Raw genomic sequence first — 100,354 nt, 5'->3', positions numbered from 1 at the left:
CCCGCGCCGTTGTCGCCCAGGACGCAGGTCACCTTCCCGGGGTGCACCGTCAGGCTCACCCCGTGCAGCGCACGGATGTTGCCGTACGCCTTGCCCGCGTTGCGGAGTTCGACGATCGCCCCGTCCGCGCCGCTCTCGGCAGCGGTGTCCGCGATGATGGCCCCGTGGGTGCCGGTCGTGTTGCTGGATGTCATGGGGGTCACCTCCGGGTCGCCGTACGGCTGACCCACAAGTTGATCAGGACGGCGCCCAGGAGCATGACGCCGAGGAAGGCCTTGAACCAGTCGGGGTTCCAGCCGGCGTAGACGATGCCCTGCTGCACCATGCCGAACATGAACGCGCCGAAGACCGGGCCGATCGCACTGCCGGCGCCGCCGGTCAGCAGACAGCCGCCGATCACCGCCGCGGAGATGTAGATCAGCTCCTGGCCGACGCCCTCGCCGGACTGCACGGTGTTGAAGGTGAAGAGCTGGTGCATGCCGACGAACCAGGCGCCGAAGCCGACCAGCATGAACAGCGAGATCTTCGTGAACGTCACGGGCACGCCGACCGCCCGTGCACTGTCCTTGTTGCCGCCGACCGCGAAGATCCAGTTGCCGTACTTGGTGCGCAGCAGCACCCAGGTGGCCAGCGCCGCGAAGACCAGCCAGTACACGATGGTGATCTTCACCTGGACGCCGCCGACCTCGAAGGACGAGGCGAAGACCTTCTTCGCCTGCCCGAAGCCGTCCATGTCGCTGATGTCGTCGGTGGCCACGTTGGTGGTGACCAGCTTGGTCACCGCGAGGTTGACGCCCTGGAGGATCAGGAAGGTGCCCAGGGTGATCAGGAAGCTGGGCAGACCGGTCTTGACGACCATCCAGCCGTTGAAGAAGCCGACCGCCAGCGACACGATCAGGGCGACGACGACGCCCACCCACACGTTCATGCTGAGCTGGTAGGCGAGCATGCTCGCGGTGAGCGCCGAGGTGATCACGGCGACACCGGCGGACAGGTCGAACTCGCCGCCGATCATCAGCAGCGCGACCGGCAGCGCCATGATCCCGATCGTCGACGACTGGTACAGGATGTTGGCCATCGAGCTGCCCTCGCGCACCGGCGGTGCGGAGATCAGGAAGAACACGTACACCGCGACGGCGCCGAGAAAGACGCCGACTTCGGGACGGGCCAACAGACGTAGGGCGAGGGGGCGTTGCGCGGTCCGGCCGTCGGTCTTCTGCGGGCCGGGGGCCGGCGGTGTTCCCACCGCCGGCTCGGCATGCTGGGTCATACTCATCACCGGGTGCCCTTCGCGGCGAACGCCGCCACCGCGTCGACGTTCGTCTTGTCGACGAAGGCGGGGCCGGTCAGCACCGGCTGCTCACCGCCGCCCATGTAGTTGCCGTTGTTCTTGTACAGCCACAGCGAGTCGATCGCGAGGTAGCCCTGGAGGTAGGGCTGCTGGTCGACCGCGAACTCGACCGTGCCCTTGCTGATGGCGGTGGTCAGGTCCTTGTTGAGGTCGAAGGTGGCGACCTTGGCCTTGCTGCCCGCGTCGGTCACCGACTGACCCGCCGTCAGGGCGAAGGGGGCGCCGAGCGTGACGACGTAGTCGATGGCCTTGTCCTGGGTCAGCTTGGCGGTGATCGTCGACTTCACCGACGGCATGTCGGTGCCGTTGACGTACAGCACCTCGGTGGATCCGGTGAACGTCTTCTTCACACCGTCACAGCGCTGGGTGAGGCCGATGTTGCCCTGCTCCTGGATGACACAGACGGCCTTCTTGGCGCCGGCCGTGTTCAGCCGCTTGCCGAGCGCCTCGCCCGCCACCGTCTCGTCCTGGCCGAAGAACTCCATCAGACCGAGCTTCTGCCAGTCGCTCACCCCGGAGTTGAGGCCGACCACGGGTATCTTCGCGGTCTTCGCCTTGGCTATGACGTCCTTGAGGGCGTCGGGCTTGGCGAGGGTGACCGCGATGCCGTCGACCTTCTGGTCGATCGCGTTCTGCACCAGGTTGGCCTGGCCGCCCGCGCTCGGGTCGGCGGAGTAGACCAGCTTGACGTTGTCCTTGGCCGCGGCGGCCTCGGCGCCCTTGCGGACGATGTCCCAGAAGGTGTCGCCGGGCGACTGGTGGGTCACCAGGGCGACGGTCATCTGGGGGGTACTCGCCTTGCCCGCGGAAGCGCCGTCCGCGCTCTCCTCGGACTTCTTGCCTCCGGAGCTGCTGGAGCAGCCCGCGACGGTCAGGGCCACCGCCGCGGCCATGGCCACGATCGGGGCAATTCTGCGCGGGCGGGAGGGAGAGCTTTCCATCTTTCCTGCACCTCACTGTGCGACGGGGGGAAACGACGGGGAAGGGGAAGGCGATCACAGGGATCCGGGGCCCGTTTCACTTCAGATTGGGGCCATGGAGCCAGGTCCGCGACTGTTCGGCTGTCTCGGACTCGGCCCGTGCACTGATGGGACCGGATCCAACTCCCTCGGCAAGCTCACTGTCAATACTTTGTTAAGACATCATTTCACAAGCAGGTCCGAATGTAAGAACAAAGTCTTGACAGTGCGAGCCCCCGGGACCTACACCTGGGAGACGCCATACCCCTGACCACCGAAGGAGTCTCTCAAATCGCCTACCCGGCCCGGCCACCGGACCTGATCAAGACCCCACCGCCCCGAGGAGGCGCCCACATGGCCAAGACCGGCGGCCGCACCCGCACCGTGCCCGGCTCCGCGCTCGACGTGCTGCACTTCGCACTGGACCGCACGAGCCCCGTGCCGCTCTACTACCAGCTCGCCCAGCAGTTGGAGGCGGCGATCGAGCAGGGAGCGCTCGCCCCGGGCAACCTCCTGGGCAACGAGATCGACCTGTCGACCCGCCTCGGCCTGTCGCGCCCGACGGTCCGCCAGGCCATCCAGTCACTGGTCGACAAGGGGCTGCTGGTGCGCCGCCGCGGAGTCGGCACACAGGTGGTGCACAGTCAGGTGAAACGGCCGCTGGAACTGAGCAGCCTCTACGACGACCTGGAGACGGCCGGCCAGGGACCGACCACCCACGTCCTGCGCAACGAACGTGTGCCGGCGCCCGCCGACATCGCGGCGGCGCTCGGGATCGCGGAGGGCAGCGAGGTCACGCTCCTGGAGCGGCTGCGCGCCACGCACGGGCAGCCGGTGGCGTTCCTGTGCAACTACCTGCCCCCGGCGCTCCTGGACCTCGACACGGAGCGCCTGGAGTCGACCGGCCTGTACCGGCTGCTGCGCTCGGCGGGCATCGCCCTGCACAGCGCCCGCCAGACCATCGGCGCCCGCTCCGCCACCGTCGAGGAGGCCGCCCTCCTCACGGAACAGGAGGGGGCGGCCGTGCTGACCATGCAGCGCACGGCGTACGACGACACCGGCCGCGCGGTCGAGTACGGGACGCACATCTACCGCGCGTCCCGCTACGCGTTCGACTTCCAGCTGCTGGTCAGACCCTGAGACCTCGAAGGCCTACCGCGGGGCCATCCGCAGCGCGCCGTCCATGCGGACGGTCTCGCCGTTGAGGTAGTCGTGGTCGACGATCGCCAGCGCCAGCTGGGCGTACTCCTCGGGCCGGGCCAGCCGCTGCGGGAAGGGCACCCCGGCCGCGAGCGAGGCGCGGAACTCCTCCGACACCGTGGCCAGCATGGGCGTCTCGACGATGCCCGGGGCGATGGTGCACACCCGGATGCCGTACTGCGCCAGGTCGCGGGCGGCGGGCAGGGTCAGTCCGACGACCCCGCCCTTGGAGGACGCGTAGGCGGCCTGGCCGATCTGGCCGTCGTACGCGGCGATGGAGGCGGTGTTGACGATGACGCCCCGCTGGCCGTTCTCGTCGGCCTCGGTCCCGGCGATGGCCTCCGAGGCGAGCGCGAGCACGTTGAAGGTGCCGATCAGGTTGATCTGGATCACCTTGGCGTACAGGCCCAGGTCGTGCAGGCCCTTCTTGCCGAGGATCCGCGCCGACGGGCCGATGCCGGCGCAGTTGACGACCGTCCGCAGCGGAACGCCGGACCCCGCCGCGGTGACGACGGCGGCGCGCACCTGCTCCGGGTCGGTGACGTCGGCGGGGACGTAGGTGACCCCGTCGACCTCGGGCGCCTTGTCGATGCCGTCCTTCAGGTCGAGGGCGAAGACCTGGGCGCCGCGCTCGGCGAGAGCCTTCGCGGTGGCCGCGCCGAGGCCGGACGCACCGCCGGTGACGAGGGCGGCGGTGTGGGCGAGCTGCATCATCACTCCTTGCCGAGGACGGTGAGCACACCGCCCTCGTCACGGTCCAGCGCACGGGAGATGATCATGCGCTGGATCTGGTTGGTTCCTTCGAAGATCTGCATGACCTTGGCCTCGCGCATATAACGCTCCACGGGGAAGTCACGGGTGTACCCGTACCCCCCGAGGACCTGCACGGCGTCCGTGGTCACCTTCATGGCATTGTCCGTGGCCACGAGTTTGGCGATCGACGCCTCCCGTGTGAAGGGCAGGCCGAGGTCCTTCAACCGGGCGGCGGACAGCGCGCTGGCGCGGGCCGACTCGATCGCGGCGCTCATGTCGGCGAGCACGAACGCCAGTCCCTGGTGCTCGATGATCGGCTTGCCGAAGGTCTCCCGCTCGCGGGCGTAGCGCACCGCGTGGTCGAGGGCGCCCTGGGCGAGGCCGCAGGCCACGGCGGCGATGCCGAGCCGGCCGTGGTCGAGGGAGGCGAGCGCGATCTTCAGCCCCTGCCCCTCCTCCCCTATCCGGCGCTCCACGGGCACCCGCACGTCCTCCAGGCGCATGGTCGCGGTCGCCGAGCCCGTCAGGCCCATCTTCCGCTCCGGCGGGTCGGCGCTGAGTCCCGGGGCGTCGGCCGGGACGAGGAAGCAGGAGATGCCGCGGCTGCGGTCGTCGGAGGTACGGGCCATGACCGTGTAGAAGTCGGCGTAGCCCCCGTGGGTGGTCCAGGCCTTGGTCCCGTTCAGCACGTATTCGTCGCCCTCGCGCACCGCGCGGGTGAGCATGGCCGCCGGGTCGGAGCCGGCGTGCGGCTCGGACAGGCAGTACGCGCCGAGCAGCTCACCGCTCAGCATGTCCGGCAGCCACCTGCGCCGCTGCTCGTCGGTGCCGAAGCGGGCCAGCGGGAAGCAGGACAGGGCGTGCACGGAGATGCCCACGGCGACGCTCGACCAGACGGCCGCGACCTCCTCCAGCACCTGGAGGTAGACCTCGTACGGCTGCTCCGCCCCGCCGTCCCGCTCGGCGAAGGGCAGCCCGAGCAGACCGCTGCGCCCGAGCGTGCGGAAGACGTCCCTGGGGAACGCTCCGTCCGCCTCCGCGTCGGCGACCCGGGGTGCGAGTTCCTTGGCGGCGAGGGTGCGCGTGAGCTGGATGAGCTCGACGGCTTCCTCGGTCGGCAGGGCGCGAGTGGCAGGCATGGTGACCTCCACGAAGTAGTACTGGGAATGATACTGAGGTGCGTACTAACGTATCATTAACAGTACGGCCGCAGCGCGGGCGGCAGGAACGCGAATCATCCGGGTGCTGCGGACTTCAGGGTGAGACGGCGTGCACGATCAGCGAGGCCAGCTGCTCGTAGGCCTCGGCGTCGGTCAGCCCGGTGCGCGCCTTGAGCTCGCCCTGCTGGATCTGGCGCATGGTCGCGGCGGCGACCTCGCCGACGAACGCGGTGTGCACCTCACGGAAGGCACCGCCCGAGACGCCCTCCGCGATCAGCCGGCGCACCCGCTCCGCGGCCATCCGGGTGTTGGCCTCGTACACCTCGCGGGCGGGCGGGAAGTCCGCCACGTCGTCGAGGAACCGGCGCGAGAGCGGGCGCAGCTGTTCGGCCACCGCGGTCAGGTACACCCGGACGCGGTCCGAGGGGTCGACGGTCTGCGCCACCCGCTTCTCGACGGCCTCGGTCGCCCCGCGGAAGTAGTGCTTGACCGCCTCCACGACCAGCCCCTGCTTGCTGCGGGCGAGCTGGTACAGGGTCGTCTTGGAGCAGCGCAGCCGCTCGGCGAGATCGTCCAGGGTGAGGTCCGCGAACCCCTCCGCCGTCAGCAGCGCGACGAGTCGTTCCAGCAGGTCCGCCTGTCTGGCGGTACGGCGGGTGGACGGCATGATCCCAGCGTAGCCTCCCCGGTTACCAGTCGGTCACTCTCAGGTCGTCAGTGCACCGAGTCCAGCCGGGAGCGCTGGTCCTCGGTCAGCTCCAGGTCGACGGCGGCCAGGTTCTCCTCCAGCTGGGCCACCGACGACGCCCCGGCCAGCGGGACGATCGGCAGCTCGCCGCCCAACTGCCAGGCCAGCACGACCTGGTTGACACTCGCGCCGGTCTCCCGGGCGACCTCGTGCAGCACGGCGAGCCGGGCCGGGGCGCCCGGGTGGTCGTAGTCCGGCGGCAGGGGCCGGTCCTGGCGGGTGTAGGCGCCCTTGAGCAGGGGCGAGTAGGCGACCAGGACGAGGCCGGGCTCGGCCCGCAGATAGCCGAGCAGTTCGGGGCCGGCGTGGCCGAGGCTGCCGTCCGGGAACAGGTCGTCGGGGATGTCGGAGCGCGGGCGCAGATGGCTGTGCTGGTACTGGAGCACCTCATAGCCGGGCAGGCCCGCCCCGGCGGCGAGGGCGCGGGCCCGCTCCACCCGCCACATGGCCTGGTTGCTCACCCCGAGCAGCCCGACCGTGCCCTCCGCGACGAGCTCGGCGAAGCCCTCGACGGTCTCGCGCTGCGGGACGGTGTGATCGTCGATGTGGGCGTAGAGCAGATCCAGCTTCTCCACGCCGAGCCGGTCCCGGCTGCGTTCGGCGGACTCGCGGATCACCTTCGCCGAGAGTCCCTCCGGGTTGTCCGTGTAGCTGGTGCCGGGGGCCAGCGGACGGGCGCCGAGCTTGGTCGCGAAGACGATCTCGTCGCCGACGCCCCGGCTGCGCCGCCACCGGCCGAGGAGTTCCTCGCTCTGTCCGCCCTGGCCGCCGTCGGCCCAGAAGGCGTAGTTGTCGGACGTGTCGACGAAGTTCCCGCCGGCCTCGACGTACCGGTCGAGAAGCGCGAAGGACGTGTCCTCGTCGGTCGCCGACCCGAACCACATCGCCCCGAGCGCGAGGACGCTGACCTCGCGGCGGGTGGCCGGGTCGGTGCCTATGGTGCGGTACTTCATGTGGGATCCTCCCGTTCGGCCGGCGTCGGTCCGTCCGCTCCGGCCCGAAGGGGAGTCTTCAACTTGAAGTGCACTTCAGCGCAAGGCCGCACCAACAAAAAAGACCGCCTTCTCAAAGTTGAGAAGACGGTCTTCCGACCCGCTGAAGAAAGCTGGTCGGGACGACAGGATTTGAACCTGCGACCCCTTGACCCCCAGTCAAGTGCGCTACCAAGCTGCGCCACGTCCCGATGCGCTGTACACGGTGTGTCCGTGTGATCGCGCGAACAGCACTTTACCCCACGCCGGGCGCTGCGCCGAAGGCAGCCGGGGCGCGGGACAATCGCCCTATGGACACGACGCGGGACCGGGACGGCGAGGGGCGGGCGCGCAGCGCACGGCCGCGAGACGGGCTGGGTAGGCCCCTGCCGTACGGCGCGCCCGGGGTGGAGCGGCAGCCCGAGGGCGTCGTGCGCGCGCCGGAGGAGACCGTCGCCGAGGCGCAGGCCCTGCTGGACGCCGGAAAGCCGTTCCACGCGCACGAGGTCTTCGAGGACGCCTGGAAGTCGGGCCCCGACGCGGAGCGCGCCCTGTGGCGGGGGCTCGCCCAGCTCGCGGTGGGTCTGACGCACGCGGCCCGGGGGAACCTCATGGGCGGGGCGCGGTTGCTGCGGCGCGGCGCCGGGGCCGTGGAGGAGTGGGCGGCGGGCGCAGGACCGGAGCGGGGACGGCCGCACGGGATGGATCTCCCCGGGCTGGTCCGCTGGGCGCGCGAGCTGGCGGACACCGTGGAGCGGACGGGCGCGGCGGTCGACGCGCAGGCACGGGCGCCGCGGCTGCGCTGACCCGGCACGGTCACTGTCAGTGGCGTACGGCAGACTCGTGACGTGCGAAAGATTCATGTCATCGGCATCGGCGCGGGCGACCCCGACCAGCTCACCCTGCAGGCGGTCCGGGCGCTGCGGAGCACGGACGTGTTCTTCGTCCTGGACAAGGGCGAGGTGAAGAGCGACCTGACGCGGCTGCGGCACGACATGCTGGACACGCACATACCGCAGGGCACGTACCGGGTGGTCGAGGCCCGGGATCCGGAGCGGGACCGCCGGGCGGGCGGCGCGGCCTACTCGCCGGCGGTCGGCGACTGGCGCAGCGCCCGCGCGGAGATCTACGAGCGGCTCATCGCCGAGGAGCTCGGCGAGGACGAGAGCGGCGCGTTCCTGGTGTGGGGCGACCCGGCGCTGTACGACAGCACGCTGGGCATCCTGAAGGAGGTGCTGGACCGGGGCGCGGTGGCCTTCGAGTACGACGTCGTGCCCGGGATCAGCAGTGTCTCGGCGCTCGTCGCCCGGCACCGCACCGGCCTGAACCGGGTGGCCCGGCCGGTGCAGATCACCACCGGCCGACGGCTCGCGGAGGGCTTCCCGGAGGGGGTGGACGACGTGGTGGTGATGCTGGACGCCCACCAGACGTTCCGGCAGTACGCCGAGGACGACGTCGACATCTACTGGGGCGCCTACATAGGCACGCCGGACGAGATCCTCGTCTCCGGTCCGATCGCCGAGGCCGGTCCGCGCATCGAGCGGCTGCGCGCGGAGGCCCGCGAGCGCAAGGGCTGGATCATGGACACGTATCTGCTGCGCCGCAACCCGGGGCAGGAATAGCAGCGCCGCGGGCCACCCCCGGGCGGGCCCGCCCCACGTGCAGGGACGGCACGCCGGTGTGATCGTGACCTCGTGACAGCCACCGAGGAAATCGCCCCGGCCGCCGCCCAGCCGCCCGTCCTGGACCCGCGCCGACGGAACATCGTCTTCGCGACGATCGTGCTGGGGATGCTGCTCGCCGCCCTGGACCAGACGATCGTGGGCACGGCGCTGCCGACCATCGTGTCGGACCTCGGCGGGGCCGCGCACATGTCGTGGGTGGTCACGTCCTACCTCCTCGCGGAGACCGTCGCGACCGTGCTGGTCGGCAAGTTCGGCGACCTGTTCGGCCGCAAGGTGGTCTTCCAGGTGTCGGCGATCGTCTTCATCACGGGTTCCTTCCTGTGCGGCCTGGCGACCGACATGACGCTGCTGATCGCCTGGCGGGCCCTGCAGGGCATCGGCGCGGGCGGGCTGATGGTGACGGCGATGGCGCTGATCGCCGACGTCATCCCGTTGCGGGAGCGCGGCAAGTACCAGGGCGCGATCGGCGCCGTGTTCGGTGTGGCCACCGTCGTCGGACCGCTGCTGGGCGGGCTGTTCACCGACCATCTGTCCTGGCGGTGGGCGTTCTACGTCAACGTGCCCCTCGCGATCCTCGTCGTCTTCGCGGCCGCCCGCACCATCCCGGTGGTGAAGTCCACGGTCCGGCCGGTGATCGACTACCTGGGCATCGCGCTGGTCGCGGTCGGCGCGAGCGCGCTGATCCTGGCGACGAGCTGGGGCGGCACCGAGTACGCGTGGAGTTCGGGCGTCGTCATCGGCCTGTTCGCGGGCGGCGCGATCGCCCTCGCCCTGTTCTGCGTGGTCGAGACCCGGGCCGCGCAGCCCATGCTCCCCATGCGGCTGTTCGCCAACCCGGTCTTCACGGTCTGCTCGATCCTCAGCTTCATCGTCGGCTTCGCGATGCTCGGCGCGCTGACCTATCTGCCGACCTATCTGCAGTACGTCGACGGCGACTCGGCGACCGTCTCCGGCGTGCGCACCCTGCCGATGGTGCTCGGTCTGCTCATCGCGTCGATCTTCAGCGGCAACGTGGTGAGCAAGACCGGGCAGTACCGCCTCTTCCCCATCGTCGGCTCGCTGGTGATGGGCGTCGGCCTGTATCTGATGTCCCTCATGGGCCCCGGCACGAGCGCATGGCTGGAGTCGCTGTACATGTTCGTCCTCGGCACCGGCATCGGCCTGTGCATGCAGGTGCTGACGATCGCCGTGCAGAACACCGTCGAGTACGCCGACCTCGGCACCGCCACCTCCGGCGTCACCTTCTTCCGCACCCTCGGCAGCTCCTTCGGCACGGCCGTCTTCGGCACCCTCTACACCAACTCGCTGACGCCGAACCTGAAGGACGGCATCGACTCCGCCGCGTCGGCGGCGGCGGGCAGCGTCGACACGGCGACCATCGCCCGGGCGGCGACCAGCCCGGAGGGCCTGCACGACCTGCCCTCCGACATCGCCGCCCCGATCGTCCAGGCCTACGCGGACACCATCGAGACGGTGTTCCTGTGGACCGTGCCGGTGGCCGCCGTCGGCTTCGTCGTCGCGCTGTTCCTCAAGCAGGTCCAGCTGCGCGACAGCGCGCGGATGGGCTCCACCGACATGGGCGAAGGCTTCGGCCAGCCGTCCGGCGCGGACTCCCGACGGGTCCTGGAGGCCTCCGTCGCGAAGATCATCGGCCAGGCGGACCCGAACACCGCGCGCCGGCTCTTCGAGCAGTCCGACACCCGCCTCGACGTGGCCGGCGCCTGGGCGGTGATGCAGGTCGAGCTGTTCACCCGGATGGTCGGCCACGCCAGCCTCGGCCTGATCTCCGCCCGCCGCCATATGCCGCCGGAGGTGCTGCTGCCGGTGTTCGACCGCATGGTCGACGAGGGGTATGTGACCCGCCACGGCTCCCTCCTCAGCCATACGGAGGCGGGCGCCCGCGAGGCCCGGGTGATCACCGAGGAATGGGGAAAGTGGCTGGAGGACCGGGTGGCGCAGGACATCGGCCGCCCGTCGGGCAGCGATCTGCGGGCGGCGGTGGACGCCATCTCCAAGCGGCTCCTGGCCGAGGACCTCGACGACCGCCTGCCCCAGCGCGGGCAGCCGGCGGAACCGGCGGTCGTCGCGCCCTGAGAGCCGCGCGCGGGTGCGCCACCGGTCAGCCGATCCCCAGCCGCTCCAGCACGCCCCGCACGTCCGGCACGACCGGCACGCCCTCGGGCGGCGACGGCCGCCGTACGACCACCACCGGCAGCCCGAGTTCGCGCGCGGCGTGAAGTTTCCCGGCCGTCGCCGCTCCCCCGCTGTCCTTGGTCACGACGACGTCGATCCGGTGCTCGCGCAGCAGCGCCAGCTCGTCGGCGACGGTGAACGGCCCGCGGGCCAGGACCAGTCGGACGTCCGACGGCATCGGCGGGACGGGCGGTTCCACGGACCGCACGACGAAGTGCAGCCCGTCGAGGTGCGCGAAGGCCGCGAGGCCCAGCCGGCCCGTCGTCAGCAGGACCCGCCGGCCCATCCGCGGCAGCAGCTCGGCCGCCGACCGCAGCGACGCGACCTCGTGCCAGCGGTCCCCGGCGCCCGGCCGCCAGCCCGGTCGGCGCAGCACGACCAGCGGCAGGCCGGTCGCCGCCGCGGCGCGCGCCGCGTTCGCGGTGATGCCGGCGGCGAAGGGATGGGTGGCGTCCACGACGGCGTCCACCCGCTGCTCGCGCAGCCAGTCGGCGAGGCCCTGCGCTCCGCCGAAGCCTCCGATGCGCACGTCCCCGGCGACGGGCCCCGGCCGGGTCACGCGGCCCGCGAGCGAGGTGGTGACGCGCAGGCCGGACAGCGCGGTGAGCGCCGCGGCGAGTTCCCGCGCCTCTGTGGTGCCGCCGAGCACCAGCACATGCCGGGTCATGCGGCTACCGCAGCAGGAGTTGCAGGCCGCCGACCACCGTCGCCGCGATCACCAGCTGTTCGAACAGCCGCTGGTTGATGCGGTGCACCGCCCACTTGCCGAGCAGCGCGCCGGGGACGACGAAGGCGACGAGTGCGGCGTCCAGGAGCAGCGAGTTGCCGTCGATCAGGCCGAGGCCCGCGCTGAACGGCACCTTCGAGACGTTGACGATCAGGAAGAAGAACGCGGAGGTTCCGAGGAAGCCGAGCTTGCGGAAGCCCGCCGAGAGCAGGTACATCGACATCACCGGGCCGCCCGCGTTGGCGACCATCGTGGTGAAGCCGCCGAGGACGCCGTAGGAGCGGGCCTTGATCCGGCCGGACCGGGTGACCACGGCGTCGGGTTCGTCCGCCTTCTCGGCGGTGCGGCGTCGCCACACCGTGACGCCCGCCATGAACAGCAGGATCGCGCCGATCGACGTCCGGACGATCCCGTCGTCGGCCCACACCAGGAAGACCGTGCCGAAGACCACGCCGGCCGCGACCGCCGGGAACAGCCGCCACAGCGTGGGCCAGTGGGCGTGCCGCCGGTAGGTGAGGACGGCCAGGACGTCGCCGGCGATCAGGATCGGCAGCAGGACGCCCGTGGAGGCGCGGGCGGGCAGGACCGCCGCGAAGATCGCGAGGCTGACCGTGTTGGCGCCGCTGACGGCCGTCTTGGAGAAGCCGACCAGCACAGCCGCGGCGGCGAGCGCGGCGAACTCCCAGCCGGTGATGTGCCACAACGTCATCGTGTTCATGCGGAGACCGATGGTACGCACATCTAACGGATGCCCACAGAGCCGTCTCGCCAGGTGGCCGAGGCACCCACCGTGGACCTCCGGACCACCCCCCTGGGAAGATCCACGCGCACCTTCGCCGACACAGCTCGACGCGGCACGACTCAGCTCGACGCGGCTCGACGCGGCTCGACCCAGCTGGAGGAGACATGACCGAGCACGTCCTCGCGGGCGCCCGCGGCGCGATCGTCGCGCACGAGTGGCCCCTGGCGCGGCCCCGCCGCCTCGCCGTCCTCGTGCACGGCTACGGCGAGCACGCAGGCCGCCACGAGGAACTCGCCGGTGTGCTGAGCGGGCACGGCGCGGCCGTGTTCGCGCCCGACCACATGGGGCACGGCAGGTCGGCGGGCGAGCGCGTGCTGATCGAGGACTTCGAGGACGTGGTCACCGACGTGCACACCGTGGCGCGACTCGCCCGGGCCGCGCACCCGGACCTCCCGCTGGTGCTGATCGGGCACTCGACGGGCGGCCTGATCGCGGCCCGGTACGCCCAGCGGCACGGCGCCGAGCTCGCGGCGCTGGTGCTGTCCGGCCCGGTGATCGGCGTCTGGGAGACGCCCGGGCGGCTGCTGGCGCAGCAGGAGATCCCCGACGTTCCGATCAACCCCGCGGCGCTCTCCCGCGACCCGGCGGTCGGCGCGGGGTACGCGGCGGATCCGCTGGTCTGGCACGGGCCGATGAAGCGGCCCACGCTGGAGGCCTTCGTACGGACCCTGGACCGGGTCGCCGAGGAGGGCGACATCGGCCCGCTGCCCCTGCTGTGGCTGCACGGCGCCGAGGACCGGCTGGTCCCGCTCCCCGGCAGCCGGATCGGCGTCGAGCGGCTGAGCGGCGACACCCGGACCGAGCGGATCTACCCCGGGGCCCGCCACGAGGTCTTCCACGAGACGAACAAGGCGGAGGTCTTCACCGACCTGACCCGCTTCCTGGACGAGGTGCTCGGTCCCTGAGACGGCTCCGCGCGGAGTCGGTCCGCTCGAAGTCGGTCCGCTCGAAGTCGGTCCGCTCGGCGTTCACGGCGTGCCGAGCCGGGACAGGGCCGCCGACACCAGGGTGAGCACTCCCGGCGCCAGCACCGACGGGTCCGGTGCGAAGAGCGGGCTGTGGTTGCCCGGCACCGCGTCGAACTTCTCCCTCAGCTCCTCGCCCGGCGCCGCCTCCCACACGTCCGCCGGGGTCGAGGTCACGTACCAGTAGTCGTACGGCACGCCCTGCGGGGCGAGCAGGGAGAAATCCTCGCTGCCCATCGTCCTGCCGAAGTCGAACACCGTGTGCGCGCCGAAGAGTTCACGGTGCACGGCGGCGATCTCCCCGTCCAGGACAGGGTCGTTGACGGTGTTCGGATAGCCGGGGACGACGGTGACCTCGGGCGGGACCGGGCAGCCGGCGGCGGCGCACTCCCCCTCGACGACCCGCCGGATCGCGGTCAGGACGCGCTCGCGCACCCGGGTGTCCTGGGTGCGCACGTTCAGCGCGAGCCGGGCCTCGGCCGGGATGATGTTGGGCTGTGTACCGGCGTGGAACCGCCCCACCGTCAGCACCGCCGACTCGCCGGCCGCGATCTCGCGCGAGACGACGGTCTGCAGCCTGGTCACGATGTACGCGGCCGTCACCACCGGGTCGACGGTCGACTCGGGCCGCGAACCGTGTCCGCCCACGCCGTGCACGACGACGTCGACGTCGTCCGAGGCCGCCAGCGTCGGGCCGGGGGTGTGCGGGTAGAACCCGGCGAGCCCGGGCGCGACATGCTGGCCGAGCAGCACGTCGGGGCGTGGGAAGCGGGCGTGGACGCCGTCCGCGACCATCGCCGCCGCGCCGCCCTCGGCCTCCTCCGCGGGCTGCCCGACCACGACGAGCGTCCCGGACCAGGTCTCCCGGGCGGCGGCGAGCGCCTCGGCCGCGGCCGCCAGCCAGGTGATGTGCAGGTCGTGGCCGCAGGCGTGCATCACACCGGCCACGGTGGAGGCGTGGGCGAGGCCGGTCGCCTCGTGCACGGGCAGCGCGTCCATGTCGCCGCGCAGCCACACCACCGGCCCGTCGCCGTTCGCGAGCACACCGACCACGCCGGTACGGGCCACCCCCTCCGTCACCTCGTACCCGGCCGCGCGCAGCCGTGCGGCGAGCTTCGCGGCGGTGCGGTGCTCCTGGAAGGACAGCTCGGGGTGGCGGTGCAGGTCCTGGTAGAAGGCTTCCAGGTCGCCGGGTTTCAGCCCCGAGGCGATCTCCCGGGTCAGTCGGGCGACGACGTCCGGTTCGGTCATACCGCGCAGCCTACGAGCACGGTCGCGGTGACCGCACCCCCGACCGAAAGACCGAGGAACCCCCGCCCCCGAGGGGTCAGAGGCCGGTGACCGGCAGGTCGAGCAGGCGGACGACGGTGCGCAGCACGCCGTTGTCGTTGTTGGACGGCGCCAGATGCCGAGCCCGGCGGACGACCTCGGGGTGGGCGTTGGCCATGGCGAACGACCACTCGGCGGCGTCCAGCATCTCCAGGTCGTTGAGGTAGTCGCCGAAGACCAGGGTCTGCGCGGGCGTGATGCCCAGCTCCCGCTGGAGCCGGCGCAGGGCGGCGCCCTTGTTCGCGGTGCGGTTCATGACGTCGACCCAGTGCTCGCCGGAGACCACGACCTGGTGGGTGTCCGCGAAGGGCGCGAGGGCCGGTGCGGTGGTCCGCTCGGCGGGCCCGAAGTCGAACAGGGCGACCTTGATCACCTCGTCGTCGACGTCGGCGACGTCCTCGACGACCTGGTGGCGGAGGTAGTACTTGCGGACCTCGGCCAGGAAGGCCTCGTCGGCCCGCTCGACGTACGCCGACCGCTTCCCGCAGACGACGGCGCCCACGTCGACGCCACCGGCCGCGAGCCGCCGCACGGCGTCGACGAGCCGCCCGACCACACCCGGCTCCAGCGGGTCCGAGCTCAGCTCCTCGCCGTCGCGGACCACGTAGGTGCCGTTCTCCGCGATGAACACCATCCCGTCGGCCACGGCGGCGAACTCGCGCTCCAGCGAGGCGTATTGGCGTCCGCTCGCCGGGCTGAACAGCACGCCGCGCTCGCGCAGCCGCGCCAGCACCTCCCAGAGTCCGTCGGGAACCCGCTTGTCGTCGTCGAGGAGTGTGCCGTCCATGTCGGTGACGACCAGGCGTATGTCGACGGGGCCCGCCGAGGGGTCGGGGGCGGTCAGCCGGGGGGCGTGCGAGTAGGGCATGTCCTGCTTCCTGGTACGGGATCACCGGATTTTCACCCTACCGGGGACAGCGGTGATCATCCGGCGGCACAATGGCCGGATGAGGCCCGTGACACGGGCAGGACCTGGGAAGGGGCGGTCACGTGAGCGGGCCGACGCGGCTGGACACCAGCGTGGCGCACAACGCGCGGGTGTGGAACTACTGGATCGGCGGCAAGGACAACTACGAGGTCGACCGGGGGGTCGGCGAGCACGTCGCCGGCATGTTCCCACTCATCCGGGAGATCGCCCGCGCGGACCGCTGGTTCCTCGGCCAGGCGGTGCGGTTCCTCGCCGAGGAGCGCGGGGTGCGGCAGTTCCTGGACATCGGCACCGGGCTGCCGACGGCCGACAACACCCACGAGATCGCGCAGCGCGTCGCGCCCGAGTCGCGGATCGTGTACGTCGACAACGACCCCATCGTGCTGGCGCACGCGCGCACGCTGCTGACCGGCACGCCCGAGGGCGTCACCGACTACATCGACGCCGATGTGCACGATCCGGGCGCGATCCTCGAACGCGCCTCGGCCACCCTGGACTTCGAGCGTCCGGTCGCGGTGATGATGCTGGGCATCCTGAACTTCGTCCTGGACGTGGCGGAGGCCAAGGAGGTCGTCCGCAACGTGATGGCCGAGGTCCCCTCCGGAAGCTTCCTGGTCCTGACGCATCCCACGCACGACGGCGAGGTGGGCGGCGAGGGCCAGATCCCGGCGATGAAGTTCTGGAACGAGAACGCCAAGCCGCCGATCACTGCTCGCAGCGGCGCGGACATCACCGCGTTCTTCGACGGGCTGGAGCTGCTGGAGCCGGGCCTGGTGTCCTGCTCGCGCTGGCGCGGCGAGGCCGACTCCCTCGCGGTGGTGCCGCAGTACGGAGCGGTGGCCGTGAAACCCTGACGGACATGACGCACGTACCGGAAGTATCGGGTGTGCCGGACGCACCGCTCGTGGAGGACGCATGACCACCCTTGCCGATCCCGTCCCCGGCGGGCGTCCCGGAGACGTCGAGCGGGCGACCGCGCTCGGCGGCGAGCTGTCCGCGCGAGGCGTGCACGGCGTCGTCCTGGCCTATGTCGACACCGCGGGCGTGGGCCGGGTGAAGACGATCCCCACGGCCGCCCTGGTCTCGGCGGCGGCCTGGGGCGTCGGCATGTCGCCGGTGTTCGACACGTTCCTGGCGAACGACCACATCGTCACGACCGACGTGCTGGGCTCCCCGGACGGCGACCTGCGCCTGTACCCGGACCTCGACCGGCTGACGGTCCTGGCGGGGCAGCCCGGCTGGGCGTGGGCGCCGGTCGACCGGGTCACGCAGGACGGCGAACGGCACCCGGGCTGCTCCCGCACCTTCCTGCGCCGCGTCGTCGCGGACGCGGCCCGCGAGCACGGCGTCGCCTTCAAGGCGGGCATCGAGATCGAATGGACCCTGGGCCTGGACTCCGCGCCCGCCGGGGAGTTCGTCCCGGCGACCACGGGACCTGCGTACGGGGCGACCCGGCAGGTCGAGCTGAGCGAGTACACGGCCGAGCTGCTGGCCGCGTGCGCGGCGCAGGGCGTGGACGTCGACCAGATCCATCCCGAGTACGCGCCCGGCCAGTTCGAGATCTCCGTGGGCGCCCTGGACCCGGTGGCGGCGGCCGACCGCAGCGTCCTGGTCCGCCAGACGATCCGCGCGGTGGCCCGGCGCCACGGGCTGCGGGTCTCCTTCTCCCCCGCGGTCGTCGCGCAGGGCGTCGGCAACGGCGGCCATGTCCACCTCTCCGGCTGGCGGGACGGCGTGAACCTGCACGCCGGCGGCGACCGGCGGCACGGTCTGACGGCCGACGCGGAGGCGTTCGCGGCCGGTGTGCTCGCCCGTCTGCCGGCCCTCACGGCGGTGACCGCGCCGAGCCCGGCGAGCTATCTGCGCCTCAAACCCTCCCAGTGGGCCGGGGTGTTCACCGCCTGGGGCCTGGAGACCCGCGAGTCGGCGGTGCGCCTGGTGCGGGGCACCGCGGGCCGGCGCGCGGAGCAGGCGAACCTGGAGGTCAAACCGGTCGACCTGGCCGCCAACCCGTATCTCGCCCTCGGCTCCCTGATCGCCGCCGGGGTGGACGGGCTCGCGTCGGGCGCCGCCCTGCCCGAGGAGAGCGCCGGAGATCCGGCGCGGCTCGGCGCCGAGGAGGCCGCGGCCCGGGGCGTGCGCCGGCTGCCGGCCTCGCTCGCCGAGGCCGTCGTCGAGTTCAGGAAGGACGAGGTGCTCAGGGACGCGCTCGGCCCGGTCCTCGCCGACGCGGTGAGCGCCGTCCGGCAGGGCGAGATCGACGCCGTCGACGGGCTCGACGACGAGCAGGTGGCCGCCGCCTACCGCTGGAAGTACTGAAGTGACCGGCGGACCGATCCACGAGGCGCTCGCCGAACTGGAGTTGGTGGACCACCACTGCCACGGCGTCGTCACCGACCCGCTGGACCGGCCGGCCTTCGAGGCCCTGCTCACCGAGGGCGGGCGGTGGCCCGGCGTCTCGACCTTCGACACCCCGGCCGGGGTGGCCGTGCGCCGCCACTGCGCACCCCTGCTCGACCTGGAGCACCACACCCCCGCCGACCTCTACCTGGCCCGGCGGGCCGAACTGGGCCCGCAGGAGGTGAACCGGCGGTTCCTCAGGGCCGCCCGGACCGCCGTGTTCTGCGTCGACACCGGGTTCGCCCCGCACCGCGTCACCACGCCCGCCGAACTGGCCGAGACCGCCGGAGCGGCGGTCGCCCACCAGGTCGTACGGCTGGAGTCCGTCGCGGAGGCCGTGGCCGCGCGGGGCGTCGAGGCCGACGGGTACGCCGACGCGTTCCGGGCCGCCGCACTGGACGCGGTACGGCGGCCGGGGGTGGTCGCGGTGAAGTCGGTGGCCGCCTACCGCACGGGCTTCGACCTCGACCCGGCCCGGCCCTCGGAGACCGACGTCACCCGGGCCGCACGGCACTGGCTGGCGCGCGGCGGGCGGCTGGACGAGCCGGTGCTGGTCCGGCATCTGCTGTGGACGGCCGTCGATCTGGGGCTGCCCCTCCAACTGCACACCGGGTTCGGCGACAACGACATCCGCCTGCACCGGGTGGACCCCACACATCTCACGGACTGGCTGCACCTGACGGCGGGCACGATCCCGGTACTGCTCCTGCACTGCTGGCCCTACCAGCGACAGGCCGCCTACCTGGCCGCGGTGTTCGAGCAGGTGTACCTGGACGTGGGGCTCACGCTGCACCATGTGGGCCCGCCGCGAGCACGGGCGGTGCTGGAGGAGGCGTTGGAGATCACACCGTTCCGCAAACTGCTGTACAGCTCGGACGCCTATGGTGTGGCTGAGTTCTACCGGCTCGGCGCGCTGGCGTTCCGCCGGGGCCTGGGGGATCTGCTCCAGGACCGGGTGGACGCCGACGAACTGGGCCTGCCCGACGCGCTGCGCCTGGCACGCTGGGCCGGAGCGGACAACGCCCGCCGGGTCTACCGGCTTCCCGACGGACACTGAAAGTATGATCAAGCAATGTCTGACTTGACCGAAACCACGCCGGGTTGGCTGAGCTCCGACGAGCTCGAGATGGCGCGCGCCCGTATGCCGATCCTGTACGTCGAGGCCGTGCCCGTGCGCGTCGACGACAGCGGCGAAGTCACCAGCATCGGCCTGCTGCTGCGGATCGGACCGGACGGCAATGTCAACCGGACCCTGGTCTCCGGCCGGGTCCTGCACCACGAGCGCGTCCGGGACGCCCTGCTGCGCCACCTGGAGAAGGACCTCGGCCCGGTGGCCCTGCCCCGGGTGCCCACCTCGCTCCAGCCGTTCACGGTGGCCGAGTACTTCCCCACGCACGGCGTCACCCCGTACCACGACCCCCGCCAGCACGCGGTGTCGCTGGCCTACATCGTGCCGGTGACCGGTGACTGCCGGCCCCGGCAGGACGCGCTGGACCTGGTGTGGTTCAGCCCGCAGGAGGCCGCGTCGCCCGCGGTGCAGAGCGAGATGCCGGGCGGGCACGGGTTCCTGCTGCGGCAGGCCCTGGCCCACGTCGGCCTCTCGGCCTCCTGACCGGGATGGTCCCTGCTCAGCGAGCGCTGATCGGGGCCGCGGGGAGCCGCCCCTGCACCCTCGTGGTGTGCAGGGGCTGCTGCTGCGGCGACGCCCGCAAGCACCCCGGCTTCGACCACGACTGGCAGCTGGAGCGGCTGCGGTCGGCGGCCGCCGCGTCGGGCGGCGCCTTCGCGGTCCGGACGACGGACTGCCTCGGCCCCTGCGACCAGGCGAATGTCGTCGTCGTCCAGCCCTCGGCCGGCGGCCGCCGGGCGGGCGGCCGGGCCACCTGGGTCGGCTTCGCCATGGACGACGACTGCACGGAGGAGATCCTGGCGTGGGCGGCGGCGGGCGGCCCCGGTGTCACCGCCCCTCCGGCGGCCCTGGAGCTGCAGTTCATCGAGCCGCCGAGGAACGCGCGGGTCCGCAGCCGCCGTTGAGGCCCGTCGCGCGCACGGATCTTGATGCCGTACGTTGACCCGATGGGGGCGACGACCAAGACGCGGACAGAGCTCGAGAAACGTTCCGGCGGGGCGGCCCGTTCGTCGGTGCTGATGGCGCTGGGCACGGTGGCGTCCCGGGCGACCGGGCTGATCCGGCAGGTCCTGCAGGCCGCGGCGCTGGGCACCGGTCTGCTGGCGACCACGTACAACACGGCGAACACCGTGCCGACCAGCCTGTACACCCTGCTGATCGGCGGCGCGCTGAACGCCGTGCTGGTACCGCAGTTGGTGCGGGCGCGGGCCACCCACCCGGACGGCGGGCGGGCCTACGAGCAACGGCTCGTCACCCTGGTCGTCTCCGTCCTCGCCGTGGGGACCGCGCTGGCGGTGTGGGCGGCGCCGCAGATCGTCTCGCTGTATCTGCGCGACACCCCGGACACCCACGAGGCATACCGGCTCACCGTGGTCTTCGCCCGGTTCCTGCTCCCGCAGATCTTCTTCTACGGCCTGTTCAACATGTACGGCCAGGTCCTCAACGCCCGTGAGCGGTTCGGCGCGATGATGTGGACGCCGGTCCTCAACAACGTCGTCCTGCTGGGCATGTTCGGCGCCTACCTCGGCCTGATGACCGTGCCGGAGCGGGTGGCGGACATCACCGACGCCCAGGTCCGGCTGCTGGGCGTCGGCACGACCGCCGGCATCGCCCTGCAGGCCCTCGCGCTGGCGCCGTTCGCGCGCGCCGCCGGGTTCCGTTTCCGGCCGCGCTTCGACTGGCGCGGCTCGGGCCTGGGCTCCGGGGTGCACGCCGCCAAGTGGACGCTGCTGCTGGTGCTGACGAACCTCGTCTCCCTGACGGTCGTCACCAACTACGCCAACACGGTCGACCAGAGGCTGCCGGACGCGGGTGCGGGCTACACGGCGTACATGTACGCGCAGACCATCTGGATGCTGCCGCAGTCGGTGGTCACGGTCTCCCTGGTGACCGCGCTGCTGCCGCGCATGAGCCGCGCCGTGGCCGAGGGCCGGATCACGGACGTGCGCGCGGACCTGTCGCGCGGGCTGCGGATGAGCGGGGTCGTCATCGTCCCGGCCGCCTTCCTGTTCCTGGCGCTCGGTCCGCGGATCTCCACCCTGCTGTTCGCGCACGGCGCGGCCGACGCGGCCTCCGCGGCGCCGCTCGGGCACATGCTCCAGGCGTTCGGGCTCGGGCTGATCCCGTTCTCCGCGCAGTACCTGCTGCTGCGCGGCTTCTACGCCTTCGAGGACACCCGTACCCCGTTCTTCATGGCGGTCTGGATCGCGGCGGTGAACATCGCCCTGGCCACCGTCTGCCACCTGCTGCTGCCCGACCGCTGGGCGGTGACCGGCATGGCCGGCGCCTACACCCTGTCCTACCTGGCCGGGCTGGCCCTCACCGCGCGTCTGCTGCGCCGGCGGACCGGCGGCCGACTGGACGACGGCGCGCTGCGGCGCACCTACGCCAAGCTGCTGTGCGCCGCGGGCCTCGCCGCCGCCGCGGGCTGGGCGGCCGACCGCGCGTGCGCGGCCGTGCTCGGCGGCGGAACCCTGCCGACGGCGACCGCCCTCACGGCCGGCTCGCTCACTCTCGGCCTGGTCTACGTCGCGGTGGCCCGCCTGACGAAGGTCGACGAACTGCGCTCGCTGCGAGGTCTGCGGGGTCCGCGCCGAACACGGGCTCGCCCGCCTCGGTGAGCTGTGCGGCCAGGGTGGCGCGGGCCCGGGCCACCCGTGAGCGGACGGTGCCCACGGGGCAGTCGCTCACCTCGGCGGCCTCCGCGTAGGGCAGTCCCAGCAGCTGGGTCAGCACGAACGCCTCCCGCCGGTCCTGCGGCAGCGCGGCCAGCAGATCCAGCAGGACGACGCCGTCGTCGAACCCGGGCAGCCCGCGCGGCTGGGCCAGCTCCACGGCCGTCTGCCAGTCGGCCCCGTCCGACAGCCGGGGCCGGGCGGCGGCGTGCCGGTAGCTGTCCATCACCGCCCGGCGCGCGATGGACAGCAGCCAGGCCCGTGCCGAGGAACGTCCCTCGAACCGGTGGAGAGCGCCGAGCGCCCGCAGGAAGGTGTCCTGCGCCAGATCGTCCGCCGCCTGCGGATCGGCGCTGAGATGGGCGACGTACCGCACCACGTCCCGATGCAGCGCACGCACGAACCCCTCGACGGCCGCCGCGTCCCCGCCCCGGGCGGCCAGCGCCAGCGCGGTCGTCGACTCGTCGGCGGGCGCCGCCTTGCCGGCCCGCTTCGCGCGCCCGGAGCCGTACGGTGCGCCGTGCGGTGACCGGTGCTTCTCGGCCTTGGCGGTCTCGTGGAACCTGCGGTGCCTGTCGGCCTTGTCGTGCCCTGCGCTCATGGCGCCTGATCCTGGCAGCGGAGCCGTGGGCGTCACGTGGGGTTGGGCGAATCCACAGGCAGCCCGGCGGACTCACAGCCAGGGCAATGGACACGAACATGACGAAGGCCGCTTCCACCTCCGTGGAAACGGCCTTTCCGACCTGCGATGAAGCTGGTCGGGACGACAGGATTTGAACCTGCGACCCCTTGACCCCCAGTCAAGTGCGCTACCAAGCTGCGCCACGTCCCGTTGCCCATCTGACCTGGGGTTTCCCCTGGCCGAACGCGCATGGAAACAATACCGCACTCGGGTCGATGGTCGCGCACCCGTTTATCGCCGCCCCCGGCCGCCGGGGCGCTGTCAGTCCTCCGGGGCCACGCCCAGCTCCGGATACGCCTCCAGCAGTCGGGTCGGGGCCGCCTGCCGCCAGGAGTCGGCGAGGATGTCCCGCAGTTCCTCCTCGTCCTCCAGGGCCGACAGACGGGCCCGTACCCAGGCGAACTGGGCCTCGTGGTCGGCGATCCAGAACTTCCCGGGCTCGGCGAGCACCAGTTCGTCGCGCTCCTCCTTGGGGCAGCGCACGGCGAGGGAGGTCTCCTCCTCGGGCAGGGTGGCGAACATCTTCCCCGCGACGCGGAAGGTGGGCATGCTCCAGGCGATCTTCTCCGTGGTGTCCGGCAGGGACAGGGCGATACGACGTACGTCTTCGGCGTCCGGCATGCTTCGCACCGTATCCGCTGCCACTGACAGTCACCCCACGGTGATGTGCTTGTAGTACAGGGTGGTCGGCCGGAGCACTCCGGAGGGGCTCGCCGCGTAGTCGGGGATCACCCCGGCGCCGGTCCACCCGGTGGCGCGGTAGAGGTGTTCGGCGGGGCTGTCGGTCTCGGTGTCCAGGTGGAGCAGGGTGACGCCGGCCGCGGCGGCGGCCTCCTCGGCCAGGGTCAGCAGGGCGCGGCCGAGGCCCTTCCCGCGGGCGTCCCGGTGGACCATCAGCTTGACGAGTTCGGCGCGGTGGCGGCTGTTGGGCTTGTCGGCGAAGGCGAGGCCGACGGTGCCGAGGACGCGGTCTGCGTCCTCGGCGGCCCAGACGGCGAGCCGCCCGGCGGCCACCCCCTGCGCCCGCTCCCGCCACCAGGCGACGGCGTCGGCCCGGTCCAGCGGGGCGAGGAAGCCGACCGAGGCGCCGCCGTCGACCGTGTCGATCAGCAGGTCGGCGAACTCCTCGACCCGATCGAGCAGTCGGGCGGCGTCGAGACGGGTCGCGCGGGCGTCGGTCACGGCAGCACCACCGCCAGCGCGTAACGCGCCTCCGCGTCCCCCGCGCACCGGAACCGGGTCGGCCCCCACACCCGCAGGCGCAGACAGTCCCCCGCGTCGAGGTGATGCTCCGTGTCCTGCGCGGTCACGGCGAGGGCGCCTTCGAGCACCCAGATGTGCTGCTCCAGGCCCGCCACGGGCGGCCGGTCGTAGGCGAGGTCGGCGCCCACGGCGAGCCGCCCCTCGACCAGTTCGGCGCGCAGCGCGGGGTGCGGCGGCGACACCGAGCGGCGGACGAACCCGGAGGCCCGGTCCGCCCAGACGGACTGCTCGCCGGCCCGCACCAGCGGCGCGGGTTCCGCCTCGACCTCGCTGAGCAGCCGGGACATGGTCCGTCCGTAGACCTGGCACAGACGGTTGAGCAGCGAGGCGGTCGGGCTGATCTCGGCCCGCTCGGCCCGCGACAGGGTGGACCGGCTGATCCCGCTGCGCTCCGCCAACTCCCCCAGCGACCAGCCGCGTTCGGACCGCAACTCGGCCAGCCGCGCGGCCAGGCGCGCGTCGACGGGGTCCGGGGGCTCGGCTGCATCCGCTTCGTTTCTCATATCTGGGAAACTATCCCGAATATGAGACAGCAGCGTTACGGACGCCTCACAGGCAGGCGACTCACACGCGGGCGACTCACACGCGCGCGGCCTCGCCGAGCGCCTCCAGCACCGGCCTGATCAGCGGATGCTCCTCCGCTCCCCGGCGGACGGCCGCGAAGACCCGTCGGGTGGGCGCCACCCCGTCGACGGGCCGGACGACCACTCCCGTGAGGTCCATGCCGCGCAGCGCCGACCGCGGCACCAGCGCCACGCCCGCGTCGGCCGAGGCCAGCGCGACGACCGCGCGGAAGTCGTCCGAGGAGTGCTCCAGGCGGGGCTGGAAGCCGGCGCTCTCGCAGGCCAGGACGACCACGTCATGGCAGGGATTGCCGGGGTAGGGGCCGATCCAGATGTCCTTGGCCAGCTCGGCGAGGGGCACCTCGGGGGCGTCGGCGAGGCGATGGGCGACGGGGACGACCGCGTCGAAGGGCTCGGCGTAGAGCGGGATGTGCGCGAGCCGCGGATCGTCGGCGGCCGGGGCGCCGCGGTACTCGACGGCCACGGCGACGTCCACCTGCCGGTCGAGCACCATCGGCAGGCTGGCGTCGCCCTCGGCGTCCTGGACCCGGATCCGGATCCCCGGGGCGGTGCCCGCGAGCCGGGCCACCGCGGGCGCCACGACCAGGGCGATGCCGGTCGCGAAGGCGGCGACCGTGACCGTGCCGGCCGCGCCGGAGCTGTAGGCGGCCAGCTCGGCCTCGGCCCGCTCCAGCTGGGCGAGGACGGCGTTGGTGTGCGCGAGCAGGATCTCGCCGGCCGGGGTGAGCCGTACGCCCTTGGCACTGCGCTCGACCAGCCGGTGGCCGGTCTCCTGCTCCAGGGCCGTCAGCTGCTGGGAGACGGCGGACGGGGTGAGATACAGCGCGGCGGCTGCCGCCGTCACGGTGCGGTGGTCGGCCACCGCACGGAGGATGTGGAGCCGCCGCGCTTCGATCATGGGATCGATTATTGCAATATGTCAGGCTTCCATCTGCGCCCGTGCCGCGACGAAGGCGTCCACGGCACGGTTCACGTCGGCCGTGGAGTGCGCGGCGGACAGCTGGACACGGATGCGGGCCTTGCCCTGCGGGACCACCGGGTAGGAGAAGCCGATCACGTACACCCCGCGCTCCAGCAGCAGTTCGGCCATCCGGGCCGCCTGCGCCGCGTCGCCGATCATCACGGGGGCGATGGCGTGGTCGCCGGGGAGGATGTCGAAGCCCGCGTCCGTCATCCGACGGCGGAACAGGGCCGTGTTCTCGGCCAGCCGTACGCGCAGGTCGTCGGCCGACTCCAGCAGGTCGATGACCTTGAGCGAGGCGGCGGCGATGACCGGGGCGAGGGTGTTGGAGAACAGGTACGGGCGGGAGCGCTGGCGCAGCAGGGCGACGATCTCGGCGCGTGCGGCCACATAGCCGCCGGAGGCGCCGCCGAGCGCCTTGCCCAGCGTGCCCGTGACGATGTCCACGCGGTCCATCACGCCGTGCAGCTCGGGGGTGCCGCGGCCGCCGGGGCCGACGAAGCCCACGGCGTGCGAGTCGTCGACCATGACCATGGCGTCGTAGCGGTCGGCGAGGTCGCAGATCTCGGCGAGGGGCGCCACATAGCCGTCCATGGAGAAGACGCCGTCGGTGACGACCAGTCGGCGGCGCGCGTCGGACGCGTCCTTCAACTGGCGTTCCAGATCCTCCAGATCACGGTTGGCGTACCGGAAGCGGCGGGCCTTGGACAGCCGGATGCCGTCGATGATCGAGGCGTGGTTGAGGGCGTCGGAGATCACCGCGTCCTCGGGGCCGAGCAGGGTCTCGAAGACACCGCCGTTGGCGTCGAAGCAGGAGGAGTACAGGATCGTGTCCTCCTGGCCGAGGAAGGCGGACAGCCGCGCCTCCAGCTCCTTGTGCACCTCCTGCGTGCCGCAGATGAAGCGCACGGACGCCATGCCGTAGCCCCAGCGGTCGAGGGCCTCGTGGGCGGCGGCGATCACCTCGGGGTGGTCGGCGAGACCGAGGTAGTTGTTGGCGCAGAAGTTGAGGACCTCGCCCGGCCGGCCGCCCGCGGTCACAGCCACGGTCGCCGACTGGGGGCTGCCGATCACGCGCTCGGGCTTGTGCAGACCGGCGGCGCGGATCTCGTCGAGGGTGGTGCGCAGGTCGTCGCGCACGGAGTCGAACATCTCAAAGCTCCTAGAGACGCAGGTGGGTCGGGAAGGGGCGGTGCGGGGCGACTACGCCGTCCAGTCGAGGATGACCTTGCCGCCGCGGCCGCTCGCCGCGTCGGCGAAGGCCGCCTCGAAGTCGCGGTACCCGTAGCGGCCGGTGATCACGGGGGCGAGGTCGAGGCCGCCCTCCAGCAGCACCGACATCGCGTACCAGGTCTCGAACATCTCACGGCCGTAGATGCCCTTGATGGTGATCATCGAGGTGACGATCCGGGACCAGTCGACCGGGAACTCCTCGGCGGGCAGCCCCAGCATGGCGATCCGGCCGCCGTGCGTCAGGTTGGCGATCATGTCGCGCAGCGCCTCGGGCCGGCCGGACATCTCCAGGCCGACGTCGAAGCCCTCGCGCAGCCCCAACTCCCGCTGTCCGTCGGCGACGGACGCCTGCGACACGTTCAGCGCGAGGCTCGCGCCGATCTTGCGGGCCAGCTCCAGCCGCTCCTCGCTGACGTCGGTGACCATGACGTTGCGGGCGCCGGCGTGCCGGGCGACGGCGGCGGCCATCAGGCCGATCGGTCCGGCGCCGGTGATCAGGACGTCCTCGCCGACGAGCGGGAAGGACAGCGCGGTGTGCACGGCGTTGCCGAACGGGTCGAAGATCGCCGCCACGTCGAGGTCCACCGCGACCCGGTGCACCCACACATTGGACGCGGGCAGGGCGACGTACTCGGCGAAGGCGCCGTCGCGCCCGACGCCGAGGCCGACGGTGGCCCGGCACAGATGGCGGCGCCCGGCGAGACAGTTGCGGCACTTGCCGCAGACGAGATGCCCCTCGCCGCTGACCCGCTCGCCCACGGCGATGTCGGCGACGTCCCGGCCCGTCTCGACGATCTCGCCGACGAACTCGTGCCCGAGCACCAGCGGCGTGCGGATCGTCTGCCGCGCCCAGCCGTCCCAGGACCGGATGTGCAGATCGGTGCCGCAGATGCCGGTGCGCAGCACCTTGATCAGCACGTCGCCGGGGCCGATCTCGGGCTCCGGGACGTCGGTGAGCCACAGCCCGGGCTCCGCCTTCTCCTTGACCAGTGCCTTCAACGCAACGGCTCCCGTGGTGAGGGCCCGGGCGCGGACAGGCCGACAGGCCCCGCATCCGGGAAGACGTGTGGATTCGTGCAGCAATCTGCCGCACTGAACCGGCCCAGGTCCATCGAGCTTTTCTTAAGCACCGCCACAGCTCTGCTTCACACGAGTGCGCCGCACAGGCGTTCGCTTCACACGAGTGGCCTCGCTCCCGTGGACCGGCTTTCCCGCACACCACGCTGGGGCGTGACACCCTGGACCGCAACCCGCACGAGCCGGCCGACTGACGTGGAGCCCCTGATGACCACAGCACGGGACCTGATGATCGTCGCGTTGGACGTGACACCCGACGTCACGTCCGTGCGCGAGGTCGGACAGGGCGATCTGGCACTCGCTCTCGCGGGCGCGGAGGCGATCGATCTGCTCCGGGCCGAAGCGCTCACCCTGGACGACGACCTCCTGGTGCCCGGCCCGCCCGCGGAGCCGGACGATGCGCTGCTGGCCGAGGCCGCGTCGTCACTCGTCCGGGAGGAGCCGTACGAGTCGGTCGAGGACTGGCTGTGGCGCCGGGGCCGCGGCCTGTCCTCGGCCTACACCGACCGGCTGGAGGCGGACGGAGTGATCGGCCGGCCCCGCGGACGCCTGCTCGGCGTCCGGTCCGCGCGCACGGAGCCCGTCGACTCGCCGGCCCGTCGGCGCGCCACCGCGCGCTGGGCGTCGGACGAGCCGGTCCTCGCCGCGCTGGCCACCGCCGTCGGTCTGCGCGAGGAACCGGCCGACGGCGGCCCGGACCGCCTCGACGACGCGGTCGTGACGATCCTTGCGGCGGTCGGCGACGCGGTGGCGGAACTCGATGCCGTCCGGCGCCGCCGGTCCATCGAGGACGCGGCCTTCAGCAACGTCTGGCGGGCCTTCTGACCCGGGCTCCGGGAGCTCAGGGCGGGAATCCGCCGCTCTCCCGCCGTTGCAGCCGGCCGGCGAGATCGGCGGCCGTCGCCTTGATGGTCTCCAGACCGGCCTTGCCCCAGGGCCGGGGCGCGAGGTCGGCGACGCACACCGTGCCCAGCACCATGCCGGTGGTGTCGATGAGCGGGGCGCCGAGATACGAGCGGATGCCGTACTCGTCGACGACCGGGTTGCCGGCGAAGCGCGGGTAGTCGCCCACGTCCTCCAGGACCAGCGCCTTGCGCCGTACGACGACATGCGGGCAGTAGCCGTAGTCGCGGGGCAGCCGGCGGCCCACCGAGGGCTTGCCGCCCCGGGCGGCCCGACCGCCCTGCGGGGTGTGCAGCCCGGCGAAGAACTGGCGTTCCCCGTCGAGGAAGTTGACCATGGCGTACGGCGCTCCGATCACCTCGGCGAGTCGGTGCGCGAAGGCGTCCAGGGCGGGTTCCGGCTGTTCCCCGAGGCCGAGTCGGCGCAGCCTGAGGGCACGGGCGGGGGCTTCCTTGTCCTCCGGAGTGAGCAGCAGACGACCGGTCGGGCGCGACGGGTCATAGCTCATGTCCGGGTTCCGTCGCTGTGGACGTAGGTCATATACGGCTCCGGGGCGTTGGGTGCGGGCGTCACATGTGGGCGCCGCGGCTCGGCTGGGGTGCGGCCGGTGCGTGGGCGATGAGGTGTCTGACGAGGGTGAGCAGGGTCTGGACGCCGGAGGCGGAGATCCGGGCGTCGCAGCGCACGATGGGTACCTCCGGGTCCAGGTCGATGGCGGTGCGCACCTCCTCGGGGTCGTAGCGGTGGGAGCCGTCGAACTCGTTGACGGCGATGATGAAGGCGAGTCCGCGTTCCTCGAAGAAGTCGACGGCCGCGAAGCACTCCTCGAGACGGCGGGTGTCGGCGAGGATGACCGCGCCGAGGGCGCCCTCGGACAGTTCGTCCCACATGAACCAGAACCGTTCCTGGCCCGGTGTGCCGAACAGGTAGAGGACGTGGTGCGGGTCGAGGGTGATCCGGCCGAAGTCCATGGCGACGGTCGTCTCGACCTTGTTCTCGATGCCGTCGAGGTTGTCGGTCGCGGCGCTGACGGTGGTGAGCAGCTCCTCCGTGCTGAGCGGCGCGATCTCGCTGACGGCGCCGACGAAGGTCGTCTTGCCGACCCCGAAGCCGCCCGCGACCAGGATCTTCAGGGCGGTGGGGAAGGGGTCGGGGCCGTTGCCGTTGCCGTTGCCGTCGGGAGCGCCGTGGTCACGGTGATCGCCGTACGTGTCGTGATCGTCGCAGTCAGAGCTGTCGTCGTAGTCCATCGAGCACTGCCTCCAGTAGGGCCCGGTCGGTGGGGTTGTTTTGGAACTCGGGGGGCTTGGTGGTCAGCGCCCCGCAGTCGAGGAGGTCCGACAGCAGCACCTTGGTGACCGCTGCCGGCAGCTTCAGATGGGCCGCGATCTCGGCGACCGACACGGGTGCACGGGTCAGCTGGAGCGCGGTCGCGTGTTCGGGGCCGAGATAGCCGAGGGGGGTCGCCCCGGTGGCCATCACCTGGGACATGAGATCGAGGGCGACGCTGGGCTTGGTCCGGCCGTTGCTGACCGTGAAAGGGCGCACCAGCCGTCCGGCCGCGTCGTCGAGCCAGGGCCCGTCGCCGGCCGCCGCCACGCTCAAGGCCCCATCACCGACGGTTCGACGGCGTGCTGCCGGGGCGCGGTCATCAGATACGGCCGGACGCTCTTGACCAGCATCGCCATCTCGTAGCCGAGCACGGCCGCGTCGGCCTCCCGCCCGGCGAGCACCGCGAGACAGGCGCCGGAACCGGCCGTGGCGACGAACAGCAGCGTCGAGTCGAGCTCCACGACGACCTGCCGTACGTCCCCGCCGTCGCCGAACCGGACGCCGGCGCTGCGGCCGAGGGAGTACAGGCCGGAGGCCAGGGCAGCCATGTGGTCGGCGCTGTCGGGGTCGAGGCCGTGGACCGACTTCACGAGCCCGTCGCAGGAGAGCAGCACCGCGCTCGTGGTGTGCGGCACGCGCTGCACGAGGCCGCTCATCAGCCAGTCGAGATCGGATACCTGGCCGGTCGGCGCATCGCTCGCCATGGTGGATCGACTCCTTGGGGTACGAAGGTCTGCGGGAGCGCTGGGGGTGGGGGTGCGGGTGGGGGTGCTCAGAGTGCTCATCCGGCTGGTGCGCTCCCGTCGTGCCGGGCGGTGGACAGGTCGGTACGCGCCTCGGGTATCGGGGACTGCCGCGGCGGTCGTCCGTCGGCGGTGTCCGACAGCAGGGGGGAGGGCGCGTCCATGAAGTCCGCCTCCAGGCTCTGCTGGGCCTCGGCGAGGCCGATGCCCCGCTGGAAGGAGGCCATCAGGCCGGGGTCGTGGCCGGCGGGCTGCTCGGTGTCCTGGCGGGGGGCCGGACCGCCGCGCAGCTGGGGCACGATGTGCTCCTGGGCGCGGCGGCGGGGCAGTTGGGGCTTGCCCATGGTGCCGCGCACCGTGCCGATGCGCGGGGTGGGTGCGACGCCCGCGTGCGCCTCGACGACGGGCCGGTCGCCCGGCCGGATGCCGGGCGCGGCCTCGGCCGGATTGGCCCGTGTCTCCCGGGCCCCGCGCACGGGCAACGGCGCGAGCCGCCGCCCGTTCGGCTGTGGGGCGTCGGACGACTGCGGGGCGTGCTGCGGGTGCGGGATCGGCTCCGCGGGCCGCAGCTGCGGGGGCCTGGCCTCTCCGGCAGGGCCCGCACCGGCCTGCGGTCGCGAGGAGATCAGGGGTACCCCTGAGGCGGGAGTGTGCTGCGTCTGCGAGGCATCCGCTGATCGGCCCGCGCCGGGGCCGCCGGGGTCCCACGCCCCTGACGACCCGGTCGACGAGCCGACGGGCGTCGCCCCGGGCGCCTGCAGCGAGCCCGACGACCATCCCGCGCCGCCGAGGTCCGACACCCCGGCCGGAGCCGGCGACGGTCCCGTGTCGCCGACGCCTTGGACCCGGGACGGAACCGACGGCCGGCCCGCGCCCGGGATGTCCAGTGCCTGCGGGGGCGCGGGCCGGGCGGCCTGGGCCGGTGGGGCCGGCGGCAGCGGCGGGCGGGCCGCGTCGGCCGTGACAGGCGTCGCGGCGAGCGTCGTGGCGGGCGTCGTGGCGGGAACGAGGGGCAGGCCGGCGCCGTCGGTGTCCGGTCCCTGCGGTACGGCTCCGGCGACGCCGGGCGCGGAGCCCAGCAGCGCCTGCGGGACGACGAGGACGGCCTGGACGCCGCCGTAGATGTTGCTCTGCAGCCGGACCCGGATGCCGTGCCGTCGGGCCAGCTGGGAGACGACGAACAGGCCGATCCGCCCGTCGGCGAGCAGCCGGCCGACGTTGACCTGGTCCGGGTCGGCGAGCAGGGCGTTCATCCTGCTCTGCTCCTCGACGGGCAGACCGAGCCCGCGGTCCTCGACCTCCACGGCGAGCCCGGAGGTGACGAGGTTGGCGCGCAGCAGCACCTGGGTGTGCGGGGCGGAGAACACCGTGGCGTTCTCGACGAGTTCGGCGAGCAGGTGGATGACGTCGGCGACGGCGTGGCCGCGCAGCTCTCCGTCGATGGGCGGGACGAGTTTGACCCGCGAGTACTGCTCGACCTCGGCGATGGCGGAGCGCAGCACCTCCGTCATACAGACCGGGTTGCTCCACTGCCGCCGGGAGACGGCCCCGCCGAGGACGGCGAGGTTCTCGGCGTGGCGGCGGATGCGGGTGGCGAGGTGGTCGACGTGGAAGAGGCCCTTGAGCAGGTCGGGGTCCTCGATCTCGTTCTCGAGCTCGTCGAGGATCGAGATCTCGCGGTGCACCAGGGACTGAAGGCGCCGCGCCAGGTTGACGAAGACCTCCAGCTTCTGTTCGCTGCCGGCCTGGCTGGACAGCTGTGCGGCCTGCACGACGGCGGTGACGGCCCCGTCGTGGGCCCGGGCCAGGTCGGCGGCGAGCAGCTCGAAGTCGTCGGCGTCCGCGCCGGGCGGGCCGCCGCGCGACCTGCGCTGGGGCGGGGTCTCACCGCGGCGCAGCGCCTCGACGACGGTGCGCAGGTCGGCCTCGCCGCGTGCGCTGCCCCGACGCAGGGCCGCGACGCGGTCGCTGACCGAGCGGGCGGCGCGGTCCGCGGCCACGGCGGCGATCACGATGCCGACGCCGGTCACCGCGACCGCGCCGGCCAGCACCGCCCACAGGGTGACGCCGGGCCGGACGCCGGTGGAGCGCACGGTGAACAGGACGACCGCGCAGGCGCTGAGCGCGACCGCGGTCGGGGGGAGCACGGCGAGCCGCAGCAGCTGAGGCCGTATGTGTGTCTCGGTCGGCGCTGGTGCGGTGCGGGCGACCGGCCGCCCGTGCCGCCCGCCCTCACGGCGGTCTGCACGTGCGGCGGGTGCGCGGAGGTGAGACATCGGTGTCCTCGTACTGGTCCGTCGAGCCGGGTCGTCGGTCGGGGAGCCGAAGAATTCGGCCCGGTGTCGCCCGACGGCCACTCACAGTAGTCGGCAACGCATCAGGTGCGGTGGGCAGTTGACAAAGTCCCGCAGCGAGCGTCCCGCTCTGGTATGAGGCTTCGCACGGCAGACCGAATACGGCGCGCGATCCGAGGCGCAACGCGGAAAAAGTTCGATCAGACCTGGTCAGAGGTGGTCCAAAAACGGCGTGCGGGTCGGGGAGCCTTTCGCTCCCCGACCCGCACGGCCGCGCGTTCGCGTGTCCCGATCAGCCCGCCGGTATCGCCTCCGGCGCCTCGCCGTCCTCGGTGGCGCCCCTTGAAATATCACTCTCGGTATCGGCTTTGGCCTTGACTGGCGTCTCGGTCGGGAGCGGCCAGCCACCGGCCGGGGCGCGCGCCACACCGCGCCACCACGGCTCGCCCGGAACGGTCTCCGCGGCAGGCTCGAAGGGCTCGCCGGGACGGGGCAGGGCGACGCGCGCGCCGACCGCCCCGGCGGCGGCCAGCGTGCCCTCCCCCGGCTCGGCCCACGCGTGCGTGGCGAGGTTGAAGGTGGCCCAGTGGATGGGCATCATCACCCCGCCGGTCCCGCCCTGGAGGTCGAGGTGGGCGCGCATGCCCTCCTCGGGGGTCATATGGATGTCGGGCCAGAAGTCCGAGTACGCCCCGATCTGGATCATCGTCGCGTCGAACGGGCCGTGATCGGCGCCGATGTCCTTGAAGCCCTCGAAGTAGCCGGTGTCGCCGCTGTGGTAGATCCGGTGCTCCTCGCCGGCGACGACCCAGGAGGCCCACAGGGTGTGCTGGGTGTTGCGCAGACCCCGGCCGCAGAAGTGGCGGGCCGGGGTGGCGGTCAGGGTGAGTCCGCCGACCTTGGTCGCCTCGTGCCAGTCCAGCTCGCGCAGCCGGTCGGCCGAGACCCCCCACTGCTCCAGATGGGCGCCGACGCCGAGCGGCACGGCGAACAGGGTGTCGGTGCCGGCCAGCGCCTTGATCGTGGGCAGGTCCAGGTGGTCGTAGTGGTCGTGCGAGATGACGACGACGTCGACCGGGCCCAGCGCGGCCAGCGGCAACGGCACCGGGTGCAGCCGCTTGGGTCCCGCGAAGGCGAACGGGGAGCAGCGCTCGCCCCAGACGGGGTCGAACAGGACGCGCTGCCCGTCGATCTCCGCGAGCACGCTGGAGTGCCCCATCCAGGTCACCCTGAGGCCCGTGGCGGGCGGCTTGGCGAGGTCGGCGAGGGTGGTGGCATGCACCGGCACGGTGCCCGAGGGGGCACGGCGGGGGCGCTGCTCCTTGTCGAAGAAGACTTTGGCGAAGTCGAGCATCGAGCCCGAGGGGCGGGTCCGCGCCAGGCCGCCGGGGTTCTGGAAGACCCCGTCCTTGAAGTGGGGCGATCTGCGGATGCGCGCCATGCGCTCACCACTCGGATCCGCGCCGAATGCCTCGGGCTGCAGAGCACGGAGCCCGGAGCGCAGGGAACGGAAACCGGACACGGTACCTCCAGGTGGAGTCGCTGAGGCATTCCATTATGGTCGCCCCCTCCGACATCCCGTTGACAGCCCTCGCCCCGCCTTCCGATACTGACCCACTGTTCAGTAGCGATCCCCTGTCGACGATGTCGAGGAGCCCGTATGGCCACCGCCCCCCTGTTGTCCCTGACCTGGACGGACGACGTCACGGGCCGTCGGGGGTTCCTGGTCGTCGACCGGTTGGTGCGCGGGGTGTGCAGCGGTGGTCTGCGGATGCGGGAGGGCTGCACCCTGGAGGAGGTGACCGGCCTCGCGCGCGGGATGAGCCTCAAGGAGGCGCTGCACTACGACCCCGAGGCCCGCTACGTTCCGCTGGGCGGGGCCAAGGGCGGCATCGACTGCGATCCCCGCGACCCGGCGGCGTACGGGCTGCTGGTGCGGTATCTGCGGGCGGTGCGACCGTACGTGGAGAGCTGCTGGACCACCGGCGAGGACCTGGGCCTGACCCAGGACCTGGTGGACCGGGCGGTCGCCGAGGTGGGGCTGGTGTCGTCCGTGCAGGCGGTCCACCCGCTGCTCGACGACGAGAGCGCGGCCCGCGCACGACTGGCGGCCGCCTTCGCCGTGGAGGTCGACGGCATCGGGCTGGACGAGCTGGTCGGCGGCTGCGGGGTCGCCGAGTCGGTGCTGACCGCCCTGGACCGGGCCGGGGCGCCGTACGCGGGGACGCGGGTCGCCCTGCAGGGGCTGGGCACCATGGGCGGGGCCACGGCGCGCTTCCTCACGCGCGCGGGGCTGACGGTCGTGGCCGTCGCCGACGTCAAGGGCACGATCGCCAACCCGGCCGGCCTGGACGTGGAGGCGCTGCTGGCCGCTCGGGACGGCCACGGCACGGTGGACCGCGCGGCACTGCGCCCCGGCGACCGCGAGCTGCCGGGCGACGCCTGGCTGTCGACGCAGGCGGAGGTCCTCGTGCCGGCCGCCGTGTCGTACGCGATCGGGGTCGAGGAGGCGGAGCGGATCGGCGCCCGGTGGATCGCCGAGGCGGCCAACATGCCGGTCCTGCCCGAGGCGGAGGAGCTGCTGCACGCGCGCGGGGTGAGCGTGCTGCCGGACGTCGTCGTCAACTCCGGGACGAACGCCTGGTGGTGGTGGACGCTCTTCGGCGACATCGGCGCGGACCCGCAGGAGGCCTTCGCGTACACGCGCCGCTCGATGCGCACCCTGATGGAGCTGGTGCTGACCCGCGCCGAGGCCGACGGCACGACGCCCCGGGCCGCCGCGCACGCGCTCGCGGCGGAGCGGCTGCCGGTGATCACGGAGCGGTTCGGCCGCTGTCGATGAGGGCATCGGCGCAGGTCGGGGCGGCTGTGTAGGGTGACGGCGTGGCGAGGGTCCGGTTGAGCGTGGCCGAGCGGCGCGAGGAGCTGCTGCGGGCGGCCATCCAGCAGATCGAGGCGCGGGGCGTGGCGGCGGTCAGGATCGCCGACGTCGCCGCGACCCTCGGCGTGAGCAACGCGCTGGTGCTCTACCACTTCTCGACGAAGGAGAAGCTGGTCGCGGACGCGTTCGCCTACGCGGCCGAGGACGACCTGGCGCACCTGCGCAGGCTGCTCGGCCGCCGCACCACGGCACTGCGCCGACTGCGGTCGGCCGTGCGCTGGTACGCGCCCACGGGTCAGGCCAAGGGCTGGCGGCTGTGGATCGAGGGCTGGGCGGTGTCGCTGCGCGAGCCCGCGCTGCGGGAGGTCGCCCGGGACCTCGACAAGGAGTGGAAGGCTGCGCTCGCCGAGGTGATCGCGGAGGGGGTGGCCGCGGGCGAGTTCCGCTGTCCGGACCCGGCCGGCGCCGCCCTGCGTCTGACGGCCCTCCTCGACGGCCTCGCCGTACAGCTGACGTCCTACGCGGGCGCGGTGTCCCACGCCGCCGCGCAGAGTTGGGTCGACGAAGCGCTGGAACGGGAACTCGGCCTGCCCCGCGAGACGTTGAGCGCCCAGAAGCGCTGATCGGCCCGGACCGGGCGCTGGGCGCGGCCTGTCCCCGACCGGGCCGCTGCGCGCCCTGGGTCCCCTGGCCGACTCCGTCGCAGCCTCGGACCGGGGCCGGGGGTCGTGCGGGCCGGACCCGGCTCCGGTCGCGTCCGCCCGGTGCGCGGCCGGCTCAGTCCAGTTCGTACACCGCTGTCACCGTCGCCGCCGCGCGGATCTCACCGGGGGCTACGGGCACGGCGCTCAGGCCGGCGGCGGAGGCGTCCCCGGCCGACGGCGCAGGGCGCCGGTAGGCGGCGGCGTCCTCGCTGAGCGAGACGAGTCGGCCCAGGTCGCGGCCGCTGAGGCGGGCGTACTGCGCGGCCTTGGCATGGGCGTCGTCATACGCGGCCTCGCGGGCGCGCGCCTTGAGCGGGGCGGGGTCGGAGAGGTCGAAGACCACGGAGTCGATCCGGGCCGCGTCGCCGGCGGCGTCGGCGACCGCCTGCAGGACCGCGCCGGTCCCGGCCACCTCGCGCACCTTCACCGAGAAGGACTGCGCGGCCCGGTAGCCCTTCAGCCGGGAGGTGCCGCCCGTGTGGTCGTAGACGGGGTCGAGGGAGACGCTCTCCGTACGGACGTCCCGGTCGGCGACACCCTGGGCGCGGACGGCGGCCAGCAGCGCGGCGGCGGCCTTGTGCTGCGCGTCCAGCGCGGCCTGCGAGGTCTTGCCGGATGCCTCGACGCCGGCGCCGACGACCGCGAGGTCGGGCGGTGCGCTCGCGCTGCCCTCGCCGGTCACCGTCACGGTGGCGGGGACGGGGGCGGCCGATGCGGGGCGGGCCGCCGCCGTCGACACGGTGAGCGTCGGGACGCCCAGGGCGAGCAGGCAGACGAGGGCCACGGCGACGGGCGTACGGGGAAGGCGCATGCGGGACCGGTCCTTCGGGGTGGCAGATCCTTCGAGGCGGCGGACGGAGTGCGAATGCGAGGTGCGAGAGGCGTACGAGTGGGGTCATCCCAGCACTCGTCCCGGGTCCCGCCCGGGTGCCACTCCCGTGCGATCACCTCACCGGTGGAGCGAGCGGCCGGCCGTACGACGTCGACGGCCGACCGCTTCTCCACGCACTCTGTTCTCCACGCGACCGCCTCTTCAGGCGACGGCCGCGATCCGCATCCTGATGTCCTCGGGCGACAGCGTGCCCTTGGCGGTCACGTGGTCGCCGGAGGACTCCCCGCGCAGCCGGCGCCCGATCCACGGCACCAGGTACTCGCGCGCCCAGTGGACGTCGTCGCGCCGTACGTCGAGGGTGCCGCGCGGCGGGAGCGGCGGCCAGGGCTGCTCCGGGTCGGCCGGTACCTCCAGGTCGAGGACCTGCCCGGCACGCAGCGCCACGCGCGTGTGGCCCTCCGGGGAGAGGTGGAGCCGGTCGCCGTCCCAGGCCCTGCGGTCCTGCACGGACCTCAGGGACCACAGGTCGAGCACCGGGCAGCCGTACCGGTCGGCGACGGCGCGCACATGTCCGTTGTAGGTGGCGATCTTGCCGCGCAGATGCTTCAGCACGGGGACGCCGCGGGTGTCGAAGCCGGTGGTCACCATGACCGTGCCGGCTACGGCGGTCAGGGCCGAGATCGCGCGCTCGAAACGCTCGGCGACCTCGTCCGGGTCGGTGCCTGGACGGATGATGTCGTTGCCGCCCGCACAGAAGGAGACCAGGTCCGGGGCGAGTTCCACCGCCCTGGGGAGTTGGTCCTCCATGATCTGGTCGAGCAGCTTTCCGCGGACCGCGAGGTTGGTGTAGTTGAAGTCGCCTTCGGGCTGCCGGTCCGCGAGGAGTACCGCGAACCGGTCGGCCCAACCGACGAACGCCCCGTCGGGGCCGGGGTCGCCGACGCCCTCGGTGAAGCTGTCCCCCACCGCCACGTACGACCCGATCACTGATCTGTTGTCATTCTTCGAATCGTCTGCCACAGCGGTTCATCATTCACCCTTGAATGTGACCTACGCGATCGTAGGAAGGGGTTGACGAACGGTGAGATAAGACACTCTTAAAGAATTTGCCAATCAGGGAATAAGGGACCAGACCCGGAAGTTCTTGATCCGGAAGTGACTCCAGGTGGTGCGGAAGGCGAAGTGCCCGCTCGTGTACGGCTCGGGGTCGGTGTAGTCGAACACCAGCCGCCCGTTGTTCCACCAGCGGACGGCCGAACCGTCGGAGACGATGCGGACATGGTGCGGCTCGTTCGCGGCGAGCAGCGGCTCGGTGTAGTCGTAGATCAGCGGACGCACCCCCGCCTCGCCTACATAGCGGCGCAGCCGGGTCGTGGTGTTGGTGTTGGCGCCGTAGCCGACGTAATACGTCTTGAGATGGTCGTACTCGGCGAGGGCGCCGCCGCGCGGGGTGGCGAAGAGGTCCTGCGGGGAGCGGACGTCGACGGCGTTCCAGAAGTTGTTGAGGTCGGAGACACGGTCGTTGACCCCGCCCGCGGAGACGGGCGTGGCGACGTATTCGAGGACGTACGGCCCGGCGAACGGCCGCTTGAACCAGATCGTCGCACCGGCGGGCACGTCGACCTCCAGGGTCCCGCGGGAGGCGGTGACGGTGCCGCCCTTCTCCAGTTCCACGGCCCACTGGCGCAGCCCGTGCCGGAAGTCGTCGTGCGCCAGGAGACGGCGGTGGCGGGGCGTGGCGTTCGCGGTGGCGGCGGGCGCGAGGGCGGCCAGGGCGGCGCCGGCGGCGAGGGCTCCGAATGCTCTACGCGTGGTCGTCACGTCGGTCTGCTCCTTCGGGGTGGGTGATGGCGGGCCTGGGGACACGGCGGGTCTCGGTGCCGAGGTAGTAGTCGGGGTAGATGGACTGGAGGTAGCCGCGCACGGTCCAGCCCAGGCGGTACGCGGGGTTCTGGGCGAGGGTGTAGACGCGGGTGGCCGTCGGCTCGGTGGAGGTGTACAGGCGCAGGGCGGTGTGGTCGGCGGTCTCGGCGAGGATCTCCTCGCGCCAGTCGCCGAGGAGATCGCCGTAGAAGGGGGTGGCGTTGCGGGCGCCGGAGACCACGCCGGACGGGTCGAAGAGCGTCGCACTGGTCTCGGTCGCCGGGTCCCACTTCTGGACCCGGGTGAAGTCGAGCAGTTCTGACGCCTTGTCACCGTCCCACCAGATACGGAAGTTGACGCTGGGCGTGGTCGTGGAGACCTTGCCGTCCCGGACGTTGAAGACCCCCGCGCCGGGCCGGGTCACGTCGGCGGTGGACGTCCAGTACTCGTAGCCACGGTGGTTCGGGTCGATGTCGGCCGCGTTGCCGCGCCCGGTGTCCAGGTCGGCGTCGCTCACCGGGTCCGCCGGGTGGGAGCCGGTCACCAGGCGCTCGCCGGTGTCGGCGTCGTAGTAGTACCAGGGGAACGCGGACACGATGCCCAACTCCGACTGCTGGATGGCGAAGCCCTCCAGACCGGGCCGGTCGGGGTCGAGGTCGGCGATGTCGAAGCGGTCGCCGTGGATGGCCCGGTCGACGACGTAGCGCAGGGTGCCGTCGCTGTTCACCACGTAGTTGCCGTCGGCGATCTCGTCCTTGCCGTCCCCGTCGACGTCGACGGTACGGATCTGGTGGAAGCTGCTCGCGCCGCTCGTCGGGTCCACGACGTACTTCCAACGCCGGGTCAGGTCGGCGCCGTTGAAGTCCCAGGTCTGGAACAGCACCCGGAACGAGCCTCGCTTGGCGCCGACCCTGGTCACCAACTTGGTGACCAGGCTGGGGTGTTCGCCGTCGAGGTAGGCGATGCCGAAGTGACCGCCGGACGGGCCGTCGGCGACGAAGTCGTCGGGGACGGGCTGCCGGGTGCGCTCGGCGCCGGTCGCTCCGTCGATCACCGACACGAACTGGTCGGCGGGCGAGGCGGCGGTGACCTGGGCGCCGTCGGCGAAGACGGTCCCGGCGGCGGTGTGCGCCAGCACCTCCGCCCGGCCGTCGCCGTCCAGGTCGTAGACGGTGACGTTGTCGTCGTTGCGGTAACCGCCTATGGCGGTGGAACCGCTGATCGCGGCGGGCGCCGGGTCGTTGGCGCCGTTCCCGCCGACCTGGGTGTAGGAGCCGGGGCCGAGATCGACCCGCCACAGCCGCTCGCCGGTGAGCGTGTACGCCTCCAGCAGGTCGGGCCGGTCCCGTGTCCCGGAGAGGCGGCTGACGACGAGCTCGTAGCGCCCGTCGCCGTCGAGGTCGCCCGGCCAGGCGTGCTGCACGGTGTAGCCGTCGGCGGCGGCGAGCGGGATCTCGGCGTAACCGTCGGCGAGGTCGAGCGCGGGCGAACTCGCCTTCCGGGAGCGCCCGTCGACGACCGCTCGCACGGTGTACGTGCCCGTGCCGGCCGTGTCGTCCTGGTAGGTGGTCGACTTCCTGATCGGCTGCCGGTTCAGCCTGCGCCCGTTCTTGTACACGTCGAAGGCGATGGCGTCTCCGTACCTCGCGTACTCGGTGCCGAGGAGCCGCCAGCTGAGGAACGTCCCCTGCCCGGACGGCACGGCGACCAGGCCGCGGTCGAGGTCCTCGACGATCCGACGCGGGACGTCGGCGGCGGCGTGTCCGGCGGGCGCGGAGCAGAGCCCGGCCAGCAAGGCGGCGCAGACGGTGGAGACGGCGACGGTTCTTCGGCGGCGGATGGCGTTCACTGGTGCTCCTTCACGAGCTTTCCGATGAGGGGGATCAGGCGGTCGGCCGCCTTGCGGTGGCCCTGGACGTTCGGGTGGACGGTGTCCTGGAAGTCGCCGTCCGCGGCCGAGAGCCAGTCGGCGGTGTCGACGAACTCCGTGCGCCGGTCGGCGAGTTCGGCGACGACGTCGGCGATGTCCGCGGCGTGCGCCCCGCCGAAGGGGCGCAGCGCGAGGATGCGGGCGTGCGGCGCGGCCGCCCGCAGACGTTCGAGGTAGGCGCGGTAGGCGGTGCGGAACTCGGCCGAGCCGAACGCGGTGTCGTTGGTGCCCTGGTTGACGACGATCACATCGACGTCGCGGTCCGGCCGGGCCGGGGAGCCCGCGTAGTTCCAGGCGTACGCGTCACCGGCGGCCGGCACTCCCCCGTTGCCGGTCCGGATCACGCCCTGGCGGCCGAAACCGACCTGGGTGAGCGAGGCGTGCAGGGCGTCGGCGACCAGGGTGGGGTAGGCGGCCGTCCCGTCGGCGCAGTCGGAGGTGTTGACCGCGCAGAGCGCCAGTACGCCCTGGGTGACGGAGTCGCCGTAGAAGACCGACTCCGGGGCCCTCAGGGCACGTTGCTCCAGCAGGCGGCCTCGGATTCCGGTCAGCGCGACGCCCGACTCCAGCGGCGGCGTCCACCGGTTCACCCGTGCGGAGACGTCCTTCACGGACAGCTCGGCCGTGTGCGGGCCCCGCCCGGTCGCCGTGATCCGGAGGTCGCCGCGGTCGACGGCGTACAGCCGCTTGGGCCCGCCGTCGACGGAGACGTAGATCTGCGCGGGCACGGTGACCGACGAGACGTCGAACAGGGCCTGGACGGCGCTCCCGACGAACCGGAACCGCAGCCGCGAACCGGAGTTGACGGTGACGGCGGCCTCGGCGGTACGCCCCCAGTGGCCCTCGTAGACGAGCCGCCGGTCGTCGGGGCGGACGACGCTCGCGACACCAGCACCGGCACCGGCACCGGCACCAGCACCAGCACCGACGGCCGAGGTGCACGCGGACGCGGGCGGAGCGGCCCCGGCCACCAGAAGCGCCACGACCGCCGCGGTCGCGGCGCACTTGACGACGGCGGTGCAGCGGTGGACGACGCCGGACACGGGACCTCCGAAGAGCGATGGAAAGCGCTTGCTCCCTGACGGAGATCACTGTGTCCCCACTCTGGCCCGGCTGTCGACAGGGCGAAAAGGGATGCCATGCGGCTGCCATAGACACGCCACACGGCGGCAATGAAACGATCAAGAAAACGACGCCGACACGCCGAAGGCCGGACCCGGGGATCGGGGTCCGGCCTTCGACTGCGTGTCAGGCGGTGGGTCGTCCGCGGGTGCTAGACGGAGACTCCGTGCGAGCGGAGGTAGGCGATCGGGTCCACGTCCGAGCCGTAGTCCGGCGTGGTGCGGATCTCGAAGTGCAGGTGCGGGCCGGTCACGTTGCCGGTCGCGCCGGAGAGGCCGACCTGCTGACCCAGGGTCACGGTCTGGCCGGCCGAGACCGACAGCTGGGACAGGTGGGCGTACTGGGCGTAGTAGCCGTCGGCGAGCTTGATGACGACCTGGTTGCCGTACGCGCCGCCCCAGCCCGCGGAGACGACGGTGCCCGCGCCCACGGCCTTGAGGGAGGTGCCGGTCGGCACGACGAAGTCGACACCGGTGTGGTAGCCGCTGGACCACATGCTGCCGGCCACGTGGTACGCGGTGCCGACGGAGGCGCCGGCCACGGGGAGCTGGTAACCGCTGGAGGCGCCGGTGCTGCTCTCGGCGGCCTGCGTGGTCGTCTTCGAGGACGAGGCAGAGGACGAGGTGGAGGACTTCGAGTCGGATGCCTTCGAGTCGGAGGACTTCGCCGACTTCGAGGACTTCGAGGACGAGCTCCCCGAAGAGGAGGCCGAGGAGGACGAACCGGACGACCCGGTGGTGCCGGTCGCGGCCTGCTTGCCGATCGACAGCTTGAGGCCGGGGTGGATCAGCGAGGGGTTGTCGCCGACGGCCGCACGGTTGTCCTGGTACAGCTTCTGCCAGCCGCCGCTGACGTCCTGGTCGTCCGCGATCTTCGAGAGGTAGTCCCCGGACCGCACGGTGTAGGTCTTCGCGGCGGCGGTCTTCCGGGTCACCGGAGCGGCCTGCACGGCGCTTTCCGAAACCGTCTGCGCGACCGACTGGGACGCGGCCTGCGAAACGGACTGGGAAACGGACTGAGCGGGGGCCGCATGGGCGCCGGCGGCACCCATGAGCGGAAGGGCGAGCGCTGCGCCGCCGGTTCCGGCGACGGCTATCGAACGAGTGAAGCGCTGGGTCTTCGGACGGCGGTGCTTACCCTTCGCGGGCATGGCGAATTCCTCTCCGGCGCCTGCGAGGTGAGCTGTCGGGTGCGAGCTGGAGATGCCCGGCCGCGCCGAGGCGCGGCTTTACCCCAAGCCTGTTCCGGGACCGGAACAGGCGGTTGTGCCTGTGGGTCCCCCGCTCCTGCCGTGGACGGGTGGGTGTGCGGACTCCGGGCGGCGGCAGGATTAGGCATCCGTCCGGATTGGTGTGGAACGTAAGCGACCCAGACGCACGGGGACAAGCAGAGGTTGCACGGTTAATGCATTTCTCTTGATCTGCTGTGAGAATTCCCGGTCACGCTCCGTGAATCCAAACACCCGCCATTCGCCGAATACCCTTGAAAAGCGCATGAATTACGTGAACATGACGTACGACGCACGGTCACGGATATGACGCTGCTCACGTGACAGCCCTCCAGGATCCTTTATTCCAGAGCGAGTTGGAATTAAGGATCCAATTCGGACAGAAAGCTCAGATGCGACGGAGCCGGATAACCGTCGCATCAAGGTCGCCCTTCAGTTCGGTGCGCAGCCCGTGATGCAGCAGCACCGCACCCCGGTGAACTTCGCCCGTTTCACGGCATTCATACGACTGTGTCGGGTCGAGTCCGCGCAGCCGGAGCGCCGGCACGGGCTCCCCGAACCGCTGGGCCTGGAGCCAGGCGAGGACGACGCTCTCGTCTCCGCGCACGTACTGGACGGCGCTCAGACCGCCCGCCGGGGGACGCAGCCGGTAGAGGTCGCCGTGCTGCACAAGAGGCCGGATCTCCTTGTAGAGGTCCACCCACTCCCGCGCCTCGGCGAGCTCCCCCTCGCTCCACTCCGAGAGATCGCCGCCGACGCCGAGCACACCGGCCATGGCGCTGACGAACCGGAAGCGCAGCGAGCTCACCCGGCCGTTGAGCTGGGTGTTGGGACTGTCGGTGACCCACGCGGCCATGACCCGGGCGGGGTGGATCTGGCTGAAGCCGTGCTGGATGTCGAGCCGGTCGAGCGGGTCGGTGTTGTCGGAGGTCCACACCTGGTCGGTACGGCCCATGATCCCGAGGTCGATACGTCCGCCGCCGCCCGAGCAGGACTCGAAGGCGACGCCCGGGTGGGCGGCCCGCAGTCGGTCCAGGAGGCCGTACAGGGCTCGCACATGGTCGACCCAGAGACGCTGCGGGTAGGGGTCGTCCGGCCAGCCCGCGTCGGTGAAGCAGCGGTTGAAGTCCCACTTGACGTAGTCGACGGGTGCGCTGGAGAGAAGCCCGTGGAGCTGCTCCCAGAGATACTCCTGGACGTCCTCACGCGCGAGGTTGAGTACGAGCTGATTGCGGAACTCCGTCCGCTTTCGTCCCGGTTGGAACTGCACCCAGTCGGGGTGGGCCCGGTACAGCTCGCTGTCGGGGTTGACCATCTCGGGCTCGACCCAGATGCCGAACTGCATGCCGAGGGCGTGCACGTAGTCCGCGAGGGGCTTCAGGCCGTTCGGGAAGCGGTCGGGGTTGGGCCGCCAGTCGCCGAGCCCGGCGTGGTCGCCGGTGCGCTTGCCGAACCAGCCGTCGTCGACGACGAACAGCTCGACGCCGATCGCCGCGGCGCGCCGGGCCAGGGTCGCCTGCTGTTCCTCGGAGATGTCGAAGTAGGTGGCCTCCCAGGAGTTGAACAGCACCGGCCGGTCCTGCTCGGCGTCCGGGACGACGTACGCGCGCTGGTAGGCGTGCCAGGCGCGGCTCGCGCCGCCGAAGCCCGCGTCGCTCCACAGGCCGGCGAAGACGGGTGTGGTGAAGGACTCGCCGTTCTCCAACCGCAGCAGGCCCGAGTCGTCGTACCCGGCGCCGCCGGTGATCTGCACGCGCGCGTCGGGGAGTTGCGCGACGGCGATCCGCCAGGAGCCCGACCAGCCGAGGGCGCAGCCGTAGACCTCGCCGCGCTCCTCGGTCGCGTCGGTGTCCAGGGCGACCCAGGGCAGGTGCTGGTGGCCGGTGTGGCCGCGGCGGCTGCCGATGACCTTCTCACCGTAGGTGAGGGGGGAGCGCGTGAGCCGCGACTCGGCGGCCCAGCGGCCGTGCAGCTGCGACAGCCGCCAGTCCTCGCGCTCGGGCAGGGTCCAGACGGCGGAGTCGGCGCGCAGCAGCTCCTGCGGCCGCTCGCCGTCGTTGCGCAGGGTCGTCCAGCGCTCGACGACGTCGCCGCGCATCCGGTAGTGCAGGGTGACGGTGAGCCCGGCGTCCCGGAAGCGCAGCCTGAGCTCGTCGCCGTCGCTCTCGTGGGCCTCGAAGGTCCACTCGGTGCCGCGTCGCTCGTCGGTGCGCACGGACAGGGCGGGCCGCACGAAGCGGGGGCCGCCCTCGACCGGGTACTCCTCGCGGCCGTCGAGCGGGGACTCGAAGGACGCCCCGCGCTCCGACGGCGGCAGCTGGGCGAGCGCCTCGGCGTCCGCGAGCGCGATGCCCGGACCCCAGTGCAGGTGGATCAGCTCATCGGCCTCGGTGAGATGGAGGGCGTAGCTGCTCGTCGGCCCCGAAAGGAGCCAGGTACGGCCGTTGTCGGCGATCTCGGGCATCAAACCCCCACTAATTCGAACAGGTGCGATCAAGCACCAACATCATCGATTGCGGTCGGCCCCTCGGGCAACTCTCGACCGCCGAGTCCCCGGACAAGTCTTCACCTGGGCGGACGTCCGGCCGGCGGGCCTGTGGACAACCCGTTGCCCGGGGAATCCATGTCGTATCGTCCTAGGAGGTGTCCCGTCGGCCACCACGAGCCGCGCCGACGGAGACCGACAGGAAGGGGCACCCGTGACGCAGCAGATCCCGTCGACCGAGCCCGAGCTGGCAGGCGTGCGCAACTTCCGGGACGTGGGCGGTCTGCCGACCGTCGACGGCCGGCGCGTGCGACACGGCGTGCTGTTCCGCAGCGGCCACCTCGCGCACGCGACCGACGAGGACGCCGCGTTCCTCTCCGACCTGGGCCTGCACACGATCTTCGACTTCCGCAACGCCGCGGACCAGAAGCTGGAGGGCCCGGACGTCGAGCTGCCGGGCGTGCGCAATGTGAACCTGCCGCTGTCGGACCCGGCGGACGGCTCCGAGTTCTGGAAGATGGTCCGGGACGGCCACCTCGACCAGCTGCGCGAGATCCTCGGCGACGGCAAGGCCGCGGGCCGGATGATCGCCTCCTACCGCCGTATCGTCCAGGACCGCACGGCCGAGCACGCGCGCGTGCTGCACTCGCTCGCCGAGGACAGCGTCCCGGCCCTGATGCACTGCGCGGCGGGCAAGGACCGCGCGGGTCTGTCCATCGCGGTGACACTGCTCGCCCTGGGCGTGGAGCGCGAGGCGATCGTCGCCGACTACCTGGAGTCCAACGCCAAGCACCGCCGCTACAAGGTGCGGCGCAGCTCCGGCTCGGACGAGGCCTACTCCCCCGAGGTCATGGAACTGCTCAGCCCCCTCTTCGACGCCCGCGCGGAGTACCTCACGGCGGCGTTCGAGACCATGGAGGAGACCTGGGGCAGTGTCGACGCCTACCTGGAGCAGGGCCTCGGGCTCGCCCCCGAGACCCGCGAGCGGCTGCGGGAGCGACTGCTCGACTGAGCCGGCCCGCCGGCCGACCGACCTGTCGGTCTACTGGTCGGCCTACTGGTTGGCACCCGCCTCGAACAGCAGCCAGAGGAACGCCGCGAAGGCGTGTCCGACCGCGATGTAGATGATCAGCCGGATCCAGATGCCGCGCGGGATCTTCTCCTCGAGGTTGCTCATGACGTCACTCCGTCCTAGAGGGGTCGGGCCCCAGGCACAGCGTGGCCGTGGGGCTCTGCAGCAGGGTGTGCACGAAGAGGAGCTCGACCCCGTCGGCGTCCTGCGCGGCGAGGCGGTGCGGGGTCAGCGAGTCGAAGTGCGCGCTGTCCCCGGGCTCCAGCAGGTCGGTGGTGTCGCCGAGGCGCAGCCGCAGCCGCCCGCGCAGGACGTGCAGCCACTCCTCCCCGGGATGCACGCGCACGATGTCGCCCTGGGAGCCGTACGGGACGTGGACGCGCAGGGCCTGCATCCCGCGCCCGGAGGCGCCGGCCTGCCAGTACGTCCAGCCGCCCGCGTGGGTCGGCTCCATGTCGGCGGCGCGCACGATTGCGTCCCGGTCGGCGACCGTCTCGCCGAGCAGCTCCGAGACGGTCGTACCGTAGATACGGGCGAGCGCGAGCAGCATCGGCAGCGAGGGCTGCCGCTGCCCGGTCTCCAGCCGGGAGAGGTGGGCGGGCGACAGCCCGGCGACGGCGGCCGCGGCCTCCAGGGTGAGGGCGGCCCGGCGGCGCAGGGCGCGCAACTGGGGGGCGACGACGGGAAGAGCCTCGACCGGCGGGGCCTGCTGGGCCTGCGGGGTCGAGGGCTCGGTCCCGGACTCGGACGAGCTCATGCCCCCATTCCACGCCCGACTTGCCTCTGGGGCAAATTTCTTGCCCCAGAGGCAAAAAACCCGGGCCGGGCCGAGGACCGGCGGATTCAGCGGTTGGCGACCGCCTGCTTGACCAGCGTCTTGCTGAAGTCCCACATCAGGCCGCCGCCGCTGTGCGCGTCGTCCATCACGGCCGTGAAGGCGTCGACGAACCGGTCCACCTCCCGCTCGCCGATGATCAGCGGCGGGATCAGCTTGATCACCTCCAGGTGGTCGCCGGAGACCTGGGTGAGGATCCGGTGCCGTTGCAGCAGCGGGACGACCACCATCTGCGCGAACAGTCCCTTGCGCGCCGCCTGAAGCATGGTCCAGCGGCTGCGCAGCTTCAGCGACCCGGGCCTGCCGAACTCGATGCCGATCATCAGGCCCCGGCCGCGGACGTCGGCCAGCAGCTCGTACTTGTCGATCAGGGCGGCGAGCCGGGACTTGAGCAGTTCGCCGGTGGCGCGGGCGTTCGCGACGATCTGCTCGTTCTCCATGACGGACAGCACGGCGAGCCCCGCCGCCATGGCCTGGGCGTTGGAGCCGAAGCTCGCCGAGTGCACCAGCACCCGGTCCATCGACGAGTAGACCTTCTTGAAGATCCAGTCCTTGCCGAGGGTGGCCCCGACCGGCACATAACCGCCGGACAGCGCCTTGGCCACGCACACCAGGTCCGGTTCGACGCCGTCCTCGTGCTGGTAGGCGTAGAAGTCACCGGTGCGGCCGAGCCCGGTCTGGACCTCGTCGACGACGAGCAGCGCCTTGTGCCGGTGCAGCAGTTCCTGCGCGGCCCGCAGATAGCCGGGCGGCGCCTCCAGCACTCCCTTGCCCTGGATCGGCTCGACGATCAGGGCGGCGACGTCCCCCTTCTTCAACTCCCGGGCCAGGGCGTCGAGATCGCCGAGGGGGACGGCCGTGTCGGGCAGCAGGGGCGCGAATCCGTCCCGGAAGCCGGACTCGCCGTTGACCGACAGCGAGCCCGTGGTGAGCCCGTGGAAGGCGTGGTCGCAGTACAGGACCCTCGGTCTGCCGGTGGCGTACCGGGCGAACTTCAGCGCGGTCTCCACGGCCTCGGTGCCGCTGTTGCCGAAGAACACCCGGTCGAGGTGCGGGCTGTGCGCGAGCAGCTTCTCGGCCAGCAGCCCGGGCAGCGGCTGGCAGTCGAAGCGGGTGAGGTCGGCGAGAGAGGCGTCGAGGACGTCGTGCAGCGCCTTGCGGACCACGGGGTGGTGGCGGCCCAGGCCCATCACCCCGAACCCGGCGAGCATGTCCAGGTAGTCGTCGCCGTCCGCGTCCCAGAAGTAGGCGCCCTCGCCGCGTTCGTAGACCTTGTCGAAGCCGATGGTGTGCAGCATGCGCGGCAGTTGGTGGTTCAGGTACCTGCCGTGCAGTTCGTAGCGCTCGGCTCCGCGCTCGGCGAGGAGGGCGCCGAGGTCGAACTCCGTGGTCATTCCGCTTTCTCCTTGACGTCCTTGACGGCCAGGCTCGCGCCGATCCGGCCGGCGATCTCGACGGGCGTGAGACCGATGTCGGCGAGCACCTCGGCGCGCTTGGCGTGCGCGAGGAACTGCTCCGGGATCCCGAACCGCCGTACGGGCACGTCGACTTCGGCGTCGCCCAGGGCCAGCGCGACCGCCGATCCGACGCCGGCGGCACGGCTGTTGTCCTCGACCACGGCCACCAGGGTGTGCTCGGCGGCGAGGCCGGGCAGGGCAGGGTCGACGGGTTTGACCCACCGGGGGTCGACCACCGTGCAGCCGACGCCCCGGGCGGCCAGCAGCTCGGCGGCCTGCAGACACACCGGCGCCATCACGCCGACGGCCACCAGGAGCACGTCCGCCCGCTCTCCCCGGTGCAGCACGTCCATGCCGCCGACCCGGCCGACGGCCGGCACCTCCGGTCCGACCGACTCCTTCGGGAAGCGGACCAGGGTCGGCGCGTCGTCCACCGCGACCGCCTCCCGCAGTTGGGCGCGCAGCTGCTCGGCGTCGCGTGGGGCGGCGATCCTGAGCCCCGGCACGACCTGGAGGACGGACATGTCCCACATGCCGTTGTGGGACGCGCCGTCGACGCCGGTGACCCCGGCCCGGTCCAGCACGAACGTGACCCCGCAGCGGTGCAGGGCCACGTCCATCAGCAGCTGGTCGAAGGCGCGGTTGAGGAACGTGGCGTAGACGGCGACGACCGGGTGCAGGCCGCCGGTCGCCAGTCCCGCCGCGCTGACGGCCGCGTGCTGCTCGGCTATGCCGACGTCCCACACGCGGTCCGGGAAGCGTTCGGCGAACCCTGCGAGCCCCACCGGGTGCAGCATCGCCGCGGTGATCGCCACGACGTCGTCGCGTTCCTCGCCGATCGCCACGATCTCGTCGCCGAAGACGGACGTCCAGGACGGTCCGCCGGCCGGGGTGAGCGGCGCGCAGGTGAGGGGGTCCATCGCGCCGACGGTGTGGAAGTGGTCCTCCTCGTGCGCGAGAGCGGGCTCGTAGCCGCGCCCCTTCTCGGTCAGGCAGTGCACCAGCACCGGCCCGTGGAAGCGCTTGGCCCGGCGCAGCGCGGACTCCACGGCCTTGACGTCGTGTCCGTCGATCGGACCGACGTACTTCAGGCCGAGGTCCTCGAACATGCCCTGCGGGGCGAACGCGTCCTTGAAGCCCTTCTTCGCCCCGTGCAGGGATTCGTACACGGTGTGACCGACGACCGGGGTGCGCAGCAGTACGTCCTTCCCCCAGGCCAGCACCTTCTCGTAGCCGTCGGTCGTGCGCAGGGTGGCCAGGTGGTTGGCGAGCCCGCCGATGGTCGGCGCGTAGGAGCGCTCGTTGTCGTTGACGACGATGATCAGCGGCCGGTCCTTGGCGGCCGCGATGTTGTTCAGCGCCTCCCAGGCCATGCCGCCGGTCAGCGCGCCGTCGCCGATGACGGCGACCACATGGCCCTTCTCGCCCAGCACCTGGCGGGCCTTGGCGAGGCCGTCGGCCCAGCCGAGCGCGGTGGAGGCGTGGCTGTTCTCGATGACGTCGTGCTCGGACTCCTCGCGGGAGGGGTAGCCGGACAGGCCGCCCTTGCCGCGCAGCTTGGAGAAGTCCTGACGTCCCGTCAGAAGCTTGTGCACATAGCTCTGGTGGCCGGTGTCCCACAGGATGCGGTCGACGGGCGACTCGAAGACCCGGTGGAGGGCGATGCTCAGTTCCACCACGCCCAGGTTGGGCCCCAGATGCCCGCCGGTCCTGGCGACCGCGTGCACCAGGAACTCCCTTATCTCTTCGGACAGTTCGCCGAGCTCCGGCTCGGACAGCGCCTTCAGGTCGCGTGGTTGCCGGATGTTCTCCAGGATCGTCACGTCGGGCCCCCTTAGGTCCGTGCTGTTCAACTCACGGTGACGGCCGGCTCCCCCGCCGCGACGCCGTCCTGCTCCATCTGCTCGGCGATCTTCATCGCCTCCTCGACCAGGGTCTCCACGATCTTCGACTCCGGGACGGTCTTGACGACCTCGCCCTTCACGAAGATCTGCCCCTTGCCGTTGCCGGAGGCGACCCCCAGATCCGCCTCGCGCGCCTCGCCGGGGCCGTTGACCACACACCCCATGACGGCGACCCGCAACGGGACCTCCATGCCTTCCAGGCCGGCCGTGACCTCGTCGGCCAGCTTGTAGACGTCCACCTGGGCCCGCCCGCACGACGGACAGGAGACGATCTCCAGCCGCCGTTCCTTGAGGTTCAGGGACTGCAGGATCTGGATGCCGACCTTGACCTCCTCGGCCGGCGGTGCGGACAGCGACACCCGGATCGTGTCCCCGATGCCCTGCGAGAGCAGCGCGCCGAAGGCCACCGCCGACTTGATCGTGCCCTGGAACGCGGGGCCGGCCTCCGTGACGCCCAGGTGCAGCGGGTAGTCGCACTGGGCGGCGAGCTGTCGGTAGGCCTCGATCATCACGACCGGGTCGTTGTGCTTGACGGAGATCTTGATGTCGCGAAAGCCGTGCTCCTCGAAGAGCGACGCCTCCCACAGCGCGCTCTCCACCAGGGCTTCCGGCGTCGCCCTGCCGTACTTCTGCAGCAGCCGCCGGTCCAGCGAGCCCGCGTTCACCCCGATCCGGATCGGGGTGCCGCGGTCCTTCGCGGCACGGGCGATCTCCCGCACCTTGTCGTCGAACTGCTTGATGTTGCCCGGATTCACGCGGACGGCCGCGCAGCCCGCCTCGATCGCCGCGAACACGTACTTGGGCTGGAAGTGGATGTCGGCGATCACCGGGATCTGCGACTTGCGGGCGATGGTCGCGAGGGCGTCCGCGTCGTCCTGGGTGGGACAGGCGACGCGGACGATCTGGCAGCCGGCGGCGGTGAGTTCCGCGATCTGCTGCAGGGTGGCGCCGATGTCCGACGTACGCGTCGTCGTCATCGACTGCACCGACACCGGGGCCCCGCCCCCGACCGCCACCCGACCGACCTGGATGCGCCGCGACTCACGTCGCGACGCCACCGGCCGCAGCGGCATCCCGGGGACGCCCAGGGAGACTGCGGTCACGGCCGTCACTCCCGGTTTCCGTTGACGGTCTCCCGCAGGGCCCGCAGGGACTCCTTGAGGGAGCCCATGGTGGCGAGGACGGCGGTGGGCTCGTAGCCGCAGTGCGCCATGCAGTTGGCGCAGCGCGGGTCCTTGCCGCGGCCGTACTTGTCCCAGTCGGTCTCCTCGATCAGCTCCCGGTACGTCGGCACGTACCCGTCGCTCATCAGGTAGCAGGGCCGCTGCCAGCCGAAGAGCGAGTAGTTCGGGATCGCCCACGCGGTGCACGGGAAGTCGACCTTGCCCTCCAGGAAGTCCAGGAAGAGCGGGGAGTGGTTGAGCCGCCACTTGCTGCGGTTGCCGCCCGCGAAGGCCTTCTTGAACAGCTCGCGGGTCTGCTCCACGCCCAGGAAGTGCTCCTGGTCGGGCGCCTTCTCGTAGGCGTAGGCGGGCGAGATCATCATCTCGTCGACCTTGAGGTCGTCGTTGAGGAAGTTGAGCACCTCGATGATGGTCTGCGGGGTGTCGGTGTTGAAGAAGGTCGAGTTGGTGGTCACCCGGAAGCCGCGCTGCTTGGCCTCCTTGATCGCCGCCACGGCCTCGTCGAACACGCCCTCCTTGGCCACCGACTCGTCGTGCCGCTCGCGCAGCCCGTCGATGTGCACGGCGAAGGCGAAGTAGGGGGACGGCGTGAACTTCTCCATCTTCTTGCGCAGCAGCATGGCGTTGGTGCAGAGGAAGACGTACTTCCTCTTCGCCACCAGCTGCCGGACGATCTCGTCGATCTGAGGGTGCATCAGGGGCTCACCGCCCGCGATGGACACCATCGGCGCACCGGACTCCAGCACCGCGCCCACGGCCTGGGCGACCGGCATGCGCTGCTTGAGCACCCCGGCCGGGTGCTGGATCTTGCCGCAGCCCTCGCACTTGAGGTTGCAGGCGAAGAGGGGTTCCAGCTCGACGATGAGCGGGAACTTGTCCCTCTTGCGGAGCTTCTGTTCGGCCAGGTATGTAGCGACCTTGATGGACTGGCGCAGCGGCATGGCCATGTGGCTCACCTCCGGGGGAGCAGAACATTACGGTGCCATTCGAAAAAAGCAGGTAGGACGGAACGAAGAACACGGAAAGCCGATATTCCACCGCGCACCGTGCCGATCCGGACGAGTTCATGTTCTGGAGCGTCCACGACCACCCGGACGGCCGCAACCGGGCGCAGTTCGGTGCGCACGGCGCTCAGGAGCGTGGCCGCCGACTCCATGTCGACCGCGATCGCGCCGGTCGCGAGCAGGTCCGCCCGCTCGGCGCCGCGCACGACGTGGTCGGAGCCGGTGAGGGGCCCGGTGTGGACGGTCCGTCCGGGCAGGGTGCGCACGAGCTCCTTGACGAGCAGTTCGGTGCCGACGCAGGGGACACTGCCGCGCGGGTCGCGGGTCTCCTCGGCGACGACCAGGTCGCCGGGGTGCATACCGGGGGCGAGCCCGGCGCAGAACCCGGTGGCCAGCACGGCCGCGCCGGCCAGCACCGGGTCGGTCAGGACTGCGGTGACGGAGCGCTCCGCCGCCCTCGGTCCCATGCCCGTCCGCAGGACGGTGACCGGCCCGTCCGCCCCGCTCCGGTCGCCCATGCGCAGGGCGAGCTGCTCGATGCCGAGCGCGCAGGCGATCAGCAGCGGGGCCGGGACGGGCTGTGTGCTCATCAGCTCCCCTTGGCCTCGGCGGACGCCGCGTGCGATGCGAGCTTCTTGCTGAACGGCTCCCCGTGCACGTACCGGCCGAGCGCGGTCAGCGGGAAGACCTGCCGGTAGAGGTGGTAGTTGATCGAGAAGTCCCACGGGAAGCCGGTGCCGGTGAAGTAGGGCTCGTCCCAGGAGCCGTCCTCCCGCTGGGTCTGCGCCAGCCATGCGATGCCCCGCTCGACGGTCTTGGAGTCCTGCTCCCCGGCCGCCAGCAGCGCCATGAGCGCCCATGCCGTCTGGGATGCCGTCGAGGCGCCGCGGGCGCTGAAGCGGGCGCCGTCCTGGTAGGAGCGCAGGTCCTCGCCCCAGCCGCCGTCGTCGTTCTGCACCCGCTCCAGCCAGCCGACCGCCGCCCTGATCGCGGGGTGCCGGGCGGGCAGGCCGGCCGCGACGAGGGCCGGCACCACCGAGCCGGTGCCGTAGACGTAGTTGACGCCCCAGCGCCCGAACCACGAGCCGTCCGGCTCCTGTTCGGCCAGCAGCCACTCGATGCCGCGCCGGGTGCGCGGGTCGTGCGAGAGCCCCTCGACGGCCAGCATCTCCACCACATGGGCCGTCACGTCGGCGGACGGCGGGTCGATGACCTCGCCGAAGTCGCAGAACGGCAGCCGGTTGGGGAACGGGCTGGTGTTGTCGACGTCGAAGGCGCCCCACGCGCCGTTCCTGGACTGCATCCCGAGGTTCCAGCGCACCCCGCGCGCGATGGCCCGCTCCATCCGCTCCGGATCGTGGTGCTCGACCCGGCGCAGGGCGAGCACCACCTCGGCGGTGTCGTCGATGTCGGGGTAGTTGTCGTTGTGGAACTCGAACGCCCAGCCGCCGGGCGGCAGTCCGGGCCGGCGCACCGACCAGTCGCCGGGGCGCACCACCTGCTCACCGAGCATCCAGTCGGCGGCCTTGACCAGTTGCGGATGGTCGGCGGGGAGCCCTGCGTCGGCGAGCGCGATGGTCGCCAGGCAGGTGTCCCACACCGGCGACTGGCAGGCCTCGATCATCCGGGCGCCGTCCTCGCGCCATACGGCGTACCGGTCGAGGGACTCCAGCCCGGCCCGCATGACCGGGTGCTGAAGGTCGTAACCGAGCAGATGCAGGGCGATCACCGAGTACACGGCGGGCGGCTGGATCCCGCCCCAGCAGCCGTCGTTCTCCTGGCGCTCGATGATCCAGCGGGCGGCGGAGTTCAGGGCCGCCCTGCGCAGCCGGCGCACCGCGACCGAACGGTAGCCGCGCACCACCTTGTCGAGCCGCTGGAAGAGCCCGTCCCAACTGTTCACCGGCGCAAGGGGCTTGGGCGGATTGGGGTTCGCGGGGTCGGTGTGCAGCTCGTCGAGCGGGAACGGCGCCGGGCGCACCGGGCGCTTCGCCGACACGACGGTGAGCGGCACGATCGTCTGGCGCGCCCAGCAGCCGAAGTTGTAGATGCTGAGCGGGAACCACCTGGGGAAGTACAGAAGTTCCGGGGGAAGTTCGGGCAGGTCCTCCCACTTCCACCAGCCGAACAGGGCCAGCCAGATCCGGGTGAAGACCCGGGCGCCGGCGATGCCTCCCTGGTCGCGGATCCAGGCGGCGGCCTTGTGCATATGGGGTGCGTCGGGGGAGTCGCCGTCCAGGCGGAGGGCGACATACGCCTCGATGGTGGCGGAGAGGTCGGGCGGGCCGCCGTAGAAGGTGGCCCAGGTGCCGTCCTCGCGCTGCTCGCCGCGGACGAAGAGGGCGGTGGCCCGGGTGGTCGCCTCGTCCCGGATGCCCAGGAACTGGCGGAGCAGCAGGTCCTCGGCGTCCATGGTGACGTTCGTCTCGAGGTCGCCCTTCCACCAGCCCTCGGCGTCCTGTCGGGCGAGGAGGAAGTCGGTGGCGCGTTGCATGGCGCGGGCGGCGGCTTCTTGTACCCCGACCGCCACGGGGATGGTGATGTCGGTTTCGCTGGCCGCGGCAGCGCGGGGCGGCAGTGCCCCGGTGCTTCCGTCGGTCGTCGCTGTCATGGCTTCCCCTTCGTGCAGTGTGCATGTCGTTGCGTCTGCTGTGGGTCCGCCGTCGGCCGGTGCTGTCTCTCCTCGCACACCGGCCGGCGACTACGCGAGGGCTATTCGACCGATAGTGATCATCTCTTTCGTACGACGACGAAGTCGGCGAGCGCCGTGAACCGGTCCCGCACCTGCTCGGGCATGTCGACGGCGTTCAGGGCGTCGATGGCGACGGTGTGCTGACGGCGTGCCTCCTCGGCGGTCCACTCACGGCCGCCCGCCTCCTCGATCAGCGCGGCGCGGGCCGCGAACTCCTCCTCGGAGAAGGTCTCGAAGTCGCTGCTCTTGGCGTCCGCGGCGAGCATCTCGCCGAGCCGCTCGGAGGCGGAGCCGCCCGCCGCGAGCGCGGCCACCACGGGCAGGGACTTCTTGCGCTGGCGCAGGTCGCTCCAGGTCTGCTTGCCGGTGGCGACCGGGTCGCCCCAGATGCCGAGGAGGTCGTCGACGGCCTGGAAGGCCAGGCCGAGGTGGTAGCCGTACTTCTCCAGCGTGTCGGCGGTGCGCTCGTCCGCGCCGCCGAGCACGGCGCCGATGGAGCTGGCGCAGGCCAGCAGGGCGCCGGTCTTGTTGCCCTCCATCTCCAGGCACTCCTCGACGCTCACGCGGTCGCGGTGCTCGTAGGAGATGTCCTGGGCCTGGCCGTCGATCAGGGCGCGGGTGGCCGTGGTCAGACGCCGGGTCGCGCGGCCCGCCTCCACCGTGCCGAGTTCGAGGAGGATCTCGTTGGCGAGGGCGAACAGGGCGTCGCCGACCAGGATGGCCTGGGCGGGGCCGTGCACCTTCCAGACGGTGTCGCGGTGCCGGCGCTGCTCGTCGCCGTCCATCAGGTCGTCGTGCAGGAGCGAGAAGTTGTGCACCAGTTCCACGGCGACCGCGCCGGGGATGCCGACCTCGGGAGCGGCCCCGGTGACCTCGGCGGAGAGCACGGCGAGCGCCGGGCGCACCGCCTTGCCGCCGTCGCCGTCGGTCGGCTTGCCCTGGGCGTCGATCCAGCCGAAGTGGTAGGCGGCGACCGTGTCCATGGGCGACGCCAGACGGTCGATCGCCGCCCGCAGCACCGGTGTGGCCAGGGTGCGGCCGCGCTCCAGGAGCGCGGTCACGTCCACCGCCGTCCTCCGAGCGGCCGGCATGGCCGGGGGCACAGTGGGCACAGTTTCTCCTCTTGTTGCGGTACCGGAGGGGGTGCGGGGGTGTGCCGAGCCGTGCTGATCGAGCATCACGCCGCCTCCTCGAATGCGAAGAGTCGGCTGGGTCGGGGCCGGCCGAGGGCGCTCAGCGCGGCGTCGGCCGCACTCACGCCGCTGCGGACCGCACTCTCCATGGTCGCGGGCCACCCTGTGGCGGTCCACGCTCCGGCCAGGTACAGGCCGGGGGCTTTGGTGCGGGCGCCGGGCCGCAGAAGCCCGACGCCGGGGGCGGGGGCGAACGTCGCCGTGCGCTCCCGGGTCACGAAGAAGTCCCTCACCTCGGCGCCGCGCGTGCCCGGCAGCAGCTTCTCCAGCTCGGGCAGGTAGCGCTCGCGCAGTTCGGCGACGGGAGTGTCGATCTCGTCCTGTGCGGCGGACTGGGACAGCGCGAGGTACTGGCCGGTGCGCAGCCCGGAGGCGTGGGTGCGGTCGAAGACCCACTGCACGGGGGTGCCGAGGGCCGCGAAGAAGGGCTTGTCGAGCACCTTGCGGTCGTAGACGACATGGACGTTGAGGATGGGCGCGACGCCGATCTCCAGCAGTCGCCGCGCATCGTCCAGCGCCCCGTCGGGGAGCAGGTCGTAGGCCTCGCGCTGGGGCACGGCGAGCACGACCGTGTCGGCGCGCAGCGTCTCGCCGGGAACCTGAACGCTCCAAGTCCCGTTCTCGTCAGTAGAGATGGAGGTGACGCGTGAACGGACCTCGGTGCGCACGCCCGCGGAGTCGAGCGCCTTGCGGGCGAGCCGGTCGTGCAGTTCACCCAGCGGGACATGCGCCCAGCCGATGTCGGCGGCGCCCGGGTCGGACAGCAGACCGGTCTTGAACACCATCGCGGCGAGAGCGAGCGAGGAGTCGCCCGCGACCGCGTTGAGGGTGGCGACCCCGACCAGGTCCCACAGTGCCTCCACGGCGCGTGCGGACTGGCCGTGCGCGGTCAGCCAGCTGCCGAAGTCGGTTGCGTCCAGGGCCGGATCGGCGAGGTCGAGCCCTTTGAGCGCGAGCGCGGCCCGGCCCACTCTGGCGCGTTCGGCGAGGGAGAGATGCGGATACGCGGCGAGACTGCGCCCCAGATGCAGGGGCACGGGCAGCGCGTCGCGCCGCAGTCTGCCCAGCCGCCGTCCCTCGGGCTTGGCGAGGTCGACGACGGGCACGTCGAGCCGGTTCTGCAACGGCGCCAGCGCGGCGCCCTCGATCCGGTCGAGGAACCAGCGGTAGGCGGTGCAGCAACGCAGATACACGTGCTGTCCGTTGTCGACGGTCAGTTCGCCGCGCTGGAAGGAGAAGGCCAGGCCGCCCAGCCGGGGCCGGCCTTCGAGCAGCGTCACGCGTACGCCCGCGTCCGCGAGCGCGAGCGCGGCGGTCACACCGGCGAGCCCGCCCCCGACGACGACCGCGCTACGTCCTGCGGGACCGGACGCCCCCTCGGTGTCCGCGAGCTGCTCGTCGTTCATCGTGCACCCTCCCGTGCGGGCCGGCCATGGTGCTTGAACTCTGCACCGCAGGCCGTCGCAGTCAGGGACGCCGCGCCGCACCGGAGGGTTGCGCGCCGCTTTTCGCCGGTGGAATCGCCTTGGCCCACTGTGTCGCCCGCCGCGTCCATCAGGTGTGCCTCCTGACGGTCCGCCGTGACACATGCCGGGCGTCCAGCCCCGACAGGCCGCGCACGGCGACGTAGGCCTTCTCCCGGCCGGGCAGCGAGACCCGGCCGCGCAGCACCGCCTCGGGGTCGCGCTCGATGCGGTCGAGGAGACGGCGGTAGATGCCGGCCATGGCGGCGACACAGGCGCCGCTGCGCCGGTCGAGCATGGGAAGCAGCCGGTAGCCCTCGGCGAACAGGGTGCGGGCCCGGCGCACCTCGAAGTGGACGAGGCCCGCGAAGTCGGAGCCCTCCGGCGGCTTCGGTCCGTCGAACCCGGCCGAGCAGCCGAACTTGGCGAGGTCGTCGGCGGGCAGATAGGTCCGGCCGCCCGCCGCGTCCTCACGGACGTCTCTGAGGATGTTCGTGAGCTGGAGTGCGAGCCCGAGCGTGTCGGCGTACTCCGGCGCGCGCTCTACGCCGCGCGCCCCCGGCTCGGTGCCGAACACCCCGAGCGAGAGCCGCCCGATGGCGCCCGCCACACAGCGGCAGTACACCTTCAGGTCGTCCCAGGTCTCGTAGGTCTCGCCGCGCACGTCCATCAGCACGCCGTCGATCAGCTCGTCCAGCCCGCCCAGCGGGACCGGGAAGACCCGGGCCGTGTGCGCGAGGGCGACCGCGACGGGGTCGGTGTCGTCCTCCTCGACCTCGCCCGCGCGCAGCCGGGTGAGCAGCGCGCGGGTGTCCTCGAGTCTGGCGATCTTGACGTCGTCGTCCAGCGCGCCGTCGCCGATGTCGTCGACGCGGCGCGAGAGCGCGTACAGGGCCGACATCGCACGGCGCTTGGGCGTGGGCAGCAGTCTGATGCCGTACGCGAAGTTACGGGCCTGCTGTCCGGTGACGGCCTCGCAGTAGCCATAGGCGGCGAGTACCGGTGCGGACACGTGCGGTGACGACTCCACGGTCCGGATCACCCCTCTCCTCGCAGGGTCACGCCCACCTCGCGCAGCAACTTCAGCTTGCCGGGCTTGGGCGGGCCGGGAAGTACGTCGTATTCGGCGGCGGCGATCGCGTGGATCGCCGCCCGTCCCCCCGCCACGAACCCTGCGAGCAGCAGCCTCAGCCTGCCGTGGACGCTACCCACCAGGGGGGCACCTTCATTCAGGAGATCGCGGGCGCGTTGCGCTTCGTACGCGACCAGTGCGCGCACCGATGCGCCCGCGGTTCCCGTGGCGAGATCGGCTTCCTGGACGTGGAAGCGCTTCATGTCCGCGGCGGGCAGATAGACGCGGTCCTGACCGAGGTCCTCGGTCACGTCCTGCAGGTGTTCGACGATCTGCAGTGCGGTGCAGATCGCGTCGGAGAGCCGGATCCGCTCGGGGGTCGAGGTGCCGGTCACGGCGAGGACGAGGCGGCCGACGGGGTTGGCCGACAGTTCGCAGTAGGCGAGCAGGTCGTCGTAGGTCTCGTAGCGGGTGACGAGCTGGTCCTGCCGGTTGGCGGCGATCAGGCCGAGGAAGGGCTCGGGGGTGAGCGAGTGCCGGCGCACGGTCGGCTGGAGGCGACGCAGCAGAGGGTGGCGGGGGGTTCCGTCGAACACGCCGAAGACCCGGTGCAGATCGGCCTCGAAGGCGTCCAGCAGGACCAGTCGGTCCTCGGCCTCGGCGGCCGACACGCCGAGCAGCCGGGCGTCGGCGCCGCCCGGGGCCAGGTCGCCGTCGCCGATGTCGTCGACGAGCCGGGCGAAGCCGTAGACGGCCATCAGGTCGTCGCGCCAGGCCCTGGGCAGGAAGAACGGGGCCACGGGGAAGTTCTCGTGCGCGGCCTTGTCGAGCGTGCCGCGTTCGGGATCGCCGGTGCGTGGCGCGGCCGGCGCCGTCATCGTCGGCCGCCCGGGGCGGGGACGGCGCGGCCTGCGTCGAGCTGGGGAGTTTCCGTAGCCATTGCCGTCACATCTCCCGTTCTACACTGCGGACCTAATACGCACTATTTCGGACACGCCGCCCGGCCGCCCGCGCGGCGGCCCGGACCATGGGTGTCGCGCATTATCGCCCCACTTGATGCATTTGGGGACCGGTCCAGCTTACGTTGTACAACGGAGTGCGGTTCGCGGGGGTGTCCTGCACATCACAACAACACACCGATTGGCGTCAAGATTCCTAAGGCGCCGCGGAGTTGACGCTTCCTTTGCAGACGCAGGGCCTCGCCGGACAGTTCCGGCGAGGCCCTGGCCCGCATCACACCGCCTGCCCCGACTGTCCTACTTGGCGGAGAACTTCTCGTACTCCCTGAGGACCTCTTCGGTCGGTCCGTCCAGGCGCAGTTCGCCGCGTTCCAGCCAGAGCACGCGGTCGCAGGTGTCCCTGATCGACTGGTTGCTGTGGCTGACCAGGAACACCGTGCCGGCCTGCTCGCGCAGCGCCCGCACCCGCGCCTCGGAGCGCCTGCGGAACTTCGCGTCGCCGGTGGCCAGGGCCTCGTCGATCATCAGCACATCGTGGTCCTTCGCCGCGGCGATGGAGAAGCGCAGCCGGGCCTGCATGCCGGAGGAGTAGGTGCGCATCGGCAGGGTGATGAAGTCGCCCTTCTCGTTGATGCCGGAGAAGTCGACGATCTCCTGGTAGCGCTCCTTGATCTGCTCGCGGGACATGCCCATCGCCAGACCGCCGAGGGTCACGTTGCGTTCGCCCGTGAGGTCGTTCATCAGGGCCGCGTTGACGCCGAGGAGGGAGGGCTGGCCGTCGGTGTAGACCTTGCCCTTCTCCGGCGGCAGCAGACCGGCGATGGCGCGCAGCAGCGTGGACTTGCCGGAGCCGTTGGAGCCGATCAGGCCGATGGCCTCGCCGCGGTGGGCGACGAAGGAGACGCCCCGCACCGCGTGCACCTTGCGCACCCCGCGCTGCTCGTCGTCGGAGCCGCGCCTGACGATCCGGCTGAGGGCGGCGGTCGCGCTGCCCTTGCCGGTCTTGGCGGCGTTGACGCGGTAGACGATGTGGACCTCGTCGGCGATGACGGTCGGGACGTGCTGTCCCGACCGTTGCCCCGCGAGCGGCTCAGCCACGGCCGTACCTCTCCTCGGCCTTCCAGAAGTACACGAAGCCGCCGATGGCCACCAGCGCCGCCCAGCCGCCCGCGACCGCCCAGACATGGGCGGGGAGGTTCTCGGCGCCGTACTCCTCTATGAGCGCGAAGCGCATCAGGTCCATGTAGATGGCGGCCGGGTTCCACTGCAGGATGTTCGCCACCCACTGCGGCTTGTCCGCGAGGAAGACGGGGATGGAGAACATCACGCCGGACGCGTACATCCACGTCCGCATCACGAACGGCATCAGCTGCGCCAGGTCCGGGGTCTTCGCGCCGGCCCGGGCGAAGACCAGCGCCAGGCCGGTGTTGAAGCAGAACTGCAGGGCCAGCACCGGGACGATCAACGCCCAGGACGCGTCCGGGTAGCTGCCCATGCCGATCACCACGAGGAACAGCACGAGCATCGAGTACAGCAACTGTTGGAGCTGCTGCAGCGCGAAGGAGATCGGCAGCGAGGCGCGCGGGAAGTGCAGGGCGCGAACCAGGCCCAGGTTGCCGGAGATCGCGCGGACGCCGCTCATCACCGAGGTCTGCGTGAAGGTGAACACGAAGACGCCCGTGACCAGGAAGGGGATGTACACCTCCTTGGACATCCCCCTGCTGGCGTCGAGGAGCACACCGAAGATCATGAAGTACACGAAGGCGTTCAGCAGCGGCGTGGCCACCTGCCACAGCTGGCCGAGCTTCGCCTGGCTGTACTGGGCGGCCAGCTTCGCCTGGGAGAACGCCAGGATGAAGTGACGGCGCCCCCAGAGCTGGCGGACGTACTCGCGCAGCGGAGGCCGGGCGCCGCTGACGGCCAGCCCGTACTTGGCGGCCAGTTGCGCCGCCGTGAGGCCCTCGTCGGGCGACGGAGGCGCACTCACCACGACTCCGACGTCATGCGTTGTCTCACTCACAAGTAGGAAACTTTCGTCTTCGGGATGCGCAGCCTTGACGAGGCTGGCATGAGCCGGGGAGCCCGCGGTACGACCCGGGGGCCCTCAGGGACGAGCTTGTCAGATCACCGGCGGCCGGCCCAGCCGGGTCAGCCGCCATACCGTACGCCACTTGATGGGCCTGCGCGGCCCGCACGGGGTGCTCCAGCCTTCCCGGAAACCGCCCAACCACGCCTTCAGCGCGGCCCCCGAGGGGCGGCGCGCCAGCGTGAGCAGCAGCCAGACCCCGAGGTAGAGCGGGATCAGCGGAGCGGGAAGGTTTCGGCGGGCCAGCCAGACGCGGTTGCGGGCGACCATGCGGTGGTACACCGCATGCCGCGACGGCGCGGTCGTCGGGTGGTACAGCACCATGTCGGACCGGTAGTCGATCATCCAGCCCGCGTCGAGAGCACGCCATGCCAGATCGGTCTCCTCATGAGCGTAGAAGAACTCGTCCGGAAGTCCGCCGACTTCTGCGAAGACCTTCGTACGGACGGCGTTGGCGCCGCCGAGGAAGGTGGTGACCCGGGAGGAGCGCATCGGGTCCGCTGCGCGCAGCCGGGGTACATGGCGGCGCTGGGTGACGCCGGTGTCCGGGTCGGCGATCCGGAAGCTGACGATGCCCAGCTTCGGATCGGCGTCGAAGGCCCGCCGGCACAGCTCGGCCGTGTCGTGCTGGGCGAGCAGCCCGTCGTCGTCGAGGAACAGCAGGACGTCGACGTCGCGGCCGCTGGGGCCGAAGGCGTCGATGCCCACGTTGCGGCCGCCGGGGATGCCGAGGTTCTCGGGCAGTTCGACCGTCCTGACGCCCTCGGGGACGTCCGGGACGGGCGAGCCGTTGCCGACCACGACGACCTCGACCTGGTCGCCGTCCTGCCCCGCGACCGAGTCGAGCAGGGCGCGCAGTTCGTCGGGGCGGTTGCCCATGGTGATGATCACCGCCCCGACCTTCATGCCGCTCACTTCAGCCTGCTCGAAGCCAGGATCGACACCAGGTGCAGCAGGGTCTGCAGCAGCGCGATGCCGGCCAGTACGGCGACGCCGAGCCGGGAGAAGAACAGGTCGCCGCGGGCCTGGTCCACGATCGCCAGGACCAGGATCAGCAGGGACGCCTCGATGCCGAGGATCAGCCGGTGGAACTTGAAGGCGGCGGCGGCCCGGCGGGCCAGCGCCATGCCGGAGGAGCGCATCTCGGAGGCGGCCTCCTGGACCGGGGCCTTGCCGGTCTGGTGGCGGGCGACGCCCACCAGGTCGGTCTCGGCCTTGATCAGGATCGCGCCGAGCGCGGCCAGCGTGCCGAGGAAGGCCCACAGCCAGTCGATCCGGCCGCTGCCCCACAGGTCGGCGGCGCGCAGTCCGAAGCCGACCAGCACGGCCGCGTCGGTCAGATAGGCGCCGACCCGGTCCAGGTAGACGCCGGCCAGCGAGTACTGCTTCTTCCAGCGGGCGATCTCGCCGTCCACGCAGTCCAGCAGCAGGTACATCTGGACGCACAGCACGCCGAGCACCGCGCCCGTGATCCCCGGCACCAGCAGGGCCGGGGCCGCCAGCACGCCGAAGACGGTCATCAGATACGTGAGCTGGTTGGGCGTGACCCTGGTGGTCACCAGGTAGCGGTCGACCCGCAGGGACACCTCACGCATGTAGAGGCGTCCCATCCAGTGCTCACCGCTGCGCCGGTCCTTCACCCCCGGGGGGTGTACGACCGGTCTGAGTTCAGCTACCGATGGCCTTGACATAGTCGGCGTAGATGTCCTTGATCTGTTCGGTCTTGAGGTCGAGGTGTTCGAGGATCGTGTAGCGGCCGGGCCGGGTCTCGGGGGCGAACTCCACGACGCGGACGAACTCGTCCACCGTGAAGCCGATCTCCTCCGGCAGGACCGGCAGTCCGTGCCGGCGCAGCACCTGGGCCATGTAGGCCGACTCCTCGACGGCGCCGCGCAGGTACATCGCGAAGGCCGCGCCGAGTCCGCACTGCTCTCCGTGGGCGGCCGCCCGCTTGGGGAAGAGCAGGTCGAAGGCGTGGTTGATCTCGTGGCAGGCGCCGGAGGACGGGCGGGAGTCGCCCGACACCGACATGGCGATGCCGCTGAGCACCAGCGCCTCGGCCAGCACCTGGAGGAAGTCGGTGTCCCCGATGCCGCCGGGGTGCCTGAGGACCGCCTCGCCGGCCTGGCGGGCGATCGCGGCGGCGAGGCCGTCGATCTTCTCGCCCTTGACCCGGTTGGCGAGCTCCCAGTCCGCGATGGCCGAGATGTTCGACACCGCGTCGCCGATGCCGGCCCGTACGAAGCGGACCGGGGCCTCGCGGATGACGTCCAGGTCGATCACGACGGCGATCGGGTTCGGGACGCCGTAGGAGCCGCGACCCGCGTCGTTGTCGAGGGTGGCGACCGGCGAGCACAGGCCGTCGTGCGCGAGGTTCGTGGGGACGGCGACCAGGGACAGGCCGACGCGTGCCGCGGCGAACTTCGCGCAGTCGATGATCTTGCCGCCGCCGAGGCCGACGACCGCGTCGTAGTGGCCGGCCCTTATGTCGCCGGCCAGTCGCACGGCGTCGTCGAGGGTGCCGCCGCCGACCTCGTACCAGGTGGCTCCGGGCAGGGCGGGGGTGAGGCGCTCGCGCAGCCGGGCGCCCGAGCCGCCGCTGACGGCGATCGCGAGCTTGCCGGAGTGCGAGATGCGCTCGTCGGCGAGGACCCCGACCAGGTCGTCGAGGGCACCCGGGCGGATGTCCACGACGACCGGTGAGGGGATCAGCCGGGTCAGTACTGGCACGCGATCTCCCGTCCACGGGCGAGGTCGTCGTGGTTGTCGATCTCCACCCACTTGACGTCGCCGATAGGCGCCACGTCGATGCGGAAGCCCCGGTCGACCAACTCCTGGTACCCGTGCTCGTAGAACTGTTGCGGGTCGGTCTCCCACACGGTCTTCAGCGCGTCGGCCAGTTCGAGGGCCGCGTCGCCCTCGATGAGGGTGACGCCGATGTACTCGCCGGTGGCCTCGGCCGGGTCCATCAGCTTGGTGATCTTCGTCATGCCCCACTCGGGGTCGACGACGACCTTCATCTCCTCGTCGGCGAGCGACTTCACGGTGTCGAGGGCGAGGATGATCCTCTTGCCGTCGCCGCGGGCGGCGAGCAGCGTCCGCTCGACGGAGACCGGGTGCACGGTGTCGCCGTTGGCGAGGATCACGCCGTCCTTCAGGGCGTCACGGCCGCACCACAGGGAGTAGGCGTTGTTCCACTCCTCGGCCTTGTCGTTGTCGATGAGGGTGAGCTTGAGGCCGTACTTCGCCTCCAGCGCCGCCTGCCGCTCGTACACGGCCTCCTTGCGGTACCCGACGATGATCCCGACCTCGGTCAGGCCGATCTCGGCGAAGTTGGCGAGGGTGAGGTCGAGAACCGTGGGTTCGCCCTCTATGCCCGCGGGCCCCACCGGCACCAGTGCCTTGGGCAGGCTGTCGGTGTAGGGGCGCAGACGCCGTCCGGCGCCGGCCGCCAGCACGAGGCCGATCATGCGGGTTCTCCTTCATCGTGTACGGCTGGGGCCCCTGCGGAGACCCAGAAGCGGGTGCTCTCGACGAGCACCACGAGCGCGACGGCCACGGCGAGCACCGTGAGGGCGACGGCGAACTGCTCGCCGGTCAGCACCCGCACCAGAACGGCGACCAGCAGCGTCCGTCCGTCGTGCCCCCCGATCACGCGCACCAGCCAGGCCGGCGGCGCTCCGGCGTTGCCGCGGATGCGGTACACCGTGTCGTAGTGATGGTAGGCGACGGCGGACACGAGTCCGAAAGCTGCCGGAAGCGCTCCGTTCACATCGCTTTGCGCGGCCAGGATCAGCACGGTGCCGTACTCGGCGGCCCGGAAGACCGGGGGGACCAGCCAGTCGAGGCTGCCCTTGAGGGGGCGGGACACGGCGTCGGCGGACAGCAGCACGTAGACCGCGGCGCCGATGACGACCGACAGGCTCGGCCCGTCGATCCAGGCCGCGAGCAGCAGCAGGACGGCGCCGACGAGGGCGAAGGCGGGGGCCGGGACGCGGTGTCTGTTCGGCAGGGCGCGGGCGAGGAACTCGGCGGCCGGGCCGCTGTCGGCGAGGTCCGCGAGCGCCTTCGCCGCCCGGTCGGTCCGGCTGGCCTTGCGGGTCAGCGAGCGCAGCACGCGCCCGGCCGTGGTGTAGACGGCCGCGAAGGAGCAGCCGATCAGCAGCGCGTAGAAGGTGATGCGGGGGGTGGTGGCCGCGGTCAGGACGGCGATCATGGCCCATCGTTCGCCGATGGGCAGGACTATCATCCGCCGCACCCAGACCGTCCAGCCGACGCTGTCGAGCTTGTCGGAGAGGGCGGCGGTGGGGCTGGTGTTGGCGGTGGCGTCGTGGTTGGCCTCGTTGAAGGAGAAGTCCACGACGTGCCGGCAGGTCTGCAGGACCATGGCGCCCAGGGCGAGGGCCCACACGTCGTCGCCGCCGCGGGCCGCTCCGAGCGCGAGGCCGGCGTAGTAGGCGTACTCCTTGGCCCGGTCGAAGGTGGCGTCGAGCCAGGCGCCGAGCGTGGAGTACTGCAGCGAGTAGCGGGCCAGCTGGCCGTCGGTGCAGTCCAGCACGAAGGACGCTATGAGCAGGACGCCGGCCGCGACGAAGCCGCCCCGGGTGCCGGTGGCCGCGCAGGCCGCCGCGATCAGCGCGGTGATCAGCGAGGCGGTGGTGACCTGGTTCGGGGTGAAGCCGCGGCGGGCGCACCAGCGGGCGATGTAGCGGGAGTACGGGCTGATGCAGTAGGTGGTGAAGAAGCCGTCGCGGGCCTTCACGGCCGACTTCAGGCGGACGGCCTCGTCGTCGACGGCGGCGACGGCCTGCCGTGCCTCGTTGCGGGCCTGCGGGTCGGCGGGGACCTCCGCGACCAGGCTGCCCAGCTCGGGGTGGTGCACATCGGCGCCGTCGGCGTCCAGGGCGGTGATCACGCGGTCGGCGAGGCTGTCGACGTCCGCCACGCTCGACGTCGCTCGCGTGGGGGCGCCTCCCTGTGCGGGGGCGCCGCTCGCGGAGTTCTCCCGGGCCAGTGCGCGGGTCAGGGCCTGGCGGCCGGCCGGCTGCGCGGTCACGGCGCCCGGGATCGCGGCGAGCGGGAAGCGCGGGTCGGTGAGGCCGAGGCGCAGCGCGTGCTCGTGGCCCACGAAGCGGGCGTCCACGACGGCGACGCGCCGGTCACCGGGGACGGCGGCGAGAAGGGTCTCGGCCTCGGCGGCGTCGGAGGCGGTCCGGATCTCGAAGCCGAGGGACCGCAGATCGCCCTCGATCGACGATCCGGGGACCGGCGAGCCGGTGAGGATGGCGGTCGACAACCGAACTCACTCCCTGGGTCCGGCGCGTCAAACGCCGGTCATGTACACGGTGGGGGCGCCCCTTGGCCGCACCGGCGACTTCACCGGTGACTGCTCCAGGCGGGCGGCATTCGGCAGAGGCTATCGGATGCCGGGAAGCCCGTGTTCACCGCCCGTTCAGGCACGATCGACCCGGCCTCGCAGCGCGGCTTGAACTCCGTTTGAACCGCCCTTTGCCGAGATCATCATCGGTGATCGGCACCCCGGCCGACAAACCGCGCCCCCCAGACCTGACATCCGGGACATTGCCCCGGGCGGGGGATTCCGCGCCGGTCGACATAGGGTTTGGAGCCATGACATGGCTGATCACCGGCGGAGCCGGCTACATCGGGGCGCACGCGGCACGGGCCATGACCGCGGCCGGGGAGCGGGTCGTCGTCCTGGACGATCTCTCCACCGGCGCCGCCGCGCGCCTCGGAGCGGACGTGCCGCTCGTGAAGGGCTCGGCACTGGACATCGAGCTGGTCGGGCGGGTCCTCGCCGAGCACGAGGTGACGGGCGTGGTGCACCTGGCCGCGCACAAGCAGGTCGCCCAGTCCGTGGCCCAGCCCGCCCGCTACTACCGGGAGAACGTGGGCGGTCTGGCCGGCCTCCTCGAAGCGGTCGCCGAGGCCGGGATCCGGCGGTTCCTGTTCTCCTCCTCCGCGGCCGTCTACGGCAACCCGGACGTGGAGCTCATCACCGAGGACACCCCGTGCGCCCCGGTGAACCCGTACGGCGAGACCAAGCTCGCCGGGGAGTGGCTGGTGCGGGCGGCGGGACAGGCGCACGGCATCGCGACGACGTGCCTGCGCTACTTCAACGTGGCCGGGGCGGCGGCGCCGGAGCTGGCCGACACCGGCGTCTTCAACATCGTCCCGATGGTCTTCGACCGGCTCACCCGGGACGAGGCGCCGCGGATCTTCGGCGCCGACTACCCGACGCCGGACGGCACCTGTGTCCGTGACTACATCCATGTCGCGGATCTGGCCGAGGCGCATCTCGCGGCGGCCCGGCGGCTGACCGCACCGGACGCGACGGGCGATCTGACGGTGAACATCGGCCGCGGCGAGGGCGTCTCGGTGCGCGAGCTGGTCACCCTCATCGGCGAGGTCACCGGCGACACCCGGCCTGCGGTCGTCGAGGGGCGCCGGCCCGGGGACGCGCCGCGCGCGGTGGCCTCGGCGGAGCTGGCGGCCCGGGAACTGGGGTGGACGGCCCGGCGCGGAGTGCGCGAGATGGTCGACTCGGCGTGGCGGGGCTGGCGGCTGCACCACACCTGAACCTCCGGTGAGGGTGCCCTGACCTGCGATTCGTTTCCGCAGGTCAGGGCACATGACAACGGTGTTCAGTGCCGCGTTGCCGGATACCCCCCACCCGTAGTTCACTGTGATCCCGGGGCAGAACACCACGGCCCGCGACGGACCACAGAAGGGCTGTTTCCATGGGGGCTGGGCACGACCACGGTCACACGCACGCACACGCTCCGACCACCGGTACGGCCACGGCGGCGTACCGCGGCAGACTGCGCGTCGCCCTGGCGATCACGCTCGGCGTCATGGTGGTCGAGATCGCCGGCGGGCTGCTCGCGGACTCCCTGGCGCTGATCGCGGACGCGGCGCACATGGCGACGGACGCGCTGGGACTGGGCATGGCGCTGCTGGCGATCCACTTCGCGAGCCGGCCGCCGAGCGCGAAGCGCACCTTCGGGCTCGCCCGCGCCGAGATCCTGGCCGCCCTCGCCAACTGTCTGCTGCTGCTCGGGGTGGGCGGCTACGTCCTGTACGAGGCGATCCAGCGGTTCTTCACGCCGGCCGCCACCGAGGGCGGGTTGATGATCTGGTTCGGCGCGATCGGCCTGGTGGCGAACATGGTCTCGCTCTCGCTGCTGATGCGCGGCCAGGCGGAGAGCCTCAATGTGCGCGGGGCGTTCCTGGAGGTGGCCGCGGACGCGCTGGGCTCGGTGGCGGTGCTGATCTCGGCGGTGGTGATCCTCACCACCGGCTGGCAGACCGCCGACCCGATCGCCTCGCTGGTCATCGGCCTGATGATCGTGCCGCGGACGGTGAAACTGCTGCGCGAGACGCTCGACGTGCTGCTGGAGTCGGCTCCCAAGGACGTCGACATGGCGGAGGTCCGCACCCACATACTCGCCCTCGACGGGGTGGAGGACGTCCACGATCTGCACGCCTGGACGATCACCTCCGGGATGCCGGTGCTGTCGGCGCACGTGGTGGTGCGCTCGGACGCGCTGAACGCCATCGGGCACGAGAAGATGCTGCACGAGCTCCAGGGCTGCCTGGGGGACCACTTCGACGTGGAGCACTGCACCTTCCAGCTGGAGCCGATCGGACACGCGGAGCACGAGGCGCGGCTCTGCCACTGAGCGGGCGCCCGTCTCGTCCTCGCGGGGGCGTCCGCACACGCGTTCCGGGCGGTTCCCCGCCCGGCGCGCCGGGCAAGATCGCCTACGGGTTCCCTCTCCGCACACGGGACATGCGCGCTTTCGCGCGAAGTGCCGGGAGTGCCCGGCGCGTGCGGCAGACTTGGGGGCGCGAGGACCGATGCTAAGGATGGGTATGCCGATCACACCTGCCACCGCGACACACAACTCTTCGAACGGCACCGCGGACGCGATCTTGCTGGAGCTGGTCGACGAGAACGGCGTCACGATCGGCACCGCGGAGAAGCTCGCCGCCCATCAGCCGCCGGGGCAGCTGCACCGCGCGTTCTCGGTGTTCCTCTTCGACGAGCGGGGCCGGCTGCTGCTCCAGCAGCGGGCGCTCGGCAAGTACCACTCCCCCGGCGTGTGGTCCAACACCTGCTGCGGTCACCCCTACCCCGGCGAGGCGCCGTTCGCGGCGGCCGCCCGGCGCACCTTCGAGGAGCTGGGCGTCTCCCCCTCGCTGCTCGCCGAGGCGGGCACGGTCCGCTACAACCACCCGGACCCGGACTCGGGCCTGGTGGAGCAGGAGTACAACCACCTGTTCGTCGGGCTGGTGCAGGCGCCGCTGCGGCCGGACGCGGCGGAGGTCGGCGACACGGCCTATGTGACGCCCGCCGAGCTGGCGGAGCGGCACGCGAAGGACACCTTCTCCTCCTGGTTCATGACCGTGCTGGACGCGGCGCGGCCGGCGGTCAGGGAGCTGACGGGTCCCTCGGCCGGCTGGTGACCCTCGGGGCGCGCCGGCCGTCAGAGCGCGCGCAGGGGCTTGAGCGGCAGGGCGGCCCAGATCACCTTGCCGCCGCCGGCCGTGTGCTCGACGTCGCACACCCCGCCGGCCTCCCTGGCGATCTCCCGCACCAGGAGCAGCCCCCGGCCTCCCGTCCGGCCGTGGTCGGCCTCCAGGGCGGTCGGGCGGTAGGGGTGGCCGTCCTCCACGGACACCCGTACCCACTCGGCTCCGACGGCGATCTCCACCGCGAGCATCGGCGACAGCACCGCCGCGTGCCGGACGGCGTTGGTCACCAGCTCGGAGACGATCAGCAGGATCCCGTGGGCCAGGTCGTCCGAGACCGGCACGCCCTGGCGGTACAGCAGGTCCCGGACGGCGTGCCGGGCCTGCGGGACCGAGGCGTCCACGGCGGCCGCGGTGAACCGCCAGACGCCCTCGTAGGGCAGCGGTCGCGGCACGCTCTCCTCGAGGGATTCGGGAGGTGCGCCCGAGGCCGGGCCGCCCTCTGGGCGTGGGTCGGGCCCGCGCCCTTGATCGTCCATCGTCCGGTCGCCACCCTCGCGCTCGATTGTCACCACACCTCGAGTGTTGGCAACGAGGTGCTTCCGCCCGGATGACTGAACAGAAGTCAGCAGTTATCGAGCGCTTCCGACCGCCCATGGCGGCCACGGTCGACTGCAGGACCGTTTCTGTCCTCTCCGCGCCGCCTTCGCGCACTCTTCGGGTTGTACGGGTTCGACGGCACCGCTCTTCCCTTTTGACTCCCTTTGACGCCGGTGTCGCCCCTCTCACATCGGCCGTCTCGATCATGGGGACCGCCGGGTGATTAGATCCGGAGCATGGAGCCCGAACTGCTGCACGGCGTCACCGACGCGGTCGCCACCGTCGTCCTGCACCACCCGGCGAAGCGCAACGCCATGACGGCCGCGATGTGGGCGGCGCTGCCCCCGTTGCTGGACGCCCTGGCCGCCGACCCCGGGGTGCGGGCGCTGGTGCTGACCGGTGCGGGCGGCACCTTCTGCGCGGGGGCCGACATCTCCACGCTGCAGGGGTCGCCGGAGGAGGCGCAGGGGCTGTCGGTACGGGCCGAGGAGGCCCTGGCCGCGTTCCCCAAGCCGACGCTCGCCGCGGTCCGGGGCCACTGCGTGGGCGGTGGCGCCCAGCTCGCCGCGGCCTGCGACCTGCGGTTCGCCGAGGAGGGCGCGCTGTTCGGGGTGACGCCGGCGAAGCTCGGGATCGTCTACGCGTCGTCCGCCACCCGGCGCTTGGTGTCCCTGGTGGGCCCGGCCACCGCCAAGTACCTGCTGTTCTCGGGCGAGCTGATCGAGGCGGAGCGGGCGCTGCGCACCGGGTTGGTCGACGAGGTGCTGCCCGCCGACGAACTCGACAAGCGCGTCGGGGAGTTCACGCGCGTGCTGGTGTCCCGCTCGCAGCTGACGCAGGCCGCCGCGAAGGAGTTCGCGAACGGACGCACGGACCGCGACGCCCACTGGCAGGCGCAGGCGCGCACGGCCGGCGACACCGCGGAGGGCGTCGCCGCGTTCCTGGAACGCAGGGAGCCGCGCTTCACCTGGACGACGTCGGGCTGAAGCGGCCGCGGGTCGTGCTCGCCGGCCGGCGCGGCGCCGCCGCCGTCCCGGGCCCGAAGCCCCGCCGGGGATGCGCCCTGATGCCCGGGTGTCGGCGTCACCTGCCACAATTGCCGCGCAACCTCAGTGGAGAAGGCGGTACGGGATCGTGACGACACCCGGGTCCATCGAAGTAGGGTCCATCGAAGGCAGGATCGCCGAGGAGCTCGGCGTACGGGAGCGGCAGGTGAAGTCCGCCGTGGAGCTGCTCGACGGCGGCTCGACGGTGCCCTTCATCGCCCGCTACCGCAAGGAAGCGACCGAGATGCTCGACGATGCGCAGCTGCGCACGATCGAGGAGCGGCTGCGCTATCTGCGGGAGCTGGAGGAGCGGCGGACGGCGATCCTGGAGTCGGTGCGCGAGCAGGGCAAGCTGACCGACGCGCTCGAGGCGCAGATCCGCGGGGCCGAGACCAAGGCGCGCCTCGAGGACATCTACCTGCCGTTCAAGCCCAAGCGGCGCACCAAGGCGCAGATCGCGCGCGAGGCGGGCCTCGAGCCGCTCGCCGAGGGGCTGCTCGGCGACCCGTCGGTCGATCCGCTCGCGGCGGCCGCCGCGTTCGTCGACGCCGACAAGGGCGTCGCCGATCCGCAGGCCGCGCTGGACGGCGCGCGGGCGATCCTCACCGAGCGCTTCTCGGAGGACGCCGACCTGATCGGCGAGCTGCGCGAGCGCATGTGGACGCGCGGGCGGCTCGCGGCCAAGGTGCGCGAGGGCAAGGAGGAGGCGGGCGCGAAGTTCGCCGACTACTTCGACTTCGCCGAGCCGTTCACCGCGCTGCCCTCGCACCGGATCCTGGCGATGCTGCGCGGCGAGAAGGAGGACGTCCTCGACCTCGTCCTGGAGCCGGAGGAGCCCTCCGAGCTGCCCGGTCCGTCGTCGTACGAGCCCATCGTGGCGTCGAGGTTCAAGATCGCCGACCGGGGCCGCCCCGGCGACAAGTGGCTGACGGACACGGTCCGCTGGGCGTGGCGCACCCGCATCCTCGTCCACCTGGGCATCGACCTGCGGCTGCGGCTGCGGACGGCCGCCGAGGACGAGGCGGTGAACGTGTTCGCCGCGAACCTCCGTGACCTGCTGCTCGCCGCCCCGGCCGGCACGCGCGCGACGCTCGGACTGGACCCCGGTTTCCGTACCGGCGTGAAGGTCGCCGTCGTCGACGCGACGGGCAAGGTCGTCGCGACCGACGTGATCTACCCGCACGTCCCGGCGAACAAGTGGGACGAGGCGATCGCCAAGCTGGCGCGTCTGTCGAAGGAGCACGCGGTCGATCTGGTCGCCATCGGCAACGGCACGGCCTCCCGCGAGACCGACAAGCTCGCCGGTGAACTCATCGACAAGCACCCGGAGCTGAAGCTCACCAAGGTGATGGTGTCCGAGGCCGGCGCCTCCGTGTACTCGGCCTCCGCGTTCGCCTCGCAGGAGCTGCCGGACATGGACGTGTCGCTGCGCGGCGCCGTGTCGATCGCCCGCCGGCTCCAGGACCCGCTCGCCGAGCTGGTGAAGATCGACCCGAAGTCGATCGGCGTCGGCCAGTACCAGCACGACCTGTCCGAGGTGAAGCTGTCGCGGTCGCTGGACGCGGTGGTGGAGGACTGCGTGAACGGCGTGGGCGTGGACGTCAACACGGCCTCGGCGCCGCTCCTGTCGCGCGTGTCCGGGATCTCCTCGGGCCTCGCCGAGAACATCGTGTCGCACCGGGACGCCAACGGGCCGTTCACCTCCCGCTCCGAGCTGAAGAAGGTGGCCCGGCTCGGCCCGAAGGCCTATGAGCAGTGCGCGGGCTTCCTGCGCATCCGCGGCGGCAGCGACCCGCTGGACTCCTCCAGCGTGCACCCGGAGGCGTACCCGGTGGTGCGGCGCATGGTGAAGGCCTCCGGCCAGGAGGTGGCGTCGCTGATCGGCAACACGGGCGTCCTTCGCTCGCTGCGGCCGAACGACTTCGTGGACGAGACGTTCGGTCTGCCGACCGTCGGCGACATCCTCAAGGAGCTGGAGAAGCCCGGTCGCGACCCGCGGCCCGCCTTCAAGACGGCCACCTTCAAGGAGGGCGTGGAGAAGATCTCCGACCTGTCCTCCGGGATGGTCCTGGAGGGGGTCGTGACGAACGTGGCGGCCTTCGGGGCGTTCATCGACGTCGGCGTCCACCAGGACGGTCTGGCGCATGTCTCCGCGCTGTCCAAGACGTTCGTCAAGGACCCTCGGGACGTCGTCAAGCCCGGTGACATCGTCAAGGTGAAGGTCCTCGACGTCGACATCCCGCGCAAGCGGATCTCGCTGACGCTCCGCCTGGACGACGAGGCGGCGCCGCAGGGCGGCCAGGGCCGGCCTGCCGACGGCCGGCAGCAGCGGGGCGGCGGACGCGCGCCGCAGCAACGCCGGCAGGGCCAGCAGGGCGGCCAGCGCGGCGGAGCGGCCGGCGGAGCCGCCGCCGGCGGAGCAGCCCGCCAGGCTCCCCCGCCGGCCAACAGCGCGATGGCCGACGCACTGCGCCGAGCAGGCCTGGTCGACCCGAAGAAGGGGAAGCGCTGAGCACGGCGTGAGCGTCGTTCCGACCGGGTGGCGCGGCCGAGCCGCTCGTACAGTGACGGTATGAGCACTTCCCGTGTCCTCAGTTGGAGCGTCACCGCGAGTGGGGGGTACGAGACCGCCTGGGTCGAGGACGGCGACGGCGTGCTGCGGGCTCGGGGGCGGGCGGTCGGTACGACGCCCGAGCCGTACTGGGTGTCGTACGAGCTCGACACCGCCGACGGGTTCGTGACGCGGCGGTTGCGGGTGACGGTCGAGGGAGCCGCGCGGACGCGCTCCCTCGATCTGCGGCACGACGGCCGGGGCGGCTGGACGGCGGACGGCGAGCGGCTGCCCGGCTTCGGCGACGCCCTCGACTGCGACCTCGGCCTGTCACCGCTCACCAACGCCATGCCGGTGCTGCGCCACGGGCTGCACCGGCAGCCGGGCGAGCGCCGCCTGCTGATGGCGTGGGTGTCGGTGCCGGCGCTGACCGTGCGGCCGTCGTGGCAGACGTACACATACCTCGGACCGGGCCGGAGGGGCACGCGGGTCCGGTTCGCCTCCGGGACCTTCCGCAGCGACCTCGAGTTCGACGCGGACGGATATGTCGTCGACTACCCGGGGCTGGCCACACGCCTGGCCTGAAAAGCGGGTGGAGCAGGCCGCCCGGGACGCCGGCTAGCGTTCCGTCACCTTGCCGTCCGCGACCTCCAGCCGACGCGTGACCTGAACCGCGTCCAGCATCCGCCGGTCGTGGGTGACCAGGAGCAGCGTGCCCTCGTAGGCGTCGAGGGCCGACTCCAGTTGCTCGATGGCCGGCAGGTCGAGATGGTTCGTCGGCTCGTCGAGGACGAGGAGGTTGACGCCCCGCCCCTGGAGCAGCGCGAGGGCGGCGCGGGTGCGTTCGCCGGGTGACAAGGTGGCCGCCGAACGCACGACATGGTCCGACTTCAGACCGAACTTGGCCAGCAGGGTGCGCACCTCGACCGGTTCGGTGTCCGGGACGGCCGCGCGGAACGCGTCCAGCAGCGACTCGGAGCCGTGGAACAGCTGCCGCGCCTGGTCGACCTCGCCGACCAGGACGCCCGAGCCGAGGCCGGCGTGTCCGGCGTCCAGCGGGATCCGGCCGAGGAGCGCGCCGAGCAGGGTCGACTTGCCCGCGCCGTTCGCGCCGGTGACGGCGACCCGGTCGGCCCAGTCGATCTGCAGGGTCACCGGCCCGAAGGTGAAGTCGCCGCGCCGCACCTCGGCCTCGCGCAGGGTGGCGACGACCGCGCCGGAGCGCGGGGCGGCCGCGATCTCCATCTGCAGCTCCCACTCCTTGCGGGGCTCCTCCACGACGTCCAGGCGTTCGATCATCCGCTGGGTCTGGCGGGCCTTCGCGGCCTGCTTCTCGCTGGCCTCGCTGCGGAACTTGCGGCCGATCTTGTCGTTGTCGTTGCCCGCCTTGCGGCGCGCGTTCTTCACGCCCTTGTCCATCCAGGAGCGCTGGGTCTGCGCACGGTCCTGGAGGGCGGCCTTCTTGTCGGCGTACTCCTCGAAGTCGTCGCGCGCGTGCCGGCGGGCCACGTCCCGCTCCTCCAGGTAGGCGTCGTAGCCGCCGCCGTAGAGGTGGATCTGCTGCTGGGCGAGGTCGAGTTCGAGGACCTTGGTGACCGTGCGGGTGAGGAACTCGCGGTCGTGGCTGACGACCACGGTGCCGGCCCGCAGGCCGGTCACAAAGCGTTCGAGGCGCTCCAGGCCGTCCAGGTCGAGGTCGTTGGTCGGCTCGTCGAGGAGGAAGACGTCGTAGCGGGAGAGAAGGAGGGAGGCGAGGCCCGCGCGGGCGGCCTGGCCGCCGGACAGGGCGGTCATCGGCTGGTCGAGGTCCACACCGAGGCCCAGCGAGTCGGCGACCTCCGCGGCGCGCTCGTCGAGGTCGGCGCCGCCGAGGTCCAGCCAGCGCTCCAGGCTCTCCGCGTAGGCGTCGTCGGAGCCGGGCGCGCCGTCGACCAGGGCCTGGGTGGCCTCGTCCATCGTGCGCTGCGCCTCGGCGACGCCGGTGCGGCGGGCGAGGAACTCGCGCACGCTCTCACCCGGCCGGCGCTCCGGTTCCTGGGGCAGATGGCCGACGCTCGCGGTCGGCGGGGAGAGCCTGAGCTCGCCCTGCTCGGGCGTGGTGAGCCCGGCGAGCAGCTTCAGCAGGGTGGACTTGCCCGCGCCGTTGGCACCGACCAGCCCGATCACGTCTCCGGGGGCGACGACGAGGTCGAGCCCGGAGAAGAGGGAGCGGTCGCCGTGCCCGGCGGCGAGGTTCTTGGCGACGAGAGTGGCAGTCATCAGGTCGTAGATCCTAGTCGTCGTACGGGGGCCCGGCTGCCGCGGTCCCCCGCGATCTCGCTCTTCGGCCGCACGGTCGGTTAACGTCCGGGCGTGGACACTCGGTTGAACGGCGATGTGATCGTGGTCGGCGGCGGGGTCATCGGGCTGGCGACGGCCGTGATCCTCGCCGAGCGCGGCCTGCGGGTGCGGATGTGGACACGGGAACCGGCCGAGCGGACCACCTCGGCCGTGGCCGGTGGGCTGTGGTGGCCATACCACATCGAGCCGATGGCGTCGGCGCGGGCGTGGGCGCTGCGGTCCCTGGAGATCTACGAGCGGCTCGCCGCACGGCCCGAGGAGACCGGGGTGCGTCTGGTCGACGGGGTGATGGGCGGGACGGACCTGGCCGACGTCGAGAGCTGGGCCGTCGGCCGGCTGGCCGGGCTGCGCCGGTCCACGGCGCGCGAGTACGGCGCCGGGACCGGCATCCGGGCGCGGCTGCCGCTGATCGACATGGCGACGCATCTGCCGTGGCTGCGGGAGCGGCTGCTGCGGGCGGGCGGCACGGTCGAGGAGCGTACGGTGACCGACCTGGCGGAGGCCGAGGCGCCGGTCGTGGTCAACTGCACCGGGCTGGGCGCGCGGGAGCTGGCGGCGGACGCGTCGGTGCGGCCCGTGCGGGGGCAGCTCGTCGTCGTGGAGAACCCCGGGATCGACACCTGGCTCGTCGCCACCGGCCCGGACGGGGAGATGGCCTATCTCTTCCCGCAGCCCGGGCGGCTGCTGCTGGGCGGCACCGCGGAGGACGACGTGTGGTCGCAGGAGCCGGACCCGAAGGCGGCCGAGGCGATCGTCCGGCGTTGTGCGGCCCTGCGGCCGGAGGTCGGCGGGGCACGGATCCTGGAGCACCGGGTGGGGCTGCGGCCGGCCCGGGCCGCGGTGCGCCTGGAGCGGACCCGACTGCCGGACGGGCGGGCGGTGGTGCACCACTACGGGCACGGCGGGGCGGGCGTGACGGTGGCCTGGGGGTGCGCGGAGGAGGCGGCCGAGCTCGTGTGCTCGGCCACCTCCTCGGCCTAGGGGGCCTACGGAATCCGGTACGTGTGGTGCGGTGTCCCTACGCCGTCCAGGGGCCCGGCGTAGGGGGTGCGGGCCGCCGATCCGAAAGTGGCGCGGGCGAAGGCGTCGGCGCCGCCGACGAACGGGACCCGGGCCGAGGTGCGCGACAGGTCCAGGGTGAGGGTCGGGGAGTCGGCGGGCGGGTCGATGAGGTCCTTGTCGGTGCCCGCGACGATCAGCGCGAGGCGGTGCCCGGCCGGCACGACATGGTCGGTGGCCGCCAGATCGAGGGTGATCGTGTACGCCTTGCCCGGGGTGAGCGGGACGCCCTTGCCCGGGTCGGCGTAGGTGCCCAGGTCGGCCCAGCCGCGGCTGACGACCGTCTGGCCGACGTCGGCCGTCCTCGCCGTCGTCTCCTTGAAGCAGGCGCTGTCGCCCGCGGTGCTCTCGCCCCAGCAGGTGCGGTCGGTGAGGGTGGTGATGCCCTCGCCGCTCGCCGCGTAGTCACGGATGACGTCGGGGCCGACGTCGACGAGGACGGCGGTCAGATGCGCCGTCGCGGTGGTGGGCGTGGCGGTGACGGTGACCTTCGAGGAGCCGGACAGCCGCAGGTCGCGGGTGAGGGCGCCGGTGACGAACCCGGCCTTCTCGGGGGTCGACGCGTCGATCTGCGCGGCCCAGTCGGTCTCGCCGAGCCCCGGGTCGTCGGTGAAGGCCGTAGTGCCCGTGCCCTTGCGCAGGCCGAGGGCGCCGACGCCCGGCCGGGCGCCGACGGCCGGGCGCAGGGTCGCGGTCCGCGTGCCCTTCGGCGGCCAGACCTTGGAGGTGACCCACTGGTCGGGGTGGCGTTCGATGTCGGCCATGGGCTCGCGGTCGATGCCGTTGTCGTAGCCGAGGAGCTCGTGGTCGAACCAGCGGTGCAGGGTCTCCACCCAGGTGGCGCGGCGGAAGTCGAAGGGGTCGACGTGGCCTGTCTGGGAGAGCCAGATCTTGCGCTCCACGCCATTCCTCGCGAGGGCGTCCCACCACTGGCCGAGGTGCTTGGTGCGGACGTTGAGGTCCTGCAGACCGTGGACGAGGAAGACGCTGGCCTTGACGTGGTGCGCGTTCTTGACGTAATCGCGCTCGGCCCACAGCGATGTCAGGTCGCCGGTGCGCGGGGCCTCGTCGACGAGTCGCCGCTGGACGGCCGTGCACTTGGCGTGGGACTCCGGGCTGTCGACGTAGTCGGCGAGGCGGTCGGGTCCGGAGTCGTAGAGGGGCGCGCCCTGGGCGAAGTAGTAGTCGTACCAGGAGGAGATGGCGCTGATCGGGACGATCGTCTTCAGGCCCCGCACGCCGGTGGCGGCGACGGCGTTGGCTATGGTGCCGTCCCAGCTCTTGCCGATCATGCCGGTCCTGCCGTTGGTCCAGTCCGCCTTCGCGGTCGCGCTGCCGGTGCGGGTGGTGTAGGCCCTGGCTCGACCGTTCAGCCAGTCGACCACGGCCTTCGCCGACTGGACCTCGTAGCGGCCGCCGACGTCCTCGCAGCCGTCGGAGCGGCTGGTACCGGACAGGTCGACGCCGACGAACGCGTAGCCGCGCGGCACGAAGTAGTTGTCGTAGAACAGCGGCATCCGGACGACGTTCCCGGCCGCGTCGTACGTCTTGCGCTGGCTCTCGTTGCCGCGTCCGCAGCAGGAGTAGTAGGGGCTCGCGTCCATGATGACGGGCACCTTGCGGCCCTGGGCGGCGGGTTCGCGGGGGCGGACGACGTCGACGGCGACGCGGTCCGTCCTCCCGTCGCCGTCGCCGTCGAGTCCGGTGTCGACCCAGACGGCTTCGCGGACGGCGTTCTGGTAGGAGTAGACGGGCCTGCTCTCGCGCGCGGCGCCGGAGAGGCCGGCGGCGTCGGAGGCGCTGTGGGCCGCTGTCGGGGTGAGGAAGGCGGCCGTCAGAAGGGTGATGACGGCGGTCGCGAGCGGTCTCCAGATCGTGAAGCGCATGCGTGTCGACATGCGCGGGACGCTACCCCGGTCAACTCCTGTGCAGAAGAGGGCGACTGTGCGCCGGCTGTGACCTGAGGGCCTCCATGGGGAGGGGGTGTGCGGGGGCGCGCCATGACGGCCGAATGGCGATCGTGTGACAGGGGCGGCGGTGGACACCCCTGCGCGCACAGGGACTCAATAGGCTCCGAACAGACCTCCGTCCCCCACGACTTGGAGCTTTCGTGCACCGCAGACTCATCGCGCCCGGCGCACTCGCCGCCGCGTCCGTGCTGCTGGCGATCCCGGCGTCCGCCGCGAGCCACTCCCCCGGCGCGTCGGGCATCGGCGACCCCTACTACCCGGCCTACGGCAACGGCGGCTACGACGTCTCCCACTACGACCTGCGGCTGACGTACCAGCCTGCCACGGACGAGTTGGCGGGGACGGCGACGATCCTCGCGCGGACCACCGAGGACCTGTCGAGCTTCGACCTGGACTTCCTGCTGGACGTCAGCGAGGTCCGCGTCAACGGCGCCACGGCCGCGTTCACCACCTCCGGCGAGCACGAGCTGGTGGTCACCCCGAAGAGCCCGCTGGCCAGGGGGACGTCCGTCACGGTCGTCGTCCGGTACAGCGGGGTGCCGTCGACGAAGAGCGCGTACGGCTTCTCCACCTGGCACCGCACACCGGACGGCGCGGTCGCGGCGGACGAGCCCGAATCGGCCTGGTGGTGGTTCCCGAGCAACGACCACCCGCTCGACAAGGCGACCTACGACGTGTCGGTGGCCGTGCCGGACGGCACCCAGGCCATCTCCAACGGCACACTCCAGTCGACGACTTCACGCCTGGGCTGGACCCGCTACACCTGGCGCCAGAACAAGCCTCAGGCGACGTATCTCTCCACTCTGGCGCTCGGCAGGTTCGACATCACGACGAGCACGTCCGAGGGCGGCGTGCCGGTGATCAACGCCTACAGCAAGAACCTCGGGGACAACGACGGGGGCGCGCGGGCGAGCGTGGAGCGCACCGGCGAGATCGTCGACTGGCTGAGCGGCTACTTCGGGCCGTACCCGTTCAGCACGGCCGGCGGGTATGTCCCCGACACCACCACCGGGTACGCGCTGGAGACGCAGAGCCGCGTGTTCTACAGCCCGCGGCAGTTCGCGAACGGCTCCAACACCTCACTGGTGGTACACGAGTTGGCGCACCAGTGGTACGGCGACTCGGTGTCCGTGAAGGGCTGGAAGGACATCTGGCTCAACGAGGGCTTCGCGCGGTACGCGCAGTGGCTGTGGTCCGAGCACGAGGGCGAGGGCACGGCGCAGGAACTCGCGGACTACGTGTACGCCGCGCACCCGGCCGACGACGCGTTCTGGACGGTGAAGCCGGGCGACCCGGGCGCCGCGCACCAGTTCGACATCGCCGTCTACGACCGGGGCGCGCTGGCGGTGCAGGCGCTGCGCAACGAGATCGGCGACGACGCGTTCTTCGCCGTCCTGAAGGGCTGGCCGCAGCAGCACGCGTACGGCAACGCGACGATCGCCGAGTTCCAGGCGTACGCCGAGCAAATCTCCGGGAAGCCGCTGGGCGCGCTGTTCGACACCTGGCTGTTCCAGCCGACCAGGCCGACGACACCGACGAAGCCGGCTGCTGCCGACGTGTCGGCCGCGAAGGCGCCCGCCGCCGTTCGGGTCGCGCCCGCGCCGCCGAAGTCCTGGAAGAAGATCGCGGCGACGAACGACCTGCACGAACACTGACCCGAACTCCCGTCTGATTCCGGGCGACTTTGGGTAACAAGGCGTGAAGGAATCGCGGACGAACTGGGGGACGGTCATGGCGGGTACGCAGAACGGCAACGAGGTCGGGTGGAGAGCGACGGCGGGCATCGGGTCGGTGGGGGTCGGCATCGGGCTGATCGCCGGGATTCCGGTGCTGTCCCTGCTGGGGGCGGTCGTCGTCCTCGTCGGTCTGATCGGCCTCACGGCGGCCAGGCGCAAGTAGGCCTGGCGCGCCCGCTCAGGATCCGGCTCGGGCCAGCAGCGCGTCGCGCGCGATGGCCGCGCTCTCCGTGGACGGCACCGTGCACGCGTACGCTCCGGCCAGTGCGCCGTACTCGGCGCATCGGCGCGGCGGTTCGCCGCTGAGGCGACCGAAGAGGAACGCGGACGCGAAGGCGTCGCCCGCGCCGTTGGAGTCCACCACCGGCGCGGGCGGGGTGGCGGCCGGTATGCGGGTCAGCTCGCCGTCGGAGAGCAGATACGCGCCCTGCGCGCCGGCCGTGGCGACGACGACCTCGGCGCGGCCGCGCTCGGCGATGCGGCGCATGGTCGCCTCCGGGTCGGTCAGCGCCGCCGCGGAGACGAAGACGACGTCCGCCGCGTGGGCGAAGGCCTCCTGGTAGGGGTTCTCGCCGTCCCAGTCGTGCAGGTCGGTGGAGATGCCGATCCCCGCCTCGCGCAGCAGGGGCAGGGCATCGGCGCAGGGCTGTGTGATGGACACGTGCGCGTGGCGGCTCGCCGCTGCCAGCGTCCGCAGGGTGTCCTCGGGGAGGCGGTCGTCCGGGCGCCCGCGGCTGGTGTCGTACAGCGACAGCCGTCGACCGTCCGGGCTCACCAGGTTGACCGCGCGCTTGGTGCCGGCGGGCTGCGGGATCGCGGTGAGGGCGATGCCGTGCTTCTCGTGCAGGGCGCGGACCAGGTCGCCCTCGGGGTCGTCGCCGAGGAAGTCCAGGTGGTGGGTGCGCAGGCCGAGGGCGGCGAGGCCCAGGGCGACGAAGTCGCCGGTCTGTCCGGCACGGGCCCGGATCCCGCTGTCGATCATGTAGCTGTCGGCGTACGGGAGCGGCAGCTCCGGCACGTACACGATCGTGTCGACGCCGGCCCCGCCCAGGACCAGGACGTCGATCTCCCCGACCGTGTCCTCGCTCAGGTCCCCGTGCATGTGCGCTACCCCTCCCCGTGGTCGTACACCGTCACCGCGACGCCCCGCCGCACCAGCCGCTCGGCGACGAGCGGCTCGACGCGGGACCACTTGCCGCCGGCCAGTCCGCAGCCTATCCGTGGCATGTGCACCGACGCACCGAGTTCGACCGCCCGGTCGGCCAGCGCGGACAGCGCGGCGTCGATGGCCTCGTAGCGCACGGGGACGCCCTTGCTGCCGGTGCGGGTGCCGCGCTGGCCGACCATGTTGGCGACCCACACGTACCGCTCCACCTGGACGAGTTGGAGCGCGCCCAGGCCGAAGTCGTTGGCGGCCCGCTCGCGGTGCCAGGCACGGTAGGCGGCCTCCGGCTCCGGCCAGCGGCGTGACACCGCCAGGACGAAGCCCTTTCCCCATCCCCCGATGTCGTTGCAGACATGGGCGATCACCTTGACGCCCTTCACCGACGGAACGGTGGCGTCACCCCGGACATAAGTGATCTCCGACATGACGCCACCGTAGGCGGTGCCACTGACAACGGCCCCGAGCCGCTGCTCCCTGAGCCGCGGCAGCGATACTGCTGCGCATGACGAGCGAGACGGCGGAGCCGGCCCTCACGGTGGACGAGCTGGCCGCCCGGGCGGGGGTCACGGTGCGGACGGTGCGCTTCTACGGCACCAAGGGGCTGCTGCCCCCGCCGGTCATCGGTCCGCGCCGGGTGGGGCACTACGGCGCCGGACATCTCGCACGCCTCGCGCTGATCGAGGAACTGCGGCGGCAGGGCCTGACGCTGGCGGCGATCGAGCGCTACCTGGACCGGCTGCCGCCCGGTCTCGACGCCCACGACCTCGCCGTGCACCGGGCGGTCGTGGCCTCCTGGGCGCCGGACGCCGTGGAGACCGTGACGCGGGAGGAGCTGCGCCGCCGGGCGGGGCGGACGCTCGGCGAGGAGGACGTGGACCGGCTCGTCGCGATGGGCGTGGTGGAGGCCCACACCGGGGAGCCGGACGGCGCGGACGCGTACCGCGTCGATCCGGGGCTGCTGCGGCTGGGCGTCCGGCTGCTCGACGTGCCGCTGTCGCCGGAGGCGATCCGTGCGGCCCGGACCGTCCTGCTCGACCATGCGCGCGACGCGGCACACGAGCTGTCGCGGCTGCTGCGCGAGGAGGTGCCGGAGCACGACGCGCAGGCGGTGCGGTCGCTTTCGGCGCATATGCAGCCCCTGGTCGTGCAGGCGTTGCTGACGGCGTTCCAGCGATCGCTGACGGAGGAGCTGAGGGAGTGGCTCGGGGAGCCGCCGACGGACGACGACTCCCCTGACGGATCGATCTGACCGGCCGATGTGACCGGCCGATCTGACCGGCCGATGTGACCGGCCGATCTGACCGGCCGATCTGACCAGCCGATCTGACCAGCCGATCTGACCAGCCGATGTGACTTGCTGATATGACCGGCCGATCCGACGGGCCTGTGACTCAGCGGGCGTCCGTGAAGGTCTCGCCCCGCTCCGCCTTCGCCACCAGCAGTGCGGGCGGGGTGAAGCGGTCGCCGTAGCGCTCCGCGAGTTCACGCGCGCGTGCCACGAATCCGGGGAGCCCGCCCTCGTAGCCGTTGATGTACTGGAGCACCCCGCCGGTCCAGCCGGGGAAGCCGATGCCGAAGAGGGAGCCGATGTTGGCGTCGGCCACGGACGTCAGCACGCCCTCCTCGAGGAGCTTGACGGTGTCGAGGGCCTCGGCGAAGAGCATGCGTTCCTGCATGTCCTCGAACGGGATCTCGGCGCCCGTGCGCGTGAAGTGCTCGCGCAGGCCCGGCCACAGCGCGCCCCGCTTGCCGTCCGGCCCGTACTCGTAGAAGCCCGCGCCGCCGCTGCGGCCGGGGCGGCCGAACTCCTCGACCATCCGGTCGATGACGGCCTCCGCGGGGTGTCCGGGCCAGGTGCCGCCCGCCTCCTCCACCGCCTGCTTCGACTCCTTGCGGATCTTCTGCGGGAGGGTGAGCGTCAGGTCGTCCATCAGGGACAGCACCTTGCCGGGGTAGCCCGCCTGGGCGGCGGCCTGCTCGACGGAGGCGGGCTCGATGCCCTCGGCGACCATGGCGACGCCCTCGTTGATGAAGTGGCCGATCACCCGCGAGGTGAAGAAGCCGCGCGAGTCGTTGACGACGATCGGCGTCTTCTTGATCTGCCGGACCAGGTCGAAGGCGCGCGCGAGCGCCTCGTCCCCGGTGCGTTCGCCCTTGATGATCTCGACGAGCGGCATCTTGTCGACGGGCGAGAAGAAGTGCAGCCCGATGAAGTCGTTCTGGCGTTCGACTCCCTCGGCGAGGACGGTGATGGGGAGGGTGGAGGTGTTGGAGCAGAGCAGGGCGTCGGGCTCGACGATGTGCTCGATCTCCTGGAAGACCTTGTGCTTGAGGGAGGTGTCCTCGAACACGGCCTCGATGACGGCGTCGCAGCCCGCCAGGTCCTGCGGGTCCGCGGTGGGCGTGATGCGGGCGAGCAGTGCGTCCGCCTTCTCCTGGCTGGTACGGCCCCGGGAAACGGCCTTGGCGCAGAGTTTCTCGGAGTAGGCCTTGCCCTTGGCGGCCGCTTCCGCGGAGACGTCCCGGAGCACGACGTCGATGCCCGCGCGGGCGCACGAGTAGGCGATGCCGGCGCCCATCATCCCGGCGCCCAGGACGGCGACCTTGCGGACCTCGCGGGGCGCGACGCCCTTGGGGCGGTTGACGCCGGAGTTGACGGCCTGGAGGTCGAAGAAGAACGCCTGGATCATGTTCTTCGACGTCTGCCCGGCGGCCAGCTCCACGAAGTAGCGGGCCTCGATGACCTGGGCGGTCTCGAAGTCGACCTGGGCGCCCTCGACGGCGGCGGCGAGGATCCGCTGCGGCGCGGGGTAGGGGGCGCCGTTGGTCTCCTTGCGCAGGCTGGCCGGGAAGGCGGGCAGGTTGGCGGCGAACTTCGGGTTGGCGGGGGTGCCGCCGGGGATACGGTGGCCCGGCTCGTCCCAGGGCTGCCGGGACTCGGGGTGGGCGTCGATGAAGGCGTGGGCCTTGGCGAGGAGTTCGTCGGGGGTGGCGGCGACCTCGTGGATCAGGCCGTTCTCCAGGGCCTGCCGGGGGCTGTACTGGGTGCCTTTGAGGAGGACCTTGAGGAGGGCGTCGGTGATGCCCAGCAGGCGCACGGTGCGGGCGATGCCGCCGCCTCCGGGGAGCAGGCCGAGGGTGACCTCGGGGCAGCCGATCTTCGAGCCGGGCGCGTCCAGGGCGACCCGGTGGTGGCAGGCGAGGGCGAGCTCGTAACCGCCGCCGAGGGCCGCGCCGTTCATCGCGGCGACGACCGGCTTGCCGAGGGTCTCGATGCGGCGGAGGTTGCGCTTGATCTCCAGTCCGCCGTCGAACAGCTCCTGGGCGGTCTCGGGGGTGACGCGGATGAGGTCGCGCAGGTCGCCGCCGGCGAAGAAGGTCTTCTTGGCGGAGGTGATGACGACGCCCCGGACGGAGTCCTTCTCGGCCTCCAGGCGGTCGGCGACCGCGGCGAGCGAGGCGCGGAACGCCGCGTTCATGGTGTTGGCGGACTGATCCGGATCGTCGAGGACGAGGGTGACCAGGCCGGTGCGGTCCTGTTCCCAGCGGATGGTGGTGCTCAGTGTCATGACGGGGTCTCCGTAGAAGTCTTGGGCTGCCGCTGGGGTGGTCAGACGCGCTCGACGACGGTGGCTACGCCCATGCCGCCGCCCACGCAGAGCGTGACGAGGCCGTAGCGCTTGTCCTGGCGCTCCAGCTCGTCGACGAGCGAGCCGAGGATCATCGCGCCGGTGGCGCCGAGCGGGTGGCCGAGCGCGATCGCGCCGCCGTTGACGTTGACCTTGTCCAGGGACAGGCCCATGTCCTCGACGAAGCGCAGGACGACCGCCGCGAACGCCTCGTTGATCTCGACGAGGTCGATGTCGTCGATGGTCAGGCCGGCCTTCGCGAGGGCCTTGCGGGTGGCGGGCGCGGGGCCGGTGAGCATGATCGTCGGCTCGGAGCCGGAGACCGCGGCGGAGACGATCCGCGCGCGCGGGGTGAGGCCGTAGCGCTCACCGACCTCCTTGGAGCCGATCGCGACCAGGGAGGCGCCGTCGACGATGCCGGAGGAGTTGCCCGCGTGGTGGACGTGGTCGATCTTCTCCACCCAGTGGTACTTCTGCAGCGCGACCGCGTCGAAGCCGCCCAGTTCGCCGATGTCGGCGAAGGAGGGCTTGAGCTTCGCGAGGGAGTCGGCGGTGGTGCCGGGGCGCGGGTGCTCGTCGTGGTCGAGGACGACGAGGCCGCCGCGGTCCTTCACCGGGACGACCGAGCGGTCGAAGCGGCCCTCCTTCCAGGCCGTCACCGCCCGCTCCTGCGACAGCGCCGCGTACTCGTCGACGTCGCGCCGGGAGAAGCCCCCGATGGTGGCGATGAGGTCGGCGCCGATGCCCTGGGGCACGAAGTTGACGGCCAGGTTGGTCATCGGGTCGTTGAACCAGGCGCCGCCGTCCGAGGCCATCGGCACCCGGGACATCGACTCCACGCCGCCCGCGAGGACGAGGTCCTCCCAGCCCGAACGGACCTTGGCGGCGGCCAGGTTGACCGCCTCCAGACCCGAGGCACAGAAGCGGTTCTCCTGTACGCCGGCCACGGTGTCCGGCAGACCGGCGGCGATCGCGGCGATGCGCGCGATGTCGGAGCCCTGGTCGCCCACCGGTCCGACGACGCCGAGCACGACGTCGTCGATCGCGGCCGGGTCGAGGCCGGGGAAGCGGCTTCGCAGCTCGTGGATGAGGCCGACGACGAGGTCGATGGGCTTCGTTCCGTGCAGGGCGCCGTTCGCCTTGCCGCGGCCTCGTGGGGTGCGGATCGCGTCGTACACATACGCTTCGGTGCTCACTGGCAGACCTTTCGGGAGGGTGGGCCGAGCGGGGCGGGGTCAGTCGCCCTGGTGCGGGAAGTCGTTCCGGGCGAAGTCGTTCTGCGGGAATTCGTTCTGGGGGAATTCGTTCTGGGGCGCGAGAGTGCTCTCGGGGCTCTTCACAAGATCCGTCACGAGCCCCGGTATGTCCCAGTCGCGGGCCACTTCGCGCGTGTCGGCGCCGGGTCGCGCGGGCCCGGTGCGCACGGCGGTGGGCGTCTCGGAGAAGCGGGGCGCCGGGGCCGGCTGGGTGATGCCGCCGTGGTCGGTGAAGGTGCCGCGGGCGGCGAGGTGCGGGTGGTGCGGAGCCTCGCGCAGCGACAGCACGGGCGCGACACACGCGTCGGAGTCCTCGAACAGGGCCGTCCACTCGTCGCGTGTGCGGGACTTGAAGCGGGCGGCGACGGCCTCGCGCAGCGCGCCCCAGCGCGTCCGGTCCTTGCGGGCGTCCCGGAATTCCGCCAGGCCCAGCAGGTCGACGAACTCGTCGTAGAACTGCGGCTCCAGGGCGCCGACGGCCATGTACCCGCCGTCGGCGGTCTCGTAGGTGCCGTAGTACGGGCAGCCGCCGTCGAGGAGGTTGACGGCGCGCCGGTCCTGCCAGCCGCCGGCGGAGAGCATGCCGTGGATCATCGTGGAGAGGTGGGCGGCGCCGTCGACGATGGCCGCGTCGACGACCTGGCCGGCGCCGCTCACGCGCGCGTGGTGGAGAGCGGCGAGGACGCCGACGACGAGGTAGAGGGAGCCGCCCGCGTAGTCGCCGAGGAGGTTGGCGGGGGCCGGCGGCGGCCGGTCCGGGGCGCCGATCATGCCGAGGGCGCCGGTGACGGCGAGGTAGGAGACGTCGTGGCCGGAGCGGTGGGCCAGGGGGCCCTGCTGGCCCCAGCCGGTCATCCGGCCGTAGACCAGTCGGGGGTTGCGGGCGTGGCAGTCCTCGGGGCCGACCCCGAGGCGCTCGGCGACGCCCGGCCGGTTGCCCTCGATGAGCACGTCGGCGCGGGCGGCCAGGTCGAGCACGCGCGCGGGGCCGTCCGGCGCCTTGAGGTCGACGATCACCGATCGCTTGTTGCGGTTGGTGACGTCATGGGCGGGGTCGACGCCGAGGACCGAGCCGCCGGGGCGGTCCACGCGGACGACGTCGGCGCCGAGGTCGGCCAGGAGCATGCCCGCGAAGGGGCCGGGGCCGATCCCGGCGAGCTCCACCACGCGCACGCCGGTCAGCGGGCCCTGCCCGGTCGTCCGTCCCGTTGTCATCCAGCCCCCTTGCTGTGACACAACCGATGTAACACCAGTGATGTTAGGAACACGTTCCGGTGGACACAAGAGCAGAACAAGCAAGCGCTTAGCCAGTATGCCCGGTCCGCCGGTCGCCGTACCGTCGCCACCGGACCGCCGTCGCCGGACCGGCTCAGCGCGCCTCCAGCTCCGCTATGAACCGCTGGGGAGCGATCGTGCGGTAGCTCTCCTCCACCCAGTCGCAGAGCAGCTCGGCCCCGGGGGCGCCCTTCTCCTCCAGCGGCAGGCTCACCCAGCCCGACCTGCCCAGGCCGTATCCGGCGGGCTCGGCGCCCGGCGCGGCCAGCGCATGGGCGTGCGCGGTCTCCTCGGCGAGCTTGAGAGTGACGCCCAGTGGGTGACTGCCGTCGTCGACGCCGAGGAAGACGAACACCTTCTTGTTGACCTTGGCCACCGTCTCGCCCCACGGGAACTCCTCGGTCGCGCCGGGCAGTCCGAGCGCGAACTCGCGTACTTTCTCCCATTTCCTCAGGGCGTTCCTGTCCACGGTCACCTGCTGCCTCCGGGCTCGTCGTCGGCCTCCGCACTCCTCACGCTAGCCTCAGCCACCGACAGCGGCGCGGGCTGCAGGGCGAAGGGATGTCATGAGCAGGCTGAAAAGGTCGGACCGTCCGTACGACATCGTGCTCTTCGGGGCCACGGGCTTCGTCGGAACGCTCACCGCGGAGTACCTCGCCGCGCACGCGCCCGCCGAGCTGCGCTGGGCGATCGCCGGCCGCGACGAGAAGAAGCTGGCAGGGCTGCGCGAACGGCTCGGCGTGGACGTCGGGGTGCTGCGGGCCGACTCCTCCGACCCGGCGTCGCTGCGCGCCCTCGCGGAGCACGCGCGCGTGGTGGCCACGACGGTGGGTCCCTATGTGACGTACGGCGAGGAGCTCGTGGCCGCCTGCGCGGACACCGGCGCCGACTACCTCGATCTCACCGGCGAGCCGGAGTTCGTGGACCTGATGTACGTCCGGCACGACGCACGCGCGCGTGAGACGGGTGCGCGGCTGCTCCACGCGTGCGGCTTCGACTCCGTCCCGCACGACCTGGGCGTGTACTTCACCGTCCAGCAGCTCCCGGAGGGCGTGCCGCTGGCCGTGGACGGCTTCGTGACCGCCGACGCCACCTTCTCGGGCGGCACCTTCGCCTCCGCCCTGGGCCAGTTCGCACGCGGCCGGCAGATGGCGGCCGCCGCGCGGGAGCGAGGACGGCACGAACCGCGGCTCATGGGCCGCCGGGCCGCCGCGCCACTGGGAGCGCCCCGGTTCGCCCCGGAGGTCGGCGCCTGGGCGCTGCCGCTGCCCACCATCGACCCGCAGATCGTGCTCCGCTCGGCGAGGTCGCTGCAGCGCTACGGGCCCGACTTCCGCTACCGGCACTACGCGGCCGTACGGCGGCTGCCCGTCGCCGTGGGCGGGATCGCGGCGGTCGGCACGCTCGTCGCGGCGGCCCAACTGCCGCCCGCCCGGCGCTGGCTGTCGGACCGGCTCAAGCCCGGGGAGGGGCCGAGCGCGGACAAGCGGGCGCGGAGCTGGTTCTCCGTCCGGTTCGTCGGCGAGGGCGGCGGCCGACGGGTGTGCACCGAGGTCTCGGGCGGCGACCCCGGCTACGACGAGACGGCGAAGATGTTCGCCGAGGCGGCGCTCGCCCTGGCCTGCGACGACCTTCCGCCGACCGCGGGGCAGGTCACGACGGCGGTGGCGATGGGCGCCGCGCTGACCGAGCGGCTGACCCGCGCGGGCGTCCGCTTCCGCGTCGCGGCCCGCCGCTGACCGTCCCCCGGCCTCAGACCGGCCACTGTACGAGCGTGTAGATCATCCCGACGATCCAGCCGAGCCCCGCCAGGACGGCGAGGATCAGCGCGGCGTTCACGGCACGCTCGACGGATCGGTTCGGGTCGGCGAGGGGCTTCGGAGCACGGTGCGTGGTCATGCGGCCCAGCCTGCCGAGCGGGGCGCCGGGCGCACATCCGTACAGGTACTCAGACGACGTACCCGGACGCGTACTCAGGCGCGCGCCCGCCGTCGGCCGATCCCCTTGCCCCCCATTGGGGACTTTCGGCGCCGCCCAGCGCTCGTTCCCCGCCGCCGAGCGCTCCCAAGTGCCAACAAGCACTTCAATGAAACGATTGAAGCATCTGATCGGAACAGGACCGGAGCGGAAGGGGAGCAGTATGAAGTTCGTTCTCGAAGTCACGGTGGACGAGGGCGCGTCGACCCAGGACCGGGTGGGTGAGCTGGGGCGGATCCTGCGGTACTGGGGCGGCAATCTGAAGCACTACGCCCTGGAGGCCGGGGACGGTTCGGCGGTCTACGACTCCGCGTACAAGGAAGTGGGTCAGTGGCGGATCGTCGCCTCCGGAAGCCCCTCCTGAAGCGCCTCTTGAAGCGCCCTGCGGCACAGTGAGTCCGCCCTGCGGGTCGTCTCGGGCAGGCGGAACCGCGGGGTGAGGGCGAGGGTGTGGGCGCAGGCGGCGTCCAGGGCGACACGGTGGCCGACGGAGACGAACACCGGCTTCACCCCCGCGCGGGTGCGCAGCGCACGCCCCACAACCTCCTCGTCGCCCGCCAGCAGCGGGGACGCCGATCCGCGCGGGGCGTCCGGGTCGTCGTACGTGAAGGTGAAGGGGTTCTTGGCGACGCCGATCGTGGGCAGCCCGGTGAGGACCCCCAGGTGGCTGGCGAGGCCGAAGCGGCGCGGGTGGGCCACGCCGTAGCCGTCGCAGACGACCAGGCCGGGCGGGCGGGGCAGGGCGGCCAGGGCGGCCAGCACGGTGGGAATCTCGCGGAAGGCCAGCAGTCCGGGGACGTACGGGAAGGAGATCCGCCCGACGGCGGTGGCCTCGGCGACGACTTCGAGGCTCGCCGCGTCCAGCACGACGGCCGCCGCGGCGACGACGTCCCGCTCGTCGTCGTAGGCGACGTCGACGCCGGTCACCCAGCCCGTCCCGGGCGGCGGCCCCGGCTCGTCGAGCACTGCTCGCGTCCGCAGCTCGTCCTGGACGGCGCGGGCCTCTTCCTCGGTCGCGGGCCAGCCCGCGGGAATGTTCACGATCGTCATGGTGGGGACGAGCGTACGGCCGCTTCACCGGCCGCACGAGACGTCCTCCGGGGAGGTGCGGCCGACGCAGTCCTCGACTCGCCGGCCCGGGCGCGTTCCCTGTGCGGCTCAGCTCTTCAGGCGTGCCACGCGCCCCTGTTCGCCGGCCGCCCAGCAGCCGAGGTCGGGGGTGCAGTCCACGGTGTCGTACGAGCCGGTGTCGAGGGTGCGCCAGGTGCGGCCCGAGTCGGTGGTCAGGTCGGTGCCGGTGGGACCGACCGCGAGGGCCGCGGTGCGGCTGTGCGGGAGCCAGGCGACGCCGGAGCGGTAGGCGGGCGGCGGTGTGGCGGCGGTCCGCCAGGTGCGGCCGCCGTCGCCGGTCGTGGCGGCGGCCTGCGGGGACTGCTGGTCGGCGCGGTAGTCGCCGCCGACGGCGAGGCCGTGGGCGCGGTCGCGGAACGCGAGGGCGAAGACCCCGCGCGCGGGGTCCCCCGCCGGGATCGGGGCGTCGGTGGCCGTCCAGGTCAGTCCGCGGTCGGACGAGTGCAGCACACGCGCGCGTGCGGCCCCGCCGGTCGCCAGCCAGACGTCCTTCGCCCCGGCGGCGACCAGGCACTGGCCGCTTGCGGCGAAGCCCGCCTCGCCCGCCAGGGCGGCCGGCATCCCCTGGTCGGGCAGCACCTTCCAGGAGCGGCCCGCGTCGCTGGTCGACAGGATGCGGAACTTTCCGTCCACCGGATCGCTCATGGCGAGGCCGTGGCGGCGGTCGAAGAAGGTCATGCAGTCGTAGAAGGCGCGGGAGTCGGTGTTGCGGAAGGCCTCCGTCCAGGTCTTGCCGCCGTCCTCGGTGCGGTAGACGCGCGAGGCCTCGCCCTCGCCGATGGCCAACGCCACGGCGCGACGCCCGTCGAACGCCTCGATGTCCCGGAACTGCAGGTCGGCCGCGCCGGGCGGCGAGACGTCCCGCCAGCTCTCGCCCCCGTCGGCGGTGCGCAGGACGGCGCCCTGGCTGCCCGCCACCCACGCGGTGTCGCGGTCGACGGCCGCGAGGCCACGGAACCGTACGGCGGCGGCGCCGGTGTCCTTGAGGTCCCAGCGCGGCGCCGCGGGCCGCTGTGTGTGCGCCTGGGCGGGCAGGGCGGTGAGGACGGCGAGCGCCGCCCCGCAGACCGCCGCCGCCACTCGGCCGCCCCCTCGTGTGTTCCGTACCGTGCGTCGCGTCTTCCCCAAGCGCCTCATGGCGGGGGAAGCTAGCCCACGGCTCTCGGTGGCGTCCAGACGCCCTCGATCTCCTCAACTGCCCTTGGGGGCGAGGGAGGAGAGCTGAGTCACTCCCGTGCATGAATCGCGGTGACCGAGGTCACTCGGAATCGGTGTGCACGGATCGACCGGTTCCGGCGTCTCTTCCAGTGTCCGGACCCACCGCCCGGAAGTTCGTCCCGCCGTCACGAGGGAGCAAGGCGTTGTCCATCGTCATCGAGCAGCCCGTAGAGGCCCGTCTTGTCGCCGCCGCGCCACGGATGCCGAACATCCCCGCCACGCTGCACTACGACCGCCGGGATCCCTTCGCCGTCCGTATGACCTTCCCCGCTCCGGCCACCCTGGAGGGCGTCGAGGTCTGCTGGACCTTCGCCCGCGAGCTGCTCGCCGCGGGCCTGCACACGGCCGAGGGCCACGGCGACGTCCGGGTGCGCCCCTACGGGTACGACCGCACGGTGCTGGAGTTCCACGCGCCCGAGGGCACCGCCGTCGTGCATGTGCATTCGGCGGACATCCGCCGCTTCCTGCAGGCCACGAGCGTGCTGGTGCCGGCCGGTACGGAGCACCGGCAGCTCGACCTCGACCACGATCTGGCGGAGCTGATGCGCGACGCCCGCTGAGGTCTGCCGATCCGTTTAATCCTTTGACGGCTCTCCCGGGCCCTCCTACGGTGTGAAGCGGTTCTGTTGCCGCCGATTGGAGAAGGACGTTGCTCGTCTGAGGTCCTGAGACACCGCGCCACACCTGTCAGGTGTGTGCGTCGCGTGCGACCTCGGCCTTCGAGCCGTCCATGCCGTCCTTGCGGAGCAGGGCTTCTTCCATGCCCTCGCGCTGCCGCGGTGGTCGCCGCCTTGCGGTGTCTCGACACGTGTCGCCCCTGACCGCACACGCAACCGCGAGGCCCGCCTTGACTCACTCCATCACCTGTACCTCCCTCGCCTTCTCCTGGCCCGACGGCACCGCCGTCTTCGAAGAGCTCGACGTCGCCTTCGGCTCCGGCCGGACCGGACTGGTCGGCGTCAACGGCTCCGGAAAGTCGACCCTGCTGAAACTGATCGCCGGCGAACTCGCCCCCGCCGACGGCGCCGTGCGCCTCGCGGGCGAGGTCGGCCACCTTCCGCAGAACGTCACCCTGGACACCGCCCTGCGGGTCGACGACGCGCTCGGCATCGCCTCGCAGCGGGCCGCCCTGCACGCCATCGAGGCGGGAGACGCGTCCGAGGCGCACTTCGAGACCCTGGGCGACGACTGGGACGTCGAGGAACGCGCCCTGGCCACCCTCGGCGAGCTCGGGCTCGGCCATGTCGACCTCGACCGCACCATCGGCGAGGTGTCGGGCGGCGAGTCGGTCCTGCTGCGACTGGCCGCACTGCTGCTGCGCCGGCCGGACATCCTGCTGCTGGACGAGCCGACCAACAACCTCGACCTGTACGCCCGACGGCGGCTGTACGCGGCCGTCGCGTCCTGGCCCGGCGTGCTGGTCGTGGTCAGCCACGACCGGGAGCTGCTGGACCTCGTCGACCAGATCGCCGACCTGCGCAGCGGCGGGATCAGCTGGTACGGCGGCAACTTCTCCGCCTACGAGGAGGCCCTGGCCACCGAGCAGGAGGCGGCCGAGCGCATGGTGCGCGTCGCCGAGGCCGACCTGAAGAAGCAGAAACGCGAACTGGTCGACGCCCAGGTCAAACTGGCCCGCCGCAAGCGGTACGGGCAGAAGATGTTCGACCAGAAACGCGAGCCGAAGATCGTCATGGGGGCGCGCAAGCGCGCCGCGCAGGAGTCGGCGGGCAAGCACCGGATCATGCACGAGGAGAAGCTCGCCGAGGCCAGGGAGCGGCTCGACGACGCCGCGGAGGCCGTCCGGGACGACGACGAGATCCGCGTCGACCTGCCGTACACGGCCGTACCCCCGGGGCGGGAGGTGCTGACCCTCCAGGACCTCCGGCTCGCGTACGGCGCGCGCGTGGCGGGCGGTTTCGACCTGCGCGGTCCGGAGCGGGTGGCGCTGGTCGGGCGCAACGGCGCGGGCAAGACGACACTGCTGCGCACGATCGCCGGGGAGCTGGCGCCCGAGGACGGCGCGGCGCACGCGCACGTGCCGCTGCGTTTCCTGCCCCAGCGCCTCGACGTCCTCGACGACGAGCGCACGGTCGCCGAGAACGTGGCACGGTTCGCGCCGAGCGCCACCAACAACCGGATCCGGGCCCGGCTGGCCCGCTTCCTGTTCCGGGGCGCCCGCGCCGACCAGAAGGCGGCGACGCTCTCCGGCGGGGAGCGCTTCCGGGCGACCCTGGCGGCCCTGATGCTGGCCGAGCCCGCGCCGCAGCTGCTGCTGCTGGACGAGCCGACCAACAACCTGGACATGGCGAGCGTGCGCCGGCTGACCACGGCCCTGGAGTCGTACGAGGGGGCCCTGATCGTGGCCAGCCACGACCTGCCGTTCCTGGAGTCGATCGGCATCACCCGGTGGCTGCTGCTGGACGGGGAGCTGCGCGAGACGACGGCGGCGGAGGTGGCGGATCCGGCGTAGCGCCGTGCGCCGGGCCCGGCGCACGGCGCGCGCCCCGCTCGACGGGGCCGTGCGCCAGGACATGGAGGCCCGGCTCGGCGCCGCCCGGCGCACGGCGCGGGTCTCAGGAAGGGCACATTGTTACTGCGGGGTTTTGTGCTCATGGTCGCGCCCTGCATGATGGCTGACCGGCGCCGCGTCCGAGGCGCCGGTTGTGCCACCCGATTCGGAGACCTGGACGTGCCCAGCAAGAAGGCCCTCATCCGCCGCCCCAGCCCGCGCCTCGCCGAAGGCCTGGTGACGCACGTCGAGCGGGAGAAGGTCGACGTCGAGCTCGCCCAGGAGCAGTGGGAGACGTACGCCGACACGCTGCGGACGCACGGCTGGGAGACCGTCGAGGTCGATCCGGCCGACGACTGCCCCGACTCCGTGTTCGTCGAGGACACGGTGGTGATGTACAGGAACGTCGCCCTGATCGCGCGCTCCGGCGCCGAGTCCCGGCGCGACGAGACCATCGGGGTCGAGGAGGCCGTGGCCCGCCTGGGCTGCTCGGTGAACTGGATCTGGGAGCCGGGCACGCTGGACGGCGGCGATGTGCTCAAGATCGGCGACACGATCTACGTCGGCCGGGGCGGACGGACCAACGCGGCCGGCGTCCAGCAGGTGCGGGCCGCCTTCGAGCCGCTGGGGGCGCAGGTCGTGGCCGTGCCGGTGAGCAAGGTGCTGCACCTGAAGTCGGCGGTCACGGCGCTGCCCGACGGCACGGTGATCGGCCACATCCCCAAGGTGGACCGGCCGTCGCTGTTCCCGCGCTTCCTGTCGGTCCCCGAGGAGGCCGGCTCGCACGTGGTGCTCCTCGGCGGCCCGCACGTCCTCATCTCGGCCGGCGCGCCCAAGACGGCGGAGCTGCTCGCCGATCTCGGTCACGAGCCCGTCGTGGTCGACATCAGCGAGTTCGAGAAACTCGAAGGCTGTGTGACATGCCTCTCGGTCCGACTGCGTGAACTGTACGCCTGACCGGGTGAACGGATCACCTCTTCAGCCCTGGGACCTGCGGATCCCGGGGGTGTTTGACATGCCCCGAATCGACCGATGGAACCTGGCTGATCAGCGGTCTTTACAGCGAACTTAACCTACGGCTTCGTAACCTACGGGTACGTAGCTTACGATCCCGTAAGTTGCCGGCCTCGCTCGCCGGATTGTTCCACTCCGCTTCACGTCCCCTCTGGAGTTTCCGTGACGATCACCTCTCCGCACCTCGGCAGCCCCGCCGTCTGGACCGACGCCAAGCTGCTGTACGCCCTGGAGGAAGTGGTCGAGACGGAACTCAACCGGCATCTCAAGGTCACCAAGGACTGGATGCCCCATGAGTATGTGCCGTGGAGCGACGGCCGCAACTTCCCCGGCTTCTTCGAGGACGGCGAGGCCTGGGAGAAGGGCCAGTCGAAGGTCACTGAGATCGGCCGGATCGCGCTCGTCGTGAACCTGCTCACCGAGGACAATCTGCCCAGCTACCACCACGAGATCGCCTCTCTCTTCGGCCGCGACGGCGCCTGGGGCACCTGGGTGCACCGCTGGACGGCGGAGGAGGGCCGGCACGGCATCGTGATGCGCGACTACCTGCTCGCCTCGCGCGCGGTGGACCCGGACAAGCTGGAAGCGTTCCGTATGCAGCACATGAGCGAGGGCTTCGAGTCGGACAACCGGCACTCGATGCTGCACTCGGTCGCGTACGTCGCCTTCCAGGAGCTGGCCACCCGCGTCTCGCACCGCAACACCGGCCACCAGTCGGGCGACCCGGTCTGCGACCGCATGCTGGCCCGCATCGCGACCGACGAGAACCTCCACATGGTCTTCTACCGCAACCTGCTGAAGGCCGCCTTCGAGCTCGCCCCCGACCTCACCATGCAGGCCGTGCGCGACGTCCTCGTCAACTTCCGCATGCCCGGTCACGGTATGCCCGGCTTCGAGCGGTTCGCCGCGCAGATGGCGATCGGCGAGGTCTACAACCTGCGCATCCACCACGACGACGTCATCCAGCCCGTGCTGCGCTTCCTGAAGGTCATGGAGGTCGACGGTCTCGGCCCCGAGGGGCAGAAGGCGCAGGAGGAGATCGGCCTGTACATGGGCGGTCTGGACGCGGAGGCCTCGAAGTTCGACGAGAAGCTGGCCACGCGCAAGGCCCGCATGGCGGCGCGCGCCGCGGGCTGATCGTGGTCGGCACAGGGGGCGGGGCGGCTGGATTCGAACCAGCGTGACCCGGTTTTGGAGACCCGGCGCGCCTGCCTCTGCGCTACGACCCCGCCCTTGCCGCAGAGGGTAGCCCGGCCGGCGCCGGCCGCGTCGGCGTGCGGTGCACACTGCGTACGGCCGCCACGTCGGAAGGCACGGTCAAGGCCGGCACATGGGCGCTGAGGGCTGCCAGACGCTGTTTGACGCTGGCGGCGACGCCCTGGCCGAGGACGAAGCGGGTGGCCGTTGCCGCGCGGGGCGCGTGGTCGAGGAGGCGGTGGGCCTCGCGGCTGCGCAGGCCGGTGTGGCGCAGGACCAGGTGGGCGAGACGATGCTCGGCGGCCGCCAACGTCCGCCCGACGGTCTCGGCGGCGGCCAGGTCCAGCCGGTTGTCCGCCGCGCCGAGCACGCCCGCGGCCCGGACCCGGCCGAGGTCCAGCAGCGTGACGCCGGCGGCGGTGGCGGCGCCGACCAGGCGCGCGGCGGCCGAGGGCCCGATGCCGTTGCTCGCCACCGACAGCCGAGCGAGCCGCCCGTACGGCGCCCGCTCCAGGGCGTCGGCGAGCCGGTGCGCGCCCGCGTCGCCCAACCGGGCGGCGGACACGTACAGTTCGTCGATCGCCCCGGCTGCGACCACCGCCGCGAGCGCCTCCGCGCCCCGCTCCCCCAGCGGGTTGCCGCCCACGAACAGCCGCTCCACGCGCCGCCCTTCGTCCGCGGCGGCGAGCAGCGCGTCGGCGAGCACGGTCGTGCCGGCCCCGTCGAGCCCGGTCTGGACGAGGTCGAGGGTGCGCAACGTCCGCGCCGACTCGACTAGTTCGGCTGCCGCCCGGCCCCCTCCCCCGCCCAGCGGGTTGCGCTTGAGCCAGACTCCGGTGACGACCTGCGGCGAGGCCCGAAGCTGGTCGGCGATGCGGCAGGCGCCGCCCGCCGTGATGCCGTTGCAGCCGAGGTAGAGCGTCTCGACCGGCGCGTCCGTACCCGCGGCGGCGACGGCGCCGTCGTCCCCGAGTGCGTCGGTGCCCAGCAGCAGATGCCGTACGGGCGAGGGCCCGGCGGCCAGCGCCTCGGCGACCAGGGCGGCGCCCGCCGCCCCGAGTCCCTGTTTGCACAGGTCCAGCCGTCCGTCGGGCAGCGCGCTGCCCGCGGCGAAGTCCAGCCGCTCACCCGCCGGGCGCCCGGCCCGCAGCCAGTCGAGCAGCGGGGCGAGATCG

The 100,354-nt window shown here is 72.0% G+C and carries 94 protein-coding genes, 3 tRNA genes, 1 pseudogene and 1 riboswitch (1 of these 99 cut by a window edge); of the genes and pseudogenes, 31 read left to right on the top strand and 67 right to left on the bottom strand.

Features of this window, described 5'->3' with window-relative positions; genetic code table 11:
* The 3 genes and pseudogenes from ABZ725_RS21290 to ABZ725_RS21280 all read right to left on the bottom strand — a co-directional run.
* A pseudogene (locus ABZ725_RS21290) lies at positions 1 to 194 on the bottom strand (sugar ABC transporter ATP-binding protein); the annotation flags it as partial.
* A gap of 5 nt (positions 195 to 199) precedes the next feature.
* Positions 200 to 1,276, bottom strand: a complete 1,077-nt coding sequence (locus ABZ725_RS21285) for an ABC transporter permease (RefSeq protein ID WP_358804135.1) — start codon at positions 1,274 to 1,276, stop codon at positions 200 to 202.
* Positions 1,276 to 2,292 (bottom strand): sugar ABC transporter substrate-binding protein, encoded by a 1,017-nt coding sequence (locus tag ABZ725_RS21280; protein WP_358804134.1) that lies wholly within the window; start codon positions 2,290 to 2,292, stop codon positions 1,276 to 1,278. The genes ABZ725_RS21285 and ABZ725_RS21280 overlap by 1 nt, the downstream gene beginning before the upstream one ends.
* A gap of 372 nt (positions 2,293 to 2,664) precedes the next feature.
* On the opposite strand from ABZ725_RS21280, the gene ABZ725_RS21275 reads away from it, so the two are divergent.
* Positions 2,665 to 3,450 carry a GntR family transcriptional regulator gene (locus tag ABZ725_RS21275; RefSeq protein WP_358804133.1) on the top strand — a complete coding sequence of 262 codons (786 nt, stop codon included), beginning with the start codon at positions 2,665 to 2,667 and terminating at the stop codon, positions 3,448 to 3,450.
* 12 nt (positions 3,451 to 3,462) lie between these two features.
* On the opposite strand, the gene ABZ725_RS21270 is transcribed toward ABZ725_RS21275, so the two are convergent.
* From ABZ725_RS21270 to ABZ725_RS21250, 5 genes are all read right to left on the bottom strand, one after another.
* Positions 3,463 to 4,221 carry an SDR family NAD(P)-dependent oxidoreductase gene (locus tag ABZ725_RS21270; RefSeq protein ID WP_358804132.1) on the bottom strand — a complete coding sequence of 253 codons (759 nt, stop codon included), beginning with the start codon at positions 4,219 to 4,221 and terminating at the stop codon, positions 3,463 to 3,465.
* Positions 4,222 to 4,223: 2 nt separating this feature from the next.
* A complete protein-coding gene (locus tag ABZ725_RS21265) occupies positions 4,224 to 5,402 on the bottom strand; it encodes an acyl-CoA dehydrogenase family protein (protein WP_358804131.1) in 1,179 nt (392 codons plus the stop codon).
* 115 nt (positions 5,403 to 5,517) lie between these two features.
* Positions 5,518 to 6,090, bottom strand: coding sequence for a TetR/AcrR family transcriptional regulator (locus ABZ725_RS21260; protein ID WP_351918594.1), 573 nt, complete (start codon positions 6,088 to 6,090; stop codon positions 5,518 to 5,520).
* A gap of 47 nt (positions 6,091 to 6,137) precedes the next feature.
* Positions 6,138 to 7,124 carry an aldo/keto reductase gene (locus ABZ725_RS21255; RefSeq protein WP_358804130.1) on the bottom strand — a complete coding sequence of 329 codons (987 nt, stop codon included), beginning with the start codon at positions 7,122 to 7,124 and terminating at the stop codon, positions 6,138 to 6,140.
* Positions 7,125 to 7,277: 153 nt separating this feature from the next.
* Positions 7,278 to 7,354 (bottom strand) — tRNA-Pro (locus ABZ725_RS21250).
* 99 nt (positions 7,355 to 7,453) lie between these two features.
* Here ABZ725_RS21250 and ABZ725_RS21245 point away from each other — a divergent pair.
* From ABZ725_RS21245 to ABZ725_RS21235, 3 genes are all read left to right on the top strand, one after another.
* Positions 7,454 to 7,948: a DUF309 domain-containing protein gene (locus ABZ725_RS21245; protein WP_358804129.1), complete on the top strand. Its 495-nt coding sequence runs from the start codon at positions 7,454 to 7,456 to the stop codon at positions 7,946 to 7,948.
* 42 nt (positions 7,949 to 7,990) lie between these two features.
* Entirely contained in the window at positions 7,991 to 8,764 is a 774-nt protein-coding gene (gene cobF / locus ABZ725_RS21240) for a precorrin-6A synthase (deacetylating) (RefSeq protein ID WP_358804128.1), read from the top strand.
* 72 nt (positions 8,765 to 8,836) lie between these two features.
* Complete coding sequence (locus tag ABZ725_RS21235) at positions 8,837 to 10,921, top strand: MDR family MFS transporter (RefSeq protein WP_358804127.1); 2,085 nt, start codon at positions 8,837 to 8,839, stop codon at positions 10,919 to 10,921.
* A 25-nt stretch (positions 10,922 to 10,946) separates the two neighbouring features.
* Here the strand turns inward: ABZ725_RS21235 and ABZ725_RS21230 are convergent, their stop codons facing one another.
* Positions 10,947 to 11,687, bottom strand: a complete 741-nt coding sequence (locus ABZ725_RS21230; RefSeq protein WP_358804126.1) for a cobalt-precorrin-6A reductase — start codon at positions 11,685 to 11,687, stop codon at positions 10,947 to 10,949.
* A 4-nt stretch (positions 11,688 to 11,691) separates the two neighbouring features.
* On the bottom strand, positions 11,692 to 12,465 hold the full coding sequence (locus tag ABZ725_RS21225; protein ID WP_351918605.1) for a sulfite exporter TauE/SafE family protein: 774 nt from the start codon (positions 12,463 to 12,465) through the stop codon (positions 11,692 to 11,694).
* Positions 12,466 to 12,653: 188 nt separating this feature from the next.
* Here ABZ725_RS21225 and ABZ725_RS21220 point away from each other — a divergent pair, with 188 nt between their 5' ends.
* On the top strand, positions 12,654 to 13,454 hold the full coding sequence (locus tag ABZ725_RS21220; protein ID WP_358804125.1) for a lysophospholipase: 801 nt from the start codon (positions 12,654 to 12,656) through the stop codon (positions 13,452 to 13,454).
* A gap of 63 nt (positions 13,455 to 13,517) precedes the next feature.
* Here the strand turns inward: ABZ725_RS21220 and ABZ725_RS21215 are convergent, their stop codons facing one another.
* Positions 13,518 to 14,765: an amidohydrolase gene (locus tag ABZ725_RS21215; protein WP_358804124.1), complete on the bottom strand. Its 1,248-nt coding sequence runs from the start codon at positions 14,763 to 14,765 to the stop codon at positions 13,518 to 13,520.
* A 76-nt stretch (positions 14,766 to 14,841) separates the two neighbouring features.
* Entirely contained in the window at positions 14,842 to 15,711 is an 870-nt protein-coding gene (locus ABZ725_RS21210) for a Cof-type HAD-IIB family hydrolase (RefSeq protein ID WP_351918609.1), read from the bottom strand.
* 122 nt (positions 15,712 to 15,833) lie between these two features.
* On the opposite strand from ABZ725_RS21210, the gene ABZ725_RS21205 reads away from it, so the two are divergent.
* The 6 genes from ABZ725_RS21205 to murJ all read left to right on the top strand — a co-directional run bounded on the left by ABZ725_RS21205 (position 15,834) and on the right by murJ (position 21,921).
* On the top strand, positions 15,834 to 16,625 hold the full coding sequence (locus ABZ725_RS21205; RefSeq protein WP_358804123.1) for an SAM-dependent methyltransferase: 792 nt from the start codon (positions 15,834 to 15,836) through the stop codon (positions 16,623 to 16,625).
* 61 nt (positions 16,626 to 16,686) lie between these two features.
* On the top strand, positions 16,687 to 18,090 hold the full coding sequence (locus ABZ725_RS21200) for a glutamine synthetase family protein (protein ID WP_358804122.1): 1,404 nt from the start codon (positions 16,687 to 16,689) through the stop codon (positions 18,088 to 18,090).
* 1 nt (position 18,091) lies between these two features.
* Positions 18,092 to 19,228, top strand: a complete 1,137-nt coding sequence (locus ABZ725_RS21195) for an amidohydrolase family protein (RefSeq protein ID WP_358804121.1) — start codon at positions 18,092 to 18,094, stop codon at positions 19,226 to 19,228.
* A gap of 24 nt (positions 19,229 to 19,252) precedes the next feature.
* Complete coding sequence (locus tag ABZ725_RS21190; RefSeq protein ID WP_351918651.1) at positions 19,253 to 19,783, top strand: NUDIX hydrolase family protein; 531 nt, start codon at positions 19,253 to 19,255, stop codon at positions 19,781 to 19,783.
* Between the two features lie 5 nt (positions 19,784 to 19,788).
* Positions 19,789 to 20,205 carry a (2Fe-2S) ferredoxin domain-containing protein gene (locus ABZ725_RS21185; protein ID WP_358804120.1) on the top strand — a complete coding sequence of 139 codons (417 nt, stop codon included), beginning with the start codon at positions 19,789 to 19,791 and terminating at the stop codon, positions 20,203 to 20,205.
* 114 nt (positions 20,206 to 20,319) lie between these two features.
* Positions 20,320 to 21,921: a murein biosynthesis integral membrane protein MurJ gene (murJ, locus tag ABZ725_RS21180; protein WP_358804166.1), complete on the top strand. Its 1,602-nt coding sequence runs from the start codon at positions 20,320 to 20,322 to the stop codon at positions 21,919 to 21,921.
* Here the strand turns inward: murJ and ABZ725_RS21175 are convergent.
* The 8 genes from ABZ725_RS21175 to tdh form a co-directional block, all read right to left on the bottom strand.
* The gene (locus tag ABZ725_RS21175; RefSeq protein ID WP_358804119.1) at positions 21,809 to 22,576 is read right to left on the bottom strand and encodes a sigma-70 family RNA polymerase sigma factor; all 768 of its coding nucleotides are present in this window, start codon (positions 22,574 to 22,576) and stop codon (positions 21,809 to 21,811) included. The genes murJ and ABZ725_RS21175 overlap by 113 nt on opposite strands.
* Positions 22,577 to 22,730: 154 nt before the next feature.
* Positions 22,731 to 22,807 (bottom strand) — tRNA-Pro (locus tag ABZ725_RS21170).
* 111 nt (positions 22,808 to 22,918) lie between these two features.
* Positions 22,919 to 23,278 carry an MmcQ/YjbR family DNA-binding protein gene (locus ABZ725_RS21165; protein WP_351918621.1) on the bottom strand — a complete coding sequence of 120 codons (360 nt, stop codon included), beginning with the start codon at positions 23,276 to 23,278 and terminating at the stop codon, positions 22,919 to 22,921.
* A 30-nt stretch (positions 23,279 to 23,308) separates the two neighbouring features.
* A complete protein-coding gene (locus ABZ725_RS21160; RefSeq protein WP_358804118.1) occupies positions 23,309 to 23,839 on the bottom strand; it encodes a GNAT family N-acetyltransferase in 531 nt (176 codons plus the stop codon).
* Positions 23,836 to 24,423: an XRE family transcriptional regulator gene (locus ABZ725_RS21155; RefSeq protein ID WP_358804117.1), complete on the bottom strand. Its 588-nt coding sequence runs from the start codon at positions 24,421 to 24,423 to the stop codon at positions 23,836 to 23,838. Before ABZ725_RS21155 ends, ABZ725_RS21160 begins: the two co-directional genes overlap by 4 nt.
* Positions 24,424 to 24,499: 76 nt before the next feature.
* Positions 24,500 to 25,402 (bottom strand): LysR family transcriptional regulator, encoded by a 903-nt coding sequence (locus ABZ725_RS21150; RefSeq protein ID WP_358804116.1) that lies wholly within the window; start codon positions 25,400 to 25,402, stop codon positions 24,500 to 24,502.
* Between the two features lie 21 nt (positions 25,403 to 25,423).
* The gene (locus tag ABZ725_RS21145; protein ID WP_351918629.1) at positions 25,424 to 26,617 is read right to left on the bottom strand and encodes a glycine C-acetyltransferase; all 1,194 of its coding nucleotides are present in this window, start codon (positions 26,615 to 26,617) and stop codon (positions 25,424 to 25,426) included.
* 51 nt (positions 26,618 to 26,668) lie between these two features.
* The gene (tdh, locus tag ABZ725_RS21140; protein WP_358804115.1) at positions 26,669 to 27,697 is read right to left on the bottom strand and encodes an L-threonine 3-dehydrogenase; all 1,029 of its coding nucleotides are present in this window, start codon (positions 27,695 to 27,697) and stop codon (positions 26,669 to 26,671) included.
* 285 nt (positions 27,698 to 27,982) lie between these two features.
* Here tdh and ABZ725_RS21135 point away from each other — a divergent pair, with 285 nt between their 5' ends.
* The gene (locus ABZ725_RS21135; RefSeq protein ID WP_358804114.1) at positions 27,983 to 28,600 is read left to right on the top strand and encodes a GPP34 family phosphoprotein; all 618 of its coding nucleotides are present in this window, start codon (positions 27,983 to 27,985) and stop codon (positions 28,598 to 28,600) included.
* 16 nt (positions 28,601 to 28,616) lie between these two features.
* On the opposite strand, the gene ABZ725_RS21130 is transcribed toward ABZ725_RS21135, so the two are convergent.
* The 6 genes from ABZ725_RS21130 to ABZ725_RS21105 form a co-directional block, all read right to left on the bottom strand.
* Positions 28,617 to 29,186, bottom strand: a complete 570-nt coding sequence (locus ABZ725_RS21130; protein WP_358804113.1) for a GAF domain-containing protein — start codon at positions 29,184 to 29,186, stop codon at positions 28,617 to 28,619.
* 61 nt (positions 29,187 to 29,247) lie between these two features.
* The gene (locus ABZ725_RS21125; protein ID WP_358804112.1) at positions 29,248 to 29,928 is read right to left on the bottom strand and encodes an ATP/GTP-binding protein; all 681 of its coding nucleotides are present in this window, start codon (positions 29,926 to 29,928) and stop codon (positions 29,248 to 29,250) included.
* Complete coding sequence (locus tag ABZ725_RS21120) at positions 29,906 to 30,277, bottom strand: DUF742 domain-containing protein (protein ID WP_358804165.1); 372 nt, start codon at positions 30,275 to 30,277, stop codon at positions 29,906 to 29,908. The genes ABZ725_RS21125 and ABZ725_RS21120 overlap by 23 nt, the downstream gene beginning before the upstream one ends.
* A 2-nt stretch (positions 30,278 to 30,279) precedes the next feature.
* On the bottom strand, positions 30,280 to 30,714 hold the full coding sequence (locus tag ABZ725_RS21115) for a roadblock/LC7 domain-containing protein (RefSeq protein WP_351918638.1): 435 nt from the start codon (positions 30,712 to 30,714) through the stop codon (positions 30,280 to 30,282).
* Between the two features lie 77 nt (positions 30,715 to 30,791).
* Complete coding sequence (locus tag ABZ725_RS21110; RefSeq protein WP_358804111.1) at positions 30,792 to 33,029, bottom strand: ATP-binding protein; 2,238 nt, start codon at positions 33,027 to 33,029, stop codon at positions 30,792 to 30,794.
* Positions 33,030 to 33,339: 310 nt separating this feature from the next.
* Positions 33,340 to 34,569, bottom strand: a complete 1,230-nt coding sequence (locus ABZ725_RS21105; protein WP_358804110.1) for an MBL fold metallo-hydrolase — start codon at positions 34,567 to 34,569, stop codon at positions 33,340 to 33,342.
* A gap of 138 nt (positions 34,570 to 34,707) precedes the next feature.
* Here ABZ725_RS21105 and ABZ725_RS21100 point away from each other — a divergent pair, with 138 nt between their 5' ends.
* Together ABZ725_RS21100 and ABZ725_RS21095 are read left to right on the top strand one after the other, a co-directional pair.
* Positions 34,708 to 35,889: a Glu/Leu/Phe/Val dehydrogenase dimerization domain-containing protein gene (locus tag ABZ725_RS21100; protein WP_358804109.1), complete on the top strand. Its 1,182-nt coding sequence runs from the start codon at positions 34,708 to 34,710 to the stop codon at positions 35,887 to 35,889.
* Between the two features lie 41 nt (positions 35,890 to 35,930).
* Entirely contained in the window at positions 35,931 to 36,551 is a 621-nt protein-coding gene (locus ABZ725_RS21095; protein WP_358804108.1) for a TetR family transcriptional regulator C-terminal domain-containing protein, read from the top strand.
* A gap of 154 nt (positions 36,552 to 36,705) precedes the next feature.
* On the opposite strand, the gene ABZ725_RS21090 is transcribed toward ABZ725_RS21095, so the two are convergent.
* The 7 genes from ABZ725_RS21090 to ABZ725_RS21060 all read right to left on the bottom strand — a co-directional run bounded on the left by ABZ725_RS21090 (position 36,706) and on the right by ABZ725_RS21060 (position 46,071).
* A complete protein-coding gene (locus ABZ725_RS21090; protein ID WP_358804107.1) occupies positions 36,706 to 37,443 on the bottom strand; it encodes an SIMPL domain-containing protein in 738 nt (245 codons plus the stop codon).
* A 222-nt stretch (positions 37,444 to 37,665) separates the two neighbouring features.
* Positions 37,666 to 38,451 (bottom strand): SGNH/GDSL hydrolase family protein, encoded by a 786-nt coding sequence (locus tag ABZ725_RS21085; RefSeq protein WP_358804106.1) that lies wholly within the window; start codon positions 38,449 to 38,451, stop codon positions 37,666 to 37,668.
* A gap of 126 nt (positions 38,452 to 38,577) precedes the next feature.
* Complete coding sequence (locus ABZ725_RS21080) at positions 38,578 to 39,285, bottom strand: DUF6250 domain-containing protein (RefSeq protein ID WP_358804105.1); 708 nt, start codon at positions 39,283 to 39,285, stop codon at positions 38,578 to 38,580.
* Positions 39,269 to 41,176 carry a hypothetical protein gene (locus tag ABZ725_RS21075; protein WP_358804104.1) on the bottom strand — a complete coding sequence of 636 codons (1,908 nt, stop codon included), beginning with the start codon at positions 41,174 to 41,176 and terminating at the stop codon, positions 39,269 to 39,271. The genes ABZ725_RS21080 and ABZ725_RS21075 overlap by 17 nt, the downstream gene beginning before the upstream one ends.
* Positions 41,173 to 42,300, bottom strand: coding sequence for a GDSL-type esterase/lipase family protein (locus ABZ725_RS21070; RefSeq protein WP_358804103.1), 1,128 nt, complete (start codon positions 42,298 to 42,300; stop codon positions 41,173 to 41,175). Before ABZ725_RS21070 ends, ABZ725_RS21075 begins: the two co-directional genes overlap by 4 nt.
* A gap of 230 nt (positions 42,301 to 42,530) precedes the next feature.
* Entirely contained in the window at positions 42,531 to 43,529 is a 999-nt protein-coding gene (locus tag ABZ725_RS21065; RefSeq protein WP_358804102.1) for a LysM peptidoglycan-binding domain-containing M23 family metallopeptidase, read from the bottom strand.
* A 4-nt stretch (positions 43,530 to 43,533) separates the two neighbouring features.
* Positions 43,534 to 43,691, bottom strand: a riboswitch (cyclic di-AMP (ydaO/yuaA leader).
* 304 nt (positions 43,692 to 43,995) lie between these two features.
* A complete protein-coding gene (locus ABZ725_RS21060; protein WP_358804101.1) occupies positions 43,996 to 46,071 on the bottom strand; it encodes an alpha-galactosidase in 2,076 nt (691 codons plus the stop codon).
* Between the two features lie 235 nt (positions 46,072 to 46,306).
* Here ABZ725_RS21060 and ABZ725_RS21055 point away from each other — a divergent pair, with 235 nt between their 5' ends.
* On the top strand, positions 46,307 to 47,104 hold the full coding sequence (locus ABZ725_RS21055) for a tyrosine-protein phosphatase (RefSeq protein WP_358804100.1): 798 nt from the start codon (positions 46,307 to 46,309) through the stop codon (positions 47,102 to 47,104).
* A 42-nt stretch (positions 47,105 to 47,146) separates the two neighbouring features.
* Here ABZ725_RS21055 and ABZ725_RS21050 read toward each other — a convergent pair whose 3' ends face one another.
* From ABZ725_RS21050 to ABZ725_RS20955, 20 genes are all read right to left on the bottom strand, one after another.
* Complete coding sequence (locus tag ABZ725_RS21050) at positions 47,147 to 47,269, bottom strand: DUF6126 family protein (RefSeq protein ID WP_358804099.1); 123 nt, start codon at positions 47,267 to 47,269, stop codon at positions 47,147 to 47,149.
* 4 nt (positions 47,270 to 47,273) lie between these two features.
* Positions 47,274 to 47,921: an XRE family transcriptional regulator gene (locus ABZ725_RS21045; RefSeq protein ID WP_358804098.1), complete on the bottom strand. Its 648-nt coding sequence runs from the start codon at positions 47,919 to 47,921 to the stop codon at positions 47,274 to 47,276.
* An 86-nt stretch (positions 47,922 to 48,007) separates the two neighbouring features.
* Positions 48,008 to 49,393, bottom strand: a complete 1,386-nt coding sequence (locus ABZ725_RS21040; RefSeq protein ID WP_358804097.1) for an aspartate aminotransferase family protein — start codon at positions 49,391 to 49,393, stop codon at positions 48,008 to 48,010.
* Complete coding sequence (gene dxs / locus ABZ725_RS21035) at positions 49,390 to 51,279, bottom strand: 1-deoxy-D-xylulose-5-phosphate synthase (protein ID WP_358804096.1); 1,890 nt, start codon at positions 51,277 to 51,279, stop codon at positions 49,390 to 49,392. Before dxs ends, ABZ725_RS21040 begins: the two co-directional genes overlap by 4 nt.
* Positions 51,280 to 51,305: 26 nt before the next feature.
* On the bottom strand, positions 51,306 to 52,463 hold the full coding sequence (ispG, locus tag ABZ725_RS21030) for a flavodoxin-dependent (E)-4-hydroxy-3-methylbut-2-enyl-diphosphate synthase (protein ID WP_358804095.1): 1,158 nt from the start codon (positions 52,461 to 52,463) through the stop codon (positions 51,306 to 51,308).
* A gap of 5 nt (positions 52,464 to 52,468) precedes the next feature.
* A complete protein-coding gene (gene hpnH, locus ABZ725_RS21025; protein WP_358804094.1) occupies positions 52,469 to 53,491 on the bottom strand; it encodes an adenosyl-hopene transferase HpnH in 1,023 nt (340 codons plus the stop codon).
* Positions 53,492 to 53,496: 5 nt separating this feature from the next.
* Positions 53,497 to 54,138: a 1-hydroxy-2-methyl-2-butenyl 4-diphosphate reductase gene (locus ABZ725_RS21020; protein WP_358804093.1), complete on the bottom strand. Its 642-nt coding sequence runs from the start codon at positions 54,136 to 54,138 to the stop codon at positions 53,497 to 53,499.
* Positions 54,138 to 56,159: a squalene--hopene cyclase gene (gene shc / locus ABZ725_RS21015; protein ID WP_358804092.1), complete on the bottom strand. Its 2,022-nt coding sequence runs from the start codon at positions 56,157 to 56,159 to the stop codon at positions 54,138 to 54,140. Before shc ends, ABZ725_RS21020 begins: the two co-directional genes overlap by 1 nt.
* Positions 56,160 to 56,278: 119 nt before the next feature.
* On the bottom strand, positions 56,279 to 57,343 hold the full coding sequence (locus tag ABZ725_RS21010) for a polyprenyl synthetase family protein (RefSeq protein ID WP_358804164.1): 1,065 nt from the start codon (positions 57,341 to 57,343) through the stop codon (positions 56,279 to 56,281).
* Positions 57,344 to 57,417: 74 nt separating this feature from the next.
* Positions 57,418 to 58,839 carry a hydroxysqualene dehydroxylase HpnE gene (hpnE, locus tag ABZ725_RS21005; RefSeq protein WP_358804091.1) on the bottom strand — a complete coding sequence of 474 codons (1,422 nt, stop codon included), beginning with the start codon at positions 58,837 to 58,839 and terminating at the stop codon, positions 57,418 to 57,420.
* Positions 58,836 to 58,988 (bottom strand): DUF6380 family protein, encoded by a 153-nt coding sequence (locus ABZ725_RS21000; protein WP_351919646.1) that lies wholly within the window; start codon positions 58,986 to 58,988, stop codon positions 58,836 to 58,838. The genes hpnE and ABZ725_RS21000 overlap by 4 nt, the downstream gene beginning before the upstream one ends.
* The gene (gene hpnD / locus ABZ725_RS20995) at positions 58,988 to 59,938 is read right to left on the bottom strand and encodes a presqualene diphosphate synthase HpnD (RefSeq protein WP_358804090.1); all 951 of its coding nucleotides are present in this window, start codon (positions 59,936 to 59,938) and stop codon (positions 58,988 to 58,990) included. Before hpnD ends, ABZ725_RS21000 begins: the two co-directional genes overlap by 1 nt.
* Positions 59,935 to 60,846: a squalene synthase HpnC gene (gene hpnC / locus ABZ725_RS20990; RefSeq protein WP_351919649.1), complete on the bottom strand. Its 912-nt coding sequence runs from the start codon at positions 60,844 to 60,846 to the stop codon at positions 59,935 to 59,937. Before hpnC ends, hpnD begins: the two co-directional genes overlap by 4 nt.
* A gap of 378 nt (positions 60,847 to 61,224) precedes the next feature.
* Positions 61,225 to 62,025, bottom strand: coding sequence for an ABC transporter ATP-binding protein (locus tag ABZ725_RS20985; RefSeq protein ID WP_358804089.1), 801 nt, complete (start codon positions 62,023 to 62,025; stop codon positions 61,225 to 61,227).
* Positions 62,018 to 62,947 (bottom strand): ABC transporter permease, encoded by a 930-nt coding sequence (locus ABZ725_RS20980; protein ID WP_351919651.1) that lies wholly within the window; start codon positions 62,945 to 62,947, stop codon positions 62,018 to 62,020. Before ABZ725_RS20980 ends, ABZ725_RS20985 begins: the two co-directional genes overlap by 8 nt.
* A gap of 99 nt (positions 62,948 to 63,046) precedes the next feature.
* Positions 63,047 to 63,919, bottom strand: coding sequence for a glycosyltransferase (locus tag ABZ725_RS20975; RefSeq protein ID WP_358804163.1), 873 nt, complete (start codon positions 63,917 to 63,919; stop codon positions 63,047 to 63,049).
* Positions 63,920 to 63,924: 5 nt separating this feature from the next.
* On the bottom strand, positions 63,925 to 64,704 hold the full coding sequence (locus ABZ725_RS20970; protein WP_358804088.1) for a CDP-alcohol phosphatidyltransferase family protein: 780 nt from the start codon (positions 64,702 to 64,704) through the stop codon (positions 63,925 to 63,927).
* Complete coding sequence (locus ABZ725_RS20965) at positions 64,682 to 65,743, bottom strand: iron-containing alcohol dehydrogenase family protein (protein WP_358804087.1); 1,062 nt, start codon at positions 65,741 to 65,743, stop codon at positions 64,682 to 64,684. Before ABZ725_RS20965 ends, ABZ725_RS20970 begins: the two co-directional genes overlap by 23 nt.
* Positions 65,731 to 66,483 carry a phosphocholine cytidylyltransferase family protein gene (locus ABZ725_RS20960; RefSeq protein WP_358804086.1) on the bottom strand — a complete coding sequence of 251 codons (753 nt, stop codon included), beginning with the start codon at positions 66,481 to 66,483 and terminating at the stop codon, positions 65,731 to 65,733. The genes ABZ725_RS20965 and ABZ725_RS20960 overlap by 13 nt, the downstream gene beginning before the upstream one ends.
* The gene (locus ABZ725_RS20955) at positions 66,480 to 68,309 is read right to left on the bottom strand and encodes a DUF5941 domain-containing protein (RefSeq protein ID WP_358804085.1); all 1,830 of its coding nucleotides are present in this window, start codon (positions 68,307 to 68,309) and stop codon (positions 66,480 to 66,482) included. The genes ABZ725_RS20960 and ABZ725_RS20955 overlap by 4 nt, the downstream gene beginning before the upstream one ends.
* A 332-nt stretch (positions 68,310 to 68,641) precedes the next feature.
* Here ABZ725_RS20955 and galE point away from each other — a divergent pair, with 332 nt between their 5' ends.
* The 3 genes from galE to idi all read left to right on the top strand — a co-directional run bounded on the left by galE (position 68,642) and on the right by idi (position 71,500).
* Positions 68,642 to 69,610, top strand: coding sequence for a UDP-glucose 4-epimerase GalE (galE, locus tag ABZ725_RS20950; RefSeq protein ID WP_358804084.1), 969 nt, complete (start codon positions 68,642 to 68,644; stop codon positions 69,608 to 69,610).
* A gap of 161 nt (positions 69,611 to 69,771) precedes the next feature.
* Positions 69,772 to 70,713, top strand: coding sequence for a cation diffusion facilitator family transporter (locus ABZ725_RS20945; RefSeq protein WP_358804083.1), 942 nt, complete (start codon positions 69,772 to 69,774; stop codon positions 70,711 to 70,713).
* A gap of 193 nt (positions 70,714 to 70,906) precedes the next feature.
* Positions 70,907 to 71,500, top strand: a complete 594-nt coding sequence (gene idi, locus ABZ725_RS20940) for an isopentenyl-diphosphate Delta-isomerase (RefSeq protein ID WP_358804082.1) — start codon at positions 70,907 to 70,909, stop codon at positions 71,498 to 71,500.
* A gap of 20 nt (positions 71,501 to 71,520) precedes the next feature.
* Here idi and ABZ725_RS20935 read toward each other — a convergent pair whose 3' ends face one another.
* The gene (locus ABZ725_RS20935; RefSeq protein ID WP_358804162.1) at positions 71,521 to 72,045 is read right to left on the bottom strand and encodes an ATP-binding protein; all 525 of its coding nucleotides are present in this window, start codon (positions 72,043 to 72,045) and stop codon (positions 71,521 to 71,523) included.
* Between the two features lie 297 nt (positions 72,046 to 72,342).
* Here ABZ725_RS20935 and ABZ725_RS20930 point away from each other — a divergent pair, with 297 nt between their 5' ends.
* From ABZ725_RS20930 to ABZ725_RS20920, 3 genes are all read left to right on the top strand, one after another.
* A complete protein-coding gene (locus ABZ725_RS20930; RefSeq protein WP_351919667.1) occupies positions 72,343 to 73,092 on the top strand; it encodes an enoyl-CoA hydratase/isomerase family protein in 750 nt (249 codons plus the stop codon).
* Between the two features lie 148 nt (positions 73,093 to 73,240).
* Positions 73,241 to 75,664 (top strand): Tex family protein, encoded by a 2,424-nt coding sequence (locus ABZ725_RS20925; protein ID WP_358804081.1) that lies wholly within the window; start codon positions 73,241 to 73,243, stop codon positions 75,662 to 75,664.
* Between the two features lie 60 nt (positions 75,665 to 75,724).
* Positions 75,725 to 76,288, top strand: coding sequence for a putative glycolipid-binding domain-containing protein (locus ABZ725_RS20920; RefSeq protein WP_358804080.1), 564 nt, complete (start codon positions 75,725 to 75,727; stop codon positions 76,286 to 76,288).
* Between the two features lie 33 nt (positions 76,289 to 76,321).
* On the opposite strand, the gene ABZ725_RS20915 is transcribed toward ABZ725_RS20920, so the two are convergent.
* Complete coding sequence (locus tag ABZ725_RS20915; protein WP_358804079.1) at positions 76,322 to 77,962, bottom strand: ABC-F family ATP-binding cassette domain-containing protein; 1,641 nt, start codon at positions 77,960 to 77,962, stop codon at positions 76,322 to 76,324.
* A 93-nt stretch (positions 77,963 to 78,055) separates the two neighbouring features.
* Here ABZ725_RS20915 and ABZ725_RS20910 point away from each other — a divergent pair, with 93 nt between their 5' ends.
* Positions 78,056 to 79,024 (top strand): FAD-dependent oxidoreductase, encoded by a 969-nt coding sequence (locus ABZ725_RS20910; RefSeq protein WP_358804078.1) that lies wholly within the window; start codon positions 78,056 to 78,058, stop codon positions 79,022 to 79,024.
* A 5-nt stretch (positions 79,025 to 79,029) separates the two neighbouring features.
* Here the strand turns inward: ABZ725_RS20910 and ABZ725_RS20905 are convergent, their stop codons facing one another.
* On the bottom strand, positions 79,030 to 81,000 hold the full coding sequence (locus tag ABZ725_RS20905) for a Xaa-Pro dipeptidyl-peptidase (RefSeq protein WP_358804077.1): 1,971 nt from the start codon (positions 80,998 to 81,000) through the stop codon (positions 79,030 to 79,032).
* Positions 81,001 to 81,212: 212 nt separating this feature from the next.
* Between ABZ725_RS20905 and ABZ725_RS20900 the strand changes: the two genes are divergently transcribed.
* Positions 81,213 to 82,727: a M1 family metallopeptidase gene (locus tag ABZ725_RS20900; RefSeq protein ID WP_358804076.1), complete on the top strand. Its 1,515-nt coding sequence runs from the start codon at positions 81,213 to 81,215 to the stop codon at positions 82,725 to 82,727.
* A 76-nt stretch (positions 82,728 to 82,803) separates the two neighbouring features.
* Complete coding sequence (locus ABZ725_RS20895) at positions 82,804 to 82,971, top strand: hypothetical protein (protein WP_358804075.1); 168 nt, start codon at positions 82,804 to 82,806, stop codon at positions 82,969 to 82,971.
* A gap of 15 nt (positions 82,972 to 82,986) precedes the next feature.
* Here the strand turns inward: ABZ725_RS20895 and ABZ725_RS20890 are convergent, their stop codons facing one another.
* Positions 82,987 to 83,910 carry an adenosine kinase gene (locus ABZ725_RS20890; RefSeq protein WP_358804074.1) on the bottom strand — a complete coding sequence of 308 codons (924 nt, stop codon included), beginning with the start codon at positions 83,908 to 83,910 and terminating at the stop codon, positions 82,987 to 82,989.
* 5 nt (positions 83,911 to 83,915) lie between these two features.
* Positions 83,916 to 84,398 carry a macro domain-containing protein gene (locus tag ABZ725_RS20885; RefSeq protein ID WP_358804073.1) on the bottom strand — a complete coding sequence of 161 codons (483 nt, stop codon included), beginning with the start codon at positions 84,396 to 84,398 and terminating at the stop codon, positions 83,916 to 83,918.
* Between the two features lie 77 nt (positions 84,399 to 84,475).
* Here ABZ725_RS20885 and ABZ725_RS20880 point away from each other — a divergent pair, with 77 nt between their 5' ends.
* Positions 84,476 to 85,222 carry a MerR family transcriptional regulator gene (locus ABZ725_RS20880; RefSeq protein WP_358804072.1) on the top strand — a complete coding sequence of 249 codons (747 nt, stop codon included), beginning with the start codon at positions 84,476 to 84,478 and terminating at the stop codon, positions 85,220 to 85,222.
* Between the two features lie 142 nt (positions 85,223 to 85,364).
* Here ABZ725_RS20880 and ABZ725_RS20875 read toward each other — a convergent pair whose 3' ends face one another.
* From ABZ725_RS20875 to ABZ725_RS20860, 4 genes are all read right to left on the bottom strand, one after another.
* Positions 85,365 to 87,542, bottom strand: coding sequence for a 3-hydroxyacyl-CoA dehydrogenase NAD-binding domain-containing protein (locus ABZ725_RS20875; RefSeq protein ID WP_358804071.1), 2,178 nt, complete (start codon positions 87,540 to 87,542; stop codon positions 85,365 to 85,367).
* 41 nt (positions 87,543 to 87,583) lie between these two features.
* The gene (locus tag ABZ725_RS20870) at positions 87,584 to 88,798 is read right to left on the bottom strand and encodes an acetyl-CoA C-acetyltransferase (protein WP_358804070.1); all 1,215 of its coding nucleotides are present in this window, start codon (positions 88,796 to 88,798) and stop codon (positions 87,584 to 87,586) included.
* 39 nt (positions 88,799 to 88,837) lie between these two features.
* Positions 88,838 to 90,073, bottom strand: a complete 1,236-nt coding sequence (locus tag ABZ725_RS20865; protein ID WP_358804069.1) for a CaiB/BaiF CoA-transferase family protein — start codon at positions 90,071 to 90,073, stop codon at positions 88,838 to 88,840.
* A 154-nt stretch (positions 90,074 to 90,227) separates the two neighbouring features.
* The gene (locus ABZ725_RS20860; protein ID WP_358804068.1) at positions 90,228 to 90,608 is read right to left on the bottom strand and encodes an MmcQ/YjbR family DNA-binding protein; all 381 of its coding nucleotides are present in this window, start codon (positions 90,606 to 90,608) and stop codon (positions 90,228 to 90,230) included.
* Positions 90,609 to 90,699: 91 nt separating this feature from the next.
* Between ABZ725_RS20860 and ABZ725_RS20855 the strand changes: the two genes are divergently transcribed.
* On the top strand, positions 90,700 to 91,872 hold the full coding sequence (locus ABZ725_RS20855) for a saccharopine dehydrogenase NADP-binding domain-containing protein (RefSeq protein WP_358804067.1): 1,173 nt from the start codon (positions 90,700 to 90,702) through the stop codon (positions 91,870 to 91,872).
* A 13-nt stretch (positions 91,873 to 91,885) separates the two neighbouring features.
* Here ABZ725_RS20855 and ABZ725_RS20850 read toward each other — a convergent pair whose 3' ends face one another.
* A complete protein-coding gene (locus ABZ725_RS20850) occupies positions 91,886 to 92,032 on the bottom strand; it encodes a hypothetical protein (RefSeq protein WP_351920155.1) in 147 nt (48 codons plus the stop codon).
* Positions 92,033 to 92,273: 241 nt separating this feature from the next.
* Here ABZ725_RS20850 and ABZ725_RS20845 point away from each other — a divergent pair, with 241 nt between their 5' ends.
* Positions 92,274 to 92,474 carry a hypothetical protein gene (locus ABZ725_RS20845; protein ID WP_358804066.1) on the top strand — a complete coding sequence of 67 codons (201 nt, stop codon included), beginning with the start codon at positions 92,274 to 92,276 and terminating at the stop codon, positions 92,472 to 92,474.
* Here the strand turns inward: ABZ725_RS20845 and ABZ725_RS20840 are convergent.
* Both ABZ725_RS20840 and ABZ725_RS20835 read right to left on the bottom strand, forming a co-directional pair.
* Positions 92,438 to 93,160, bottom strand: a complete 723-nt coding sequence (locus tag ABZ725_RS20840; protein WP_358804065.1) for an endonuclease V — start codon at positions 93,158 to 93,160, stop codon at positions 92,438 to 92,440. The genes ABZ725_RS20845 and ABZ725_RS20840 overlap by 37 nt on opposite strands.
* A 108-nt stretch (positions 93,161 to 93,268) precedes the next feature.
* Positions 93,269 to 94,378, bottom strand: a complete 1,110-nt coding sequence (locus ABZ725_RS20835; protein WP_358804064.1) for an oxidoreductase — start codon at positions 94,376 to 94,378, stop codon at positions 93,269 to 93,271.
* 224 nt (positions 94,379 to 94,602) lie between these two features.
* On the opposite strand from ABZ725_RS20835, the gene ABZ725_RS20830 reads away from it, so the two are divergent.
* The 4 genes from ABZ725_RS20830 to ABZ725_RS20815 all read left to right on the top strand — a co-directional run bounded on the left by ABZ725_RS20830 (position 94,603) and on the right by ABZ725_RS20815 (position 99,119).
* Positions 94,603 to 95,019, top strand: coding sequence for an SsgA family sporulation/cell division regulator (locus tag ABZ725_RS20830; RefSeq protein ID WP_358804063.1), 417 nt, complete (start codon positions 94,603 to 94,605; stop codon positions 95,017 to 95,019).
* 287 nt (positions 95,020 to 95,306) lie between these two features.
* Positions 95,307 to 96,929 (top strand): ABC-F family ATP-binding cassette domain-containing protein, encoded by a 1,623-nt coding sequence (locus ABZ725_RS20825; RefSeq protein ID WP_358804062.1) that lies wholly within the window; start codon positions 95,307 to 95,309, stop codon positions 96,927 to 96,929.
* A gap of 219 nt (positions 96,930 to 97,148) precedes the next feature.
* Positions 97,149 to 97,925: a dimethylargininase gene (ddaH, locus tag ABZ725_RS20820; protein ID WP_358804061.1), complete on the top strand. Its 777-nt coding sequence runs from the start codon at positions 97,149 to 97,151 to the stop codon at positions 97,923 to 97,925.
* 219 nt (positions 97,926 to 98,144) lie between these two features.
* Entirely contained in the window at positions 98,145 to 99,119 is a 975-nt protein-coding gene (locus ABZ725_RS20815) for an acyl-ACP desaturase (protein WP_358804060.1), read from the top strand.
* A gap of 17 nt (positions 99,120 to 99,136) precedes the next feature.
* On the opposite strand, the gene ABZ725_RS20810 is transcribed toward ABZ725_RS20815, so the two are convergent.
* A tRNA-Trp gene (locus tag ABZ725_RS20810) sits at positions 99,137 to 99,213 on the bottom strand.
* Positions 99,202 to 100,354 carry the 3' portion of a ribonuclease inhibitor gene (locus tag ABZ725_RS20805; RefSeq protein WP_358804059.1) on the bottom strand. Its footprint extends 77 nt past the window's final position, so only the last 1,153 of its 1,230 coding nucleotides appear in the window; the start codon falls outside the window, past its right edge — the gene reads right to left on this strand; it ends in the stop codon at positions 99,202 to 99,204. The genes ABZ725_RS20810 and ABZ725_RS20805 overlap by 12 nt, the downstream gene beginning before the upstream one ends.

It is taken from the genome of Streptomyces sp. NPDC006872 (assembly GCF_040635845.1).
GTDB lineage: Bacteria > Actinomycetota > Actinomycetes > Streptomycetales > Streptomycetaceae > Streptomyces.
The sequence above is the reverse complement of the archived record's forward strand: the minus strand, read 5'-3'. Positions and strand labels throughout refer to the sequence as shown.

Coding starts and splice junctions, on each gene's coding strand:
- ABZ725_RS20960 (WP_358804086.1), bottom strand. CDS start 66,483: ATGATCGGCCTCGTGCTGGCGGCCGGCGCCGGACGGCGTCTGCGCCCC.
- ABZ725_RS20970 (WP_358804088.1), bottom strand. CDS start 64,704: ATGTCAAGGCCATCGGTAGCTGAACTCAGACCGGTCGTACACCCCCCG.
- ABZ725_RS21090 (WP_358804107.1), bottom strand. CDS start 37,443: ATGCGCCTTCCCCGTACGCCCGTCGCCGTGGCCCTCGTCTGCCTGCTC.
- ABZ725_RS21125 (WP_358804112.1), bottom strand. CDS start 29,928: ATGGACTACGACGACAGCTCTGACTGCGACGATCACGACACGTACGGC.
- hpnC (WP_351919649.1), bottom strand. CDS start 60,846: ATGACGGCGCCGGCCGCGCCACGCACCGGCGATCCCGAACGCGGCACG.
- ABZ725_RS20975 (WP_358804163.1), bottom strand. CDS start 63,919: ATGAAGGTCGGGGCGGTGATCATCACCATGGGCAACCGCCCCGACGAA.
- ABZ725_RS21050 (WP_358804099.1), bottom strand. CDS start 47,269: ATGAGCAACCTCGAGGAGAAGATCCCGCGCGGCATCTGGATCCGGCTG.
- ABZ725_RS21115 (WP_351918638.1), bottom strand. CDS start 30,714: ATGGCGAGCGATGCGCCGACCGGCCAGGTATCCGATCTCGACTGGCTG.
- ABZ725_RS21225 (WP_351918605.1), bottom strand. CDS start 12,465: ATGAACACGATGACGTTGTGGCACATCACCGGCTGGGAGTTCGCCGCG.
- ABZ725_RS21210 (WP_351918609.1), bottom strand. CDS start 15,711: ATGCCCTACTCGCACGCCCCCCGGCTGACCGCCCCCGACCCCTCGGCG.
- ABZ725_RS20840 (WP_358804065.1), bottom strand. CDS start 93,160: ATGACGATCGTGAACATTCCCGCGGGCTGGCCCGCGACCGAGGAAGAG.
- ABZ725_RS21280 (WP_358804134.1), bottom strand. CDS start 2,292: ATGGAAAGCTCTCCCTCCCGCCCGCGCAGAATTGCCCCGATCGTGGCC.
- ABZ725_RS21220 (WP_358804125.1), top strand. CDS start 12,654: ATGACCGAGCACGTCCTCGCGGGCGCCCGCGGCGCGATCGTCGCGCAC.
- hpnE (WP_358804091.1), bottom strand. CDS start 58,839: ATGAACGACGAGCAGCTCGCGGACACCGAGGGGGCGTCCGGTCCCGCA.
- ABZ725_RS21020 (WP_358804093.1), bottom strand. CDS start 54,138: ATGAGCACACAGCCCGTCCCGGCCCCGCTGCTGATCGCCTGCGCGCTC.
- ABZ725_RS21100 (WP_358804109.1), top strand. CDS start 34,708: ATGGCCACCGCCCCCCTGTTGTCCCTGACCTGGACGGACGACGTCACG.
- ABZ725_RS21150 (WP_358804116.1), bottom strand. CDS start 25,402: ATGATCGAAGCGCGGCGGCTCCACATCCTCCGTGCGGTGGCCGACCAC.
- idi (WP_358804082.1), top strand. CDS start 70,907: ATGCCGATCACACCTGCCACCGCGACACACAACTCTTCGAACGGCACC.
- ABZ725_RS21200 (WP_358804122.1), top strand. CDS start 16,687: ATGACCACCCTTGCCGATCCCGTCCCCGGCGGGCGTCCCGGAGACGTC.
- ABZ725_RS20915 (WP_358804079.1), bottom strand. CDS start 77,962: ATGACTGCCACTCTCGTCGCCAAGAACCTCGCCGCCGGGCACGGCGAC.
- ABZ725_RS21155 (WP_358804117.1), bottom strand. CDS start 24,423: ATGAGAAACGAAGCGGATGCAGCCGAGCCCCCGGACCCCGTCGACGCG.
- ABZ725_RS21060 (WP_358804101.1), bottom strand. CDS start 46,071: ATGCCCGAGATCGCCGACAACGGCCGTACCTGGCTCCTTTCGGGGCCG.
- ABZ725_RS20890 (WP_358804074.1), bottom strand. CDS start 83,910: ATGCACGGGGACCTGAGCGAGGACACGGTCGGGGAGATCGACGTCCTG.
- ABZ725_RS21265 (WP_358804131.1), bottom strand. CDS start 5,402: ATGCCTGCCACTCGCGCCCTGCCGACCGAGGAAGCCGTCGAGCTCATC.
- ABZ725_RS21230 (WP_358804126.1), bottom strand. CDS start 11,687: ATGACCCGGCATGTGCTGGTGCTCGGCGGCACCACAGAGGCGCGGGAA.
- ABZ725_RS21185 (WP_358804120.1), top strand. CDS start 19,789: ATGGTCCCTGCTCAGCGAGCGCTGATCGGGGCCGCGGGGAGCCGCCCC.
- ABZ725_RS20845 (WP_358804066.1), top strand. CDS start 92,274: ATGAAGTTCGTTCTCGAAGTCACGGTGGACGAGGGCGCGTCGACCCAG.
- ABZ725_RS21260 (WP_351918594.1), bottom strand. CDS start 6,090: ATGCCGTCCACCCGCCGTACCGCCAGACAGGCGGACCTGCTGGAACGA.
- ABZ725_RS20885 (WP_358804073.1), bottom strand. CDS start 84,398: ATGTCGGAGATCACTTATGTCCGGGGTGACGCCACCGTTCCGTCGGTG.
- ABZ725_RS21245 (WP_358804129.1), top strand. CDS start 7,454: ATGGACACGACGCGGGACCGGGACGGCGAGGGGCGGGCGCGCAGCGCA.
- ABZ725_RS20855 (WP_358804067.1), top strand. CDS start 90,700: ATGAGCAGGCTGAAAAGGTCGGACCGTCCGTACGACATCGTGCTCTTC.
- ABZ725_RS20920 (WP_358804080.1), top strand. CDS start 75,725: ATGAGCACTTCCCGTGTCCTCAGTTGGAGCGTCACCGCGAGTGGGGGG.
- ABZ725_RS21270 (WP_358804132.1), bottom strand. CDS start 4,221: ATGCAGCTCGCCCACACCGCCGCCCTCGTCACCGGCGGTGCGTCCGGC.
- ABZ725_RS21145 (WP_351918629.1), bottom strand. CDS start 26,617: ATGTTCGACTCCGTGCGCGACGACCTGCGCACCACCCTCGACGAGATC.
- ABZ725_RS21175 (WP_358804119.1), bottom strand. CDS start 22,576: ATGAGCGCAGGGCACGACAAGGCCGACAGGCACCGCAGGTTCCACGAG.
- ABZ725_RS21215 (WP_358804124.1), bottom strand. CDS start 14,765: ATGACCGAACCGGACGTCGTCGCCCGACTGACCCGGGAGATCGCCTCG.
- shc (WP_358804092.1), bottom strand. CDS start 56,159: ATGACAGCGACGACCGACGGAAGCACCGGGGCACTGCCGCCCCGCGCT.
- ABZ725_RS21135 (WP_358804114.1), top strand. CDS start 27,983: ATGACCACAGCACGGGACCTGATGATCGTCGCGTTGGACGTGACACCC.
- ABZ725_RS21110 (WP_358804111.1), bottom strand. CDS start 33,029: ATGTCTCACCTCCGCGCACCCGCCGCACGTGCAGACCGCCGTGAGGGC.
- ABZ725_RS21165 (WP_351918621.1), bottom strand. CDS start 23,278: ATGCCGGACGCCGAAGACGTACGTCGTATCGCCCTGTCCCTGCCGGAC.
- ABZ725_RS21275 (WP_358804133.1), top strand. CDS start 2,665: ATGGCCAAGACCGGCGGCCGCACCCGCACCGTGCCCGGCTCCGCGCTC.
- ABZ725_RS21040 (WP_358804097.1), bottom strand. CDS start 49,393: ATGACCACGGAGTTCGACCTCGGCGCCCTCCTCGCCGAGCGCGGAGCC.
- ABZ725_RS21045 (WP_358804098.1), bottom strand. CDS start 47,921: ATGAGCTCGTCCGAGTCCGGGACCGAGCCCTCGACCCCGCAGGCCCAG.
- murJ (WP_358804166.1), top strand. CDS start 20,320: ATGGCGCTGGGCACGGTGGCGTCCCGGGCGACCGGGCTGATCCGGCAG.
- ABZ725_RS20880 (WP_358804072.1), top strand. CDS start 84,476: ATGACGAGCGAGACGGCGGAGCCGGCCCTCACGGTGGACGAGCTGGCC.
- ABZ725_RS21065 (WP_358804102.1), bottom strand. CDS start 43,529: ATGCCCGCGAAGGGTAAGCACCGCCGTCCGAAGACCCAGCGCTTCACT.
- ABZ725_RS20895 (WP_358804075.1), top strand. CDS start 82,804: ATGGCGGGTACGCAGAACGGCAACGAGGTCGGGTGGAGAGCGACGGCG.
- ABZ725_RS20905 (WP_358804077.1), bottom strand. CDS start 81,000: ATGTCGACACGCATGCGCTTCACGATCTGGAGACCGCTCGCGACCGCC.
- hpnH (WP_358804094.1), bottom strand. CDS start 53,491: ATGGCCATGCCGCTGCGCCAGTCCATCAAGGTCGCTACATACCTGGCC.
- ABZ725_RS20850 (WP_351920155.1), bottom strand. CDS start 92,032: ATGACCACGCACCGTGCTCCGAAGCCCCTCGCCGACCCGAACCGATCC.
- ABZ725_RS20875 (WP_358804071.1), bottom strand. CDS start 87,542: ATGACACTGAGCACCACCATCCGCTGGGAACAGGACCGCACCGGCCTG.
- ABZ725_RS21285 (WP_358804135.1), bottom strand. CDS start 1,276: ATGAGTATGACCCAGCATGCCGAGCCGGCGGTGGGAACACCGCCGGCC.
- ABZ725_RS20935 (WP_358804162.1), bottom strand. CDS start 72,045: ATGGACGATCAAGGGCGCGGGCCCGACCCACGCCCAGAGGGCGGCCCG.
- ABZ725_RS20865 (WP_358804069.1), bottom strand. CDS start 90,073: ATGACAACGGGACGGACGACCGGGCAGGGCCCGCTGACCGGCGTGCGC.
- ABZ725_RS21000 (WP_351919646.1), bottom strand. CDS start 58,988: ATGGACGCGGCGGGCGACACAGTGGGCCAAGGCGATTCCACCGGCGAA.
- ABZ725_RS20835 (WP_358804064.1), bottom strand. CDS start 94,378: ATGAGGCGCTTGGGGAAGACGCGACGCACGGTACGGAACACACGAGGG.
- galE (WP_358804084.1), top strand. CDS start 68,642: ATGACATGGCTGATCACCGGCGGAGCCGGCTACATCGGGGCGCACGCG.
- ABZ725_RS21130 (WP_358804113.1), bottom strand. CDS start 29,186: ATGAGCTATGACCCGTCGCGCCCGACCGGTCGTCTGCTGCTCACTCCG.
- ABZ725_RS20930 (WP_351919667.1), top strand. CDS start 72,343: ATGGAGCCCGAACTGCTGCACGGCGTCACCGACGCGGTCGCCACCGTC.
- ABZ725_RS21255 (WP_358804130.1), bottom strand. CDS start 7,124: ATGAAGTACCGCACCATAGGCACCGACCCGGCCACCCGCCGCGAGGTC.
- ABZ725_RS20945 (WP_358804083.1), top strand. CDS start 69,772: ATGGGGGCTGGGCACGACCACGGTCACACGCACGCACACGCTCCGACC.